Source organism: Sphingobacterium sp. MAE (assembly GCF_056711605.1).
In genome coordinates this window covers 5,130,336-5,245,678 of record NZ_CM160044.1, presented here as the reverse complement: position 1 = coordinate 5,245,678, position 115,343 = coordinate 5,130,336, and the positions used below count along the sequence as shown (strand labels likewise).

At 37.7% G+C, this 115,343-nt stretch carries 94 protein-coding genes, 6 tRNA genes, 7 rRNA genes and 1 pseudogene (2 of these 108 cut by a window edge); 74 read left to right on the top strand and 34 right to left on the bottom strand.

The window, feature by feature from the left end:
* Positions 1-310, bottom strand: partial view of a TonB-dependent receptor gene (locus AC06G9_RS22360; protein ID WP_480957264.1) — the start only. Its footprint begins 1,835 nt before the window's first position; the window shows 310 of its 2,145 coding nt (coding positions 1-310); the start codon lies at positions 308-310; the stop codon falls past the left edge of the window.
* 228 nt (positions 311-538) lie between these two features.
* On the opposite strand from AC06G9_RS22360, the gene AC06G9_RS22355 reads away from it, so the two are divergent.
* The 8 genes from AC06G9_RS22355 to AC06G9_RS22320 all read left to right on the top strand — a co-directional run bounded on the left by AC06G9_RS22355 (position 539) and on the right by AC06G9_RS22320 (position 7,764).
* A tRNA-Lys gene (locus AC06G9_RS22355) sits at positions 539-611 on the top strand.
* A 215-nt stretch (positions 612-826) separates the two neighbouring features.
* Complete coding sequence (locus tag AC06G9_RS22350; protein ID WP_480957263.1) at positions 827-2,125, top strand: hypothetical protein; 1,299 nt, start codon at positions 827-829, stop codon at positions 2,123-2,125.
* Between the two features lie 277 nt (positions 2,126-2,402).
* On the top strand, positions 2,403-2,879 hold the full coding sequence (locus AC06G9_RS22345) for a hypothetical protein (protein ID WP_248755146.1): 477 nt from the start codon (positions 2,403-2,405) through the stop codon (positions 2,877-2,879).
* 8 nt (positions 2,880-2,887) lie between these two features.
* Positions 2,888-3,346 carry a hypothetical protein gene (locus AC06G9_RS22340; RefSeq protein ID WP_346569442.1) on the top strand — a complete coding sequence of 153 codons (459 nt, stop codon included), beginning with the start codon at positions 2,888-2,890 and terminating at the stop codon, positions 3,344-3,346.
* An 89-nt stretch (positions 3,347-3,435) separates the two neighbouring features.
* The gene (locus tag AC06G9_RS22335; protein WP_293928985.1) at positions 3,436-4,482 is read left to right on the top strand and encodes an aminotransferase class I/II-fold pyridoxal phosphate-dependent enzyme; all 1,047 of its coding nucleotides are present in this window, start codon (positions 3,436-3,438) and stop codon (positions 4,480-4,482) included.
* A 277-nt stretch (positions 4,483-4,759) separates the two neighbouring features.
* On the top strand, positions 4,760-5,044 hold the full coding sequence (locus AC06G9_RS22330) for an HU family DNA-binding protein (RefSeq protein WP_021189241.1): 285 nt from the start codon (positions 4,760-4,762) through the stop codon (positions 5,042-5,044).
* A gap of 18 nt (positions 5,045-5,062) precedes the next feature.
* Positions 5,063-5,893, top strand: coding sequence for a tetratricopeptide repeat protein (locus tag AC06G9_RS22325; RefSeq protein WP_045754268.1), 831 nt, complete (start codon positions 5,063-5,065; stop codon positions 5,891-5,893).
* A 317-nt stretch (positions 5,894-6,210) separates the two neighbouring features.
* Positions 6,211-7,764 (top strand): Rne/Rng family ribonuclease, encoded by a 1,554-nt coding sequence (locus AC06G9_RS22320; protein WP_094771799.1) that lies wholly within the window; start codon positions 6,211-6,213, stop codon positions 7,762-7,764.
* Between the two features lie 66 nt (positions 7,765-7,830).
* Here AC06G9_RS22320 and miaA read toward each other — a convergent pair whose 3' ends face one another.
* Genes miaA through AC06G9_RS22305 form a run of 3 tightly spaced genes read right to left on the bottom strand, consistent with a single transcriptional unit; the run spans position 7,831 to position 10,540 of the window.
* Positions 7,831-8,733 (bottom strand): tRNA (adenosine(37)-N6)-dimethylallyltransferase MiaA, encoded by a 903-nt coding sequence (miaA, locus tag AC06G9_RS22315; RefSeq protein ID WP_052627722.1) that lies wholly within the window; start codon positions 8,731-8,733, stop codon positions 7,831-7,833.
* Complete coding sequence (locus AC06G9_RS22310; RefSeq protein WP_045755167.1) at positions 8,730-9,902, bottom strand: Gfo/Idh/MocA family protein; 1,173 nt, start codon at positions 9,900-9,902, stop codon at positions 8,730-8,732. Before AC06G9_RS22310 ends, miaA begins: the two co-directional genes overlap by 4 nt.
* A gap of 56 nt (positions 9,903-9,958) precedes the next feature.
* Positions 9,959-10,540: a hypothetical protein gene (locus tag AC06G9_RS22305; protein WP_094771798.1), complete on the bottom strand. Its 582-nt coding sequence runs from the start codon at positions 10,538-10,540 to the stop codon at positions 9,959-9,961.
* Between the two features lie 299 nt (positions 10,541-10,839).
* Between AC06G9_RS22305 and def the strand changes: the two genes are divergently transcribed.
* Complete coding sequence (gene def / locus AC06G9_RS22300; RefSeq protein WP_045755166.1) at positions 10,840-11,421, top strand: peptide deformylase; 582 nt, start codon at positions 10,840-10,842, stop codon at positions 11,419-11,421.
* A 37-nt stretch (positions 11,422-11,458) separates the two neighbouring features.
* On the opposite strand, the gene AC06G9_RS22295 is transcribed toward def, so the two are convergent.
* Entirely contained in the window at positions 11,459-12,070 is a 612-nt protein-coding gene (locus AC06G9_RS22295; protein ID WP_045755165.1) for a trimeric intracellular cation channel family protein, read from the bottom strand.
* Between the two features lie 1,270 nt (positions 12,071-13,340).
* Between AC06G9_RS22295 and AC06G9_RS22290 the strand changes: the two genes are divergently transcribed.
* The 6 genes from AC06G9_RS22290 to AC06G9_RS22265 all read left to right on the top strand — a co-directional run bounded on the left by AC06G9_RS22290 (position 13,341) and on the right by AC06G9_RS22265 (position 19,522).
* Positions 13,341-14,870: ribosomal RNA gene (locus AC06G9_RS22290) — 16S ribosomal RNA — on the top strand.
* A gap of 129 nt (positions 14,871-14,999) precedes the next feature.
* A tRNA-Ile gene (locus tag AC06G9_RS22285) sits at positions 15,000-15,076 on the top strand.
* A 9-nt stretch (positions 15,077-15,085) separates the two neighbouring features.
* Positions 15,086-15,159, top strand: a tRNA-Ala gene (locus AC06G9_RS22280).
* Between the two features lie 224 nt (positions 15,160-15,383).
* Positions 15,384-18,272 (top strand): 23S ribosomal RNA (locus tag AC06G9_RS22275).
* Positions 18,273-18,382: 110 nt separating this feature from the next.
* Positions 18,383-18,494 (top strand): 5S ribosomal RNA (gene rrf, locus AC06G9_RS22270).
* Together the 16S, 23S and 5S rRNA genes with 2 tRNA genes alongside form the textbook arrangement of a ribosomal RNA operon.
* Before the next feature lie 954 nt (positions 18,495-19,448).
* Positions 19,449-19,522, top strand: a tRNA-Pro gene (locus AC06G9_RS22265).
* Between the two features lie 41 nt (positions 19,523-19,563).
* On the opposite strand, the gene AC06G9_RS22260 is transcribed toward AC06G9_RS22265, so the two are convergent.
* Positions 19,564-20,211, bottom strand: a complete 648-nt coding sequence (locus AC06G9_RS22260) for a bifunctional 4-hydroxy-2-oxoglutarate aldolase/2-dehydro-3-deoxy-phosphogluconate aldolase (RefSeq protein WP_480957262.1) — start codon at positions 20,209-20,211, stop codon at positions 19,564-19,566.
* Between the two features lie 5 nt (positions 20,212-20,216).
* Positions 20,217-21,209, bottom strand: coding sequence for a sugar kinase (locus tag AC06G9_RS22255; protein ID WP_045752113.1), 993 nt, complete (start codon positions 21,207-21,209; stop codon positions 20,217-20,219).
* Positions 21,210-21,370: 161 nt separating this feature from the next.
* Here AC06G9_RS22255 and AC06G9_RS22250 point away from each other — a divergent pair, with 161 nt between their 5' ends.
* Genes AC06G9_RS22250 through uxaC form a run of 3 tightly spaced genes read left to right on the top strand, consistent with a single transcriptional unit; the run spans position 21,371 to position 24,782 of the window.
* The gene (locus tag AC06G9_RS22250; RefSeq protein ID WP_045752114.1) at positions 21,371-22,192 is read left to right on the top strand and encodes an SDR family oxidoreductase; all 822 of its coding nucleotides are present in this window, start codon (positions 21,371-21,373) and stop codon (positions 22,190-22,192) included.
* A gap of 9 nt (positions 22,193-22,201) precedes the next feature.
* On the top strand, positions 22,202-23,362 hold the full coding sequence (uxuA, locus tag AC06G9_RS22245; RefSeq protein ID WP_480957261.1) for a mannonate dehydratase: 1,161 nt from the start codon (positions 22,202-22,204) through the stop codon (positions 23,360-23,362).
* 10 nt (positions 23,363-23,372) lie between these two features.
* Positions 23,373-24,782 (top strand): glucuronate isomerase, encoded by a 1,410-nt coding sequence (gene uxaC, locus AC06G9_RS22240; RefSeq protein WP_248755153.1) that lies wholly within the window; start codon positions 23,373-23,375, stop codon positions 24,780-24,782.
* Between the two features lie 21 nt (positions 24,783-24,803).
* Here uxaC and AC06G9_RS22235 read toward each other — a convergent pair whose 3' ends face one another.
* Both AC06G9_RS22235 and AC06G9_RS22230 read right to left on the bottom strand, forming a co-directional pair.
* Positions 24,804-25,178 (bottom strand): substrate-binding domain-containing protein, encoded by a 375-nt coding sequence (locus AC06G9_RS22235; RefSeq protein WP_480957260.1) that lies wholly within the window; start codon positions 25,176-25,178, stop codon positions 24,804-24,806.
* Complete coding sequence (locus tag AC06G9_RS22230) at positions 25,102-25,830, bottom strand: LacI family DNA-binding transcriptional regulator (RefSeq protein WP_480957259.1); 729 nt, start codon at positions 25,828-25,830, stop codon at positions 25,102-25,104. The genes AC06G9_RS22235 and AC06G9_RS22230 overlap by 77 nt, the downstream gene beginning before the upstream one ends.
* Positions 25,831-26,452: 622 nt before the next feature.
* Here AC06G9_RS22230 and AC06G9_RS22225 point away from each other — a divergent pair.
* The 9 genes from AC06G9_RS22225 to AC06G9_RS22185 all read left to right on the top strand — a co-directional run bounded on the left by AC06G9_RS22225 (position 26,453) and on the right by AC06G9_RS22185 (position 37,461).
* Positions 26,453-27,982 (top strand): 16S ribosomal RNA (locus AC06G9_RS22225).
* A gap of 129 nt (positions 27,983-28,111) precedes the next feature.
* Positions 28,112-28,188, top strand: a tRNA-Ile gene (locus tag AC06G9_RS22220).
* A gap of 9 nt (positions 28,189-28,197) precedes the next feature.
* A tRNA-Ala gene (locus AC06G9_RS22215) sits at positions 28,198-28,271 on the top strand.
* A gap of 224 nt (positions 28,272-28,495) precedes the next feature.
* Positions 28,496-31,384: ribosomal RNA gene (locus tag AC06G9_RS22210) — 23S ribosomal RNA — on the top strand.
* A gap of 110 nt (positions 31,385-31,494) precedes the next feature.
* Positions 31,495-31,606: ribosomal RNA gene (gene rrf / locus AC06G9_RS22205) — 5S ribosomal RNA — on the top strand.
* Positions 31,607-31,686: 80 nt separating this feature from the next.
* Positions 31,687-31,798 (top strand): 5S ribosomal RNA (rrf, locus tag AC06G9_RS22200).
* A gap of 210 nt (positions 31,799-32,008) precedes the next feature.
* On the top strand, positions 32,009-33,067 hold the full coding sequence (locus AC06G9_RS22195) for an efflux RND transporter periplasmic adaptor subunit (protein ID WP_480957258.1): 1,059 nt from the start codon (positions 32,009-32,011) through the stop codon (positions 33,065-33,067).
* A gap of 10 nt (positions 33,068-33,077) precedes the next feature.
* The gene (locus tag AC06G9_RS22190; RefSeq protein WP_480957257.1) at positions 33,078-36,155 is read left to right on the top strand and encodes an efflux RND transporter permease subunit; all 3,078 of its coding nucleotides are present in this window, start codon (positions 33,078-33,080) and stop codon (positions 36,153-36,155) included.
* Between the two features lies 1 nt (position 36,156).
* On the top strand, positions 36,157-37,461 hold the full coding sequence (locus AC06G9_RS22185) for a TolC family protein (protein WP_434439293.1): 1,305 nt from the start codon (positions 36,157-36,159) through the stop codon (positions 37,459-37,461).
* Positions 37,462-37,496: 35 nt separating this feature from the next.
* Here the strand turns inward: AC06G9_RS22185 and AC06G9_RS22180 are convergent, their stop codons facing one another.
* The 4 genes from AC06G9_RS22180 to AC06G9_RS22165 all read right to left on the bottom strand — a co-directional run bounded on the left by AC06G9_RS22180 (position 37,497) and on the right by AC06G9_RS22165 (position 40,591).
* Positions 37,497-37,886, bottom strand: coding sequence for an SRPBCC domain-containing protein (locus tag AC06G9_RS22180; RefSeq protein WP_153197376.1), 390 nt, complete (start codon positions 37,884-37,886; stop codon positions 37,497-37,499).
* A gap of 218 nt (positions 37,887-38,104) precedes the next feature.
* On the bottom strand, positions 38,105-39,316 hold the full coding sequence (gene coaBC / locus AC06G9_RS22175; RefSeq protein WP_045755479.1) for a bifunctional phosphopantothenoylcysteine decarboxylase/phosphopantothenate--cysteine ligase CoaBC: 1,212 nt from the start codon (positions 39,314-39,316) through the stop codon (positions 38,105-38,107).
* A 20-nt stretch (positions 39,317-39,336) separates the two neighbouring features.
* A complete protein-coding gene (locus tag AC06G9_RS22170; RefSeq protein ID WP_045754029.1) occupies positions 39,337-39,666 on the bottom strand; it encodes a DNA-directed RNA polymerase subunit omega in 330 nt (109 codons plus the stop codon).
* Positions 39,650-40,591, bottom strand: a complete 942-nt coding sequence (locus AC06G9_RS22165; RefSeq protein ID WP_045754028.1) for an outer membrane protein assembly factor BamD — start codon at positions 40,589-40,591, stop codon at positions 39,650-39,652. Before AC06G9_RS22165 ends, AC06G9_RS22170 begins: the two co-directional genes overlap by 17 nt.
* A 227-nt stretch (positions 40,592-40,818) precedes the next feature.
* Here AC06G9_RS22165 and AC06G9_RS22160 point away from each other — a divergent pair, with 227 nt between their 5' ends.
* Together AC06G9_RS22160 and AC06G9_RS22155 are read left to right on the top strand one after the other, a co-directional pair.
* Positions 40,819-41,100: a NifU family protein gene (locus AC06G9_RS22160; RefSeq protein ID WP_045754027.1), complete on the top strand. Its 282-nt coding sequence runs from the start codon at positions 40,819-40,821 to the stop codon at positions 41,098-41,100.
* Between the two features lie 62 nt (positions 41,101-41,162).
* Positions 41,163-41,810, top strand: a complete 648-nt coding sequence (locus tag AC06G9_RS22155) for a hypothetical protein (RefSeq protein ID WP_045754026.1) — start codon at positions 41,163-41,165, stop codon at positions 41,808-41,810.
* Here AC06G9_RS22155 and AC06G9_RS22150 read toward each other — a convergent pair.
* From AC06G9_RS22150 to polA, 11 genes are all read right to left on the bottom strand, one after another.
* Positions 41,807-43,036 (bottom strand): ABC transporter permease, encoded by a 1,230-nt coding sequence (locus AC06G9_RS22150; RefSeq protein ID WP_411028111.1) that lies wholly within the window; start codon positions 43,034-43,036, stop codon positions 41,807-41,809. The genes AC06G9_RS22155 and AC06G9_RS22150 overlap by 4 nt on opposite strands.
* A 5-nt stretch (positions 43,037-43,041) precedes the next feature.
* Positions 43,042-43,683 carry an MBL fold metallo-hydrolase gene (locus AC06G9_RS22145; protein WP_248755160.1) on the bottom strand — a complete coding sequence of 214 codons (642 nt, stop codon included), beginning with the start codon at positions 43,681-43,683 and terminating at the stop codon, positions 43,042-43,044.
* A gap of 79 nt (positions 43,684-43,762) precedes the next feature.
* Positions 43,763-44,506 carry a shikimate dehydrogenase family protein gene (locus tag AC06G9_RS22140; RefSeq protein WP_045754023.1) on the bottom strand — a complete coding sequence of 248 codons (744 nt, stop codon included), beginning with the start codon at positions 44,504-44,506 and terminating at the stop codon, positions 43,763-43,765.
* Positions 44,507-45,913 carry a tetratricopeptide repeat protein gene (locus AC06G9_RS22135; RefSeq protein ID WP_480958204.1) on the bottom strand — a complete coding sequence of 469 codons (1,407 nt, stop codon included), beginning with the start codon at positions 45,911-45,913 and terminating at the stop codon, positions 44,507-44,509.
* A gap of 179 nt (positions 45,914-46,092) precedes the next feature.
* A complete protein-coding gene (locus AC06G9_RS22130; protein WP_434439281.1) occupies positions 46,093-47,481 on the bottom strand; it encodes an OmpA family protein in 1,389 nt (462 codons plus the stop codon).
* A 248-nt stretch (positions 47,482-47,729) separates the two neighbouring features.
* Positions 47,730-48,740 carry an inorganic phosphate transporter gene (locus AC06G9_RS22125; protein WP_045754021.1) on the bottom strand — a complete coding sequence of 337 codons (1,011 nt, stop codon included), beginning with the start codon at positions 48,738-48,740 and terminating at the stop codon, positions 47,730-47,732.
* A gap of 32 nt (positions 48,741-48,772) precedes the next feature.
* Positions 48,773-49,420, bottom strand: a complete 648-nt coding sequence (locus AC06G9_RS22120) for a DUF47 domain-containing protein (RefSeq protein WP_021190730.1) — start codon at positions 49,418-49,420, stop codon at positions 48,773-48,775.
* An 89-nt stretch (positions 49,421-49,509) separates the two neighbouring features.
* Complete coding sequence (locus tag AC06G9_RS22115) at positions 49,510-50,544, bottom strand: sensor histidine kinase (RefSeq protein ID WP_045754020.1); 1,035 nt, start codon at positions 50,542-50,544, stop codon at positions 49,510-49,512.
* Positions 50,545-50,611: 67 nt separating this feature from the next.
* The gene (locus tag AC06G9_RS22110; RefSeq protein WP_480957256.1) at positions 50,612-51,265 is read right to left on the bottom strand and encodes a phosphatidylserine decarboxylase family protein; all 654 of its coding nucleotides are present in this window, start codon (positions 51,263-51,265) and stop codon (positions 50,612-50,614) included.
* Positions 51,266-51,300: 35 nt separating this feature from the next.
* On the bottom strand, positions 51,301-52,404 hold the full coding sequence (locus tag AC06G9_RS22105; RefSeq protein WP_248755163.1) for a toxin-antitoxin system YwqK family antitoxin: 1,104 nt from the start codon (positions 52,402-52,404) through the stop codon (positions 51,301-51,303).
* A gap of 21 nt (positions 52,405-52,425) precedes the next feature.
* Entirely contained in the window at positions 52,426-55,212 is a 2,787-nt protein-coding gene (polA, locus tag AC06G9_RS22100) for a DNA polymerase I (protein WP_434439273.1), read from the bottom strand.
* A 109-nt stretch (positions 55,213-55,321) separates the two neighbouring features.
* On the opposite strand from polA, the gene rsgA reads away from it, so the two are divergent.
* A complete protein-coding gene (gene rsgA / locus AC06G9_RS22095; protein WP_045754017.1) occupies positions 55,322-56,242 on the top strand; it encodes a ribosome small subunit-dependent GTPase A in 921 nt (306 codons plus the stop codon).
* 2 nt (positions 56,243-56,244) lie between these two features.
* Here the strand turns inward: rsgA and AC06G9_RS22090 are convergent, their stop codons facing one another.
* Together AC06G9_RS22090 and AC06G9_RS22085 are read right to left on the bottom strand one after the other, a co-directional pair.
* Entirely contained in the window at positions 56,245-58,656 is a 2,412-nt protein-coding gene (locus AC06G9_RS22090; RefSeq protein WP_480957255.1) for a hypothetical protein, read from the bottom strand.
* A complete protein-coding gene (locus AC06G9_RS22085) occupies positions 58,622-59,674 on the bottom strand; it encodes a hypothetical protein (RefSeq protein ID WP_480957254.1) in 1,053 nt (350 codons plus the stop codon). Before AC06G9_RS22085 ends, AC06G9_RS22090 begins: the two co-directional genes overlap by 35 nt.
* A gap of 115 nt (positions 59,675-59,789) precedes the next feature.
* Here AC06G9_RS22085 and AC06G9_RS22080 point away from each other — a divergent pair, with 115 nt between their 5' ends.
* The 6 genes from AC06G9_RS22080 to AC06G9_RS22055 all read left to right on the top strand — a co-directional run bounded on the left by AC06G9_RS22080 (position 59,790) and on the right by AC06G9_RS22055 (position 66,752).
* A complete protein-coding gene (locus AC06G9_RS22080) occupies positions 59,790-61,592 on the top strand; it encodes a hypothetical protein (RefSeq protein WP_480957253.1) in 1,803 nt (600 codons plus the stop codon).
* A 150-nt stretch (positions 61,593-61,742) separates the two neighbouring features.
* The gene (locus tag AC06G9_RS22075; protein WP_480957252.1) at positions 61,743-62,396 is read left to right on the top strand and encodes a hypothetical protein; all 654 of its coding nucleotides are present in this window, start codon (positions 61,743-61,745) and stop codon (positions 62,394-62,396) included.
* Positions 62,344-63,477 (top strand): TrkH family potassium uptake protein, encoded by a 1,134-nt coding sequence (locus AC06G9_RS22070; RefSeq protein ID WP_480957251.1) that lies wholly within the window; start codon positions 62,344-62,346, stop codon positions 63,475-63,477. Before AC06G9_RS22075 ends, AC06G9_RS22070 begins: the two co-directional genes overlap by 53 nt.
* A 10-nt stretch (positions 63,478-63,487) precedes the next feature.
* Positions 63,488-63,883: a potassium channel family protein gene (locus AC06G9_RS22065; protein WP_480957250.1), complete on the top strand. Its 396-nt coding sequence runs from the start codon at positions 63,488-63,490 to the stop codon at positions 63,881-63,883.
* A complete protein-coding gene (locus tag AC06G9_RS22060; protein ID WP_480957249.1) occupies positions 63,870-64,175 on the top strand; it encodes a TrkA C-terminal domain-containing protein in 306 nt (101 codons plus the stop codon). The genes AC06G9_RS22065 and AC06G9_RS22060 overlap by 14 nt, the downstream gene beginning before the upstream one ends.
* Positions 64,176-64,268: 93 nt before the next feature.
* Positions 64,269-66,752: a YfhO family protein gene (locus AC06G9_RS22055; RefSeq protein ID WP_248755169.1), complete on the top strand. Its 2,484-nt coding sequence runs from the start codon at positions 64,269-64,271 to the stop codon at positions 66,750-66,752.
* Positions 66,753-66,788: 36 nt separating this feature from the next.
* Here AC06G9_RS22055 and AC06G9_RS22050 read toward each other — a convergent pair whose 3' ends face one another.
* Complete coding sequence (locus AC06G9_RS22050) at positions 66,789-67,385, bottom strand: ribonuclease HII (RefSeq protein ID WP_248755170.1); 597 nt, start codon at positions 67,383-67,385, stop codon at positions 66,789-66,791.
* A 472-nt stretch (positions 67,386-67,857) separates the two neighbouring features.
* Between AC06G9_RS22050 and AC06G9_RS22045 the strand changes: the two genes are divergently transcribed.
* The 4 genes from AC06G9_RS22045 to fabD all read left to right on the top strand — a co-directional run bounded on the left by AC06G9_RS22045 (position 67,858) and on the right by fabD (position 73,669).
* On the top strand, positions 67,858-70,722 hold the full coding sequence (locus AC06G9_RS22045; protein WP_480957248.1) for an outer membrane beta-barrel protein: 2,865 nt from the start codon (positions 67,858-67,860) through the stop codon (positions 70,720-70,722).
* A gap of 158 nt (positions 70,723-70,880) precedes the next feature.
* Positions 70,881-71,333: a GNAT family N-acetyltransferase gene (locus AC06G9_RS22040; protein ID WP_480957247.1), complete on the top strand. Its 453-nt coding sequence runs from the start codon at positions 70,881-70,883 to the stop codon at positions 71,331-71,333.
* Positions 71,334-71,355: 22 nt separating this feature from the next.
* A complete protein-coding gene (locus AC06G9_RS22035) occupies positions 71,356-72,585 on the top strand; it encodes a M16 family metallopeptidase (protein ID WP_045754009.1) in 1,230 nt (409 codons plus the stop codon).
* A gap of 193 nt (positions 72,586-72,778) precedes the next feature.
* Positions 72,779-73,669, top strand: coding sequence for an ACP S-malonyltransferase (fabD, locus tag AC06G9_RS22030; RefSeq protein ID WP_480957246.1), 891 nt, complete (start codon positions 72,779-72,781; stop codon positions 73,667-73,669).
* Between the two features lie 81 nt (positions 73,670-73,750).
* Here the strand turns inward: fabD and metK are convergent, their stop codons facing one another.
* Positions 73,751-75,004, bottom strand: coding sequence for a methionine adenosyltransferase (gene metK, locus AC06G9_RS22025; RefSeq protein ID WP_045754007.1), 1,254 nt, complete (start codon positions 75,002-75,004; stop codon positions 73,751-73,753).
* 309 nt (positions 75,005-75,313) lie between these two features.
* On the opposite strand from metK, the gene AC06G9_RS22020 reads away from it, so the two are divergent.
* From AC06G9_RS22020 to AC06G9_RS21875, 30 genes are all read left to right on the top strand, one after another.
* Positions 75,314-76,192 (top strand): diacylglycerol/lipid kinase family protein, encoded by an 879-nt coding sequence (locus tag AC06G9_RS22020; protein WP_045754006.1) that lies wholly within the window; start codon positions 75,314-75,316, stop codon positions 76,190-76,192.
* 8 nt (positions 76,193-76,200) lie between these two features.
* Positions 76,201-76,551 (top strand): translation initiation factor, encoded by a 351-nt coding sequence (locus AC06G9_RS22015; protein ID WP_045754005.1) that lies wholly within the window; start codon positions 76,201-76,203, stop codon positions 76,549-76,551.
* 465 nt (positions 76,552-77,016) lie between these two features.
* The gene (locus AC06G9_RS22010) at positions 77,017-77,847 is read left to right on the top strand and encodes a MotA/TolQ/ExbB proton channel family protein (protein ID WP_094771701.1); all 831 of its coding nucleotides are present in this window, start codon (positions 77,017-77,019) and stop codon (positions 77,845-77,847) included.
* 99 nt (positions 77,848-77,946) lie between these two features.
* On the top strand, positions 77,947-78,606 hold the full coding sequence (locus AC06G9_RS22005; protein WP_045753764.1) for an ExbD/TolR family protein: 660 nt from the start codon (positions 77,947-77,949) through the stop codon (positions 78,604-78,606).
* A gap of 24 nt (positions 78,607-78,630) precedes the next feature.
* Complete coding sequence (locus AC06G9_RS22000) at positions 78,631-79,185, top strand: ExbD/TolR family protein (RefSeq protein WP_045753763.1); 555 nt, start codon at positions 78,631-78,633, stop codon at positions 79,183-79,185.
* A 36-nt stretch (positions 79,186-79,221) separates the two neighbouring features.
* Positions 79,222-80,112, top strand: a complete 891-nt coding sequence (locus AC06G9_RS21995; RefSeq protein WP_045753762.1) for an energy transducer TonB — start codon at positions 79,222-79,224, stop codon at positions 80,110-80,112.
* 289 nt (positions 80,113-80,401) lie between these two features.
* Entirely contained in the window at positions 80,402-81,337 is a 936-nt protein-coding gene (locus AC06G9_RS21990; RefSeq protein WP_293926688.1) for a PstS family phosphate ABC transporter substrate-binding protein, read from the top strand.
* A 26-nt stretch (positions 81,338-81,363) separates the two neighbouring features.
* The gene (locus AC06G9_RS21985; protein WP_045753760.1) at positions 81,364-83,082 is read left to right on the top strand and encodes a tetratricopeptide repeat protein; all 1,719 of its coding nucleotides are present in this window, start codon (positions 81,364-81,366) and stop codon (positions 83,080-83,082) included.
* Positions 83,083-83,186: 104 nt separating this feature from the next.
* Positions 83,187-83,564 (top strand): NADH-quinone oxidoreductase subunit A, encoded by a 378-nt coding sequence (locus tag AC06G9_RS21980; RefSeq protein ID WP_045753759.1) that lies wholly within the window; start codon positions 83,187-83,189, stop codon positions 83,562-83,564.
* 102 nt (positions 83,565-83,666) lie between these two features.
* Positions 83,667-84,218 carry an NADH-quinone oxidoreductase subunit B gene (locus AC06G9_RS21975; protein WP_045753758.1) on the top strand — a complete coding sequence of 184 codons (552 nt, stop codon included), beginning with the start codon at positions 83,667-83,669 and terminating at the stop codon, positions 84,216-84,218.
* Positions 84,211-84,714, top strand: coding sequence for an NADH-quinone oxidoreductase subunit C (locus AC06G9_RS21970; RefSeq protein WP_293926684.1), 504 nt, complete (start codon positions 84,211-84,213; stop codon positions 84,712-84,714). The genes AC06G9_RS21975 and AC06G9_RS21970 overlap by 8 nt, the downstream gene beginning before the upstream one ends.
* 20 nt (positions 84,715-84,734) lie before the next feature.
* The gene (locus tag AC06G9_RS21965) at positions 84,735-85,970 is read left to right on the top strand and encodes an NADH-quinone oxidoreductase subunit D (RefSeq protein ID WP_248755174.1); all 1,236 of its coding nucleotides are present in this window, start codon (positions 84,735-84,737) and stop codon (positions 85,968-85,970) included.
* Complete coding sequence (locus AC06G9_RS21960; RefSeq protein WP_045753756.1) at positions 85,963-86,481, top strand: NADH-quinone oxidoreductase subunit NuoE family protein; 519 nt, start codon at positions 85,963-85,965, stop codon at positions 86,479-86,481. Before AC06G9_RS21965 ends, AC06G9_RS21960 begins: the two co-directional genes overlap by 8 nt.
* A gap of 1 nt (position 86,482) precedes the next feature.
* Positions 86,483-87,838, top strand: a complete 1,356-nt coding sequence (gene nuoF / locus AC06G9_RS21955; protein ID WP_045753755.1) for an NADH-quinone oxidoreductase subunit NuoF — start codon at positions 86,483-86,485, stop codon at positions 87,836-87,838.
* Between the two features lie 25 nt (positions 87,839-87,863).
* Positions 87,864-88,877 (top strand): NADH-quinone oxidoreductase subunit G, encoded by a 1,014-nt coding sequence (locus AC06G9_RS21950; protein WP_045753754.1) that lies wholly within the window; start codon positions 87,864-87,866, stop codon positions 88,875-88,877.
* Position 88,878: 1 nt separating this feature from the next.
* Positions 88,879-89,919: an NADH-quinone oxidoreductase subunit NuoH gene (gene nuoH / locus AC06G9_RS21945; protein WP_045753753.1), complete on the top strand. Its 1,041-nt coding sequence runs from the start codon at positions 88,879-88,881 to the stop codon at positions 89,917-89,919.
* Between the two features lie 12 nt (positions 89,920-89,931).
* Positions 89,932-90,444: a NuoI/complex I 23 kDa subunit family protein gene (locus AC06G9_RS21940; protein ID WP_045753752.1), complete on the top strand. Its 513-nt coding sequence runs from the start codon at positions 89,932-89,934 to the stop codon at positions 90,442-90,444.
* A gap of 10 nt (positions 90,445-90,454) precedes the next feature.
* Complete coding sequence (locus tag AC06G9_RS21935) at positions 90,455-90,952, top strand: NADH-quinone oxidoreductase subunit J family protein (protein WP_094771699.1); 498 nt, start codon at positions 90,455-90,457, stop codon at positions 90,950-90,952.
* Positions 90,952-91,281 (top strand): NADH-quinone oxidoreductase subunit NuoK, encoded by a 330-nt coding sequence (nuoK, locus tag AC06G9_RS21930; protein WP_045753750.1) that lies wholly within the window; start codon positions 90,952-90,954, stop codon positions 91,279-91,281. Before AC06G9_RS21935 ends, nuoK begins: the two co-directional genes overlap by 1 nt.
* 32 nt (positions 91,282-91,313) lie before the next feature.
* A complete protein-coding gene (nuoL, locus tag AC06G9_RS21925; RefSeq protein ID WP_480957245.1) occupies positions 91,314-93,233 on the top strand; it encodes an NADH-quinone oxidoreductase subunit L in 1,920 nt (639 codons plus the stop codon).
* Between the two features lie 25 nt (positions 93,234-93,258).
* On the top strand, positions 93,259-94,704 hold the full coding sequence (locus AC06G9_RS21920; protein WP_293926661.1) for a complex I subunit 4 family protein: 1,446 nt from the start codon (positions 93,259-93,261) through the stop codon (positions 94,702-94,704).
* A 36-nt stretch (positions 94,705-94,740) separates the two neighbouring features.
* Positions 94,741-96,120, top strand: a complete 1,380-nt coding sequence (locus AC06G9_RS21915) for an NADH-quinone oxidoreductase subunit N (protein WP_480957244.1) — start codon at positions 94,741-94,743, stop codon at positions 96,118-96,120.
* Between the two features lie 112 nt (positions 96,121-96,232).
* On the top strand, positions 96,233-96,859 hold the full coding sequence (locus tag AC06G9_RS21910; protein ID WP_293926655.1) for an RNA polymerase sigma-70 factor: 627 nt from the start codon (positions 96,233-96,235) through the stop codon (positions 96,857-96,859).
* Between the two features lie 229 nt (positions 96,860-97,088).
* Entirely contained in the window at positions 97,089-98,285 is a 1,197-nt protein-coding gene (locus tag AC06G9_RS21905; protein WP_480957243.1) for a FecR family protein, read from the top strand.
* Positions 98,286-98,535: 250 nt separating this feature from the next.
* Entirely contained in the window at positions 98,536-102,045 is a 3,510-nt protein-coding gene (locus tag AC06G9_RS21900; protein WP_293926650.1) for a SusC/RagA family TonB-linked outer membrane protein, read from the top strand.
* A 3-nt stretch (positions 102,046-102,048) separates the two neighbouring features.
* The gene (locus AC06G9_RS21895; RefSeq protein WP_293926647.1) at positions 102,049-103,410 is read left to right on the top strand and encodes a RagB/SusD family nutrient uptake outer membrane protein; all 1,362 of its coding nucleotides are present in this window, start codon (positions 102,049-102,051) and stop codon (positions 103,408-103,410) included.
* Positions 103,411-103,500: 90 nt separating this feature from the next.
* Positions 103,501-104,904 (top strand): TlpA family protein disulfide reductase, encoded by a 1,404-nt coding sequence (locus tag AC06G9_RS21890; protein WP_293926644.1) that lies wholly within the window; start codon positions 103,501-103,503, stop codon positions 104,902-104,904.
* Positions 104,905-104,907: 3 nt separating this feature from the next.
* Positions 104,908-105,201, top strand: coding sequence for a hypothetical protein (locus tag AC06G9_RS21885; RefSeq protein WP_293926641.1), 294 nt, complete (start codon positions 104,908-104,910; stop codon positions 105,199-105,201).
* 111 nt (positions 105,202-105,312) lie between these two features.
* The gene (locus AC06G9_RS21880; protein ID WP_293926639.1) at positions 105,313-105,504 is read left to right on the top strand and encodes a hypothetical protein; all 192 of its coding nucleotides are present in this window, start codon (positions 105,313-105,315) and stop codon (positions 105,502-105,504) included.
* Positions 105,505-105,524: 20 nt separating this feature from the next.
* Positions 105,525-105,779, top strand: a complete 255-nt coding sequence (locus tag AC06G9_RS21875; RefSeq protein ID WP_293926637.1) for a hypothetical protein — start codon at positions 105,525-105,527, stop codon at positions 105,777-105,779.
* 118 nt (positions 105,780-105,897) lie between these two features.
* Here AC06G9_RS21875 and AC06G9_RS21870 read toward each other — a convergent pair whose 3' ends face one another.
* Complete coding sequence (locus tag AC06G9_RS21870) at positions 105,898-106,137, bottom strand: hypothetical protein (protein WP_293926634.1); 240 nt, start codon at positions 106,135-106,137, stop codon at positions 105,898-105,900.
* Positions 106,138-106,328: 191 nt separating this feature from the next.
* On the bottom strand, positions 106,329-106,565 hold the full coding sequence (locus tag AC06G9_RS21865) for a hypothetical protein (protein WP_293926631.1): 237 nt from the start codon (positions 106,563-106,565) through the stop codon (positions 106,329-106,331).
* Positions 106,566-107,189: 624 nt separating this feature from the next.
* Between AC06G9_RS21865 and AC06G9_RS21860 the strand changes: the two genes are divergently transcribed.
* From AC06G9_RS21860 to AC06G9_RS21845, 4 genes and pseudogenes are all read left to right on the top strand, one after another.
* Positions 107,190-109,727 carry a DUF5686 family protein gene (locus AC06G9_RS21860; RefSeq protein WP_480957242.1) on the top strand — a complete coding sequence of 846 codons (2,538 nt, stop codon included), beginning with the start codon at positions 107,190-107,192 and terminating at the stop codon, positions 109,725-109,727.
* 4 nt (positions 109,728-109,731) lie between these two features.
* Positions 109,732-110,505, top strand: a complete 774-nt coding sequence (locus tag AC06G9_RS21855; RefSeq protein ID WP_480957241.1) for an enoyl-CoA hydratase/isomerase family protein — start codon at positions 109,732-109,734, stop codon at positions 110,503-110,505.
* Between the two features lie 811 nt (positions 110,506-111,316).
* Positions 111,317-112,423, top strand: coding sequence for an IS5 family transposase (locus tag AC06G9_RS21850; RefSeq protein ID WP_480957240.1), 1,107 nt, complete (start codon positions 111,317-111,319; stop codon positions 112,421-112,423).
* A 4-nt stretch (positions 112,424-112,427) separates the two neighbouring features.
* Positions 112,428-112,664: pseudogene (locus AC06G9_RS21845) on the top strand (IS5/IS1182 family transposase); the annotation flags it as partial.
* On the opposite strand, the gene AC06G9_RS21840 reads toward AC06G9_RS21845, so the two are convergent.
* The 4 genes in view from AC06G9_RS21840 to AC06G9_RS21825 are tightly spaced (at most 12 nt apart) and all read right to left on the bottom strand, a layout consistent with a single transcriptional unit that may run on beyond the window.
* Positions 112,644-113,237, bottom strand: a complete 594-nt coding sequence (locus AC06G9_RS21840) for a 5'-methylthioadenosine/S-adenosylhomocysteine nucleosidase family protein (protein ID WP_088469095.1) — start codon at positions 113,235-113,237, stop codon at positions 112,644-112,646. The pseudogene AC06G9_RS21845 and the gene AC06G9_RS21840 overlap by 21 nt on opposite strands.
* Position 113,238: 1 nt before the next feature.
* On the bottom strand, positions 113,239-113,832 hold the full coding sequence (locus tag AC06G9_RS21835; protein ID WP_225540447.1) for a LutC/YkgG family protein: 594 nt from the start codon (positions 113,830-113,832) through the stop codon (positions 113,239-113,241).
* Positions 113,825-115,210, bottom strand: coding sequence for a lactate utilization protein B (locus AC06G9_RS21830; RefSeq protein ID WP_341831963.1), 1,386 nt, complete (start codon positions 115,208-115,210; stop codon positions 113,825-113,827). Before AC06G9_RS21830 ends, AC06G9_RS21835 begins: the two co-directional genes overlap by 8 nt.
* Before the next feature lie 12 nt (positions 115,211-115,222).
* Positions 115,223-115,343 carry the final stretch of a (Fe-S)-binding protein gene (locus tag AC06G9_RS21825; protein WP_031503813.1) on the bottom strand. 629 nt of this gene lie beyond the right edge of the window, so the window shows 121 of its 750 coding nt (coding positions 630-750); its start codon lies beyond the right edge, outside the window; its stop codon occupies positions 115,223-115,225.

Sequence of the window (115,343 nt, the reverse complement as noted above, 5' to 3'; positions counted from 1 at the left end):
CCACTTCATCCAATTGCTTTGCTTGCTCTTGGAGTTGTATCTGCAGGGGCTTATTTTGCGCGAGATCGAAGGGTATCGATTTAGATTCACGGCCTATTGCAGTAATTTTTAAAAGTTGATTTCCAACTTCGTACGTCATAAATGAAAAATTACCGAGGGAGTCTGTTGTGCCTCCATCATATGTCCCTACAATGAAAATATTGGCGTACTGCACCGCCTTTTTATTGCCGTCTGTGACGTTTCCATTGATTTTTATTTGACCGGAGACTTGTATAGAACAAAAAAGGATGATGGATAGGATGTACTTCATGTTTTTTCTAATTTGACCTGAAAATGTGAAGCTTTAGCCAGCGGAACAAATAAGATTGGATCAGTTGTTGGATTATGGGGATGAGCTGTTTATTGGTGGATATGAACGGAATTTGGTCAGATCGTCATGTTAATTGTATTCACTAAAACTGGTTGTACTTATTTGACTGGTTTTTTTATTTTTTTGTTTGATATAAAAAAAATCTAAGTTACATTTGAATATAGACATGACTTTGTAGCTCAGCTGGTAGAGCAATTGACTCTTAATCAATGGGTCGAGGGTTCGAGCCCCTCCGAGGTCACTTGATATAGAAAAGCTTTTCCATTTGGAGAAGCTTTTTTTATAGGACATAATTGAAGGAATCAAACCTGAAAACCAACATAAAGGTTTTTGCATTTTGCTAGAAGACTATAGGTTTGGTTGAATCTGATCATTGTAGTACTCGTCCAAGACACTTTTATAAATTTTTATTAAATTTATAATTTTAAATCAAACCTACAACTTTCTTAATTAAGTATGAAGAAGCTAATCTGTTTTACATTACTATTTATTTTGGTATGTTCCACTTATGCTCAAAACCAAGTCAAAGAAGAGTCTATCCGCTTATTTTTTAATGAACTCAAGGCAGCATCAGATGGAGCGAAACAATTATGGAATCAAGATCTGTACGGTCCTACCCTATTGATTGATCCCAGTACCCGAAAAATATATGCAAATGAATCGGATAACATGGGCACTCTAGCGCCCAAGGACAGTATTTATATTGGAATCCTACCTCAGGATGTAAATTTTTCCAACACGGCATTGGACTGGAACGGTAAACGTTGGGGGATGATCATGCTGCCTTTGCCAGAAAATAGAGACGACCGTATCAATCTGCTTGCTCATGAGTCGTTTCATCGGATACAGCCTGATCTGGGATTTGCACTGCACAATGCAGATAATAAGCATCTTGATGAGATGGAAGGAAGGATAAGCCTTCGACTTGAAATGGAGGCTTTGAAAAAGGCACTTCGTTCATCAGATCAAGATGAAATACGAAAACACTTGACCAATGCTCTGATTTTTAGGAAATATCGTTATAAACAATTTGCAGAAGGTGCAGTAAATGAAAATCTGCTTGAGATGAATGAGGGAATTGCGGAGTATACAGGAATAATTGTGACCAGTAGACAGGATGAACAAACAAAATCCTATTTAATTAATGGTATGGAGCGTTTACTGAAAAACCGAACTTTTGTGCGCTCATTTGCCTATCAAACTATTCCTTCTTATGGCTACATCCTTTATAAAAAGGATCATGAATGGAATAAGCAGATTAACGCTAATACAGATTTAACAGCCTTTTTTATCAAAAAATTCGAACTTAAAATCCCAAATCCAACACAACAGATTTTCAAAAAATTAGCAACAGCTTATAATGGGAAGATCATCTTTGAAGAAGAGACAACTAGAGACATCGAAAACAAGCGAGTAGTAAAAGCGTACAAAGAAAAATTTGTCGAATCGCCTCATTTTGAAATAAAGTTTGAAAGTATGAATTACTCTTTTGACCCCAGGACCATTATTCCTATTGGAGCATATGGGACTTACTATCCTACAACTCGAATCACAGATAATTGGGGTATCCTTACTGTTGAAAAAGGAGGATTGATCAGTGCTGACTGGGGAAAAATTTCACTTTCTATTCCAATTTCGATTGATAAGAATCTAATAAAAGGAGATGGATGGATGCTTGAACTCCATGATCAATATACTGTTGAGGCGGATGAACAAAAAAGAAATTATTATCTGAAAAAAAACGTCCAAAAATAAGTTTTTAGATCCATTTTAATTCAGCATGTACCATTTCAAATGAAACACTTACCTATTGATTCGTATGATACAATCAAAAGTATGGGGTCAAAAATTGTATCCTGAATCGCTTTTTAAGTAATTTTTTCCGCTTCTTCTATTTTTCGGTAAGTAGATCGCTGTAGGTGGTACAAAAATTTTAAAATGATATGTTGTTTTTGTGACTCAAGAAAAACGTTTTTAGATATTAATTGTTCTGATGATATTGATTAATGTTTATACTTCGTATTTTAGCTACATGAATATAAAAAGATTGACCATCATTTTTATTGGATTATTATCATGTTTTGGAGTATTTGCGCAAAATAACCCATTACCAGCGCATAATAATTGGATATTTGGACCATCGGTAGGTTATCAGTACCAAAGTGGAAGTTTCTTGAAAGCATCTGCTTGGGGATTATTTGCACCGAATGAGACACAATATATGAAAATTGATGCAGGTGCAAATTTTACTTGGATGGGAGGAAAGACAACCGTTATCCCTGAATTGGGATTTACTTATTATGTCAATGACTTTATCTTACTCCCTTTTGTAAAAGCTGAATTGACACCCTATACGGTAACTCCGAAGGTTGGAATCAGCATTTTCTCTCTGCTTGACTTTGGTGTAGGCTATGGTTTTGATTATAATACAAAAAAAGATTTTAAGCAGATTAAAGGTGTCAATTTATCTTTAGGTGTCAATATTCCCTTAAACTTTCATCTTTATTAGGCTTGATTATGAAGAATTTTGTCATTAAAGTAATTTGTATTGCTTTATTCAGTATTGGCCTGCAGGCAAGGGCACAGGAGACTTTATATGGTCCTACGTTGAGTTACCAATACCAAAAAGGAAGTGCTATAAAAACAGGAGGTTATTTTGCTTTTGCCTTTTTAGGTGAAAATATTTTGAAAACAGATGTAACGGCTAATTTCACCTGGACCCAAAATAAGTTTGCTGTAATTCCCGAACTAGCTTTTTCCTTCTATCCCCAATCTTGGGTCGTTGCACCCTTTGTGCGAACAGAAATCACTCCGTATACCATAACTCCAAAGGTGGGGATCTCGTTGGCGACTATTTTAGATCTGGATTTTGGATATGGATTTGCTACGGCTGATAAGCAAGACTACCGTCCAATTAAGGGATTTACAGCTTCTCTACGTTTTAACATTCCACTCAACTACAAACTCAATATGTAGTTTTCCGTTTATCCATGATGACGGATAAACTTGTCATGATCGCGATCAATATGCTGAGCGATTTGTATTTTAAAGTGAGCGATTAAATAATGAAAGATTTTAGAAATCTGCACCAATCGACTGGTCGGCTGATTCACCATCATCAAAAAGATTATCTTTTTTTTGGAGGGACAGCATATTTAGGGTTGTTGGTCAATGAAGCCTATATTGATGTGTATAAGGAGGGCTTATCCAGATACGGATTAAATAACGGAACCTCTCGTAATAACAACATACAACTTGATATTTTTGATGTAGCGGAACATCGTGCAGCGAGTCGATTTGGTTTTGAGGCTGCCCTTTTGGTATCCAGTGGTTATTTGGCAGCGCAGTTGGCCGTAAAATCTCTTTCCTCTGTAGGAAAACTTATTTATGCACCCCACACTCATCCAGCACTGTGGTTAGATACAAATCCGCAAGTGGTGGGAAATATGGATTCTTGGCTTATTCAAACGGTACAACAGATCAATAATGCGGTTGATGATCAACAATTTGTGATTGTTAGTAACTCCATGGATAATTTGACTCCAGAACATTATGATTTCAGCCCTTTGTTGACAATAAATCCCGATAAAAAAGTGATTTTGTTAGTCGACGACTCACACGGAATTGGGGTGGTGCGTGCCAACAGAACTTCTACTGATCTATCTATATTTGAGGGTTCGGCCATTGAGGTGGTGGTTGTTGCTTCATTGGCAAAGGGTTTGGGTACGGACGCAGGAATGATTTTGTCGTCCAATAAATGGATGGAAAGATTTCGGAAATCACCCTTTTTTACTGGGGCCTCCCCTGCTTCTCCTGCTTCGATGTATGCATTTACGCATTCGCAAGATATTTACATGGCCGCATTCGAAAAACTGCATCAGAATATAGATTTTTTTGCCAATTTAATAGGCGATCGTCTGAGCCATATCCCTAATTTTGCTGTTTTTAGCTCTACTGAACCTGAGTTATATGAAAAATTGGTGCAAAATGGATTTCTGATCTCTAGTTTTCCATATCCTTTGGAAACAGACCCTCCTTTGAATAGAATTGTCTTAAGCAGCTTACATCAGGAGGAAGATTTGAAAAAATTAGCCCAGATAATATGTGCTTAAAAATAAAGTCATCGGCTTATCATTTGTTTCACGTGGAATGATAAAAATAAAATTAAAGGTTTGATATTCAGTAATAAAGTGTATTTTTGTGATTCTTTGAAAAATGAGTTTAGCGATGTAAAATGGCTAAGCTGTTGTAAATGATCTCCTTTAGAATAATTTTAAAATAAAAAAAATGGTTAAATTATTTCCAAACGTCATTTTAAAGAGATACTTTTGCAACCCCAAAGTACATTGGGTTAAAGGTTGAGAAATAAATAATTACAGTAAAATTGATATGACTAAAGCAGAAATTATTGCAGAAATCTCTAACAAAACTGGCTTAGAGAAGGTAGATGTTCAAGAAACCGTAGAGGCATTCTTCAAAGTGGTTAAAAACGCAATGGTGGGTGGAGAAAATGTATACGTAAGAGGTTTTGGTAGCTTTGTTGTTAAAAAAAGAGCTGAAAAAACTGCTAGAAACATTTCTAAAAATACAGCGATCATCATCCCTGAACATTTCGTTCCTAGCTTCAAACCAGCAAAAGTATTTGTTGAGAAAGTAAAAAACGGCAATAAATAATCTTAAAAACAGATTAAAATGGCAAAAACCAAACAGATTATAGTAGTAGGCGTGGTTGCAGCATTAGTTGCGGTACTATTTGCACAACCTATCAAAGGTTTGGTAAACGAGAAGGAGGAATCTGCTGAAAAACAGCAACCTTCTTCTGAAATCAATTTGGAGAACATATCGTTAATGACAAAACAAGGATTAGATGCAAATTTAATCAAAGATATTTCCGATATTGAGACCCAAATTACAAAGTCATCTGGAGAAGAGAAAGTTTCTTTACTTCAAAAGTTGGCCGTAAAGTGGGACGATCTGGCTAAACCGGCACCTCAAGGGTTCATTTACGAAGAGATGGCTAAAATTTCTCCGAAATATGAATACTGGTTGAAAGCAGGAAATTCATATCGTACTGCTTACACAAATTTACAAGACTCTACTTTAGCTCAAGCTTTGACGCAAAATGCAATTCGTTCATACGAAGCTGCTTTGAAATTAAATGCTGCTAGTTTAGAAGCGAAAACAGGATTGGGAGCTGCAATGGTCTCGGGTACAAATAACCCAATGGCTGGAATTGCTTTACTTCGTGAAGTGGTTCAGGCAGATCCAAAAAATGTAGAAGCAAACAAAACTTTGGGATTGTTTTCATTACAATCTCGCCAGTTTGATAAAGCGATTGATCGTTTCAAAACAGTTATTGAATTGAAACCAGATGCGGAATCTTACTTTTATTTAGCCACAGGCTATGAAAATATTGGGATGAAAAGTGAGGCGGTTGCTGCTTTTAAACAAAGTAAACAATTAGCTGCTGACCCTTCCCTTTCACAATTTATCGATCGTAAGATCGCTGAGTTGAGTAAGTAATTAATTTAGTTTATAATCATTTAAAAAAAATTAGCTATGCCAAGCGGAAAAAAAAGAAAAAGACACAAAATGGCTACTCACAAACGTAAGAAACGTTTAAGAAAAAATAGACACAAGAAAAAATAGTCTTTCTTGTATAAGACTCCGATAGTATATTGCTGCATGAAAATAACGCAATTTTAGTATGGAAGTTTGATAATCTACACGTAATTTATTGCGTGTAGATTGTTTTTTTTTATAAAAAACGTTCTTTAAGGTTTAATCAGATACAATAGAATTAGCAGGGTATGCTAATCTGTATCGTAAATATGTAGCTGTTGGTAAAGGAATTAATTATTGATTCTACTCCTGAAAAAGGAGTTACTATTGCTTTGCTACAAGATAAGCAGCTTGTTGAACTAAATAGGGAAACGGTTAACAATAATTTTTCAGTTGGAGATATTTATCTTGGGCGAATCAAAAAAATTATGCCGGGATTAAATGCAGCATTTGTAGACGTAGGTTACGAAAAAGATGCTTTTCTCCACTATTTGGACTTAGGTCCTCAGGTTCAATCTTTGCTAAAACTTACTCGGATAGTAAAGAATGGCAGTTATCAAGAGAAACTGCTAAATAGTCTAAAACTTGAAAAGGACATCGATAAGGCTGGTAAGATATCGGATATCTTAAGCAAAAACATGCTTTTACCAGTTCAAATCGCAAAAGAACCAATATCAACAAAAGGACCTCGATTGAGCTCCGATCTATCTATTGCAGGTAGATTTGTCGTACTGGTACCTTTTTCAAGCGCGGTTTCCATATCCAAGCGAATCAAAGGAAGTAATGAGCGTACACGTCTCAAGAAGATTGTCGAAGGAATAAAACCTCCAAACTTTGGAGTTATTATCCGTACGGTATCCGAAGGAAAAGGTGTAGATGAATTACAGAAGGATTTACTGGATTTAATCTCTAAGTGGGAAATATTTACCAAGCGACTTCGGACAGCTGAACCTCCTCAAAAAGTATTGGGCGAAATGGATAGAGCTTCTACCATCTTGCGCGATCTATTGACAGATGAATTTACACATATTCATGTAAATGACCCTGTGATATATGAAGAGACAAAATCTTATGTCCAAGACATCTCTCCTGATTTAGAAAAAATTGTAAAACTTTATAAACATAAAGAACCAATTTTTGACCATTTTGGCGTAGAGAAACAAATCAAAGCTGCTTTTGGAAAAACTGTTACACTACAAGGTGGTGCTTATCTCGTAATCGAGCATACTGAAGCACTTCACGTCGTTGATGTCAACAGTGGTAATCGTTCTGCTAATAAAGAGAACCAAGAGGATAATGCGCTCCTGGTTAATATGGAAGCTGCAAAAGAAATTGCGCGTCAATTGCGCTTAAGAGATATGGGAGGGATCGTTGTTATCGATTTTATCGATATGCATAAACCTACTCATCGTAAAGAGTTATACAGCTTTTTGAAAGATTGTATGGCAACGGATCGCGCCAGACACACCATACTACCTCCAAGTAAATTTGGACTAGTACAGATTACGCGTCAACGTGTTAGACCAGAAATGAATATCGTTACAAACGAGAAATGTCCCGCTTGTGATGGTACTGGTGAAATCCGATCAAGTATTGTCCTGATGGACGATATTGAAAATAATTTAAGTTTTATTCTTCAAGAACAAAATGAAAAAGGAATATCACTATGTGTACATCCTTATATTGCCGCTTTTATTAAATCGGGCTTTATTTCAAAAAGAATAAAATGGTTTTTGAAGTTTCAAAAATGGATCAAAGTTGTTCCTGTTACTTCATATTATTTAACGGAATTCCACTTCTTTAATGCTAAAGACGAGGAAATAAAGTTATAATCGAAAGAAATTAAAAAGGGTTGATCCACAAGGTCAACCCTTTTTCTATTCATAACAATTAGAATACTAATCTATCCAATTGATCGTAATACCATCTTTTTCCATTTTGCGGAAATAAGTCATCTGCCGTTTGGCATATCGATGTATTTCTGTCTCCAATTTCTTATAAAAATCAGCATAGTTTAACTCGCCCAAAAGATATTTAGACACATACTTATATTCTAGACCGTAATATTGGAGTTCTGCATGACTAACACCTGAAACTAATAATCCTTCGACCTCTGCTATTAGCCCATCCTGTATACGCTGTTTTAGGCGGTTGGATATTTTCTCCCTTCTTAACATGACATCCGGATTTAATCCAATAACCAATGAATCAAGATTTTTATTGTTCATGGGCGCTAATGAATGATGTTTAAGCCATTCTAGAACTTCTATGCCGCGTATGATTCTTTTTTTTGTTGATAGATCTAGATAAAGATCTGGTGGTTTTTGATATTTAGATAATCGGGTAAGCAGTTCTTCGTGATCAAATTGATATAATGCTTCTTTAAATCCAGGTTGACTTGGTATTTGAGCATATTTGTTGCCTTGAAGGACACTTTGTATATAAAGTCCAGTGCCGCCGCATAAAATAATACGCTTGCCCTGAAACAACAGAGATTCATAAACGCGTTGAAAATCTTCAATAAACTGTCCTAAATGATATTTTTCTCCAGGATCGCATATATTAATAAGATGATGTGGAATATCGCCATATTCGGAAAGATCTTTACCAGTTCCGATATCCATACGGCGGTATACCTGACGAGAGTCTGCACTAATGATTTCAGCATTTAACTCTTTCGCTATTTTGACCGCTAAAGCTGTCTTTCCAGAAGCTGTAGGACCTAAAATAACAATAACTTTCTCCTTAGGCACTGTGGAAAGAGCCAGAGGAGAAAGTAATGTTTGTTGTTTATCTATCACACAACAAATTTAGTCCATTTTTCAGAACCATTATTGTTATTGACAACATTTTCTATAAAAGCCATACCGCGTACACCTTCATGCACCTGAGGGAAATCTTGCATTTCTGCAGTTGGCGTATTGCCTTCCAATTTTGCAGAAACTGTTTGAGCAAAATTACGGTAAATATTACCAAACGATTCTAGCAGTCCTTCCGGATGTCCTGCTGGGATACGGGTATTGTGACCTGTAAATGAACTCAATTGATTTGGACTATTATAGCTATTTCCTGTACGGAATACTTGACGAGGTTCGCCTAACATTTTTATGGTTAAGTTATTAGGGTCTTCATTTGCCCATTCCAAACCGCCATGCTCACCATAGATACGGATTCTTAATGCATTCTCTTCTCCTGCAGCAATCTGTGATGCCCAAAGCATGCCTTTAGCCCCATCTTCAAAACGTAATAAAACAGAACCGTCATCATCCAAATGTCTACCTTCAACGAAAGTAGTTAAGTCAGCACATAATTCAGTGATTTTTAATCCTGAAATGTATTCTGCAAGGTGAGCAGCATGTACACCGATATCACCCATTGCTAACGATTTTCCTGATTTTGCAGGATCAGCGCGCCATGCAGCACCAGCATTTCCTTCGCGCTCTGTCAGTTTACTCAACCATCCTTGAGGATATTCGACAACGATTTTACGAATCTTACCGAAATGACCAGCCTTTACCATAGCTTTCGCTTGTTTTACCATTGGGTATCCCGAGTAAGTATGGGTTAAGCAAAGTGTTTTATTTGTGCTTTTTACAATTTCTTCCAAAGATTTTGCTTCCTCTAACGTCAGCGTCATTGGTTTTTCAATAACGACATTGAATCCATTCTCTAAAGCCATCTTAGCTGGCGGATAGTGCATGAAATTTGGGGTAACGATCGTTAGGAAATCCATACGTTCTCCTTCAGGAAGTTGACTTTCTTTTAAAATCATCTCCTCATAATTTGCATAACAACGGTTTTCTGGAATGAATAAATCTTCTGCAGACTGTTTGTTGATTTCAGGATTGATACTGAATGAACCACATACAAGTTCGATTTTACCATCCATATTTGCTGCAATACGGTGTACGGCGCCAATGAAAGCATCATTGCCACCTCCGACCATACCCATTCGTAGTTTTCTCTTCATGTGATATATTTTAATTTTTTCTGTTTAGATTAATTGACAAGATACAAAAAATGATTTTATTTTATAAATAGAATCATCTTAAGGCTACCTAAATTTTCCTTCAAATAGCCATTTGGAAATTCCTTTTGTAAATTTTGGTATTGTTCGTTATCACGAATTAAAATTCTAGAGGTACCGTTTACCCAGAATTTGAGCGGATCAAGTTCAGATTTTTTGACGAACCCAATTTTTTCCAATGTCGACTCTTGACTCCAGTCTTTATCGGTGTATGTCATAATATCTTGTGGTTCGAAATCAGTGACAAAAGCTTTGATTAATTTGCTGATCCCTCCTACTACATTATAACCAAGTTTATTGCAAAAACGTATTAATTCAAATGAACGATAATTTTCAATTTGTAATTCAGGCATCTTCCGCCCCCCACTAAATACAGCTAAGGAAATAAGTTCACCATCTAAAAATAAACCATAGCGATATTTTCCAGGCATTGCTCCTTGTAGGTGATTTTCTTCTAAAAATGCGATCGTATTTTTCTTATCTACTCGAGCAACAACAGTTTTTCGAGCATAAGCTTTTTTTTGATGAAGTGCTAAAGCAAGAATTCGTTTTACAATGATATCATATTTACTGTGCAACATATCTTCATCTATATGAACTATTTTTTCATTTTGATCGCAAATTCTTTTTGTGATATTTGACCTATATAGATGAATGACAAATGGAAGATCCCCGCCTGTTATTTTGGTAAATGAAGGCGATTTTTGGGATATTACAAGTTCAGAGTCGAAGTTCTTTTGTAGTATATCACAAAAGCTTGCTAATATTTGATGGTATGGATCTGTCATTTCGAATAACAAAAATATGATTTATTGCAAACAAAGTGTGGTTTTCGATTGAATTTTAATGCTTACCTTTGTTCTTCAAAAAAAATAAAAGTATGAAACTTCCAATTGTGGCTTACGGAGATCCAGTATTACGTAAGGTAGCAGATGAAATAGATGAGGATTATCCAAACTTGAAGCAATTGATTGCTGATATGTTTGAAACCATGTATGCAGCAAATGGTGTTGGGCTGGCTGCCCCACAGGTAGGTTTGCCTATTCGTCTTTTTGTAATCGATGCAACTCCATTTGCAGAAGATGTTGAAGAAGAGAAAGAGATATTGCGCTCTTTTAAAAAGGTATTTATCAATCCGATCATGGTTGAAGAAACAGGTGAAAAATGGGCTTTTAGCGAAGGTTGTTTAAGCATTCCTGATATTAATGAAGAGGTGATGAGACATCCGAATATTAAGATTAATTATTTGGATGAGAATTTTGAGGAACATGAGATTGACTTGACTGGTTTAGCGGCACGTGTTGTACAGCATGAATATGATCATATCGAAGGTAAATTGTTTACTGATAAATTGTCAACGTTAAAGAAAACAATGTTGAAAGGTAAATTGGATACCATTTCTAAAGGTATGATTCGTGTAGGATATAAAATGAAATTCCCTCTCCAAAAGAAAAAGCGCTAACTCTATTAACGCTTTTTCTTTTATTCTCTAGTTTTATTTATCCACCGACTATGGGAAGAGAGAATTTATATTTGACAGCTAAGATGCGCACTACAAATACTAAAAGTGCACTCAGAAATGCATTTATGCTTTCATTTACACCAAAAAAAGGTAGCGTCACAAAAAGAATTGCTCCCGATAGGCAAGCTGTCGCGTATATTTCTTTTCTAAAAATTAGCGGATTTTCATTCATCAGTGTATCTCGTATCACTCCTCCCATTACGGCTGAAAACATCCCTAATATGACTGCTGCAATCGTAGAGCTTTCGTAAGTTAATGACTTTTGTACACCAACGATGGTAAAAAAGGCAATACCCATAGCATCAAAAAGGGTCAAAGTTCGAGAAAATTTATCGAGTTGATCATTGAGTATAGCAGAAAGAAATACGCCTATTAATATAGCAATTAAGTAATTGCCATCATCAACCCAAATAGGTCGAAGGTTTAGAAAAACATCTCTTAAAGACCCTCCTCCTATAGCGGTAACGAAACCGGTAAAGGTTGCTCCGAAAATATCAATTTTTCTACGATTTGCGGCCATAGCTCCTGAAATAGCAAAAAGCATCGTACCTAATAAATCAGTATAATATATATAATCGGTGCCTGTCATTTATCCGCATTGAATGATTTAAATATTTGTCTGTAAAGTTATGATTTTTTATAAAAAAAATATGTTTGTCATATTATAGTTGATTTGCCTATTAATTTATTAATAATCAGTATGTTATATCTGTATTGATTTCATATTCTATACTTTCTCTTTCTCTACTCATCTATAAGGCACGCGATATCTGATTATTTATCGAGTTAATACATCTGTTATACTCTATGGGGGAATAATTATATCTATAATAGGAAAAGGTATTGCGGTCTTTTACAAAATTATATCAAATGATATAGGGATTCCTCCCTTAGAAGTAATACCAACTACATACCAAATTCTGACCAACTTCGTATTTAATACCGGTATAGTAGGGGGATAACAGGGGGTTTATAGGGGGTTAGTAGGGGTATACCCCTACTAACCCCCTATAAACCCTAAGTAATGTCTGGTATATTCCCCATTTAATAGTGAAGTTGGTATGTAGTTGGTCAGAATTTGTCTTTAAGATCTGGTATATATGGTAAAGTAACGGAGGGATCGAGTAACGCAGTGATTTAGTGACGGAGTAAAGCAGTAACATAAAAGGGTAACGCAGTGATCGAGTAACTAGGTAACATAGTAACGGAGTGACGAAGTAACCGAGTAACGCAGTACTTGTATGATGATCCCATATATGGACAGGTGACGGGCGTGTCCGCACACAGATGGCCCCAGACCAATTAGCAATGTGATCCATAGCAAAAGCTAATCCATATCCGAACCAGCATGCTCATCAGGCGGCATCCAGATAAATTATCGGTCACATTTCTAGCCCTTTACCGTGTCGCGGTAAACTATTTCCGGAAAACATTAGGAAGTGAAGGATAAAAGTTCCTATCTTTGCACCACTCCGCAAGGGAGGAACGGCTGATCCGAGAGGGGAAGCACTGAAAAAAGAAGGGTTTAATTTAGTTTAAACGCAGAAACAGAAGGAAAACAAAAAAATAAATTTTCACATTTATTTTGGAGATACCAAAAAGATTTCTACCTTTGCAGTCCCAACGGAAACGAAGGGGGAACAAACAAGACCGATACCGGCGCAATGCCGACATCATATAAAGCCGAAGCGAGATGCGGGAGCGAAGAAAGTTCTTTAAAAATATAATCATGTAACGTAACGAGTAGTGTTGAGAAACAACGAAAGTTAAAAAAATCAACCTGTTCAATTTTAGAATTAGAAATAAAATACAAGACAATTCTATTTATTATAAATAGTCTTGATCTTACACTTCATTTTACAATGGAGAGTTTGATCCTGGCTCAGGATGAACGCTAGCGGCAGGCCTAATACATGCAAGTCGGACGGGATTGAAATTAAAGCTTGCTTTAATTTCATGAGAGTGGCGCACGGGTGCGTAACGCGTGAGCAACCTACCCATATCAGGGGGATAGCCTCTCGAAAGAGAGATTAACACCGCATAACATCATTTACCGGCATCGGATTATGATCAAATATTTATAGGATATGGATGGGCTCGCGTGACATTAGCTAGTTGGAGGGGTAACGGCCCACCAAGGCTACGATGTCTAGGGGCTCTGAGAGGAGAATCCCCCACACTGGTACTGAGACACGGACCAGACTCCTACGGGAGGCAGCAGTAAGGAATATTGGTCAATGGAGGGAACTCTGAACCAGCCATGCCGCGTGCAGGATGACTGCCCTATGGGTTGTAAACTGCTTTTGTCAGGGAATAAACCTTTCCACGTGTGGGAAGCTGAATGTACCTGAAGAATAAGGATCGGCTAACTCCGTGCCAGCAGCCGCGGTAATACGGAGGATCCAAGCGTTATCCGGATTTATTGGGTTTAAAGGGTGCGTAGGCGGTCCTATAAGTCAGTGGTGAAAGACGGCAGCTTAACTGTCGCAGTGCCTTTGATACTGTAGGACTTGAATCTATTTGAAGTGGGCGGAATAAGACAAGTAGCGGTGAAATGCATAGATATGTCTTAGAACTCCGATTGCGAAGGCAGCTCACTAAGTTAGTATTGACGCTGATGCACGAAAGCGTGGGGATCAAACAGGATTAGATACCCTGGTAGTCCACGCCCTAAACGATGATAACTCGATGTTTGCGATACACAGTAAGCGTCCAAGCGAAAGCGTTAAGTTATCCACCTGGGGAGTACGGTCGCAAGATTGAAACTCAAAGGAATTGACGGGGGCCCGCACAAGCGGAGGAGCATGTGGTTTAATTCGATGATACGCGAGGAACCTTACCCGGGCTTGAAAGTTAGTGAATGATCCAGAGACGGATCAGTCCTTCGGGACACGAAACTAGGTGCTGCATGGCTGTCGTCAGCTCGTGCCGTGAGGTGTTGGGTTAAGTCCCGCAACGAGCGCAACCCCTATGTTTAGTTGCCAGCACATTAAGGTGGGGACTCTAAACAGACTGCCAGCGTAAGCTGTGAGGAAGGTGGGGACGACGTCAAGTCATCATGGCCCTTACGTCCGGGGCTACACACGTGCTACAATGGATGGTACAGCGGGCAGCTACATAGCAATATGGTGCTAATCTCTAAAAGCCATTCACAGTTCGGATTGAGGTCTGCAACTCGACCTCATGAAGTTGGATTCGCTAGTAATCGCGTATCAGCAATGACGCGGTGAATACGTTCCCGGGCCTTGTACACACCGCCCGTCAAGCCATGAAAGTTGGGGGTACCTAAAGCATGTAACCGCAAGGAGCGTGTTAGGGTAAAACCGATAATTGGGGCTAAGTCGTAACAAGGTAGCCGTACCGGAAGGTGCGGCTGGAATACCTCCTTTCTAGAGCATTCAGGATTGAAGCTCGTTACGTACACACATGGTTTATATAAGAAACAAACAAGAGACAAAACATTTGAAGAAATGTGCCCATCCCTGATTGGATGGTCCAGAGAGATAGAAAGATAAGCTAGTCCCGTAGCTCAGTTGGTTAGAGCACTACACTGATAATGTAGGGGTCAGCAGTTCAAATCTGCTCGGGACTACCAAAAATACACGGGGAATTAGCTCAGCTGGCTAGAGCACCTGCCTTGCACGCAGGGGGTCATCGGTTCGACTCCGATATTCTCCACAGGTTTGCCCGGACGCTAAGATACTGCGTTCATATACAGGCATACAAAGAGTTCTTTGACATATTGAAAGAAAAAAAATTACAAGAGAAGACAACAGTAGAGACAATACTGTGGTGTGCCCGATGTATTATGAAGACCCTCGGTCAAGGCCGAACGGATTAATGCGTAGCATCATGGTTATATATCAAAAAGCAACCCATAGTAGCAAAAGGGCTATGAGGTGAAGAAAGTAAATAAGGGCACACGGGGGATGCCTAGGCTCTCAGAGGCGATGAAGGACGTGATAAGCTGCGATAAGCTTCGGGGATTAGCAAATGTGAGTTTGATCCGAAGATTTCCGAATGGGGCAACCTAGCATACTGAAGGTATGCTGTAAAATACGCGAACGCGCTGAACTGAAACATCTAAGTAGGCGTAGGAGAAGAAAATAATAATGATTTCCCAAGTAGTGGCGAGCGAACGGGAAAGAGCCCAAACCAACTTTGTTACGGCATGGTTGGGGTTGTAGGGCTGCAATGTGGCATTAGCAAACAGAAGTGGAATGGGATGGGAAGCCCAGCGATACACGGTGATAGCCCTGTACACGTATAGAATGCTAGCCTAGCAGTACCCTGAGTACCGCGGGGTCGGAGACGCCCTGTGGGAATCTGTCAGCACCATCTGATAAGGCTAAATACTCCTGAGAGACCGATAGTGAACTAGTACCGTGAGGGAAAGGTGAAAAGAACCTCGAACAGAGGAGTGAAAAGAACCTGAAACCGTGTGCTTACAAGCGGTCGGAGCTGGCAGGTCCAGTGACGGCGTGCCTTTTGCATAATGAGCCTACGAGTTACTCTTGTCTGGCAAGGTTAAGTGGTTCAGCCACGTATCCGAAGCGAAAGCGAGTCTTAATAGGGCGCATAGTCAGATGAGGTAGACGCGAAACCTTGTGATCTACCCTTGGGCAGGTTGAAGTTGCAGTAACATGTAATGGAGGACCGAACCGATAAACGTTGAAAAGTTTCCGGATGACCTGAGGGTAGGGGTGAAAGGCTAATCAAACTGGGAAATAGCTCGTACTCCCCGAAATGTTTTTAGGAACAGCGTCGGCATGGAGTCTTATAGAGGTAGAGCTACCGATTGGGTGCGGGGGAGTCAAATCCTACCAAATCCAGACGAACTCCGAATGCTATAAGATATGGCCGGCAGTGAGGCTTTGGGTGCTAAGGTCCAAGGCCGAGAGGGAAAGAACCCAGACCATCAGCTAAGGTCCCTAAATATACGCTAAGTTGAACTAACGAGGTCCGATTGCCTAGACAGCTAGGATGTTGGCTTGGAAGCAGCCATTCATTTAAAGAGTGCGTAACAGCTCACTAGTCGAGCGATCGGGCGTGGATAATAAACGGGCATCAAGTGTATTACCGAAGCTATGGATTCATACTGAAATATGTATGTCTGGTAGGGGAGCATTCTATTTACGGCGAAGCGGTCTGGTAATGGGCCGTGGAGTGGATAGAAAAGCAAATGTAGGCATAAGTAACGATAAGGCGGGTGAGAAACCCGCCCACCGAAAGACTAAGGTTTCCTGATCAACGCTAATCGGATCAGGGTTAGTCGGGGCCTAAGGCGCATCCGAAGGGAGTAAGCCGATGGACAACTGGTTAATATTCCAGTACTTTTTATAACTGCGATGTGGTGACGGAGTAGTGACACTGCCGCGAACTGACGGAATAGTTCGTTGAAAGGCGTAGGTATAGGGACGGTAGGCAAATCCGCCGACCCTGCTGAAACCCAATAGTACAGCAAAGCTTCGGCGGCGCTGATAGAGCAGGTAAACAGACTTCCAAGAAAACCCGCTAAGCTTCAGGTTATAAAAACCCGTACCGTAAACCGACACAGGTAGTCGAGGAGAGAATCCTAAGGTGCTCGAGTGAATCATGGCTAAGGAACTCGGCAAAATGGCCCTGTAACTTCGGGAGAAGGGGCGCTTCCTCCAGCAATGGAGAAGCCGCAGTGAAAAGGCCCAGGCGACTGTTTAACAAAAACATATGGCTTTGCAAAATCGAAAGATGAGGTATAAGGCCTGACACCTGCCCGGTGCTGGAAGGTTAAGAGGGGATGTCATCGCAAGAGAAGCATTGAATCGAAGCCCCAGTAAACGGCGGCCGTAACTATAACGGTCCTAAGGTAGCGAAATTCCTTGTCGGGTAAGTTCCGACCTGCACGAATGGTGTAACGATCTGGGCGCTGTCTCAGCCATGAGCTCGGTGAAATTGTGGTATCGGTGAAGACGCCGATTACCCGCAACGGGACGGAAAGACCCCATGCACCTTCACTATAGCTTAACATTGGAATTGGGTACAGGATGTGTAGGATAGGCGGGAGATGTTGAAGTGGCTTCGCCAGGAGTCATGGAATCAACCTTGAAATACCGCCCTTTCTGTATTCGGTTTCTAACTCGGTCATGCCGAGGACATTGTTTGGTGGGTAGTTTGACTGGGGTGGTCGCCTCCAAAAAGGTAACGGAGGCTTTCAAAGGTAAGCTCAGTACGCTTGGTAACCGTACGCGGAGTGCAATGGCATAAGCTTGCTTGACTGTGAGACCAACAAGTCGAACAGGGTCGAAAGACGGACATAGTGATCCGGTGGTTCTGTATGGAAGGGCCATCGCTCAAAGGATAAAAGGTACGCTGGGGATAACAGGCTGATCTCCCCCAAGAGCTCATATCGACGGGGAGGTTTGGCACCTCGATGTCGGCTCGTCACATCCTGGGGCTGGAGAAGGTCCCAAGGGTTGGGCTGTTCGCCCATTAAAGTGGCACGCGAGCTGGGTTCAGAACGTCGCGAGACAGTTCGGTCCCTATCTGTTGTGGGCGTTGGAAGTTTGAGTGGATCTGTCCTTAGTACGAGAGGACCGGGATGGACTGACCGCTGGTAAACCAGTTATGCCGCCAGGTGTACGGCTGGGTAGCTACGTCGGGAATAGATAAGCGCTGAAAGCATCTAAGTGCGAAACTAGCCACGAGATGAGACTTCCTTATAGGGCCGTAGTAGACTACTACGTTGATAGGTTGCAGGTGTAAAGGTAGAGATATCATAGCTGAGCAATACTAATCACCCGAAGCTTTCTCAAGCAACGCAGACACTGTTGTCTTCCTCTTTTAGTTTTTCTTTCAATTGTCTATAGATTAGTGTGTTGGATGGGATATTGTATATTTCATTTTTATGACTAATAAAAACATTTTAGGTGCCTATATCGGCGGTGTCTACCTCTTCCCATTCCGAACAGAGCAGTCAAGCCCGCCAGAGCCGATGGTATTGCCGTAACAGGTGGGAGAGTAGGTCGGTGCCTTTTTTTATACAGAAGCCCTTGCTAAACAGCAGGGGCTTTTTTGTGCGCTAAACTTTTTCTGTCTTTCGGATGCAGCATATCCCAATACCGGTGCTTTAGAACAAGCCATTCCGCTGCTACAGTATAATCAATAGCGCTGCTTCCGGAACCATGCCGATGCAGCTCCATCTCCCCCCTTTCCATATGTCCATGCCTTTGTCTGTGGAACTGTTTCTGATAAAGCTTACTTGCTATAGGATCAGTTTCGCTTCTAAGTTTTGCGGCAATCTGGTATCAGATGTTGATATTTTGCTGTTAACGGATAGGATATAGGAATAGATGTGTTATCACTTATTGGGAAATTGATCTAAATTCATTATTCTCCTATATGATTTTATAAATTGCAGCTCTTGTAATCTGCTCTAATCTGATATTACTTGGGCATATCATCGATTATTCTCTCAATAACTTCTTATGAAGACACCCTAGCGTTTATGATGAGATCTGATCATAGGGTTTGTATAGCTATCATGATTATATTATCTTGCTTCATATCGTCTATTATTTCCTCAATAATTTTAATTTGCAGGGAGAGTGTCGTAAGTAAATGGATTTTCGACTCCTTTATTGAATTGATTATCTTGTTCTATTTTTATTCAAGTTGTAAGATGCTCTTCAAGTATTATGAAATTAATTATTTGCATTCTTAATTTTAACTTTTTGCAATAGATTTACTGATTTCACTTATTGATTTTCCTCGTAGATTGAGCTGGTATTATATACAAATCATACCGATTTTAGCAATTTAAAGGATCATTATCCTAGTTTTTAGTCGATAGTTTGCTGCTAAATTTTTGTTAATAAAAATTTATTTCTCAGTTAATCAGTGATTTATTATTTAAAGTGAAAAATAAATTTGACTTTATTAATTTTCGATGTATATTTGCATCACAGTAAAACAAAAAGGTGATACCTTTTCGGGGTGTAGCGTAGCCCGGTATCGCGCCACATTTGGGATGTGGAGGTCGTAGGTTCGAATCCTGCCACCCCGACAAAAAAGCTCTAACTTTAGTTAGAGCTTTTTTTTGTGTCTTTATTTTATACTTTCAATATGATGAAAAGCTTTGCGTAGTCTATTTTCGATATAGTTGCTTTCTTCAAATTCTGTTGGAGCGTTGAATAGTTTGGAACCCATCCCTACAGCAGATACTCCAGCTTGAAACCATTCCGTCAGGTTTTGTTCTTCTAAGGATACTCCTCCGGTAGGCATAAACTTGAGTGATGGAAATAAAGGTTTAATTCCGTTTAAAAATTTTGATCCTAGTGCATCCCCTGGAAAAAGCTTTACTAGCGGAGCTCCTAGTTCTTCGGCAAGTGCAATTTCTGTAGGCGTCATACAACCAGGGATCCAAAGAATATTATTTTTTAATGTAACTTCCGCTATTTCTGGTTTAACAATGGGGCTAACAATAAATTCTGCTCCTATATCTAGGAAATCGAGGGCTTGTTGTTTTGTCTTAATTGTTCCAATTCCTAACTTTAAATCTTGGAAATGTTGATCTCGGTAGTTTAATAGTTGTTTGAAATTGTTAAAAGCTTCTGGACCTCTGTTAACGAATTCGAAAACACGTATGCCTCCGCTGTAACACGACTTTAAAATCTGGATACATTGATCGATATCGTCATGATAGTAAACGGGGATAATGGGAGAACTTTCAATCTTGGATAGGATAGTCTGCATGTTAATTATGATAAGTTGATGAAATCACCTTTGTTGAACAGTTTTTTAAAGCCTAGTTGAGTGGCTGTGTCAATAATTTCTTGTGAAGATTTATTTTCATATATAGCTGCAATTAAGCCTGCCATAAACGCATCTCCACTACCAATTCGATCGATGAGGGTATTTGTTTCTAAGATATCGCTTATTTTATTTTCTGATGGATTGTGATAAGTACCATAGAATAAATTATGATTGGCATTATCCATAAATCGAAAAGTATTAGCAACGTGCTTACATTTCGGATATTTTTCAAATATCTCTTGAGCAACTACACGAGCATAATCGAAATATTGGTCCACTGATGTTGAACGGGAAAATTGATCATTGATCGATGTTCCAAGCATTTTATTTTCAGCCCAGATATTGCCCATAATCACATCGCAATATGAAACTAAATGTGGCATAATGTCAAGAGGTTGTTTTCCATACTGCCATAATCTACTTCTATAATTTAGATCAACGGATATGGTTATTTTCTTTTCATGTGCCATTTTTAATGCTGTTAACATGAGATCTGCTAATTCGCTGTTTAGTGCCGGCGTTAGGGCTGTCCAATGAAACCAGGAGCAGTCCTTAAATAGATCATCCCAATCGATATCACCAGCTTTTAAAGTGGAAAAAGAGGAATGATTTCGATCATATATTACTTCTCCACTGGTTAAACCATTTGCTGATTGTAAAATGTAAGAACCTAAACGTTCCCCTCCAAATATAAATTTGGAGGTATTGACATTACGTTGATTCAAGATGTTCAGTATTTCTTTAGTTAGCGCGTGCTCAGGTGCAGCTGACACATAAGCACTAGGAATCGATAATGATGCTAGAGCAACCGCTACATTGGCTTCAGAACCACCAGGATAAGCGTATACAACAGATTGGTCGGTATTAAAAAAATGTTGATCCTTTGCTTGCAGTCTATATAGAATCTCTCCAAAACAAAGGACTTTGTTATTATCCATAAGTTATAAGTTTATAGTTCTAAAGTAGTGTAAATAATTGTATTTATATAAGATTTATGCCCATAATTTCGAAAACGTTTTAGTAAATAAAGTTTTAAGGAAGTTTCTTTCATAATTAATTATTTCCTAAAATTGGTAACTTTAAATCTAACAATTATAAAATGGGGATATTGGATACATTTTCTTTAAGGAATCACGTCGTTGTGGTTACAGGTGCTACTGGTGTACTTGGGAAAGCTTTTGTAGATGCTTTAGCTGAAGCGGGTGCTAAGATTGCAGTACTTGGACGCAATACAGAAAAACTGCAAGAGCGGGTTGAAGCTATTGAAGCAAAAGGTGCTGAAGCTTTGGCGATACAAGTGGATGTGTTAAATGAGGAGGATGTGATAAGAGCCAAGGATGAAATATTGGCAAGATGGGGTACTATTAACGGTTTAGTAAATGCCGCTGGTGGTAATATTCCAGGCGCAACTATTCAACCAGATCAAAATCTTTTTGATCATGATGTTAAAGATACATTAAAAGCAATTGAGCTTAATTTATATGGTACAATTATACCGACACATATTTTTGGACGTGTGATTGCAGAATCGGGTAAAGGTTCTATTATTAATATTTCTTCTTTGGCTGCCAGTAGACCAATAACTAGAGTTTTAGGTTATACCGTTGCCAAACATGGTGTCGATGGATATACCAAATGGATGTCCGTTGAACTGGCTTTGCGTTATGGAGATAAAGTGCGCGTCAATGCGATCGCCCCTGGTGTCTTTTTAACGGAGCAAAATCGAAATTTATTAATGGATTCAAACGGTGCGTATTCTGATCGTGCTCAAAAGTTTATTAATGGAATGCCATTTCAAAGATTAGGGGAGCCAGATGAATTAAAAGGAACTTTAGTTTACCTCTTAAGTGATGCTTCGGCTTTAGTGACTGGTGAAACAATCTTTGTTGATGGTGGTTTTAATTCATGGTGTGGTGTTTAATAAATAGAGATGAATAAACTTGAACAAACTTGGAGATGGTATGGGCCGAATGATCCCGTTTCTTTAGTCGACATAAAACAGGCTGGTGCTACAGGTATTGTAACGGCATTACATCATATTCCACATGGTGAGATTTGGCCAGTAGCAGATATTTTAGAACGTAAAAGTGTGATTGAGGAGGCTGGATTAGTCTGGTCGGTTGTAGAGAGTCTTCCTGTTCATGAAGCAATAAAAACTGCGAATCAAGAGGCTGCATACTACATGCGCAATTACATTCAGTCACTGGAAAACCTGGCGAAATGTGGAATCCAAATTATAACCTACAATTTCATGCCGGTTTTAGATTGGACGAGGACACAATTAGATCTATTGATGAAGGATGGATCCAAAGCGTTATATTTTGATTGGATAGATCTAGCCGTATTTGATATTTATATTTTAAAGCGTGTGGATGCCAGAAGGGATTATTCGGATGAAATATTAGCCGGGGTGGAACGAAAATTTGCTTCGTATTCGCCATCTGATTTAAGCGCATTAACTCAAGTTGTTTTAATGGGAATTCCTGGAGAAAAAGATCTTACACTTGAAGATTTAAATAATAGCATTGCTATATATAGTGAGATTGGTCGGGAAGGTTTATTGCGCAATTTATTACATTTCTTATCGTCAATCGCTGAAGTTTGTGAAAGTAGCGGAATAAAAATGACCATTCATCCTGATGATCCTCCATATGCAATTTTAGGTCTTCCACGAATTGTGAGTAATCAATCCGACTTGGAGGCCATCTTGGCAGGTGTTAATAAGCCTTTTAATGGAGTGTGTTTTTGCACGGGATCTCTTGGTGCAAGCCAGTCAAATGATGTCGTATCGATATTGGACAGGGTTAAAGACCGAGTTTATTTCGCTCACCTAAGAAATGTGAAAAAGGATCGTATGGGCAGTTTCTATGAAGCAGATCATTTGGATGGAGATGTCAATATGCATGCTATTATGCAGATTTTGGCTGTTGAAAATCAGAAACGGATTCGACCAATTCCGTTTAGACCTGATCATGGTCACCAAATGTTTGATGATTTAAATAAAGTAACTAATCCAGGGTATTCTGCTATAGGACGCTTAAGAGGGCTTGCAGAGCTTCGAGGTTTAGAATATGGGATTTTAGGTGAATAAAAAGAGAAGCATGTCGAACTTTATTAATGATAACTTTATTTTGCAATCGGATATCGCGCAACAACTCTATCATAATTATGCTAAAGACCTTCCGATTATAGATTACCATAATCATCTTCCTCCTGATCAAATATGCAGTAACCACCAGTTTGAAAATTTGACCCAAATTTGGTTATATGGCGATCATTATAAATGGCGAGCAATGCGAACTTTGGGAATTGAGGAGAAATATATTACTGGACAAGCTTCAGATTTTGAGAAATTTCAAAAATGGTCAGAAGTAGTTCCTCAAACAGTGAGAAACCCTTTGTATCATTGGACGCATATGGAACTTAACAATCCATTTGGTATCCATGAATTGTTAAACCCGTCTAATGCAAAGGATATTTATGCGCAAACGAAAGAGCAGCTCAAAGGTGCTAACTTCAGTACACAAAATTTGCTGACTCGATTTAATGTGGAAATGGTGGGGACAACGGATGATCCCATTGATCATCTAATCTTTCATAAGACATTAAATGCAAACGATGACTTTAAGACAAAGGTTGTCCCGACGTTTCGTCCGGATCAAGTGTTTCAATTATCAAAAGGAGATAAATTTCGATCCTATCTTCAAAAATTGTCGGACAGTTCTGGTACCCAGATATACCACATCGATTCCTTGCTCGAAGCGCTAGAACAGCGGATCAATTATTTTGACGCTTTAGGCTGTGTAGCTTCCGATCATGGATTGAAATACTTGCCAAAGAAGGGTAGCTTTAAGTTGACAGAAGTAAATGCTGTGTTTGTCGATGTACTCCATGGAGATGATACAAGGGCTTTGGAGTTTGAAGATAGCTTTACTTTTTATGTTTTGAATGAATTGTGTAAAAAATATCATGATAAACAATGGGCGCAGCAATTCCACCTGGGACCGTTGCGTGATACAAATAGAGGAAAATTAGCTGTTTTGGGTGCTGATACGGGATATGATTCGATTGGAGACTTTAAGCAAGCGGAACGAATGGCAGATTTTTTTAATGATCTCGATACAACAGACCAGTTGGCAAAGACGATTATTTATAATATCAATCCTGCCGATAATGCTGTATTTGGTACCATGATCGGTAATTTTCAGGGAGAGGGTATAAGAGGAAAAATTCAATTTGGTTCAGGCTGGTGGTATCAAGATCAGCTGGATGGGATGACGCAACAAATCAATGCGCTTTCTAATTATGGCTTGATAAGTTGTTTTATAGGTATGCTGACAGATTCGAGAAGTTTCTTGTCTTATTCTAGACATGAATATTTTAGAAGGTTGCTCGCTAATATCTTTGCTGAAGATATTTTAAAAGGCTACTTACCTCATGATATTGATATGATCGGAAAAATTGTTGCTGATATCTCTTATTATAATGCTGCTGAATATTTTAAAAAGTAGTGTACTTAATTTGTTTTAAGATCAAGCCAAAAGGCTTGATCTTCTTATTTCTATTGTATTTTCCAATTCGATTGTTTCAAAATCAGTATAGTGCGGATGCTTGATTAGGTATATTAGTTTTTTCATGGCAGTATGACCGATTTCGCTAGCGGGTTGTTTAATTCTGCTTAATGCAGGGTTTAAAGAGTCTGGAATGGAAATATTGGAAAATCCAATTACGGCTATTTCTTCAGGAACTCTAATATTAAGTTCTGCTAATATTCCTAGTGTTCGCGTCGTGATGACATCGGTAGCTCCAAATATGGCATTTAATTTATGTTCAGCATTTAAAGTTTTTTGAATCGCACTTTTTATTTGTTTGTCCAGTATTTCCTGTATCTTGGATATTGCATTCAATAAAATAATAAGGTTTTAATGGAATTTCAAATTCTCGTAATGCTTCTTTATATCCATTAAGTCTATCTTTTGATACCCCCAGTTGATGTCCAGTAATATGAAGGATATTGGTGCGGCCTTGTTCTAATAGATGTTTAGTAGCTTGATATGCCCCATCAAAATTATTCACTCCAACTTTATCTGTTTTTAATTGATTGACGGTCCTATCGAAGATAACGACAGGTTTTTGATTCTCTTGCAATTCCTTTAATAGATTTATATTTGATGTTTCGCTTACAGGAGAGATTAAGAGTCCGTCGATACCTCTGGAGTTTAATACTTCAATGCAAGATTTTTCCACAAGTACATCTTCCCTACTCTGCATAATGATGATATCATAGCCCGTTTCTATTGAAGCCTTTTGAATCCCATCTAATATTTCAGCGATAAAGGTGTTGTTTATAGCACATACAATAACTCCAATGGTATTGGTTTTGCCAATTTTTAGACTTTGAGCCACTTTATTGACGCTAAAATTCATCTCAGCAGCATAGTCCTGAACCATCTTTTTGGTTTTTTCACTTATTTCGTAACTATCGGATAATGCTTTGGAGACCGTGGAGATTGAAATATTGAGTGCTTTAGAGATATCTTTGAGGGTAGTCTTGGCCATTGTGCTTACTATTTTGGTTATTATGTATAGATAAAGGTATTTATAAATCTGAGATTAACCTAAATATTGTATCAATAGGTGAGGTTCTTTTTAGCTAGGATCAATCATTTTTTATTGATTATATCTTTAACGATAAATTAATCGTTCAATGTTACAGCAAGTTAAAGATAATATGAACAAATAAGACAGAAAACATTAGGAAGTGAAGGATAAAAGTTCCTATCTTTGCACCACTCCGCAAGGGAGGAACGGCTGATCCGAGAGGGGAAGCACTGAAAAAAGAAGGGTTTAATTTAGTTTAAACGCAGAAACAGAAGGAAAACAAAAAAATAAATTTTCACATTTATTTTGGAGATACCAAAAAGATTTCTACCTTTGCAGTCCCAACGGAAACGAAGGGGGAACAAACAAGACCGATACCGGCGCAATGCCGACATCATATAAAGCCGAAGCGAGATGCGGGAGCGAAGAAAGTTCTTTAAAAATATAATCATGTAACGTAACGAGTAGTGTTGAGAAACAACGAAAGTTAAAAAAATCAACCTGTTCAATTTTAGAATTAGAAATAAAATACAAGACAATTCTATTTATTATAAATAGTCTTGATCTTACACTTCATTTTACAATGGAGAGTTTGATCCTGGCTCAGGATGAACGCTAGCGGCAGGCCTAATACATGCAAGTCGGACGGGATTCAGGGAGTAGCTTGCTACAAACTGATGAGAGTGGCGCACGGGTGCGTAACGCGTGAGCAACCTACCCATATCAGGGGGATAGCCTCTCGAAAGAGAGATTAACACCGCATAACATCATTTACCGGCATCGGATTATGATCAAATATTTATAGGATATGGATGGGCTCGCGTGACATTAGCTAGTTGGAGGGGTAACGGCCCACCAAGGCTACGATGTCTAGGGGCTCTGAGAGGAGAATCCCCCACACTGGTACTGAGACACGGACCAGACTCCTACGGGAGGCAGCAGTAAGGAATATTGGTCAATGGAGGGAACTCTGAACCAGCCATGCCGCGTGCAGGATGACTGCCCTATGGGTTGTAAACTGCTTTTGTCAGGGAATAAACCTTTCCACGTGTGGGAAGCTGAATGTACCTGAAGAATAAGGATCGGCTAACTCCGTGCCAGCAGCCGCGGTAATACGGAGGATCCAAGCGTTATCCGGATTTATTGGGTTTAAAGGGTGCGTAGGCGGTCCTATAAGTCAGTGGTGAAAGACGGCAGCTTAACTGTCGCAGTGCCTTTGATACTGTAGGACTTGAATCTATTTGAAGTGGGCGGAATAAGACAAGTAGCGGTGAAATGCATAGATATGTCTTAGAACTCCGATTGCGAAGGCAGCTCACTAAGTTAGTATTGACGCTGATGCACGAAAGCGTGGGGATCAAACAGGATTAGATACCCTGGTAGTCCACGCCCTAAACGATGATAACTCGATGTTTGCGATACACAGTAAGCGTCCAAGCGAAAGCGTTAAGTTATCCACCTGGGGAGTACGGTCGCAAGATTGAAACTCAAAGGAATTGACGGGGGCCCGCACAAGCGGAGGAGCATGTGGTTTAATTCGATGATACGCGAGGAACCTTACCCGGGCTTGAAAGTTAGTGAATGATCCAGAGACGGATCAGTCCTTCGGGACACGAAACTAGGTGCTGCATGGCTGTCGTCAGCTCGTGCCGTGAGGTGTTGGGTTAAGTCCCGCAACGAGCGCAACCCCTATGTTTAGTTGCCAGCACATTAAGGTGGGGACTCTAAACAGACTGCCAGCGTAAGCTGTGAGGAAGGTGGGGACGACGTCAAGTCATCATGGCCCTTACGTCCGGGGCTACACACGTGCTACAATGGATGGTACAGCGGGCAGCTACATAGCAATATGGTGCTAATCTCTAAAAGCCATTCACAGTTCGGATTGAGGTCTGCAACTCGACCTCATGAAGTTGGATTCGCTAGTAATCGCGTATCAGCAATGACGCGGTGAATACGTTCCCGGGCCTTGTACACACCGCCCGTCAAGCCATGAAAGTTGGGGGTACCTAAAGCATGTAACCGCAAGGAGCGTGTTAGGGTAAAACCGATAATTGGGGCTAAGTCGTAACAAGGTAGCCGTACCGGAAGGTGCGGCTGGAATACCTCCTTTCTAGAGCATTCAGGATTGAAGCTCGTTACGTACACACATGGTTTATATAAGAAACAAACAAGAGACAAAACATTTGAAGAAATGTGCCCATCCCTGATTGGATGGTCCAGAGAGATAGAAAGATAAGCTAGTCCCGTAGCTCAGTTGGTTAGAGCACTACACTGATAATGTAGGGGTCAGCAGTTCAAATCTGCTCGGGACTACCAAAAATACACGGGGAATTAGCTCAGCTGGCTAGAGCACCTGCCTTGCACGCAGGGGGTCATCGGTTCGACTCCGATATTCTCCACAGGTTTGCCCGGACGCTAAGATACTGCGTTCATATACAGGCATACAAAGAGTTCTTTGACATATTGAAAGAAAAAAAATTACAAGAGAAGACAACAGTAGAGACAATACTGTGGTGTGCCCGATGTATTATGAAGACCCTCGGTCAAGGCCGAACGGATTAATGCGTAGCATCATGGTTATATATCAAAAAGCAACCCATAGTAGCAAAAGGGCTATGAGGTGAAGAAAGTAAATAAGGGCACACGGGGGATGCCTAGGCTCTCAGAGGCGATGAAGGACGTGATAAGCTGCGATAAGCTTCGGGGATTAGCAAATGTGAGTTTGATCCGAAGATTTCCGAATGGGGCAACCTAGCATACTGAAGGTATGCTGTAAAATACGCGAACGCGCTGAACTGAAACATCTAAGTAGGCGTAGGAGAAGAAAATAATAATGATTTCCCAAGTAGTGGCGAGCGAACGGGAAAGAGCCCAAACCAACTTTGTTACGGCATGGTTGGGGTTGTAGGGCTGCAATGTGGCATTAGCAAACAGAAGTGGAATGGGATGGGAAGCCCAGCGATACACGGTGATAGCCCTGTACACGTATAGAATGCTAGCCTAGCAGTACCCTGAGTACCGCGGGGTCGGAGACGCCCTGTGGGAATCTGTCAGCACCATCTGATAAGGCTAAATACTCCTGAGAGACCGATAGTGAACTAGTACCGTGAGGGAAAGGTGAAAAGAACCTCGAACAGAGGAGTGAAAAGAACCTGAAACCGTGTGCTTACAAGCGGTCGGAGCTGGCAGGTCCAGTGACGGCGTGCCTTTTGCATAATGAGCCTACGAGTTACTCTTGTCTGGCAAGGTTAAGTGGTTCAGCCACGTATCCGAAGCGAAAGCGAGTCTTAATAGGGCGCATAGTCAGATGAGGTAGACGCGAAACCTTGTGATCTACCCTTGGGCAGGTTGAAGTTGCAGTAACATGTAATGGAGGACCGAACCGATAAACGTTGAAAAGTTTCCGGATGACCTGAGGGTAGGGGTGAAAGGCTAATCAAACTGGGAAATAGCTCGTACTCCCCGAAATGTTTTTAGGAACAGCGTCGGCATGGAGTCTTATAGAGGTAGAGCTACCGATTGGGTGCGGGGGAGTCAAATCCTACCAAATCCAGACGAACTCCGAATGCTATAAGATATGGCCGGCAGTGAGGCTTTGGGTGCTAAGGTCCAAGGCCGAGAGGGAAAGAACCCAGACCATCAGCTAAGGTCCCTAAATATACGCTAAGTTGAACTAACGAGGTCCGATTGCCTAGACAGCTAGGATGTTGGCTTGGAAGCAGCCATTCATTTAAAGAGTGCGTAACAGCTCACTAGTCGAGCGATCGGGCGTGGATAATAAACGGGCATCAAGTGTATTACCGAAGCTATGGATTCATACTGAAATATGTATGTCTGGTAGGGGAGCATTCTATTTACGGCGAAGCGGTCTGGTAATGGGCCGTGGAGTGGATAGAAAAGCAAATGTAGGCATAAGTAACGATAAGGCGGGTGAGAAACCCGCCCACCGAAAGACTAAGGTTTCCTGATCAACGCTAATCGGATCAGGGTTAGTCGGGGCCTAAGGCGCATCCGAAGGGAGTAAGCCGATGGACAACTGGTTAATATTCCAGTACTTTTTATAACTGCGATGTGGTGACGGAGTAGTGACACTGCCGCGAACTGACGGAATAGTTCGTTGAAAGGCGTAGGTATAGGGACGGTAGGCAAATCCGCCGACCCTGCTGAAACCCAATAGTACAGCAAAGCTTCGGCGGCGCTGATAGAGCAGGTAAACAGACTTCCAAGAAAACCCGCTAAGCTTCAGGTTATAAAAACCCGTACCGTAAACCGACACAGGTAGTCGAGGAGAGAATCCTAAGGTGCTCGAGTGAATCATGGCTAAGGAACTCGGCAAAATGGCCCTGTAACTTCGGGAGAAGGGGCGCTTCCTCCAGCAATGGAGAAGCCGCAGTGAAAAGGCCCAGGCGACTGTTTAACAAAAACATATGGCTTTGCAAAATCGAAAGATGAGGTATAAGGCCTGACACCTGCCCGGTGCTGGAAGGTTAAGAGGGGATGTCATCGCAAGAGAAGCATTGAATCGAAGCCCCAGTAAACGGCGGCCGTAACTATAACGGTCCTAAGGTAGCGAAATTCCTTGTCGGGTAAGTTCCGACCTGCACGAATGGTGTAACGATCTGGGCGCTGTCTCAGCCATGAGCTCGGTGAAATTGTGGTATCGGTGAAGACGCCGATTACCCGCAACGGGACGGAAAGACCCCATGCACCTTCACTATAGCTTAACATTGGAATTGGGTACAGGATGTGTAGGATAGGCGGGAGATGTTGAAGTGGCTTCGCCAGGAGTCATGGAATCAACCTTGAAATACCGCCCTTTCTGTATTCGGTTTCTAACTCGGTCATGCCGAGGACATTGTTTGGTGGGTAGTTTGACTGGGGTGGTCGCCTCCAAAAAGGTAACGGAGGCTTTCAAAGGTAAGCTCAGTACGCTTGGTAACCGTACGCGGAGTGCAATGGCATAAGCTTGCTTGACTGTGAGACCAACAAGTCGAACAGGGTCGAAAGACGGACATAGTGATCCGGTGGTTCTGTATGGAAGGGCCATCGCTCAAAGGATAAAAGGTACGCTGGGGATAACAGGCTGATCTCCCCCAAGAGCTCATATCGACGGGGAGGTTTGGCACCTCGATGTCGGCTCGTCACATCCTGGGGCTGGAGAAGGTCCCAAGGGTTGGGCTGTTCGCCCATTAAAGTGGCACGCGAGCTGGGTTCAGAACGTCGCGAGACAGTTCGGTCCCTATCTGTTGTGGGCGTTGGAAGTTTGAGTGGATCTGTCCTTAGTACGAGAGGACCGGGATGGACTGACCGCTGGTAAACCAGTTATGCCGCCAGGTGTACGGCTGGGTAGCTACGTCGGGAATAGATAAGCGCTGAAAGCATCTAAGTGCGAAACTAGCCACGAGATGAGACTTCCTTATAGGGCCGTAGTAGACTACTACGTTGATAGGTTGCAGGTGTAAAGGTAGAGATATCATAGCTGAGCAATACTAATCACCCGAAGCTTTCTCAAGCAACGCAGACACTGTTGTCTTCCTCTTTTAGTTTTTCTTTCAATTGTCTATAGATTAGTGTGTTGGATGGGATATTGTATATTTCATTTTTATGACTAATAAAAACATTTTAGGTGCCTATATCGGCGGTGTCTACCTCTTCCCATTCCGAACAGAGCAGTCAAGCCCGCCAGAGCCGATGGTATTGCCGTAACAGGTGGGAGAGTAGGTCGGTGCCTTTTTTTATACAAATAGCCTTGTTGAAAGGCTATTTGCTTTTAAATCTGATTTGTTTATATCAACATTGTTGATTCAAAATATTTTAGGTGTCTATATCGGCGGTGTCTACCTCTTCCCATTCCGAACAGAGCAGTCAAGCCCGCCAGAGCCGATGGTATTGCCGTAACAGGTGGGAGAGTAGGTCGATGCCTTTTTTTATACGAAACCACTAGCACATAATGCTAGTGGTTTTTTGTTTTATTACACTTTTCTGAACGGTAATCTAAACCATATCTTTTATAATAATCATATTTATTCTGTTATTATCATAACAATATTACGAAAATCTACTTTTTTAGTCGTTTAATTTTTATAAACTTGAATATTGAAATGCATTTACGCATTTTGACATGCTATACTCGATTATGAAAATTAAATATATTGTCATTGCGCTATTAGTACTTGTATTTGGATACTTGATTTGGCAACGAATTGCGACCAATAAGGAAAAGGAGGCTACTCCTAATGCAGGAAAAGGAAAGACAGGTGATATGGCTGTATATGGTACAGTTATCTTTGCTGAATCATTTGCTGATAACCTTAATCTTACAGGAACAATAGAACCGGATGAACAGGTTGAGATTCGCTCGGAAGTTTCGGGTCTGATCGATCAATTGAATTTTTCTGAGGGTAGTCGCGTCAATAAGGGGGCTGTATTGGTCAAGATTGTAGCGGCTGATTTATTGGCGCAACTGGAACAGGCTAAAACGAGGACTCAATTGACATCTGAAAATGAAAGAAGAGCAAAATTGTTATTAGAGAAAGAGGCGATCAGCCAAGAAGAGTATGATATCGCTAGTGCTGATTATAGAACAGCAAAGTCTCAAATAGCTTTTATTGAAGCTCAGTTATCTAAAACCTATATTCGTGCTCCTTTTTCTGGTACAATCGGTCTAAGATCAGTATCGAAAGGGGCATATATCACACCAACATCTCCAATTGCAAAACTGGTCAAATCTGACCGTGTTAAACTTTCTTTTGCTATTCCAGAAAAGTATGTGAATAGAGTGTCTGTAGGTCAACGAATTTCTTTTAAAATTCCGGAATCTAAGGAAACTTTTGATGCTAAAGTTTTTGCAATAGATCCATCTGTTGATTTAACGACTAGAACTTTATTGATCAAAGCTATCGCGGAAAATACACATAATAAATTTGTACCTGGTGTATTTGTGAATGTTATATTGCCACTGGAAAGTATTGACGATGCATTAATGGTTCCGTCGGAAGCCTTGATACCGATCCAGAATGGTAAAAAAGTTTTTGTTGTCAAAGAGGGTAAAGCAAGAGAAGTGATTGTCGAGACGGGAGGAAGAACTAAGGATAAGGTGAATGTGTTGTCGGGTTTAATGAACGGTGACACTGTTTTGACTACAGGAGTAATGTCGCTTAAGAACGATGTTAAAGTGAAGGTTACATTACGTTAGTTGTTTTTTTATGAGTTTGTCTACAACAAGTATTAAGCGTCCCGTTTTAACGATTGTATTAAATTTGATGCTCATCTTATTTGGTATAATTGGTTATACTTATCTGGGTGTTCGTGAATTTCCATCCATCGATCCTGCTCAGATATCGGTGAGAACAAGCTATGCTGGAGCAAATGCTGATATTATCGAATCACAGATAACTGAACCCCTAGAAAAAGCGATTAATTCTATTGATGGTATTCGAAATATTTCGTCTTCGAGTAATCAAGGTACGAGTAATATAACAGTTGAGTTTAATTTAGGCAAGAATTTAGAGGAAGCGGCCAATGATGTGCGTGACAAAGTCTCTCAGGCAGTGAGAAGCTTACCTCAAGATATTGATGCTCCTCCTGTGGTATCGAAAGCTGATGCCGATTCGGAACCCATCATTACGATGACTGTTCAAAGTTCTGAGAAGAATATTTTGGAATTATCGGATTATGCCGAGAATACCATTTCACAGAGGCTTCAAACAATCCCAGGTGTCAGTTCTGTCCAGATATGGGGGCAAAAGAAATACGCTATGCGATTATGGTTGGATCCCGTAAAATTAAATTCATATGGCGTCACCGTATTGGATGTGAGATCTGCTCTAAACCTTCAAAATGTTGAACTACCCTCAGGAAAATTGACAGGCTCTAATACGGAATTGACAGTAAAGACTATCGGAAATTTAGCTTCAGAGGATGAGTTTAATGATATCATCATAAAATCTACAGGAAATAGTAGCATTCGGCTAAGTGATGTCGGAAAGGCTGCTCTGGAGGCTGAGAATTTCGAAACGAAAATGTCGGATTCGGGACTGCCCATGTTGAGTATGGCGGTCATTCCACAGCCGGGTACCAATTATTTAGAAATTGCGAAGAATTTCTATAAAGAATTTGATCAATTGAAAAAGGATCTCCCTGAGGATATTGTGATGAAAATAGCACTTGATAATACATTATTTGTCAAACGTGCTGTTCTGGAAGTGGCCGAAACATTACTAATTTCTGTTGTTTTGGTTGTGTTAATTATCTTCTTGTTTTTTCGAAATTGGTCTATTGCATTTCGACCACTAATTGACATTCCAGTATCTTTGATTGCAACATTCTTTGTGATGTATCTTTGTGGATTTTCCATCAATGTATTAACATTATTGGCGATTGTACTGGCAACAGGTCTAGTGGTAGATGATGGAATTGTGGTAACAGAGAATATATTTAAAAAGGTAGAAGAGGGGATGTCTCCTATTCAAGCAGCAATAAAAGGATCTAATGAAATTTTCTTTGCTGTGATATCCATTTCAATTACACTTGCAGCAGTGTTTTTACCTGTTGTCTTTTTAGAAGGATTTGTAGGACGGCTCTTTCGAGAGTTTGGGATAGTTATTGGGGCAGCTGTACTTATTTCGGCTTTTGTTTCCTTAACATTGACACCGATGTTAAATGCTTATCTGATGAAAGGTGGTGAACAGAAAAAGACTAAGTTTTATGATAAAACGGAACCTTATTTTGTTGCATTAACGGATGGATATGCCAATTCTTTGGTCAAATTCTTGAAAAAGCAATGGTTAAGTTACCCCATCATATTAGCTTGTTTTGCGCTTATCTACTTATTCTTTAATTTATTACCCAAAGAGACAGCTCCTTATGATGACCGTAGTTACTTAACTATGCGTGTTACAGCTCCGGAAGGTGTATCATACGATTATATGGATCGTTTTATGACTGAATTAACGACATTGGTAAATGATTCGGTTCCTGAAAAAGATGTCAGTTTGGTTATTACTTCTCCTGGATTTGGATCTGCTGCGGCTAACAGTGGTATTATACGCCTTGGTTTAGTGCAGCAAGAGGATCGAAGTAGGACTCAAGCTGAAATTGCTCGTGATTTATCTCGATTGACGCGTTCTTCTTCGGAAGCTAAGGTCTCTATTATGGAACAGCCAACGATTTCAGTAAATCGAAGAGGTGGACTACCTGTACAATATATTATACAGGCACCAAATTTTCAAAAATTGGAAGAAAAGATTCCTGAATTTATGGATGCTGTGAATGATGATCCTACTTTTTCGATTACTGATGTTAATTTGAAATTTAATAAACCCGAAGTATACGTGAATATAGATCGGGAAAAGGCCTTGAGTTTAGGTGTTTCTATTTTGGACGTTGCACAGACGCTGCAGATGTCTCTTTCAGGGCAGCGATTTGGTTATTTTATGATGAATGGCCGACAATACCAAGTGATAGGTCAGTTTGATAAAAAAGATACGAGTACACCATTGGATCTTGCTTCTATATTCGTTAAGAATAAAGATGGTGAGTTAATTCAATTGGATAACATTGTGAAGATTGAGGAACAGAGTAGTCCGCCGCAGCTGTACCACAATAATCGTTATATGTCAGCAACTGTATCTGCAGGTTTAGCTCCAGGAAAGAGTTTGGGAGAGGGAATAGAAGCAATGGATCGTATTAAAGCAAAGGTACTAGATGAGACCTTTACCACTGATTTAGGTGGTGAGTCTAGAGATTTTAGAGAGAGTGGATCAAATACCATGTTTGCCTTTGGCTTAGCTCTCTTATTAATCTATTTAATTTTGGCGGCACAATTTGAAAGTTTTATAGATCCCTTCGTTATTATTATTACAGTGCCACTTGCCGTGGCAGGTGCCTTATTTTCGCTTTGGTTATTTGGGCAATCATGGAATATCTTTAGTCAGATTGGCACAATTATGTTAATAGGATTGGTGACAAAAAATGGTATTTTAATTGTGGAATTTGCCAATCAGTTGCGAGAAGATGGTAAATCGAAATATGAGGCTATTATTGAGGCTTCTGCTGGACGATTACGTCCGATCTTGATGACTTCGTTGGCGATTGCACTTGGAGCATTACCGATCGCATTATCTCTCGGAGCAGCCTCTACAAGCCGAATAGGAATGGGAGTCGTGATCGTAGGGGGAACATTGTTTTCCCTTGTGTTGACGTTATTTGTTATTCCCGCGATCTATTTAATGTGGTCTAGAATAAAGAAACACAATCCTGAATTGTCGAATATTAAAGATTAATATGAATAAGATTTATTATTTATTAGCCCTGTTTTTTATTCCAATGTGCAATGCTTTTTCGCAAAATGTACTAACTGCTCAAGATGCAGTAACTATAGCTCTGGAAAATAATTTTGATGTATTGCTTACAAAAAAGGATGTTATTATCGCGCAAGAAAATGCGACGTATGGGAATGCAGGGATCTTACCCAACCTTACAGCAAATTTTACTCAAAATAATAGTAGCCAAAATTCTAAACAAACACAGATTACAGGTGAAGTTAGAGAATTGGAAAATGCAAAGAACAATAGCATGAATTATGGGGTTAGTCTAGGCTGGACCATTTTTGATGGATTTGGAATGTTTGCGCGATATGAAAAATTAAATCAATTGAAATCAAGGAGTGATCTGGAGTTGAAATCTGTTATTTTAACAACGGTGGGTGATGTGTTAAACATGTATTATACGATCGTTTTAGAAGAGAATTTATTGCATACGATAGATTCTTCTATCGCCATTTCTAACGATCGTTTAAAAACAGCTGAAAACCGTTTTCAAATTGGAAAGGCTTCAAAACTGGAAGTCTTGAATGTTCAGGTAAACTTAAATGAAGATCAATCCTTGAGGTTAAAAAAACTGGAAACAATTGCTAATTTGAAAACGGAGTTAAACCGATTAATGGCAAGGGATTTAACAATAGATTTTGATGTTGAATATCAATTTCAGTTTAATGAAAATTTGCAAATCAATGCCTTATTACAAGAAGCCAGCGATCAAAATATCGATCTTCAATTGATCAAATTGGATAAACGCTTAGCCGAGTTGGAACAAAAGGATGTCCGTTCAAAACGACTACCGGTGGTTAGACTCAATTCGGGATATAACTTTTCTTCATCAGAATCGAGTTTAGGCTTTGTTTCTCAATCTAACGCTAGAGGTTTGACTTATGGTGTAACTGCATCTTTGAATATTTTTGATGGATTTAATCAACGAAGGAGTGAACGTGTCGCTAAGCAAATGGTAGAAAAAGCTTCTATACAAATTGAAAGATCGAAAGAGCTTATCAATGCGACTATTTTGAAAGCATATCAAAGTTATATGACCAATATAAGCTTAACGAAATTGGAAGAGCGAAATGAGAAAATCGCTAAACAAAATTTAAATATAACTTTAGATAAATATAAGATAGGTACGATCAGCGCCGTTGAATTTAGAGACGCTCAGGAAAACTATGTCAATGCCGTGAGTAGGCTAAAGGAGGCTAATTACCAAGCAAAGCTTTCTGAGATAGGTCTAAAAGAACTTGTTGGCAACTTAGACTTGTAAGATTTAACAAGGGCACTAAGAGCCTAAAAGGCTGCTTAGCGTCCATCTTCGGTATAGAAGTCTAGGAGAGAACTCATATAAGGATCGTCCCAGCCATCTACGATATCAGCATAGTCTTCTTCTGGTATGTTAGTATGGTTAATTTCAATGGAAGTTCCCTTCTTGTGGTCATGTAGCTTGATCGTCACTATAGATTCGGACTCCTGCTCACCAAAATACCATTGTTGAACAATTTTCTTATTCGGGTCTAATTCGATAAATTTTCCTGTAATGGCACCATCCCACATCGAAAATTCGCCGCCGACAACTGGATTGATTTCTACTAAGTCTCCTGTCCAAAGACGTATGGTAATGTCGGTCGTCAAAGCTAAGTAGATCTCTTCGGGCTCTGCAGGTATTATGTAATATTTTTTGAAATCTTTCATATGAACAAAAATACATTTATTATAATTGAGAGTATCAATCTATTTTAATCTTTTCTGTACTGATAGAGAAATGAAAAAACAAAATGGGAGCCTGATCGAGTAAGACAAGTTTTTTGTAGAGTCTATTATGGATCGTATATCAGCAATAATCACTGTTAAGGAGCTGCTACGAGAACTATTTACTAGCTATAATCCCAATGGAGCAATGGAGGATAGGACTAATTTGAACTTAGAATGGGATGATGTACGATAAGTTGACAAATATCTTTTGCCACTTCTTCTTTTGATTTTAAGGTATATTCCTGAATATGTTCAGAGCGATCGATCACTGTTACTTTATTTGTATCTGTGGCAAAACCAGCGCCTTTATCTTGCATGGAATTGAGAACGATCAGATCTAAATTTTTACGGATTAATTTGCTTTTTGCATTTTCAACTTCATGATCAGTTTCAAGTGCAAAACCGATTAAAAGTTGCTTTTCCGTCTTTCTTTTTCCAACAGTTGCTAAAATATCCGTTGTTTTTTTGAGTGATATAGAAAATTGATCTTCTTTCTTTTTAATTTTTTGAGTTGCGACTTCAATGGGAGTGTAGTCAGCAACTGCTGCGCTCATAACAATTATATCGGACTGAATGAAATATTGCTCAACAGCTTCAAGCATTTCTTGAGCAGAGGTAATTAATATGCGATGCACATTCTTTGGTGTCTCCAAAGCAGTTGGACCACTAATTAAGGTTACATGTGCTCCCAATTCTGAAAGTTGTTTTGCTAATGCATATCCCATCTTGCCACTGGAATGATTTCCGATGAATCTGACAGGGTCGATCGCCTCATGGGTTGGTCCAGCAGTTACTAAAGCCTGTCTGCCGATTAAAGGTAAATCAATGGAGAGGTTTTTTGTAATAAAATGAAGTATTTCTTCGGGCTCGGCAAGTCTTCCTTCTCCAATTAACCCGCTCGCTAGTTCTCCATTTCCAGGATGAATTAATGTGTTTCCATAAGACTGAAGTAGTCGAATGTTATTTTGAGTCGAAGGATGTTTCCACATGTCTAGGTCCATTGCGGGAGCAATAAAAACAGGACATTTAGCTGATAAATAGACTGCCGTTAATAAGCTGTCGCAGATACCATTTGCTAATTTTCCAATGGTATTAGCTGTGGCAGGAGCTACCAGTATAAGGTCAGCTTTTAGTCCGATATGGACATGATTATTCCATTCCCCAGTTTTAGGGTCGAAATAATCGATTAAAACGGGGTTATTTGAAAGTGTTGACAATGTGAGCGGGGTGATAAATTCTGCCGCCTCTTTTGTCATTATGATTTGAACATTTGCTTTTTCTTTGACTAATAATCTTGTCAGATGTGCAATTTTGTATGCGGCAATACTGCCGCATACAGCAATTACAATATTTTTATCAGCTAAGCTCATATCCATTTAGATAAGGCAAGTTATTCTTGCTCTTTTGCAGGATTTCTGAAATAAATCTTATCGTGTAAGAATTCGTCAATTGCAATAAGAGTAGCTTTTGGCATACGCTCATAGTGTTTTGAGATTTCAATTTGCTCACGGTTTTCGAATACCTCTTCTAAGTTATCATTGTTAGTAGCAAATTCTGCAAGTTTGCCATTCAATTCTTCTTTGATGTCAACTGAAATTTGATTAGCACGTTTGCTGATCACTACGATTGACTCATAAATATTGTCAGTAACGATGTCTAATTGTCTTAAATCACGTGTTACAGTTGAAGTTGCTACAGTGCTGTTATTTTTTTGACTCATTGTTTTGGGTATTATCTTTATTATCTTTATTATCTTTTTTTTCTCTCGCGGCTTTTCTTTCTTTCTCTTGCTCTGCGATTGCTTTATTTACTGTTGCCATATAGGCTGTAGCAGCTTTCATTTTCTTTTCAGCATTATCGCGAATGGATTCTGCTTCTTTCAAATATTTACTATTTGGAAATGCCATTGCCAATGAACGATAATAATCAATCACTTCAGCATAGCGATCTGCCTGTTTAAAAGGTGTACTTTGATTGGCAAAATTATACTGAGACTTTAGCGTAAGGTACTCAATTTCTTCCGCATATTTAGTATCTGGATATTCTTTCAATACATTTTGTAATGCGATTACTGCTGCTCTATAATCATCATTTAATCCCATGTCATAGAGAAGCTTAGCATTTGAAAAGGCTTTAAATTCCAATTTGTCACGAAGCTTTTGAATTAAATCACCAGCTTCTTTTGCTCTATCTGACTCTGGATACAAGTTGACAAATAATTGTAATGCATCAATTGCTTTTCTTGTATTTTCTTGATCTAAACTAGATCTAGGAGAATCGAGGTAATAACAATAAGCAGACATAAAACGGCATTCTTCTGCTCTTGGACTATTCGGATAAACATCTGCGAAGTCTTTGAAATGATAGCGTGCTGATGTGTAGTCTTTCAGTCTGTAGTTTGCAAAAGCTGTGAAATAATAGAGATTCTCTGCTTCTGCTTGTCCTCTAAATTTACTTCTCAAATCTTCAAACAATATTAAAGCTTTGCTATATTTCTTATTTTCGTATAATTTGACTGCCTCTTCGTATTTCTGAGCGATGTTATTGCTTGCGCGCAACTTCTCAAATTTACTCTTACAGCTACTGAATGATACCAATAACAAAATTCCGGCACATAAAGCCGCTATACGCCTATTTAAAAACATTTTACAAAGATAAGTGAATTTGTAATACTAATCAATTAAATTTTTATGTTGCAATATAGTGCATTAATGAATGCTAAACAACGAAATACTTTCATATTAACTTTTTTTAACCTCTAGCTAAAGCGCAATTATTATTGTCATTTTCATGTTTAAAAACGATATGAATCGATTTGTCATCATTTCATTTTGGTAAATTTTGATTATATTTACATTCAAATTGTTAAAGTATGACATTAAAAGAAAGAGTTGAGCAAGCATTGGATACGATTAGACCTTATTTGGAAACTGATGGTGGCGATGTTAGTGTGGAAGAAATCACAGCAGATAATGTTGTTCGTCTAAAATTATTGGGCGCATGTGCTTCATGCTCGATGAGTATTATGACTTTTAAAGCGGGCTTAGAGCAAGCGATTAAGAAAGCTGTTCCTGAAATTACAGCGGTAGAGGCGATCAATATTACCGACATCAATGATCCTAATGCTACCTTACCAACGCCTAAAGCCTTATAATTGACGGCTTTAATTAACACAATTTAACAACAGTATTACTGTTTAAATCTTAGATTTGTGCTATGAAATTCAACTATCACTTTATTCTTGTTACATTTTTTATTTTTCTGGGATATGTTTCTTATTCCCAAGAACGTAAAATATTGCAGTTTAGTGGTATTGTACAAACAGTGAGCTCGGGCCTTCCTGTAGGGTATACGACAATTACGAATGAAAGCTTTCGGAATGAAACCTACATGGCTAATAATGAAGGCTTTTTCTCTTTTGTGGCGCATGTGGGGGATACGATCCGTTTTACTTCAGTAGGTTATGAAACCTATCAATATGTTATTCCTAATGTAGAGGGCGATCGACTCTCTACTGCTATCGTGATGACTAATCTCATTATTGAATTGCCAATGGTGACTCCTTATCCTTGGGCTAGTATTGAAGAATTTAATATCGCATTTATGAATTTGGAAGTCAATTCGGATAACGTGATTCGTGCCAAACGAAATATGTCTAAAGAATCAATTGATGCGATGGCTGCTATGATGCCGAGAACTGCTGATGAAATGCACAGCTATAATGTGAATGAAAATCATCGTGGAATGACTAATAAGGTTATCAATCAACGATACGCCAATCCATTATTAAATCCTTTTGCATGGGGAAGCTTGATTCAACAGATTTCTAAAGGAAAAAAAGGTAGTAAAAGCTCAAATTTTTAATCTGTCGCTTCCAATTTATTTAATTCCGATACACTTATTTTAGATGAAAAATAGGCAATCAGTCCTGCTATGCCGGTAATGGTAAAGAATACAATAATAAAATCGCTTAAACGCAATGCAATAGGGTAGCTGTCGATTAACATATTGGCTCCTTCTTCTACTTTTATTATGCCATAATGGATCTGTAAAAAGCAGAATATATAGCCAATTACTAATCCGGTTACGCAACCGATTAAAGAAATCATTAGTCCTTCATAAAAAAATATTTTCTGAATCATAGAATTGTCTGCACCTATGTTCTTTAAAATAGTCATGTCTTCTTTTTTGTCAAGTACGAGCATGGTTAATGATCCTACAATATTAAATAGTGCAATGATGCTAATTAATGTGAGTATAAAAAAAACTGCCCAACGTTCTACTCGTACATTTTTATAAAGAGTTGGATTTTGTTCCTCTCTATTTTTCACAATAAAATCATCACCGAGTTGTGTTTGGAGATTATCTTTGAATGTTTCCAAGTTTGTTTTGTCTTTCACATAAAATTCAATCGCAGAAATACGATTAAATTCGCCTAAGACTTCTTGGGCAAAAGAGATCGGCGTGACTACTAAATTATCAAAATCTTGTTGATTTTTAAATATTCCGGTTGGTTGAATGGATCTTATATTAAATTCGTCCGCAGGATTTGCGCTATTTTTGATACCTTTCCGTGGTGAATATATGTCGATTCGACTTAGGCCTGTGTGTATTGAAACACCTAAGTTTGCTTGTACCCCTGCTCCAATTACAGCATAAGGAGTACTATCTTGCATCAGGTTGTAATCTCCATTACTGATCAAGCTATCCTTGGCCTGATGGTCGATCGAATTGCCTTCTATACCTTTTATCGTGCCAATATATTGTCGATTTTCATACTGGAGCAATACCTTTTCTTGTAGTACTTCCGTATAATTGATTACGTTTGTATCTTTTTTTAGTGCCTGAATACCGGGATGATTGGGGTCGAATAATTTACCTTGTCTTGGTTCTATTTTTATTTCTGGGGCAAATTGGCTAGACATGGATAATATTAAATTTTCCATGCCATTGAATGATGATAAAAGGATTATTAAAGCTGCACTACTTACTAAAACTCCTACGATACTGATACCTGAAATAATGTTTATTGCATTGACTGATTTTTTTGAAAACAAATATCGCTTTGCAAATAGATAAGGTAAATTCATTATTATTATGCTCTAATATATGGATTGTTCACTTTTTCCGATCCGACTGTTGTGGTTGGTCCATGTCCTGGGTAAACGGTGACCTCATTCGGAAGGGTATAAATTTTTTCTTTTATATTTTTAAGGAGTAGTTCGTGATTACCTCCTGGCAGGTCTGTTCTCCCTATACTGTTTTTAAACAATACATCTCCACCAATAAGGAATTGTTGTTTTTCATGATAGAAGCATAGGTGTGCTGGCGAATGACCGGGTGCAAATATCAATTTTAACTCATCGTTTCCTATTTTTATAATACCTTCTTCGCCAAGAAAGGTTTCTGCGATAGGGGAGATCTCGTATCTGAATCCCATTTGGGGTGCATAGTTTTGCACTTCAATCAAAACAGACAGTTCTCCCTCATGAAATTGAGGGTATAGAGCGTATTGATCAAATATAAATCTATTGCCCAGAACGTGATCAATATGACAGTGTGTATTTAATAAGATTTTGGGAATTAAACCATTTTGCTCTATGAAATCTGTTAATAGTTTTTCATCAGCCTGACCATACATTCCCGGGTCTATTATGGCACAATTGCGGTGCTCATCATAGAGTACGTAGGTATTTTCTTGGTATGGATTAAAGGTGAAAGTCTTAATATGTAACATAATTTTTTAAAGTAATTTCATGATCAAAATAGTATTTTTAGCGGGGCTGAGTGAAGGTATTATACGTGCTGCAAAATCATCACAGTTCATTCCAAATTTCCCAATTTTTTTCTGCTTGTAGTACTAACATCTCTAATCCATTTTTGATCTTAGCGCCGTTATTTTTGCCATTTTTAAGGAATGTTGTTTCTGGGGGATTATACACTAAATCATATAACAGATGCTTATTACCAATATGATCATATGGAATATCCGGTGCATCTTCGATATTTGGGAAGGTCCCCACCGGAGAACAATTGATAATGATATAATATTCATTTAATATGTGAGCATCAAGTTCGCTATAGGTCAGGTTTGTTTCTGTTTTTGATCTACTGACAACTTTGTAGGAGATATCCAAGGCATTTAATGCATATTCAACAGCTTTTGCGGCACCACCATTTCCTAGAATTAATGCTTTTTTATGATGGTCATCTAATAAGGGTTTTAATGACTCCATAAAGCCAAACACATCCGTATTGAATCCCTTTAAAAAAGGTCCAGAAGCTGTATGTTTAATTTGTATACAATTTACTGCTTGAATAGCTTGTGCTTCTGGCGATAGCTCTTGAAGATACGGAAGCACATTGATTTTATGTGGAATGGTAACATTCACACCATAGAAATCCGAATCCTTAAATATTTTTTCAAATTCCTGAATATCTGCTATACTATAGAGATCATAATTGACGTCTGTAATATGTTCTTTATCAAATTTCTCTAAATAGTATTTTTTAGAGAAGGAGTGTCCTAAAGGGAAACCGATGAGTCCTAACTTTTTCATTTACTTAGGAGAATATTTTTTAATGATTTCTGAAATGATATGATTCCCCTGTAATTGAGGTAGATAATCAAAAAGGATATAATGCTTCTCAGGATCTGTTGCAAGACCCAATTCTAAGAAGACGATTGCATCATTGTATTTACCGTTTGCAAACAAATAGGCTACCATTCTGAAATATAGTTCTGCAGCCTCTGGATTATTAGTGATAGCTTCAGATACAATTTCAATGGCTTCATCGACTTTATCTTGTTCGAAGAATATAGATGAATAGTCCAGCCAGGCATCAATATCTAGGGGGTTCAATTCAACCACTTTGGCATATGCCTCTTCTGCTAGATCGATTTGTTTTAATTTATATCTTGCGTCAGCAATTGCAAACCAGTAATCTGGATTTGAATCATCTAACTCCAGTGCTTTTTTATAAAAGTGTAACGATTCAAAGTGGCGTTCTTCAAAATCAAGAGTTACACCAATGCCAAACCAGGCATCCGCTAGGTCGCCATCCATTTTGACTGCTTTTTTATAAAAAACACGAGCTTCTTCCATTTGCTCCAGTTTTTCTAAGCATTCTCCGATAGCACAATAGGTGTCAGCACTTGGTTTTTCATATTCAAATGTTTGCTTATAGACTTCCAATGCTTCTTGATAGCGATCAAGATTGACCAATGCATTTCCTTTGTTGAAATATGCAGATGAAAAATTTTCTTTGATTAAAATAGCGTAATCATAAGCATCTATCGCTTCAGGGTATTTGGACAATTTGTGATAAGCATTGCCTAAATTGTACCAAGCATAATAGGAATAGGGTTCCGAATCAATATATTTTTTATAAAATTCGACACTTTCTTCTTGTCTGTCCAGAATATCATAGCAATAGGCAAGTTCATACAAAGCTTCTTGGTTATCCATATTGAGTTCAAGCGTTTTTTTAAGATAATAAATCGCTTTTTCGAAATCTGCTTCACCTTGATAGACGACACTGATGTGAAAGTAGATCTCATCTTTATTATCGGACAAACTCAATGCTTGATATAACTGTTCTTTTGCTTCTTTAAATTGTCCTTTGGCGCCATAGACACCTCCTCTAATAAAGAATATATCTCCTTCAGATGGTTCTAATAACTCCGCTTTTGAAAGTGCGTTTAATGCTTTTTCGAATTGTTGGGTGGCAGAATATAACTGTGCTTGTTTTAATAAAAATGTCACATCAAAGGGGTGCTGATTAATGGCATAATCTGCAACCTGTAAGGCTTTAATAGGATCATTTTTTTCAATGTAATAATCAATAATTCCTTCAAATGCTTTAGAGTCAAAGAAGTATTGATCTTCATTTCTTATCATTTCTTCATAACGATCAACCGAGGTTTTTCTTTCCTCAGGAGATTCAAAATCAAATTCCTCTTCCATCATCCTTGTATAATCTATCAGTAACTCAACTTAGTTGAAAGTAGTGATTTTTAATAACTATGTCTAATTAATTTACAAATAAAATTAATTATTACTTAGCAAAGATACGGATTAAAGTGGGCAAAATAAAAAAGCCGATTCTTACGAATCGGCTTTCTAAAATTATATGTTATATATAATTATTTTTTGATCTCAACACGACGGTTTTGAACACGACCTTCTTCAGTTGCATTAGATGCTACTGGATTAGCCTCACCGTAACCGTTAGCTGTAATTTTAGAAGAAGCAACACCAGCGTTAACTAAGTATTGTTTTACTGCATTAGCACGGTCTTTAGATAAAGAAAGGTTATATGCTTCAGAACCTTCAGCAGATGCATAACCATCTAAAGTAACAGATGAATTGTTATCACGTACTTCTTTAGCAACTTTGTCTAAAGTAGCATATGATTGAGTTTTCAATACTGAGCTATCAAATTCGAATTGAATTGGAGCAACATAACCGTTTGAAGAAGTTACATTGTTAACAACTGGCTCAGGGAATTTGATTTGACGACCAGATCCATCAACTACTGCACCAGCAGGAGAGTTAGGCTCTTTATCGAATTTATCAGAAACACCGTCACCATCAGAATCAGTATTCAATGCACTAACAGTACTTTCTAAAGTAGATACACGTTGTTTTAATGCTTCAACTTCGTTACGTAATGAAGGATCTTTCAATTCATCATACATTGTAGCAACTGGGTTAGCAAAAGTCAAGTTTTGTTTGTCTCTTGAACCTAAAGTGAATTCTAAACCACCGTATACATTAGAGAAACGTTGTTTTCTATCACCTTGTCTGCTTGGTCCATATAATAAAGCATCGTCAGTGAAGTTCATTGTGTAACCTAAGTTTAATGCAACAACTTCAGATAATTTGAATTTAGCACCAACTCCAACAGGAACATACATACCTAAACGGAAGTCTCTATCACCAACTTTGTCACGATCTCCGAAGATTTCTTCACCCCATTTACCTTTGTTTTGGTATACTTCAGTTCCACCAAACTCATTGTTAGAAAATTGAGTAGGGTTAAAAGCCATAACACCTAAACCAACTTTAGCATAGAAATTAACTGAGTTTTCTCTTCTCAAGAAATCGATAGTACCTAATTGGAATACACCATTTAAGCTAGCTGCCCAATTTACTTCTGTTTCAGCTGATTTAGCTTGACCTTTTCCAACTGTACCTGATCCTGCTTCGAAAGCATCATTTTTGTTGAAAGTTTTGATTTTACCACGGTTACCTTCTAATTCTAAACCGAATAGGTGAGAGAATTGTTTACGAACTGTTAATCCGTAGTACTCACCTACTTTATTTTGGAAGTAACCAACTTTCTGACCGAAAGCATTATTTCCACCGATCAAAGTATTAGGGGTAGTGATACCACCTTGAACACCGATTGACCAAGTTCTGTATTGTGATCTTCCACCAAATACAGTTTGAGCTTGTGCTACATCAGCAAAGCCTAAAGCGGCAACTAAGGAAGCAGCAACAGCTGTTTTTTTAATTGTAGAATAGTTCATACTCTTGTTTTTAAGGTTATTATTAAATTTTAATTGTTCTAATTTGTATGTGATCTTTTGAAATGGAAACACGGTTTGGAATAATCAAACACCGTGCCGAAATTAAAAAAGCATCAATTGTTTTAATTCTAACTAGAAGAAAAACGTATTTTTCTTTGTTTTATTGCAAAGCAGTAAAACAAAAATCCGGACGAATCTACCAAATTTTTGTTTTACTTTATATTTTTTTTGTAAAATAGTGTAAATTATTACAATATGTAGTGTATAATAAACAATGTGATTGCACCAAGCAATGCAGATACAGGAATAGTTAATACCCAAGCCCATAATAGACTGATCGTAACTCCCCATCTTACTGCTGAAACGCGTTTAACAATACCCACCCCTATGATAGAACCTGTGATGGTATGTGTGGTCGAAGCAGGAATACCAAAATGCTCTGTTAGACCTAATGTTAGGGCACCAGCTGTCTCTGCAGCAACACCCTCCAAAGGGGTAACTTTCGTAATTTTAGTTCCCATCGTTTTCACAATTTTCCATCCTCCACTCATCGTTCCTAAAGAGATGGCCAAATAACAGGTCAGTGGAATCCATTCCGGCATGTGCTCAGTATTGGGTAAATACCCTCCTGCTACCATCGCTACTAGGATAATACCCATCACTTTTTGTGCATCATTACCTCCATGAGCAAAACTTAATGCTGCTGAAGAAACCAATTGTAATACCTTAAACCACTTTTCTGCAACTGCAGGTCGGGAGTTTTTAGCGATATTGATAATAATGAGGGTGATAATAATGGATATGAGCATCCCAATAATGGGGGCGAGTACAATAAATGCAATGATTTTTAGCGTTGCATCAATATTGATGGCATGGATCGGATCTCCACCTATGATGAAAGCGTAAGCCATTCCTGATCCGGCAAACCCACCGATTAGAGTATGTGAAGAACTTGACGGTACACCGTAGTACCATGTGAATAGATTCCAGCCTATCGCAGCTAATAAACCTGCAAAAATGACTTCTAATGTAATATATTCTTCTAATACAGTTTTTGCAACTGTATTGGCCACTTTATGGTCTGTAAAGTAAAAGTAAGCAGCGAAATTGAAAATCGCAGCCCACAAAACAGCCATAAAAGGAGTTAATACTTTTGTTGAAACGACGGTAGCAATTGAGTTGGCAGCATCATGAAAACCATTAATGTAGTCAAAAGCAATCGCTAGTATAATTACAACAATTAATAATGTTGACATCATAATATGAATGTGTTAATGTGTTAAAATCGCGATTATGCGTTTTTAACCAATATGCTTTCTAATACGTTTGCTACGTCTTCACATTTGTCTGTAGCGTCTTCCATTGCCGATAATACTTCTTTATGTTTGATCAAAGTAATGGCATCTTTTTCAAATTCGAATAAATCAGCGACTGCTTTATCAAAGATATAATCAGCTTTATTTTCAACGCTATTGATACGAACACATGAATCTGTAATATTGCGGATGTTTTTAAGATCTTTTAATTCGAAAATTGCTTTTGCTACATGATCTGTTGCCTCAACGATTAAATCAGCCATTTCAATCATAGGTTCTGTCGCCTTTTGTACTTTATAAAGATCCATTTTGTTAGAAGCTCCATTTATAAAATCTGCAACATCATCCAATGAACTTGCTAATGCGTGAATATCTTCACGATCAAATGGAGTAATGAAATTTTTACCAAGCTCGAGGTGAATTTGGTGTGTAATATTGTCTCCTTTATGTTCTAGATCTTCGATTTTACGAACGATTTCTTTACGTTTTTCCGCGTCGCTTGCGTTAACGGCTTCTTTTAGTAATTTTGACATTTCTATCAAATTACTACCTGCTTGTTCAAATAAAGGGAAAAACTTTTTATCCTTAGGAACGAAATACTGAAAAATGCTATTTAAAGACATATCATTATTAATTATTTTTTGCGAAATTACTAAGTTAATGTTAAGTTAATGTTAAGTTTTGTGGAATGTTAAGTCGTACATCCTTGATATTATGTTTGAGAAACTTTTTCAAGGGTAAACCCAAAAGTTGTCCCGATGCCTTCTGTACTTCTTACATTTACATTTTGTTGGTGTGCTTCTATAATATGTTTGACTATTGATAAACCTAGCCCAGAACCTCCAATGCCCCTTGATCTACTTTTATCGATCCTATAAAAACGTTCAAAGACGCGGCTTAAATTTTTCTCCTCAATACCATATCCGTCATCTGTTATTTCTACTAATACCTGCTCGAATAGGGGAAAAATACGGATTTGACTTTTTCCGCCATTTTTCCCATACTTGATCGAGTTTTCAATTAAGTTGACAAGAACTTGACTGATTTTGTGCTTATCCGCCTTTACCCAATAGGGGGTACCCGGTTTTATTTTTAATTGAATTTCTATATTATTCGATTTGGCTTTATCATCCAAGGATTCCTTAGTTTCTTTAATTAGTTCTACAATATCAAACTTTTCAATATTTAAAACCATTTTTCCGGATTCTAGTTTTGATATTTCATCTAAATCTTGGATGAGATAGTTTAAGCGATCCACATTTTTAGATGCTTTATTGAGAAAAGTTTTGGCCATCTCCAGATCTTCTTCCATAAGGCCATCTTGTAAAGTTTCTATATAGCCTTGAATCGAAAAAAGCGGGGTCTTAAATTCATGAGAAACATTAGACAAGAATTCTCTTCTAAATTTTTCCTGTGATTTTAATTGTTCTATTTCTATTTTTTTTGCTTTCGCCCAAGCTTTTACTTCATTTTCAGCATCTCCTATTGGGTCTGCAGTCACATGCTCACCTAGTGCATCCTTAAGATCTTTTCCTAATTTAAGGTTATGTATAAGCTTGTACATCGTATTTATTCTTTTATAAATATAGCGTTCAAATACGAAGTTGAACATCAGAAAACTGACAAGGGTAGCGATAATAAAAATAATTAGAAAGGACTTCCAATCCGAATGGTAGTAAAAACTAACGGCAGAAATAGCCAAACCAACGGCTAATGAACAATTTAAAACGAGTTGTCTAAAATTCATGTATATAATAAAAAAGGCTTTGGTAAAATACCAAAGCCTAAGTTAGTTATTACTTGTTAATAAATTATTAAAATTTTCCGATGATGGTCTTACCTCCGACTACCTTATCACCAATATTAACATGGATTTCTGTGCCCAAAGGTAAGAATAGATCAACACGGGAACCGAATTTGATAAACCCAAATTCTGCCCCTTGTGCAACTTGATCATTTTCTTTTATATACCATACAATACGACGTGCTAATGCGCCTGCAATTTGTCTAAAAAGTACTTCTACACCATTGGCGTTTTTTACGACTACTGTCGTTCTTTCATTATCTGTGGATGATTTTGGATGCCATGCAACCAAAAACTTGCCAGGATGATATTTGAAATAGGTCACAATCCCACTAACTGGATTACGATTAACATGTACATTAATAGGTGACATGAAAATAGAAACTTGTAACCTTCTGTCATGGAAATATTCATTTTCTTCCGTTTCTTCTATCACGACAACTTTTCCGTCAGCAGGACATAAAATCGTTCCTTCGTCGATAACAATTTGTTTTGTTGGACTACGGAAAAATTGAACGATTGTGATAAAAAGAAATGCTGAAAGGATATAAATAATCCATTTAATAACTTCAGGAGCATCATAATAGTCCGCAACTGCATTTATAATAAATATTACTAAAATAGTAATAGCCAGACTTGTATATCCTTCTTTGTGAAATTTCATGCCTATAATTTTTTTGCAAATATAATCAAATAGTCTTATTGTCCTTTTTCTCGATGAATTATTATTGGTAGTACAGTAATTTTTCCCTCAGAATTCGTATATATTTTACCGGTTACGGTCAGGATATCTACAACTGGCATACCGTTTTCTAATGATGGATAATAAAAGCTAATATTACTTAATAATGGTTTAAGCACATTATTGATCGCGTCTGATGAGGTTAACTTAATAAAATTTATTTTTGATGGTGTTCCAGATTTATCTAGCTTGATTTTATACTCAAACGTATCTTCTATAAATCCTTCTGAATCCATCTGGTTTAATGCACTCGTTAATTCTAAACTTGTAAACATGTTGAAATTAGAAAAATCATCAAAGTTACAGGCTTTAAAGGTCAATGACTCAGCTCTAAAAAATGTATCATACGGAATTATCCCAAATTTTGTTTTGCGGTATGAATTGTCAAAATAGTAATCGTTTCCTATGAGTAAGTTTCCATCCTGATATTTTTCTGTTGCGATTAGTGTTTCTTTGTCTCCTTTATTATAACCTAGTATTTGCCAATTGCCATCCTGTTTGCCATTGCGTATTTTTCCTTTTGCTACATAAAAATCAAATCCATACTGGTTGTAACCTTCAAACGGAATTGAAAATGAGTAGGTTCCTTCGCCATCTTTTATTTTCTGCGTGCCATTAGGTAACCAAAAGTCTTTTATATAGATGATGCTATCGGTGTACAATAGTGTCATTGCCAACTGGTTACTTGGGTAACGATGTTTGACTTCTCCTTTTGGCACATCTGCTATAAAATTAGCTTCCCATTTTAATGTGCCATTAGGGTGATAGGCTTTGAAAGGCCCATCTTTTATTCCATTTGTATAAACTCCTTCTAGAATTAAACGACCATAATTGTTGAAGTCTTTAAAAATACCATCAAATTTTTGTGTTTTCGGATTTAAAGGGACAACACGTTCAATGGACTTGAATTCACAAAATTTGTCGGAAAGAAAATAGTTCTTATCAAAGAAAAAACGAAAAGTATTATTCTCGACTTTTTCATAGTAAGTTGCTTTTTCTTGTCCTATAACCATGTTAACGATTTGAAAGTAAGCTATTAAGATAAACAGAAGTTTTCTCATAATTATCCTTGATATAGTTATTTAATGTGCTTCTAACCAATTTTTACCTTGTCCTATTTCTACGACTAGTGGGATCTCTGTTTTTATGGCGCCAGTCATTTTTGTTTGGATGATCTCTTTAAAAATGGATACTTCATTTTCAGGGACATCAAAAACAAGCTCATCATGCACCTGCATAATCATTTTACCTAATAGTCCTTGCTCTTCAATTTCTTTTTGAATACCGAGCATGGCAATTTTGATCAAATCTGCCGCCGAACCTTGAATAGGAGCATTAATGGCATTTCGCTCTGCAAACCCCCTAACGGTCATATTTGCTGAATTGATATCTCTTAGATAACGTCTTCTTTTGAGGATTGTTTCGACATAACCGTTTTCTTTTGCAAACTCTAAAACTTCACTCATGTATTTTTTGATCCCTGCATATTGAATAAAATATTGATCAATAATTTCTGCGGCTTCTTTGCGTGGAATAGCAAGACTCTGCGATAGACCAAATGCCGACTGTCCGTAGATTATACCAAAATTTACTGCTTTTGCATTTCTACGCTGATCTGATGTTACTTCTTCTAGCTCGAGTCCATAAACTCGGGCAGCTGTCGCACGGTGAATGTCATGCCCAGAAGTAAATGCTTCCATCATATTGGGATCTTTACTCAATTCGGCAATAAGGCGTAACTCGATCTGAGAATAATCGGCAGATAATATGACATTGTTTTCATGACGAGGGATGAATGCTTTTCTTACTTCGCGACCGCGCTCTGTTCGAATCGGTATATTTTGTAAATTGGGATTTGTTGAACTTAAACGACCAGTAGCTGCTACAGCTTGATTGTATGAAGTGTGGATGAGTCCTGTATCGGGATTGATCAATTCTGGAAGCGCATCTACGTAAGTCGATTTTAATTTCTGTAGCTGTCTAAAACTCAATATATCTTGGACAATATCTGATTTATAAGCTAATGCTAATAAAACATCTTCTCCTGTTTTGTATTGCCCCGTTTTTGTCTTTTTTGCCTTAGGATCTAATTTTAATTTATCAAAAAGAACTTCACCCAACTGTTTAGGTGACGCAATATTAAAATTTACTCCTGCTTTTTCGTAAATGGTCTGTTCTAATAATCGAATGTCTGTTTCCAGATTTTTTGAGAATTGTTGCAAAGCGTCAATATCGATGCGGACACCATTTCTTTCTATTTCTGCTAAAACGTACACCAATGGGAACTCGACCTCATTGGCAAGGCTTAGTGTATTTGTTTCCTCTAAGAGTGGTTTAAAGATTTCTTTAAGTTGTAGGGTAATATCAGCATCTTCGGAAGCATATTCTTTAATTAAATCAAGTTCAACATCTCTCATGTTTCCTTGTTTTTTACCTTTGCTTCCTATCAACTCTGTGATGGATAGTGGTTTGTAGTTTAGGTAGTTCTCTGCCAATACATCCATGCCATGCCTTGTATCTGGATCGATTAAATAATGGGCAAGCATGGTATCAAAAATAGGACCTTTGACAGCAACTTGGTATCGAGCTAATAATAAAATATCGTATTTTATATTTTGACCAATTTTTTCAATTTGATCATTTTCCAATATGGGTTTGAAAATATTGATCACTTCTTGTGCCTGTTGTCTATCTGCTGGTGTGGGTATATAATAGGCTTTTCCCTTTTCAAAAGAGAATGATAACCCTACAATATCAGCAAGGTTGGCATCTAAGCCTGTAGATTCTGTATCAAAGCAAAAGCTTGTTCGTGTCGATAATTGTGCTGCTAGCGCTTCTTGTTTCTCTTTTGTGTTGACTAAAATATATTCGTGTGGCGTATTTTCCAGGTTGTTCACAGGGCCTGCGTAGTTCTCTTCTTCGATCATTTGAACATCTTGTGGTAAGGAAAATAAGTCCATTTGTCCAGTTGTAGTCTTTGAACTTTCTGTACTATTGGCCATCTCTCCAAATACCCGTTTCCCAAGTGTTCTAAATTCCAATTCGATGAATAGGGGCTCAAGTATATCTTTATTGGGTTCTTCTATTAATAATTTTTCTTCTTCGAGTTCTACTGGAACATCCAATAATATCGTGGCCAATTTTTTTGAAATTAAGCCCTGCTCAGCATAATTTTCGACGTTTTCACGTTGTTTGCCTTTTAATTTGTCTGCATTGGCAATAATATTCTCTATTGAACCAAATTCCTGAATCAATTTTTTGGCTGTTTTTTCACCAATTCCAGGTATTCCTGGTATATTATCAACAGCATCTCCCCAGAGTCCTAAAATATCAATGACTTGGTTGACATCCGATACTTCCCATTTTTCAAGAATTTCTTTTACACCTTGTATTTCCGCTCCATTCCCCATACGAGCTGGCTTGTATATAAAAATATTTTCTGAAACGAGTTGACCAAAATCTTTATCTGGAGTCATGCAATATACAGTAAAGCCATTTTTTTCGGCTTTTTTCGCTAGGGTTCCGATGATATCATCTGCTTCGTAACCATCTTTCGTAATGATGGGAATATTGAAACCTGTGATCAATTTGAAAATATAGGGTATGGATGCCGAAAGATCTTCAGGCATTTTCTCACGATGGGCCTTATATGCTTCAAACTCAATATGCCTAGCTGTTGGTGCTTCGGTATCAAAAACTACGGCTAAATGTGATGGTTTTTGATTTTTTAATATTTCCAATAATGTGTTTGTAAATCCCATTATTGCACCTGTATTTAAGCCATTTGAGGTAATACGAGGTGTTTTGCTTAATGCAAAATAGGCTCTATAAATAAGGGCCATTCCATCTAGAAGAAATAGTTTTTTCACGAATTCTAATTTTAAGGTGTCTCTTACAAAGGTAATAAAAACGATAAACCTTAAGTTTAATAAATTTTTCCGATTTTTGTTGGATGATATATGCACAAAAGAAACTTTTATGAGAGGACTAGTAACAAAATCTACGGGTAGTTGGTATCAGGTATTGGGTGAAGATGAGCAACGTTATGACTGTCGTATAAAAGGAAAATTTCGTACAAAAGGGATTAAAAGCACCAATCCTGTCGCTGTTGGTGATTGGGTGCATTTTGAAGTGGAGCCTGATCTTGAAAGTGCTGTCATTAATGAATTAGAACCTAGACGTAATTATATCATTCGTAAATCTGTCAACTTATCAAAGCAAACACAGATCATTGGTGCTAATTTAGATCAAGCTTTTTTGGTTGTAACATTAGCATCTCCGCCTACATCACTTGGTTTTATCGATCGTTTTTTGGTTACCACAGAAGCATATAGCATTCCTGCAGTTTTGATTTTTAATAAATTGGATTTATTTAGTGAAGACGGATTAGCTATTTTACAAGATTATAAAAGTATCTATGAACATATTGGCTATCCATGTTATGAAGTGTCGGCACTGAATGGGATGAATATAGATCAGTTAAAAGACCTTCTGAAAGATAAGACGACACTAATTTCAGGACATTCTGGTGTAGGTAAATCAACTTTAATTAATGCGATTGTGCCTGAATATGCTGTTAAGACAGGAGACATTTCGGATTGGTCTGATAAAGGGAAGCATACGACAACATTTGCTGAAATGTATGATCTCCCATTTGGTGGAAAACTTATTGATACGCCAGGTATTCGCGAATTGGGTATTGTAGACATTGAAAAGCAAGAGTTATCTCACTTTTTTCCTGAAATGCGTGATCTGATGAATCAATGCCGATTTGACAATTGTAGACATGTCAACGAACCGGGATGTGTGGTTATGGAGGCGGTTGAAGCTGGTGAGATCGAATCATCCCGTTATGATAGCTATCTCAGTATCTATCATAACGAGAATAATCGGATGTAATATTAATTTTTTGAAATAAAATCTTGTAAATAAGTACATTCTCGGACTGCTGTTTGATAAAAAACAGTCTTTTGATATTGATTTTTTAGTTGATGAAAGTATTTGTTTTGGATTGCAAATTGATAAAATGGATTGTCATGACTACTTTCGTAATAGGTCCATCGCATATCATCTTTTAATTCAAATTCTTTTTGCTCACATTTTGCTAACATAAATGTACACTTCGCTTTGAATTCGGGAGTTGAACCCAACTCTCGGGCTTTTAAGTACCATTCTTTGGCAGTTTTAGTTTGTGTGTAGTTTCGTTCCCAATATTGACTTGGTCTGGCATTATTGTCATACGATGACCATTGGTAAGATACGAGAGACCATGCATTGCCGTAAGTACTTGTTTGGTAAATGCCATTTGCTAAATGAAAATAATAATCTGCTTTTTTACTATTATTTTTTTCTTCATTTATTAAAGACTGGTACTTTAACATACGTGCTGCGTACTCGAGTTTAGTCATACCAGAAGTTCCAATTCTTTTTGGATAGTCATTGATCGTCGTAATAAATGGATCTGGAGCTATTGTCTGGTCTGTATACCAATTGCTATATTCTTTGGATTTATATGTACCAGGTAGTCTTTTTAATGTTTTTACAGCATTCTTAAAATCTAATTCTCTCAAATAGGCGGTACCGATCAATTCGGTTAAATAATTCTTATTTATTTTTTTGATATCTTCTAGTAAAAATTGAACCATTTTTGATGGTTTATCAGGCGTTAAAATATATTCCTGAATTCTTAGCAATATTTGTGGAGTTAAATTGTCTTGCCAAAACTGGATAGTGCTATATTGCATATTATTTTCAAGTGTATCATTCACATGACCATAGTGATAAAAAGTATCACCTTTTACTGCAGCCAGGCTTGCTAGAGCAGTATCTCCTTTAATCAGATATTGATTGACAACGATATTTTGTATGATATTTTTAGCAATGAGGCTGTAAGAGCTATTTTCAAATGCATTCCAATAACTTGAATTTTCAGATTTATTTTCTTTACGTGCCTTTTCTTGTAGCCACTTTAAGGTTGAGATCAACTGATTTTCATTTAATGTTTTATTCGCTTCCCAGTCTTTCAATTGGGTTAACATATCTGTTATTCGTAATTGATCTTTAAGATTTTCATTCAGAGATTTAATATCTACCTTTTTGATGTAGTTCTTTGCTAAATCATTTTCTGCATTAAGCCAGCTTAAATAAGCTGCTGTGATTAATCCTAATTGTGGTTGAACATATTTTTTATCTTTATAGAGTGAGATAGCAAGTGCTCTAACATCTTGGAGGTGTTTTTGAATATCTTGTTTTTGTCCATCATTATACCCATTTGTGCTACTGCGACCTAGTGTATTGGGTTTGATGAAATAGTTTTCAATTTTATTGACTTCGCGCGTTAGGAGTACAGCATTAATCGTATTTGCTGGGTCTAGTTGATAACAGTTTTTAAGATATGTTAAGTTGATATTGCTGTTATTAAAACCAATAATTGCATTGATATTGAACTTGTCGGCTTTAGTTTTTGCATGTGCTAATATTTCGGAGTCTGTAGTCTGAATATAATGGAAGTTGTTATAAGCTAATATTCTTCTTTCGGGTGATTGTGTAAAAACTTTAGAAAATAAGAAAGCTGCTTTTACTGGATCGCCATTTTTTCTGGTAGCGCCGGCATAATTGGATAGAGCCCATCCTAGGATAGGAGATTTTGACTTTGAGCGTGCTATGTATTTCTCATAAACCATCATACTTTTTTCATATTCTTTTGCAAAAAGAAATAACCTTGCAGCCTGATATGCATAGCGCAGTGCGATGAAGTGATTGTCTTTGTCGTTAGAAATTTTACTTTCAGCTTCTACTGCAAATTGATTTATTTTATCAAAATTACGTTCATCTGGACTCCATGGATCCTGAGCTATATTAGTAATAGGTTCTTGATCTTTTGTAAAGATGAAATAATCCCGTTCCGACTTATTTTTTGGAAGTAGTAAGCTCTGAACAAAGGTGTTATTTTGTAGCGAATCAGGTAGATTTTTTAAGGAATCATTTTTTTTAAAAATCTGTATTGTTTCTGCGTTGTATTGATACATAAGAGCGTACACATCCTCAGTTTTGACTTGGCTGCCAAGGTGATCAATCCAGTCTGCCACGTTGACCATCGCTTCAGAAACAGGTTCTTGTTCGGTATAGAGAAATTGATAAGGGATAAACTGAAAGGCTGAATAGCTATTGTCCTCCAAATTGGGGAGAAAATAGGTTTGTTGATTGTCGTATGGATCCATCTCAGGACCGCAAGCGATATTAATCGCAATCTCACTAAAATATAGGGAAAGTGTTGTGCTAAAAAGCAGCAATGACTTCTTGTAAATCTGCATAACTATAATTGGATATTACTTCTGGTGCTAAATGATAAAATATAATTCTGTTCTCTTTTCCTTGAAGTTCTTTCTTTAAAAATTTTGCTGTCGCTATCAATTGCTCTTTAGTAACAAATTCATGACGGATCACATCTCCTTTTTTAAGATTGGCTTTTTGTAGATCTTGGTTTAGAATATATAATTCAGTTTTTGGATTTCTTGTAAAAAGGCCATTATCCTGAAAATCTGATTGGTCAATATACTTGGATATTCCGATGTACTGTTGATCACGGAACGCGACATACCAATCAAAAAGTGGTAAAGCGATGTCTAATTGTAACGGATAGTTTTTTAATGTACCACTTAAATAGGTTGTTAAATCCTGCTGATTTAAAATGGAGTTATGATCACCAAATTGTCTCAAGTTGCCCATATTATAGCACATAAGTGTTGCTTTTTTAACAGGAGGGACACCATTTGTTTGAATATTTTTCACTTGGTGGAGTCGCAAAGTTGATGTTACTGTCACTTCATTTAGTTCTGGAATTGTTTGTAAGAATTCGAGTAAATAAAAAAATTTATCTCTTGAACTTTTTGTCCAATCACAGTCTATTTGGAGTTCCTTGAACGCGTCTTTTCCTCCTTGCTTTACTTTTGCAGCTATAAAAGGTATCATTTTATGGGCAAGTCCTCTTATCTCTAGACTATCGAGCTCTGTAAATATTCTTTGGTTAATAAATACTACTGGAATAAGCTCCTGATTTTGATCCACAGTTTGTTCAAAAGAAATAGGTGATATGGGTGTGGGTTCAATTCCATTATCTGTAAAATCAATATCCATAACACGTACGAACAGGGCATCGGATTTCAACTCTTGGACTATTTTTTGAGATATGGTGTCAGGTTTATAAATTGTTTTCCAGTAATAAAATCCTACAGAATGCTCTTTTTTTTGACAGGAAATGAGTAATATTATGCTAAATGCAGCGCATAAGAATATTTTTATTTTGGAAAATGCCATGGATTTTTTCTTCATGAATGAATCGTTATGAATATGATTTTATTGAAAATCAAACAAAAGTATCAATAAGTTGTTTTGTTTAAGTTTAAAATAACCAAATAATTTACACTAAGATAAGGAGAGCATTTTAATGAAGACAGTTTGGAAATGGGTTATCGGCATCGTTGTGACGCTGTTAATAATGCTTGGCGGTGTCGTTTGGTATTTTAGTGTACACTGGAAGCCTCTATTGGACCAAAAATTTAAAGAACTTGTGGTCGCTTCAACAGATAGCTTGTATACTGTTGATTATGATGATTTAGATATTAATCTGGCTTTAGGAAATGTTACGGTTAGTAATCTTGTGCTTAGGGCAGATAGTAATGTGTATAGACAATTAGAGAGTGTTAAAAAAGCGCCGGATAATCGCTTTCAAATCGAAGTGAGTAAATTAAAATTTCGAAATTTCTCGATTAAAGATATGCTCATGAATAAGGAGCTTTATCTCAAAAATGTTGTATTGGATACGCCAATTATCCATATGATCAATGAATATCACTCATACAATGATACTGCATCTACCGAAGTCAAAAAACCGTTATATGATAAAATTAAAAATACCTTAAAAAGAATTCAAATATCTGGAATAGCATTGAATGGGGTTAATTTTAAATATTCTCAACTCCAAAAAAATATCTATCAAGATTTTGAATTAAAAAAAGTCAATATAAAGATCCAAGATGTATTGGTAGACTCTACATCAATATTAGATGTGAGTCGATTTTACCACACGAAAATGGTTGATATAGAAGTTCCTGGTTTTACTTATAAAACATCGGATGGCTTTTATAAAATAAACTTTGATAAGTTAAAGATCAATACAAAAGAACGCAATATCTTATTGACAAAGGTCGCCTATCAACCACTTTTGAATAAAGCTGACTTTTATAAAGCAAAAGGAAAGGGGGGGAGTTATATTGTGATGAAGTTTGACACAGTGCGTTTCGAATCTTTCGATTTTAACGATTTGATCCGCAATAAGAAAATATATGCGGCAAAGGCACAATTAAAAAATGGTCGATTGGATATTTACTCGGATAAGCATTATAAATCCACTCCGTTGAATAAAATTGGAAGATCTCCTCATCAGGCTTTATTACATATGAAGACGCATATGGCAATAGATACAGTATTAGTTCAGAATGCTGATATAAGTTATTCAGAGCTGAGTGAAAAATATAATCAAGTCGGGAAGATCACATTTGATAACAGCTATGCAACGATTAGTAATATGACAAATGATGTAGCCAGTTTGATCAAAAATAAATGGATGCGCGTCGATGTGATTACAAAAGTGATGAATAGCGGGAGGTTGCATGTTTTATTTGGATTTGATATGACATCTAAAACAGGTTTTCATACTTATAAAGGCACTGTTGGAGCGATGAAAGCTCCTGCATTTAACCAAATTTTACGCCCGCTACTGAATGTCGAAATTACTTCTGGTAATATCAAAAAAATAGCGTTTGATATGGAAGCAACTGATCACAGAAATTGGGGAAAATTTAACTTTGATTATGATGATCTGAAAGTTGCTATTTTAGAAAAGAAAGAAGATGGTAAACATAAAAAGAAAGGTCTGGTTTCTTTATTGGTTAATGAGCTTCTTGTAAATGGAAGTAATCCCAACCTTTCGGGAGAATATATTATTGGAAAAGTAAATTGGCATAGACACCCTGAGCATACTTTTTTCAAGACTTTGTGGCAAAGTCTATTGGATGGTATCAAACAGTGTGTTGGATTGAGTAAACAAAGAGAAGCAAAATTAATGCGTTCTGCTGATCGAGCACAGCATACTCTTGAAAAGGCAAATACTGTTGTTGGTAAAACAAAGAGCTTTGTCTCAAAGCTTTTCAAAAAAGATAAAGACAGCGAAGATAAAAAAGAGAAATAGAACAAAATCAAATTGATTGCAAATGAGTTTCACGTGAAATATCACTGTAATTTGATCGCTGCTCTTTTTCCTAAGTTATGAGTATGTTTGTGACAGATGGGGTCAATATTGAGTTTTTTAAAGTTCGTCTTTAAATATAAAAACGGCGTTGTGGATCAGATTATGTTGTATGTCAGCATGATCTGTGCTTTTGCTGTTATTTTTAATGTAGGATACGTGCGAGATCCTGAATTAGCAGATCTCCTAGATCGTATCATTCATGTGATGTTCTACGCTTTATTTATCATGACGGGGCTTCGTACAGCGTCGTCTATTTTTGCATTAAAGAAAATTGAAGTAGAACATTATTCGGGTTTAGTCATATTGACTTATTTCACCGTGATTATCATTGCACGATTTGCAAGTATTCCCGCTGTGGATTTATTTGGAAAAGATCAGTGGATTTATTTAGGAATATATCTTGTGTTTATTACAGAATTATCTAAGAGTACTTTATTTTTTGATAATTTCTATTTTAATCCTACGATTTTATTTGTGATCAGTTTTTTCGCATTGATTTTAATAGGTACGGTTTTATTGATGCTGCCTAGGACAACATTGCAAGCTCCTCTAAGTTTTATAGATGCCTTATTTATGGCGACAAGTGCGGTGTGTATTACTGGATTATCGGTAACTGATATTTCGACTAACTTTTCTCTTTTTTGGACAAACTATTATCCTCGTTTTAATACAGATTGGTGGATTGGGCATCATGACGTTCACGGGATTTTTTGGTTATTTTTTTTCTGGTGGATTTTCTTTTAAGAATCAATTGATGTTTGGGGAAATCCTTGGTGAAAATAAAGTGGGTTCCGTTGTCAAAACACTATTAACTATTATTTTTATAACCTTATTATTTGAGCTTCTTGGTGCATTATTAATTTTTAGCACATTAGACGCAACTCTTTTTCCATCTCTAGGAAATCAAGTTTTTTTTGCTATTTTTCATTCTATATCTTCTTTTTGTAATGCTGGATTTTCCATATTAACAAACGGAATAACGAACGATGGCTATAAATACAATTATAATTTCCAGTTGGCTTTATCTGTTTTATTTATACTTGGAGGATTGGGCTTTGGAATTGTATTGAATATATATTCTTATGTTAAGGATTCTACCGTGTATTGGTACCATCGTCTTATTACAAAGAGAAATTATAAGCACAAGGCCTGGAATTTTAGTTTCAATTCTAAGTTAGTTCTACTGTGTAATGCTATTATTATTGTCGTTGCAACGGTATTCTTCTTTTTATTAGAAAAAAATAAAACACTTTCGTTGGAACATGGGCAGGTTGGAGAATGGGTGACTTCATTTTTTATGGCGAATGCTTCTCGTTCTGCGGGATATAATAGTGTTGATTTATCGTTTATATCCATGCCGACAGTTTTACTCATCATTCTGCTGATGTGGGTTGGAGCCTCACCAGGTTCTACAGGTGGAGGTGTGAAAGTAACGACCATAGCTGTATCCATTATGAATATCATAGCCTTAGCTAGAGGAAAGGAGCATATTGAGCTTTTTAAAAGGCGTATAGCGAGTGAATCGGTTCATAAGGCCTTTGCCATTATTTTATTATCCTTATTTACAATAGGTATTAGTTTTATGCTCTTGGTGTTTTCGGATCCGGATAAGAGTTTTAAAGCATTATTGTTTGAATCGGTATCAGCGTATACGACTTGCGGACTTAGTTTGGGAATTACGCCATCTTTAAGTGTTGCAGGGAAATTTATTGTGATGGTGACCATGTTTGTTGGTCGGGTGGGCACTTTGACTTTATTAGTTGCTTTTATTAAGAATATAACACGGAGGAATTATACTTTTCCTGAGGAAAAGATACTCTATTAATCAGATTGATATGAAATATATTGTTTTGGGACTTGGGCATTTCGGCCGATCACTTGCTGTACATTTGACCGAATTGGGACATGAAGTGATTGGAGCGGATAAGAGTCTAATTATAGTGGAACAATTGAAGGATAAAGTGACACATACTGTTTGTTTAGATACAACGGACCGAGAAGCTGTTTCTTCTTTACCATTAAAAGATTGTCATGCGGTTATTGTTGCAATAGGTGAGGATGAAGGTGCATCTTTATTGACTGTGGCTTTAATGAAGCAATTAAAAGTAAAGCGGATTATTGGACGAATTGTATCTGATCTGCAGAAAACGGTACTTGAGGCTATGGAAATCGGCGAGTATATCATGCCAGAAGAAGAGGCTGCAGAAAAGACTGGCTATGCGTTTGGATAATATTGATATCGTGGATTCGTTTAAGGTATCGGATAAATATAGTATTATTGAAACTAAGGTTCCAGCAAGATATATTGGTATGACCCTTCGCGAAGCTAATCTTACTAATCTATTTAAGGTTATCGTTATGACAACGCTAAAGATAACGGAGACCAAAGATCATATCAAAAAGAAGGAGGTGAAAGAGGCATCTGGAATAGCAACTTCAGAAACTTTGCTGGAAGAAGGCGATATATTGGTTCTTTTTGGCGAATTGTCCAATATTAATAAGCTTATTCAAAAAGGTGAATAGATTAAATAAGTAGTGGGTTTGGAAAATAATATAAATTGTAAAATCAAATGTATATTTTTGGTTTTCGTAAGTTTTAATAACCTAATAATATAGATGAAAAATTGGTTTAAAGAAAATTCAGCACATCTGATCGTTATAGCGATTTTTGTAGCGCTTGTATTCTTTTATTTTACTCCAGTGTGGCAGGGTCAGACCTTGGCACAAAGTGATGTCGTGCAAGCTCAAGGTGCACAGAAAGAAATGTTCGACTATAAAGCACAGGATGGCAAAGCACCTTTGTGGACAAATTCGATGTTTGGAGGTATGCCGACCTATCAGATTTGGTCAGCAAGTGAAAATAATATAGGAACTTATATTCTAGCGGCTGTTAAAACCGTTTTTCCACAACCCATTGATATCGTTTTATTTTATTTATTGGGCGGTTATTTTCTATTGAGTGTCTTACGTGTTCGCCCTTGGCTGGCAGCATTGGGTGCTATTGCTATTGCGTTTACTTCTTATAATTTTATTTATATCGAAGCGGGACACGTCACTAAAGCTTATGCTATCGCCTTTATTCCTCCCGTTATTGGAGCTGTGATCATGTGTTTTAGAGGAAGCCGATTATGGGGACCTGTGTTATTAGCCTTATTTATGGCTCTTGAAATTCGTGTCAACCACTTACAAATGACCTATTATATGCTTATTGCATTGATGGTGTATGTCATCTTTGCATTGGTATATGCGATTCGTGATAAAAAAGTCAAAGAATTTTTTATAGCTTCAGGTTTACAATTGGCTGCAGTGATTGTTGCGGTTATGGTGAATGCTTCTATTTTAATTCCAACCTATGAATATAGTAAATTAAGTACGCGTGGTCATGCCAATATAACTAAGGTAGATGCTTCGAAAGAAAAGGGGTTGGATAAACAATATGCTTACGAATGGAGCCAAGGTGTTGGAGAGACATTGACATTTTTAATTCCGAATGCCTATGGAGGCGGATCAAGTGGCGTCTTGGATGAAAAATCAAATGTCGCTAAATTTTTGATGTCTACTTTTGGGGCACAGGGAATGACCAACGTTCAGGCTGCGGAGATTGCTAGTCGAATGCCTGTCTATTGGGGGGATAAACCGTTTACATCTGGACCATGGTATTTTGGTGCTGGGGTATTGTTTTTATTTATCTTGGGTCTAGTGATTGTCAATAATAGATTAAAGTGGTGGATCTTGACAACAACAGTATTGATTTTATTGCTGTCTTTTGGAAAGAACTTTACTTTAGTTTCAGACTTATTCTTTGACTACTTCCCGATGTACAATAAGTTCAGGGCAGTGGAATCGATTCTGGTTATTGCAGCAATCTTGATTCCGCTAATGGCTGTATTAACATTGAATGAGCTGATCACAAAGGCAGATAAAATTGAAAAATTGGATAAAAAAGTATTATATACTTTTATCGGTGTTGGCGTGATTTGTTTACTTGTCGCGTTTGTTCCTGATTTATTTTTAAGCTTTAAAAATAAAGATCATGCGCAATTGATCGAGAGTTTGACTCAGCAAGTTGGTGATCAAAATGCTGCTAATCAATGGGCAAATAGCTTGATCAAAGATCGTTCTGCAGTAGCAAGTGCCGATGCATACCGTTCTTTTGCTATAGTTCTGATTACTTTTTTAGCGATTTGGTTTTATATTAAGAAAAAGCTTTCCGCAAATGTATTAATCATTGGACTAGCTGTTATTTTTCTTTTTGATCTATGGAGCGTTGATAAGCGTTTTTTAAACGATAAATCTTTTATGGAGAAACGTTTGGTTACAAGCCAAGCATTTCAGGAACGAGAAGTAGATCAATTGATCCGTATGGATAAAGATTTGAGTTATAGGGTGATTGATCTAACTACCAATCCATTTTCAGATGCGCGTGCGTCTTATTATCATAAATCTTTGGGAGGTTATCATGCGGCAAAATTGATGCGTTTTCAGGAGATTTTGGAAAATCAATTTAATGGAGCAGTCAATGAAGACGTATTGGATATGTTTAATGTTCGTTACGTCATTACTGGTGATGAGCAAAAGGGCCAGCGTATTCAACGCAGAAGCTCTGCTGCTGGTAATGCATGGTTTGTCGATCAGGTAACTTTCGTTAAGGACAATGCTCAGGAAATGCAAGCAATCAGCAGCTTCAATCCTTCCAAAGAAGCTTTCGTTAGCGAAGAGTTTAAAGATAAATTCAATGGTCAACGTCTGGGTGTGCCTGTAAATGCATCGATCAAATTGACATCGTATCATCCTGATAAAATGGTGTATGAGTATTCTACTCCTACTGAAGCATTTGCTGTATTCTCCGAAGTATATTATGAGAAAGGCTGGAAAGCTTTCGTTGATGGTAAAGAAGTTCCAATCATCCGTGCCGATTATATTTTGAGAGCTTTACAATTACCAGGTGGAAATCATAAAGTAGAATTTATATTTGATCCTGAATCTCATAAGCTTGGAGGTATGTTAACTTTAATTGCGTCAATAATCTTAGGCTTAGGTTTAGTTGCTGCAGTTTATTATTCTGTAAAAAACGATAAAACGAAAAAAGCAACAACCTAATAGGTTATTGCTTTCGATATATTTTGTGTCAAACCTTTAGAATAGCTTGAGCTGCGGATCAGTTATTCTAAAGGTTTTTCTATGATGCGGTGTTATTCCTCTTAGTAGTACTGCGCTTCTGTGTTTGACTGTAGGATAGCCCTTATTATTTAACCAATCATATTCTGGATAATCCTTTGCAATATAATCCATATAATCATCACGATAGGTTTTGGCTAGGATGGATGCCGCTGCAATAGATAAATACTTGCCGTCTCCTTTGACAATACAATTATGTGGGACTTGCTGATAAGGGATAAACTTATTACCGTCAACTAAGATATACTCGGCTTTTAATTTTAATTGATCCAATGCGCGATGCATAGCGACATAGGATGCATTGTGAATATTGATCCGATCAATTTCTTCAGCAGATACACTTGCTACTGCATATGCAATTGCTTCTTGTTCAATAATACTGCGCAATTGCATTCTTTTTTTTGCACTCAGCTGCTTGGAATCATTTAAGAGCTCATGATGATAATCTTTGGGGAAAATCACTGCGGCAGCAAAGACGGGTCCTGCTAGACAGCCTCTCCCTGCTTCATCACAACCCGCTTCTATAAGTTCATCTTGAAAGTACGATAATAGCATCTTTTGTATTTTTTAAGAGACAAAAATACAATATATTATCAAATAGCCCTAGTCCGGTATCCTATATTTTGGCCTATGATTTTGTTGCTTGAAAATTATTATAGTTCGATTTTGTGAGGGTAATGTGAAAAATAAGGGTGTGTTTTACCCCATAAATATTGCCCTCATTGATTAGGATCTATTCTGCCTCTCCCTATTATTTAATGGCAATTGTTATGATCTGTATCGCAGAGGCTTTATTGTAACTATTGTGTTAAAATTCGGGATTTACATTTATTAACAATACTATTCTCGTCATTTGTATAATTATTTTAATGCATATTTCCTTGCAGCAATTTGTAGATAGATTGTTTCGAGAGAAAAGCTCGTTTTAAAAGTTAAGTGGAAAAGAAGAAATAAAAATCTTTTATGAAAGGAAGTTTAAAAACGTGTTTTATGATTTAAATAATTGGCTTTTGCTGTTAAAGTATATATGATGATCACAAAAAAGAAGAATATGATGAGGGTTACTTTCCTATTATTTTGGAGTATGCTATTGAGCTGGGGAGTTCAAGCGCAAACGAAGACTGTGCAGGGTATGTTGAAAGATGACAAGATCCGTGTTGTCGCTGGAGCGTCAGTAAAGTTGATTTCCGATCAGGATTCGCTAGTTACAAGTTCTTCGATCGCTGGAATATTTATTTTTAATAATGTAAAAGCAGATAAGTTTAAAATATCGGTTTCAAATTTGGGGTTTCAAAGGTTTGAACAAGAGTTTACCTTTCCTTTGGGAGAAACTAAATATATCATTCCAAGTTTCACTTTACAACAGTCGTCAGAGTTGTTGCAAGAGGTTGTTATTGATGGTGTCCCTACTGTTGTTGTCAAAGGGGATACTTTAGAGTATACCATGAAAGACTTAAAGTTGCGTGATGGTTCTGTTGCTGAAGATGCTTTAAAGAAATTGCAAGGAGTCGACGTGGATAAAGATGGCAATGTGACTGCGCAAGGTGAGTCTGTAAAGCGCGTTCGTATTAATGGGAAAGATTTTTTTGGTGGAGATGTGAAGACGGCTACTCAAAACTTGCCTGCCAATATCATCGAAAAAATGCAAATTGTCGATGATTACGGTGATATGGCGAATATAACAGGTAATAAAAATGGTGATTCGGAGAAAGTGTTGAATATTCAAATTGATCCGAAATATAATAAAGGTCAAATGGCCACTTTACGTGCTGGATATGGTACGGAAGATCGTTATCAAGCTACCGGTATGTGGATGGGCATGAGGGAAGGAGAGCAGATTTCCGTCTTAGGTAATCTAAATAACACGAACGCGCCATTATTTGATTTTAGCACCACTGGTGGTGGCGCTCGTCGTCAGCAAGGTGGCGGAGGACGTCGTGGAGGAGGTATGTTTGGTGGATCTGATGGTCTTACAAAATTGGGATCAATTGGACTGAATGCGAGAAAAGACTTTTCTGATAAATTGACTGTATATGGTAGCTATAGTTATAGTCATAGTAATAATGTCACTTTGTCTGAACAATTCCAAGAAAATACCTTGAGAGGAATAATTCAAGATGATAGTATAAAATCAAATGCAAATACGATTGGCGGGAGTCATCGTTTTGAAGCAAATCTAGAATGGAAACCTTCAGCTAAGGATTACATCAAGATCTCTCCTCAATTTGGATTTGACGAGGGGGATGCAAGCTCGTTGACAAATTCTATTACTTTTAGAAATGGAGAGTTTAATAATTCACAAGATCAAAATATTTTCACACAATCAACTGCTCCTCGATATGGTATTAGCGGCTTGTATAATAGGAAGCTAAGTGATCGTGGTCGAAATATCTTCTTGAATATGAATTATAATAATGCTAAAACTGATAAAGATCAGAATGCCATATTACAACGTTTGTTAGAAGATCCAAATAATGCCAATGCTTCTTTAAATTCGATTTATGAGAAAACAATTCAAGAAGCAAGTAATAAAAGTTGGAATGCTGGTGGCTCGTTGAATTATACAGAACCTTTATCTGAGAAAGGAAGATTAGAATTTACATATGATTTCAATAAGAATAAATACGATAATTCAAATCTGCAACAGGGATTTGATCGTGATGAAAATCCAATTGCTAATGATCCGAAGTTAAACTTTGATTATAATTATGATTATTCTTTCACTACGCATAAAGTCGGAGCTAATTACTTGTATAATGGTGACAAGGTAACTTATTCCATTGGTGCTGCTGCGCAACCTTCCCAATTGCGTGGTAATGCATTGAGTTCCGATCTATTGGTACCTATTCATCGTAATAATTTAAACTGGATGCCTATTGCACGATTTGAATACAAATTTTCACGCCAATCAAATATTTCCTTAAATTATAGCGGTTCAACAACAGAACCATCTGTTACGCAAATATTACCCTTTGATATGAGTACTAATCGCACGAGCATTGTGATGGGAAATGCAGACCTAAGTCCAGAATTTAATCATCAATTGAATATTAGGTTTCGCAAAAATGATTTTCAGAAGGGAAATAACTTCTTTGCTTTTTTAAATGCAAATTTGGCCAATAATAAAATTGTGAGCCTTAATAAGTCATATTTAGGTCGTTTACAAAATAATAATACTGGCGGGGTTGATACGACTTTAATTTCAGAAACACGTTATTTAAACGAATCAGATGATCATCCTTTTGGCATCAGTTCTTTTTATCATTACGGCAAATCGTTGAAAGAAAAGACTTACAATATCATGCTGATGGGGGGTGTTTCTTACAACAAAAGAATAGGCTATTCTTCAACAGATAGTTTGGACAATATTGGATTGAAAAATATATCTAACAATATTGTGTTTAATCAGGGTTTAATGTTCAGATATAATCCTTCCGAAAATTTTGAACTCAATCCGGGCGTTAGATATCAGTATAACCATACTAAAAACTCTTTAACAAATAGAACGACAAATATTTCATCTTGGACACCTACTTTAATCGGATCTGTTAATATCACGCCTACCACCATCTTTGGAGCCGATCTATCGAAACAGTTTAATCAGGGCTATGGTGATGGGATTAATTCCAATCCGTTTATTATCAATACTTATGTGGAACAAAAGTTTTTAAAAGGGCAACGTGGAACGATACGTTTACAAGCATTTGATCTGTTAAATGAGCAGACTAATATTTCTAGAACTGTAAGTGAGTCGATGGTTATCGATAGTCGTACCAATCGTTTGGGAAGGTATTTTATGTTGTTATTTACCTATAAATTTCAAAAATTTGCGTTGGGTTCCCCAACAGGAGATGGCGGAGGCCCTGGTGGAATGCGTCTGCCTCGCATGTAATCTTACCACCTATCTACCGAAAAATAAGTGGATTAAATGGTTCTGATAGCAATATCAGGACCATTTTTTTTATGCTATATCCCATCCACGTCATTTTTCCAATGTTATAGAATAGGGCTGTTTTTATTTAGTTATTTTTGCCTGTAAACAAATGCACTATGCTCACATTTGAAAAATTAACATTTGAAAATATCGATACCATTGTTTCCATGATGAAAGATTTCTATGCCATTGATGGATATGATATGGATCCTGCTGTAAGTCGAGAAAATTTTAAAACTTTTCTTGATGATCAAAACTTGGGTCAGTCTTGGCTAATTAAAGAAAATGATTTAGTGCTTGGTTATATTATTGTTGTTTATTTCTTTAGCTTTGAATTTAAGGGAAGGGTAGCTTTGTTGGACGAGTTATTTCTCAATGCTGATGCTAGAGGTAAAGGCGTAGGGAGAAAAGCTGTTGAGTTTGTCAAGGATTATGTTCAAGAGCAAGGATGTAAACTGGTATTATTAGAGGTTGAGTCTCATAATTTACCTGCGCAAAAACTGTATGAAAGTCAAGGGTTTGATTTTCACCCCAGAAATATAATGCGATACAGCATTAAGAATAATTAAAATAGAATCTCCAAATTAATATATGGAATACGAAATAATACGCTTATCCAATGGTATTCGTGTGGTTTTTCAACCACAAAATTTACCGATTACACATGCCTGCATGTTGATCAATGCTGGCTCGAGAGATGAAAAAGAAGGTAAATTTGGTGTTGCACATTTTATTGAGCACCTCCTTTTTAAAAGAACTGAACGTAGAAGCACGAACCAAATTTTGAATCACTTGGAAGCTGTTGGTGGAGATCTGAATGCCTATACAACTAAAGAATATACCTGTGTGCACGCTTCTTTTTTGACACCCTATTTGGATAGAGCATTGGACTTGTTTGAAGATATATTTTTTCATTCGACTTTTCCAGAGGAGGAATTAGAGAAAGAGAAGTCAGTTATTGTAGATGAAATGGCTTCTTACTTGGATAGTCCTGAAGAATCGATCGTAGATGATTTTGAGGATCTTTTATTTGAGAAATCGGGTTTGGGACACAATATACTAGGACTTGAAGAGCAATTGTTAGCCCTTACAAAAAATGATATTCATGATTTTATTCAATCCAATTACGACACAAACGAAATCGTAATCTCGATTACGGGAGATTATACGCTAAAGCAGGTGGAGCGATTGGCTAATAAAATATTTGCGCCCGTTGCTGAAAATAAAATTCAAAGAGAACGAAATGACGTGGTTCCTGTATTAGTCAGTCATGTGGAGTCTCCAAAACCAATCAATCAGGTACATTATATGTTGGGGGCTCATGCTTATAGTTTCCGTGATGATCGTAAGACAGGCTTATTACTGCTTAATAATATGTTAGGGGGAATGGGAATGAGTTCGATATTGAATCTTTCTATTCGTGAAAAACATGGTATCGCCTATACTATTGAATCGAACTATACGATGTTTTCTGACTCAGGCCTATTTAGTATATATCTTGGAACGGATGAAGAGAAAATAGAAAAGGCTAAAAAATTAGTTTTTAAAGAACTCAATAAATTATGCGACAGAGAGATGACATCTGGACAGCTCCAAAAAGCCAAACGTAAATTTATCGGTCAAATCGCACTATCTGAAGAAAATAGAATGAGTATGATTATTGCGGCCGCAAAAAATGTGATGGATTATAATCGTATCATAGAATTGGATGTTATCATTGAAAAGATAAAAACAATCACAGCTGTAGAATTACTGGAAATATCGAGAGATATTTTGGATCCTACGAATATGACATCGCTAAGTTTTGTACCTGAAGATTAGTTTTTCATGTATTATGATGTTGCTTTTTTAAGAATTTAAAGATAAAAGATGATTTGTTATTGCTTGTAAATCATTTGTTTAAATATTTTTAAATGGCCGGGTGGTTTTTATTGTATTTGATATTCAATTCAATTTCATTGTATATAAAATACAATTTCTCTAAGTTTGTTTATTAGAATAGATAATTTTAAATATGAAAACAGCATATGTATTTCCTGGTCAAGGAGCTCAATTCGTAGGAATGGGTCAAGACTTGTATAACTTAAATGATGAAACGAAAGCTTTATTTGAAAAAGCAAATGATATCTTGGGGTTTCGCATTACAGATATCATGTTTACAGGAACTGATGATCAATTAAAACAAACAAATGTAACTCAGCCCGCTATTTTTTTGCATTCTGTCATTTTAGCTAAAGCTTTAGGAGACCAATTTAAACCCGATATGGTGGCAGGTCATTCTTTAGGAGAGTTCTCTGCATTAGTATCTGCAGGTGCACTGTCTTTTGAAGATGGCTTGAAATTAGTTTCTCAGCGCGCAAATGCGATGCAACGGGCATGTGAACTTGAACCTTCCACTATGGCTGCGATTTTAGGTCTTGAAGATGCTTTTGTGGAAGAGATTTGTTCAAAAGTAGATGATGTGGTTGTGGCCGCAAATTATAATTGTCCGGGTCAATTGGTGATTTCTGGATCAATTTCTGGAGTGGATAAGGCTTGTGCTTTATTGACAGAAGCTGGTGCGAAGCGCGCATTGAAATTAAACGTTGGTGGTGCCTTTCACTCGCCATTGATGGAGCCGGCTAAGGTTGAGCTGCAGGCGGCTATTGAAGCTGTTGAGATAAAAACACCTATTTGTCCAATTTATCAAAATGTAGATGCAAGCTCTTATACAGATGCTGAAACAATTAAGAAGAACCTGATTGCACAATTGACAGGGGCTGTGCGTTGGACGCAAACTGTTCAAAATATGCTCCATGATGGTGCAGAGGCTTTTGTAGAAGTTGGTCCTGGTAATGTATTGCAAGGATTAGTGAAAAAGGTAAATCGTCAAGTTCAAACATCAGCAGCTAGCATTGCCGAATAATATACTTAATAAGGTATCGGTTTAACTATCATAAAAAAAGGAAGTCATTTTGACTTCCTTTTTTTATGATATATTTTTTAATTATAGACCAAATGACGTCTTTACTTGATCAACATAATCTAATTTTTCCCAAGTAAATAGCTCTACTTCGACTACTTTTTTATCTCCATTTGAGTTTTCAAATTCTTTGGTAACCTTTTTAGGAGTTCTACCCATGTGACCGTAGGCAGCTGTCTCAGAGTATATCGGATTTCTTAAACCTAACCGAGTTTCAATTCCGTAAGGAGTCATGTCAAAGATCTCGGTTATTTTTGATGCAATTTGACTATCATTTAAATTCACTTTGGCTGTACCATAGGTATTTACGTAAATACCCATAGGGTCTTTTACGCCAATAGCATATGAAATTTGAACTAATATCTCATCTGCAATGCCTGCTGCAACTAAATTTTTGGCAATATGACGAGTTGCATATGCTGCCGAGCGATCAACTTTAGAAGGATCTTTACCAGAGAAAGCTCCGCCCCCATGTGCGCCTTTACCTCCATAAGTATCTACAATAATTTTACGACCAGTTAAACCTGTATCTCCATGGGGACCACCAATGACAAATTTTCCTGTTGGATTAATGTGAAATTTGATTTCATCATTAAATAAACTCTGCAACTCCGGTTTTAATTGAGCTTTGACTCTTGGTATTAAAATATTCTTAATGTCAGCAGTAATTTGGTCACGCATTTCTTCTTCTGTCGAAAAGTCATCGTGTTGTGTTGAGATTACGATGGTATCAATACGAGCAGGTTTGTGATCTTCTGTATATTCTAAGGTTACTTGTGACTTGGCATCTGGACGTAGATAGGTGATTTCTTTATTTTCACGACGCAGTACGGCTAATTCATACAGTAATCGATGCGATAGATCCAAAGCGAGAGGCATATAGTTGTCTGTTTCATTGCTAGCGTATCCAAACATAATTCCTTGGTCACCAGCTCCTTGATCTTGCTTTGCTTTACGATCTACACCCTGATTAATATCGGCAGACTGTTCATGGATTGCTGATAGTACGCCACAAGAATTTGCTTCAAACATATATTCAGATTTCGTATAACCAATACGTTCGATTACTGAACGGGTTATCTTTTGAACGTCTAAATATATTTTTGATTTCACTTCCCCAGCAAGAACAACTTGTCCAGTTGTTACTAAAGTTTCGATTGCAACGCGTGCATCTTCGTCCCAAGCTAAAAAATTGTCGATCAGCGCATCTGAAATTTGATCAGCAATTTTGTCTGGATGTCCTTCTGAAACAGATTCGGACGTAAATAAGTAAGCCATATTACCTTTTTTATTTATATAATAAGGATTTGCGTTGGAGAGGTTTTCAATAGAAAAGTACTAAATAGCCTTGCTATATGATGGTTTTAGCACTTTTTTACTGTGGTTGCAATCTCCTGTTATATTCTCATTAAGAATAAACTACGCAAATCAATCCACATTTTTTTATTGTCGACACAAAACTACAATACTTTCTGTTAAGATTAAAGATTTCTTGTATAATAGTTTTAAATTGATGGATCAAATGGATCTTAATTAAGAATTTTGACATTGTTTTAAGAAATTAGCGAATAACTGTATATTTGATTTATGGGAGAACGTAAACAGATACTGTTTGTTATCAATCCGATTTCGGGAGGTAAGCATAAGACATCATTTAAGAAGCAGGTGTTAGATGTGCTTGATTTACAAAAGTTTGATCCTACATTTCAAGAGACTTCTTATGCAAATCATGCGTATGAAATCGGTTTGCGTGCTATTGAAGAACAGTATGATGCGGTGATCGCAGTAGGGGGAGATGGAACCATTAACGAATTGGGTTCTGCGCTAGCGGAGAGTGGTATCCCGTTGGGTATTGTGCCGGAGGGTTCGGGCAATGGTCTTGCATTATATTTGGGTATACCGTTAAATGAAACTGCTGCAATTCGTCGTATTAATAGATTTGAATTTGTCGAAGTGGATTGTGGTACCATTAACGATAGAAAATTCTTTAATATCGCTGGATTAGGTTTTGATGCATCCGTCAGTGAAAATTTTGCTAATGAGAATATTCGAGGACCTTTGGGCTATTTAAAATCAGCGATCAATGTACTAAGTAAATACAAGCCATGTGAATATCGATTGAGCATTGATGGTAAGGAATATGAGCGTAAAGCTTTTATGATTTCTGTTGCTAATTCACCTCAATATGGTAATAATGCCTACATCGCACCGCAGGCATCAGTTAATGATGGGATATTAGATGTGTGTATTGTCCATCAATTTCCAATGTATATTTTACCAAAAATGTTGTTTCACTTATTCAATAAATCGGCTGACCAGTCAGATTATGTAGAAATAATACCAGGTAAAAATATTATGATCGAGACGGCAGATAAATCTGTCGTACATATTGATGGTGAGCCAGTTGACTTGGGTAATTGCCTGAATATCGGTATTATTTCGAAGGCTTTAAAAGTTATTTGTTAAATAAAGTTATGAGTAAAAATAAGAAACAACAGTATGAAGGCGTTGTATATTCAACAGACAACAGTTTTGAATATCAATTTTCTGAATTATTAGAAGATCTAGAAACACTTCCTAATCAGCAACAACAGCTTAAAGTTCAATTGGATCGTAAAATGCGAAAAGGTAAGGTCGTGACTTTGGTTAGTGGATTTAGAGGTAAGCAAGAAGATCTGGAGATGTTGGCGAAATTTTTAAAACAGAAGTGCGGAGTTGGTGGTAGTGCCAAAGATGCTCAAATCGTGATTCAAGGAGATTTTAAACAGAAAATTTCAGAGTTGTTACTTTCAGAAGGATACAAAGTGAAATTGGTAGGTGGGTAATATGGTATTATTTAGATCTAAAAAGAATGCACTTAAGCGGCTATATTCCTTGTAACCATCTGTAAATTAATTATTAATAATCGTTTTAGCATTGTTTAAAGAGGGTTGATAGGTTAGAAGGTGGTGAGTGAGCGGTTACTTGAATTTGAAATTAAATCGTTTGTTTTCTTGCATATCAAAAAAAAAATGATTTTCATTGTAAAAAATTTATTGCTTTCTCCTGATAAACGATGCGAAGCACATAAATTCTAGTCGGAACCGCTGAGGTGATAACTGAATATTAAGAAATTGTAAAGGGAAATTAAAGTCTCTTTTATATTTCTAATTTATTTCGCTTTAAGATTTTAAATATGGCATAAAAGACTATATTTGCTTGACAAATTTTAAAACGAATACTTAGAAAAGCATATAATTAAAAAAAACATATTATATTTAACAACAGTAAAAAACTAAAAAATTAGAAAAATGGCAAACGCACCTAAAACAAGTCCTGCTGCAAAACAAGAGAGCAATAATTCAGGTTCTTTCTTTGCACAAGCTGCAATTATCATTTGTTTCATTCTCGGTTACCTTTTATGGAAATTTGTGATGGGTAGTCCTTCAAACTTTATTGATAATAATCCAGAAAACCAACCTTTACCAGGTAACTATTTAGGAATGGTTTATCACGCAGGTGCTGTAGTACCAGTTTTATTAGGTTTATTCTTTATGGTATGGGTATTCTCTATCGAGCGTTTCATCGTAATTGGAAAAGCTTCTGGAACAGGGAATGTTGGTAATTTCGTAAGAAAAGTACAAGTATTAATTAACGGTGGCAATTTAGATTCAGCTATTGCTGAGTGTGACAAACAAAAAGGTTCTGTTGCAAACGTAATCAAAGCTGGTTTAGTAAAATACAAAGCAGTTTCAGCTGATACTGCAGTAGATACAGAAAAAGCTACAATTGCAATTCAAAAAGAAATCGAAGAAACTACAGCATTAGAAATGCCAATGTTAGAGAAAAACTTAAACGTAATCGCTACATTAGTTTCTATCGGTACATTAACAGGTTTATTAGGTACAGTAACAGGTATGATCAAGGCCTTCAGTGCGTTAGCAACTGGTGGTACTCCTGACTCTGCTAAATTAGCAAATGGTATCTCTGAGGCCTTAATCAATACAGCAACAGGTATCGGTACTTCTACAATTGCGATTGTAATGTACAATATCTTGACTGCAAAAATTGATAAATTAACTTATTCAATCGACGAAGCTGGATTCTCTATCGTACAAACGTACGCTGCGAACCACAAATAGTAAAATATATGATTTTTGAAATTTTATTTTATGGAATATGAATTTCAAATGCATCATATAGTAAGAGATTGAATAATTAATTTATAAAGAAGTTTAAAAATGGGTAAAGCAAAAGTAAAAAGAGCCAGTACCTCCATTGATATGACCGCGATGTGTGACGTATCATTCTTGCTTCTTTCATTCTTCGTAATGACATCAACGGCAAAACAACCGGAAGCATTTCCGGTAGATACGCCAGCATCTACGACGAAAGATAAATTACCAGACTCTAATGTTGGTATCATTACCATTGGAGATAAAGGTAAAGTATTCTTTGGCGCTACAGATCGTGATGTTAGGGTTAAAACTTTAGAGAAAATGTCTTCCAGATATGGTGTTCAGTTTTCTCAACAAGATTACGACCAATTTGCGTTGATGGAAAATGTTGGCGCTCCAATGAAAGCTATTAAGCAAGTATTGGGAATGGAACCAAGCAAGCGTCTTGAAAAAGGGGTTCAAAATGGTATACCAGTTGATAGTACAGAAACATTATCAAATGAATTATACCAGTGGGTACAAACGGCACGTTTAGCTGCAGCAGAATTGAATAAGGAAAAGGAAAGTAACAAAGATTTTGTTGATCCAGGACCGTTAAAAATTGCTATTAAAGCTGATGGTGCAGAAAAGTATCCTTCAATTAATGCGGTAATCGAAACATTACGTAATCAAAAGCAAAATAAATTCAGTTTTATTACTGGTTTACGTGCTGAAGATAAATAGTGTTGATTTAATAAAAAGACATAAATGGCAGAATTAAATCAAGACAGTGGTAAGGGCGGAAAAGGTGGTAAAGTAAGATCAAAGAAAAACGGTGGTAAAGTCGATTTGACAGCCATGGTTGATTTAGCGTTCTTATTGATTACTTTCTTCATGCTAACTACGTCTTTAAATAAACCACAAGCAATGGATGTTGCGATGCCTGATAAAAATAAAGTTAAAGATGAGCAATCTGAAGTATTAACAGCAGATAATCGTTCGGTAACTGTTTTATTAGGATCTGACAACAAAGTTTCTTGGTATTACGGACAGGTTAAAGCACCTATAGAAGGTCCTACGGTTGCAGGATTCGGCGCTGATGGTATACGCAAGGTTTTAATTGAGAAAAAAGCTTACGTTCCTCGTGTTGCGGGCGGAAAAGATGTAATCGTGATTATCAGACCTAGTGATATGTCTACACAAAAAGATCTTGTTGACATCCTTGATGAGATGAAGATCGTAGATATTAAACGTTATATGATTGCGAAAATTAGTCCTGAAGAAATAGATGTTTTAAAACGTGATAATATCTATAATGACTAAGTTAGTCTTTATACAAATCACGAAAACTATAGAAATATGATTGGGTCAAAATTAGATATTTTTAAAAAGGAATGGCTTGATGTAGTATTTCAAGGCAGAAATAAGGAGTATGGAGCTTATGAGCTTCGTAAACTAGCTCCTAAAGCTACCAACGTTGGTTTGTTGGCAGTGGTAGTTGCCGTAGTACTATTAAGTCTTCTTAAATTATTCGGAGGAAGTCTATTTCCTGATAAACCTATTGAAGCCGCTCCAGTTATTACCGAAGTGACTTTAGAGGATTTGGAGGAAATTAAACCACCGGAGCCAGAAGAAGAAGAGCCACTTCCAATTGAGGAAGAGAAGCCTCAACAAGTTGCAATGGATATACCAAAAGAAGATTTGGTACGTTTTCCAGAGCCAAAAGTAGCTCCGGCTGCTCAGGTAAAAGAGGAAGTTGCTGCTCAGGAAGAGTTCAAGGATGATAAAAAATCACCAGCACGTATGACTTTAAAAGGTAGTGCGGCAGGTTCTTCAGTAGCAAGAGGTGAATTTGGTACTAAGAAGCAAGATGGTGCTATTACTGCAGGTGTGTCCAAAGGTGATCCAAATGGTGATCCAAATGGTGACCAAATCTTTAATGCTGTTGAGGTGCAACCTCAACCTCCTGGAGGAATGGCAGCATTTATGAAATGGGTAGGAGATACATATGAGTATCCTTCTGGAGCTTTAGAAAATGGAATTAATGGCGTAGTAGAGGTTTCCTTTGTCGTTGAAAAGGATGGTAGTTTAACAGATATTTCTGTAAAACGCGATCTTAAATATGGTACAGGTGAAGCTGCAGTTAGGTTGTTGAAAAAAGCTAAAAAATGGAGAGCAGGTATTCAAAATGGTCGTCCAGTACGTGTAGCTTATACATTACCTATCCGCCTAAACACAATTAATCAGTAATTAGTGGCGAATTTTAATTCAAATAATACAAATTACAGACAGAAATCGCCTATAAAGCGATTTCTGTCTATTTTAGGACTATTTATGTTCGGCCTATACTTTGGTTTAGGTCTCTTAGTGATCTTTTGGAAGGATTTACCTTTAGATATCAATCCAACATATAAAACTTTGTTTGGTATTGTACTTATTGTTTATTCCTTTCTGCGTTTTGTAAGGCTATGGCAAAGTAATTTTAATTAAGCCCTTATTACGAATCTGAAATCTTCATTATTTATTAATTGATTGCCATATGAAAAACAGCTTTAAAATAGTTTTAACATTGCTAGTCGCGATTTTAATTTTGGGAAGTTGTAATCGTTCCAAGAAACAAGAAACAACAGCTCCGACTCAGGATATTTTAAGAGGTAAAGTAAATGTCCTTGTTGATGAGACATTATATCCGATTCTTAAGGAACAAGTTGATGTTTTTCAAAGTTCTTACTCAGATGCAACTATTCAGTTACTCGCTAAGCCCGAAATTAAAGCCGTGAATGCCTTGCTTGCTGATTCATCTAGTGTTATTATTTTGACCCGTAAATTGACTGAAGCGGAAGGTAAAAATTTTAAAGATCGAAAAATTATACCCAAAGAGTATCAAATAGGAAGTGATGCAGTGGTATTGATAAATAATATTGCTGATGCAGATACTACAATTACACTTTCTGACGTTAAATCATTGTTAAGTGGTGAGCTTAAAGGTAAGTATAAGGTGGTTTTTGATAATGCTAACTCCAGTACATTGAGATTTTTGAAGGAATACTTATCTATAAATAAGATAGATCCGGCATCGATTTCCGCATTGGAAAAGAATGCAGATGTTATTAAATATGTTAGCGAAAATAAAGGTAGTATCGGTATCGTAGGTTACAATTGGATATTGGATATGGCTCAAAAAAAATCTGATTTATTGAATAAAATTCGTACATTGAGCGTTGAAAATGCATTAGGCGCTAAGAAAGATGGTTTGTTTTATAAACCCTCGCAATCCAATATGTCTTTGGGATTGTACCCTTTTACGAGACCTATTTATGTTTTGAATTATCAACCGAATATGGGCTTGGGTCTAGGGTTTAGTGCTTTCTTAACGGGCGACAGGGGACAACGCATTATATTAAAAGCAGGTTTGCTTCCTGTGACAATGCCAGGTAGAGAGATTATCATAAGAGAAGAAAATAGTTTAAATTAGAATATAAAATAGTACAACAATAGATTATGACAAACAGTAAATTATTATTTAGTCTGTTATTAGCAGGTTCTGTTGGCACAGCAAGTGCACAAAGTTTAAAGGATGCTAGAGCGGCTATTGAAACAGAAAACTACGGTAAGGCAAAAACAATTTTGCAACAATTAGTAAGTAAACAAGCTAAAGTTGGGGATAATTACTTCTATTTAGGTCAGATTTATTTAGTTAATGATAAGCCTGATTCAGCAGCGATTATGTTTAATCAAGGTTTAGCAGCTGATCCAAAATCATTGATTAACAATGTTGGTTTGGGTTATATTGATTTATTGAAAAAGGACAAAGCATCTGCTGAGTCTAAATTTTCTGCTGCAAGTGCTAATTTAAAGAAAAAGGATTACGAAGAATTGTTGGAAATTGGACGTGCTTATATTAAAGCTCCAGAGCCAGACTATGCAAAAGCTTTAGATTACTTAACACAAGCCAAAGCAAAGAATACTAAAGATGCTGCTATTCCATTGGCATTAGGTGATGCTTATAGAGGATTGAAAGAAGCAAGTAGTGCTTATACAAGCTACAGTGATGCTGCTGAATTAGATCCTGCATCAGTTCGTGCAAAAATTGGTCTCGCTGTTATCGTTCGTGGTGCACAGGCTTATGATGAGGCGATTGCTCAATTAACGACCATTACAGAAGAAAATCCTACATATGCACCTACTTACCGTGAGTTAGCAGAGACCTACAATATGTGGTCAAAAGCTCCAGGTACATCTGATGAGAAATATGTAGAATTGAATAAAAAAGGGGTTGAGCAGTATAAAAAATACTTAGAAGTCAATGGAGATAACTCTTTGGAAGCAAAGATTCGTTACGCCGATTTCTTGGTATATGCTAGACAATATGATGAGTTAGGAACTGTTTCAGAGGAGTTAGCTAAAAATCCTGATGTAGATCCAAAAATCTATCGTTACTTAGCTTATAACGCTTTTAGAAATAAAGAATACACAAAATCTGCTGAATATTTAGAAAAAATGTTTGCTAAGATGGATGCTACACGTATCATTCCATTAGATCATATGTATGCCGGTTTATCTGATGTCGCAAACAAAAAGGTGGAGTCAGGTATCGTTCATATTCAGAAAGCAATCGATGCAGATAAAGAATTGTTAGCTGAAGTGGCAGAAACGGCCTTTGCTAAATATCAAGATCAAGAAACTGCAACTGCAGTATCTTTGTTTGAAATCATCGCCAAGTATCCTGATACTGACTACTACTATGATTCAAATTATTATGCTGGTGAGGGTAACTATTTAATTGGTTTCAAAAAAGATCAAGAAAGTAAAGATGAGGAAGGAAAAGTTATCAATCAAGCTTTAAGAGATGAAGCGATTGCTGCCTTTGTAGAATCTCAAGCCCAATTAGCTATAATTGAAAAAGCGACTAAGCCTGAAGTATTAGACAAGTATCTAATTACCGCATTGTATTACAAAGCTTTTTCAGCATTAGGAGCTGATAATTTAGAAGCACCTAAAGGAGATTTCGTAGCTCCTTTTGAAAAATTAATCCAAGTGGTTAATGAAAAAGGAACACAAGAGAAAAATAAAGCATATTTAATTGATGCGCATACTTATATTGGTTTCTATCAATATAACAAAAATGAAATTGCAAAAGCAAAAGCTAGTTTTCAAGAGGTTTTAAAATTAGATCCTGAAAATGAAAGCGCTAAATCTTATTTAGAAGGTTTAAAATAAGCTGATCAATATTTTGAAAAAAGGGTGAAACATTTGTTTCACCCTTTTTTGATTTACCCTATTTTTTTCTTAAATTTAGGTTTTACCAATATAAACATTTTGATATGGAACAAGTTAGTGCAAATGCACCAATTGATTATTTACCAATTTTATTCCAACTTATTGTTGCAGCAGGATTTGGTATTGGAACCATTATTATTACACATTTAATTGGACCCAAAGTTCGTACTGAAAACAAATTATCTTCTTTTGAATCTGGTGTAGAAGTGATAGGCAATGCTAGACAGCCCTTTTCCATCAAATATTTTTTAGTGGCCATCTTGTTTGTCATTTTTGATGTTGAAGTTATCTTTATGTATCCTTGGGCTGTTAATTTTCGAGATTTTGGTTTCGAAGGTTTGATTCAGATGTTTGTCTTTATGGGTATGTTGCTTTTAGGATTCATCTATGTCATCAAAAAGAAAGCATTGAACTGGGATTAGAATAGTTCTAAATTATGCTAACCGCTTGATTTTTATTCAGAAAATGTTAGTTTTGATATGTGCGAAGGCACACAACTATAAACCACTTTAAATTATATTTCCATGAGCGATATTAAGTTGGCCAAAGCACCTCCGGGAGTTGAGGGCGCTGGTTTTTTTGCCACGAGTTTAGATAAAGCGATTGGCTTGGCGCGTTCAAATTCTTTATGGCCATTGCCTTTTGCCACTTCTTGTTGTGGAATTGAGTTTATGGCCACGATGGGGTCAACTTATGATCTTGCTCGCTTTGGTGCAGAAAGACCAAGCTTTTCTCCTCGTCAAGCTGATATGCTATTGGTAATGGGTACAATTGCAAAAAAAATGGCACCCGTTTTAAAGCAGGTCTATACACAAATGGCGGAACCACGTTGGGTAATTGCTGTGGGTGCTTGTGCATCTAGCGGAGGTATTTTTGATACTTATTCTGTTTTGCAAGGTATTGATGAAATCATTCCAGTAGATGTATATGTGCCTGGTTGTCCACCAAGACCTGAGGCAATTTTAGATGGCGTACTACGTTTGCAGGATATTGTGAAAAGTGAGTCTTTAAATAGAAGAAATACTCCTGAATATAGAGCTTTGTTAGAAAAATATGGAATAGAAACTTATGAGTAAATTTGATAACACCTATTTATTAGATAAGTTAATTTCTCAATTTGGTACCGATGTTTCACCACTCCGTGATGAATATGATCTTTTGACTGTTCATGTAAATGTTGATGCCATTATTGATGTTTTAACTTTTCTAAAATATGATGAAGAATTACAATTTATTCATCTGACAGATATTACTGCTGTTCATTATCCACTTCAAAAAAAGGCTTTTGAAATTGTATATCATGTCAATAGTTTGATTAATAATATTCGTATTCGTGTTAAAGTGGAGGTGGATGGTATAGATCCAGCAATTCCAACAGCAACTACCATTTGGAAAGGTGCAAATTGGATGGAGCGCGAAACATATGATTTTTATGGAATCCAATTTTTGGGTCATCCAGATTTAAGACGGATTTTAAATGTAGATGATATGGAAGTCTTTCCAATGCGAAAAGAATATCCATTAGAAGATCCAAATCGTGTCGATAAGAAAGATCTTTATTTCGGCCGTTAAAGTTAAAAAGCAGACCAATTATGAGCGATTTTATTACCAAGATATCCCCCAATAAACCTGTATATGAAGATAACGATCCTCAGGATGAGTTAATCACTTTGAATATTGGTCCGACGCATCCTGCTACACATGGCGTGTTTCAAAATGTTGTTCAGATTGATGGAGAGCGGATCGTAAGTGGTGTGTCAACAATCGGTTATATCCATCGTGCTTTTGAGAAGATCGCTGAGCACAGACCTTTTTATCAAATAACACCTTTAACAGACAGATTGAATTATTGTTCTGCTCCTATTAATAATATGGGCTGGCATATGACTGTTGAAAAGTTATTAAAAATAGAAATTCCCAAACGTGTACAATATATGCGTGTTATTGTGATGGAATTGGCGCGTATAGCAGATCATATTATCTGTAATGGGATTCTTGGTGTTGATACAGGAGCTTTTTCAGGCTTTTTATATGTCATGCAAGAGCGAGAGTTTATTTATGAGATTTTTGAAGAGATTTGTGGTGCGCGATTGACCACTAATATTGGAAGAATTGGCGGTTTCGAACGAGATTTCAATGATATTGCATTTGCAAAAATTGAAGAGTTTTTAAAACGATTTCCTCCTGTTTTGACCGAATTTATGGAGTTGTTTGATCGCAATCGTATTTTTATTGAGCGTACTTCCGGTATAGCTTCTGTGACAGCGGAAGAGGCTTTGGATTATAGTTGGTCCGGTCCTATTTTACGCGCTACAGGGGTGGATTATGATATTCGGGTTCAAAATCCTTACTGTTCCTATGAAGAGTTTGATTTTGAAGTCCCTGTTGGCACCAAAGGTGATGTCTATGATCGCTATATGGTGCGTAACGAAGAAATGTGGCAGTCTATGCGGATTATCGAGCAGGCGCTATCTAAAATAGCAAATGAGCCTAAAGGAGTTTTCCATGCTGATGTTCCTGAGTTCTATTTACCTCCAAAAGAACAGGTATATACCAACATGGAGGCATTGATCTATCATTTCAAAATTGTTATGGGTGAGGTGGAAACTCCGAAGGCGGAAGTTTATCATGCTGTAGAGGGTGCCAATGGAGAATTAGGATTTTATCTGGTGCACGATGGTGGACGTACGCCATATCGTTTACATTTCAGACGGCCTTCTTTTATCAATTATCAAATGTTTGCTCCTATGAGTGCAGGTATGTTACTTTCGGACGCAATTCTTAATATGAGTAGTCTTAACGTTATTGCAGGAGAATTAGATGCTTAGTGTCAAACATAATGAGATTGTTGAATTTTCTTCAACATTGCTAAATCAATTTGCTGAAGTAGTGGCGCGTTTCCCAGAGGGAAGGCAAAAATCGGCTTTACTTCCTATTTTACATTTAGTACAGGCTGAATTTGGATGGTTAAGTCCTGATGCCATGAATAAAGTTGCTGGCTATTTGGGTATTGAACCTATTGAGGTCTACGAGGTGGCCACTTTTTATACGATGTATTTATTACAGCCACAAGGAAAATATGTTTTGGAAGTCTGCCGTACCGGACCCTGTTGTTTGGTTGGTGCCGAACGTATTATGACGCACCTGGAGAATAAATTGGGCGTGAAAGAAGGTGAAGTGACGGCTGATGGCTTATTTTCTTGGCGGGGAGTTGAATGTCTTGCCGCATGCGGATATGGACCTGTCTTGCAGATAGGCCCTGAATATACGTTTTATGAAAACTTGACAGAAGCTAGTGTCGATCAATTAATAGATGATTTAAGCTCAAAAACGAATTAAAATGGCACGTAAACTTTTGCTAACACATATTGATGTTCCGGGAATCCAAACTTTCGAAGTATATCGTCAACAAGGGGGGTATCGTGCTGTAGAAAAAGCACTTAAGACGATGTCTCCTGATGATGTTGTTGAAGAAGTTAAGAAATCAGGTCTTCGTGGAAGAGGCGGAGCAGGATTTCCTACCGGAATGAAGTGGAGCTTCTTGGCAAAACCAGAAGGTGTGCCTCGTTATTTAGTCTGCAATGGTGATGAATCTGAACCTGGCACTTTTAAAGACCGGTTTTTGATGACCCACATTCCGCATGCGCTATTGGAAGGTATGATTGTTTCCAGCTATGCTTTGGGAGCTAAAACTTCTTATATCTATGTTAGAGGTGAGATGATGCCCCAAATCCGTATTCTGGAACGGGCGATAGAGGAAGCAAAATCTGCTGGTTTTTTAGGTAAAAATATCTTGGGATCGGGCTATGATTTAGAAATTTATGTTCAACCGGGTGCTGGAGCTTATATATGTGGAGAAGAGACCGCTCTGTTGGAATCTTTAGAAGGTAAAAGAGGTAACCCGCGGATAAAGCCGCCATTTCCAGCAATAGCTGGCTTATACGGTTGTCCAACTGTTGTCAACAATGTTGAATCAATTGCGGCAACTGTCCCCATTATCAATGATGGAGGTGAAGAATATGCCAAAATTGGTATTGAACGGAGTACGGGTACAAAATTAATATCTGCCAGCGGTAATTTGCTGAAACCAGGTGTATATGAAATAGAATTGGGTTTGTCTGTCGAAGAATTTATCTATTCCGATGAATATTGTGGAGGTATGGCAAATGGGAAGAAATTGAAAGCAGTTGTGGCTGGAGGTTCTTCTGTTCCCATTTTACCTGCAAATTTGATCTTAAAAACGGCGAATGGTCAAAATCGATTAATGACTTATGAATCCTTAGCTGATGGAGGCTTCCAAACGGGAACTTCGATGGGCTCTGGTGGTTTCATTGCTTTCGATGAGGATCAATGCATTGTCCGTAATACGTGGAATTTTAGTCGTTTTTATCATCATGAAAGTTGTGGACAGTGTTCTCCTTGTCGTGAAGGAACAGGATGGATGGAAAAAGTGTTGCATAAAATTGAGACGGGGCATGGTAGTTTGTCAGATATTGAATTGCTTTGGGATATCCAAAGACGTATAGAAGGAAATACCATATGTCCTTTAGGGGATGCTGCAGCATGGCCAGTTGCAGCAGCGATTCGTCATTTTAGAGATGAGTTTGAATGGCACATCAATCATCCAGAGGATGCATTGACAAGAAATTATGGATTAGCACATTATGCAGATCCTTTAGTACCGATTGTTTCTTAATTAGATTGATAAACGAGATACGAAGATGGCAGAAGAGGTAAAATTGAAAGTTATTATAGATGGTATTCCTGTAGAAGTAACACCAGGCACTACGATTTTGAACGCGGCACGTCAGATCGGTGGAGATATTGTTCCTCCAGCGATGTGTTACTATTCCAAATTGGAGGGCACTGGGGGTAAATGCCGTACCTGTCTGGTTAAGGTATCAAAAGGATCGGAAAAAGATCCTCGTCCGATGCCCAAGCTGGTTGCTTCATGTCGAACAACGGTTATGGATGGTATGGAAGTTGAAAATATCACTTCACCTGATGTTGTCGAGGCACGTAAAGCTATCGTCGAAATGTTACTTATAAATCATCCACTGGACTGCCCTATTTGTGATCAGGCTGGAGAGTGTAAATTGCAAGATTTGGGTTTTGAGCATGGTTCTGCGCAGACACGCTATGAGTTTGATCGCCGTACATTTGAACGTATTGACATTGGAGAGAAAATACAATTGCATATGAATCGATGCATTTTATGCTATCGCTGTGTATTTGTTGCGGATCAGATCACAGATAAACGTGTCCATGGTATTATAGGACGTGGAGACCATGCCGAGATTTCGACTTATATCCAAAATGTCGTTGAAAATGACTTTTCAGGAAATGTCATTGATGTATGTCCGGTAGGTGCTTTGACAGATCGAACTTTCCGATTTAAGAACCGTGTTTGGTTTACAAAACCTGTAGATGCGCATCGTGATTGTCCCACTTGCTCAGGTAAGGTGACTTTATGGTATAAAGGGGCTGATGTGATACGTGTGACCGCAAGGAAAGATGAATTTGGTGAAGTAGAAGAATTTATCTGTAATACCTGTCGCTATGATAAAAAAGAAACTCGCGATTGGAAATTAGAGGAACCAACGCCAATTAGCGATCAATCTGTGATTGCTTCTAATCATTACACGCGTTTTAATCCACCAGCAGTTATTGAAAATGATCCTGTACTACAGGAACAAAATTTAGAACAACTGGCTAGAACTGAAAAATTGAAATAATATGGAGTGGTCATTTGTCATCGAAAAATTTGCCCTTGTCACAATTGTATTTGTTGTCACACTTGTGATCGCGATGTACTCGACATTGGCGGAGCGTAAGATTGCTGGATTTATGCAGGATCGTTACGGTCCAGACCGAGCAGGAATTTTTGGCTTATTGCAACCATTCTGTGATGGTGGGAAATTCTTTTTTAAAGAAGAAATCATTCCTGCCGGAGCACATAAGGCTTTATTTATCATCGGTCCCACTATTGCTATCATTACAGCATGCATCAGTTCTGCTGTTATTCCATGGGGCCAATCGTTAACGATCGGTGATCGTGTAATTTCACTACAAGTTGCGGATGTGAATGTCGGTATTCTTTATATGTTTGGTGTCATTGCATTGGGGGTATATGGTATTATGTTAGGGGGTTGGGCATCGAACAATAAATTTTCTCTGATGGGGGCTATTCGAGCTGCTTCACAGAGTATCAGTTATGAGATCGCAATGGGATTATCCATTATTGCTTTATTGATGATTACAGGATCACTATCCCTAAAAGAGATCGTTGCAGACCAATCGGGATTTGTTAATTGGAATATTTGGTCTCAACCGTTAGGTTTTATCATTTTTATGGTTTGTGCTTTTGCGGAGTGTAACCGTGTTCCATTTGATTTGCCAGAATGTGAGACCGAATTGGTCGGAGGTTATCATACAGAATACTCTTCGATGAAATTGGGACTCTATATGTTCTCTGAATATATCAATATGTTTGTTTCTTCGGCATTAATGGCTTCTCTTTATTTCGGAGGGTATAATTTCCCTTTTATGAATGACTTAGGTCTTTCGGAGAATTGGATAACGATTCTAGGCGTATTGGCGTTCTTTATTAAAATATTTGCTTTTATCTTTTTCTTTATGTGGGTGCGATGGACTTTACCAAGATTCCGTTATGACCAATTAATGAATCTGGGATGGAAGATGTTAATCCCTTTAGCCATAGCAAATATCGTTTTAACAGGAATTATTACATTGATTAAGGATACATATTTTTCATAGAAAGGAACCGTTATGCAACCACTAAGTAATAGGAAAAAAGTTTTAGAACAGAAACCGATGAATTTTATGGAAAGGATTTATTTCCCAGCCATTGTAAAAGGTTTGTCCATTACGTTAAGACATTTTTTTAAAAAAATACCTACGATTAAATATCCCGAGCAACAACGACCTTTTTCTAAAAATTTTAGGGGACAACACTCTTTAAAACGAGATGAAGAAGGGCGTGAGCGTTGTACAGCTTGTGGATTATGCGCCTTGTCATGTCCCGCAGAGGCGATCACGATGATTGCTGCTGAGCGAAAAAATGACGAAAAGCATTTATACCGAGAAGAGAAATATGCCGCAGTATATGAAATCAATATGCTCCGTTGTATTTTCTGTGGTCTTTGCGAAGAAGCATGTCCTAAAGAAGCCATTTATTTGGATGGACCACATGTGACCGCCGATTATTTACGTAAAGATTTCATTTATGGAAAAGATAAGTTGGTAGAACCAAAATTTGATATTACAAAGTTGAATAGTTAATCAAAGACTTATGACCGTTTTTTATTTAGTTGCTTTCCTTTCTATTTTTTTCGCGCTGATGACCATCTTCACGAAAAACCCGGTGCATAGTGTTCTGTATCTCGTAATTACGTTTTTTACATTTACCATTCACTATATTTTATTAAATGCACAGTTTTTGGCTGTGGTGAATTTCATTGTATATATGGGTGCAATTATGGTGCTCTTTTTATTTGTACTGATGTTGTTGAATCTCAATAAAGATACAGAGCCTATGAAATCCAATCTAGTAAAAATGATGGGTGTGATTGCAGGTTGCTGTTTGGTAGTTGTTCTTTTTGGTGCATTTCGAGTTTTTGACTTGTCAAATCCTTTGATTGTAAAAGATCCTGATATCGGTTTAGTGAAAAATTTGGGAAAAGTGTTATTTAAAGAGTTCCTGCTTCCGTTTGAATTGTCTTCGATTCTATTGTTAACGGCTATGATTGGGGCAGTTTTATTGGCGAAAAAAGAAACAAGGAAAGTATAATGGAAGCAGCAATTCAACAATTACAAGGTGTTCCAATCAATCATTATTTGATTTTTTGCAGTATAATTTTCGTCATTGGTGTTATCGGTGTTCTTATTCGTCGCAATGTCATCATTATGATGATGTCGATTGAATTGATGTTGAACGCCGTTAATCTTTTATTAGCCGCATTTTCAGTACAACATGGTGATGCGTCGGGCCAAGTATTTGTATTCTTTATCATGGCGCTGGCAGCAGCAGAGGTTGCAGTCGGTTTAGCGATTATTATTATGGTATATCGAAATACGAAGTCAGTAGACATTGAGTCTTTACATAAACTTCGTTGGTAATTTAGAGCATTAAAAAAAGAAAGATAATAGCTATGCGTGATTTAATTTGGTTAATTCCTTTATTGCCCTTGATTGGATTTCTGATTAATGGGTTAGGACGACAGGTACTTTCAAAAGGTTTGGTAGGTTTTATCGGTAGTGCTACCGTATTTGTTTCCTTTCTATTGAGTTGTACCCTATTTGCATCTATTTATGAGGACCGTATAAATGGTGAAAGTGGAATTATACTGCATCATATTTTTGATTGGATCAAGATTGGGAATTTAGATATTTCTCTTTCTTTTCTGGTCGATCCTTTAAGTGCAATTATGTTACTCGTTGTAACGGGTATAGGATTTTTAATACATATCTACTCGATTGGATATATGCATCAGGATGCTGGCTTTGCCAAATATTTTGCCTATCTGAATTTGTTTATCTTTTTTATGCTGCTGCTCGTGATGGGCTCGAATTACTTGGTCATGTTTATTGGCTGGGAAGGGGTAGGACTATGTTCCTATTTATTGATTGGCTTTTGGTATAAAAATAGTGATTATGGCGCAGCAGCCAAAAAGGCTTTTGTTATGAATCGCATTGGTGATTTGGGTTTTCTCTTGGCTGTTTTCTTTATATTTAATGCATTTGGTTCTTTAGAATTTGCAACGGTTTTTCAATCTGCAAAAAACTATCCTGTAGGGGATATGACCTTATTAACGATTACACTTTTATTATTTGTTGCAGCGACGGGTAAGTCTGCTCAGATCCCTTTATTTACCTGGCTACCGGACGCTATGGCTGGACCGACACCTGTATCAGCTCTAATACACGCTGCTACCATGGTGACCGCTGGGATATATATGATCGCCCGTTCTAATATTATGTTTGTTCTTTCTCCTCTTACGCTTCAGGTCATTGCAATAGTAGGTGTCTGCACTGCACTTTTTGCAGCAGCAGTTGCACTAACACAAAATGATATCAAGAAAGTATTGGCCTATTCGACCGTGTCGCAGCTAGGTTATATGTTCTTAGGCTTAGGAGTAGGTGCATTTACTGGAGCTTTCTTTCATGTATTGACCCACGCATTCTTTAAAGCTTTATTATTTTTAGGTGCAGGATCAGTTATTCACGGGATGAGCAATGAGCAAGATATGCGTAAGATGGGCGGTTTAAAAAAAGCGTTGCCTGTCACCTATATCACGATGTTGATTGGTACTATTGCCATTTCGGGGATTCCTCCCTTTTCCGGTTTCTTCTCTAAAGACGAAATTTTAGCTCATGCTTTTGCTGCTAACCCAGTTTTTTGGATTTTGGGATTTGCCGGAGCTTTGATGACTGCTTTTTATATGTTCAGATTGATTTATCTCACGTTTTTCGGAACTTTTAGGGGTACGGAAGAGCAAAAACATCACTTACATGAGTCTCCTAAATCGATGACTTTCCCCCTAATCATGTTGGCTGTATTATCTATTTTTGGTGGAGTCTTAAATCTTCCAGAGGTATTAGGGGGAAATGCTTGGTTGGCTAATTTCTTATCCCCCGTATTTGCAGATGGTGCTCGTCTACAACATACGCATGCCATTGCGCATAGTACAGAATATATGTTAATGGGCGTATCTATTGTTGGAGTTTTAGTAATGGCATTTGTTGCTTACAATAAATATGTCAAGCAAGGGGTTGTTCCGCAGCATGATCAAGTGGCAAGGACTGGCCTTGCAAAACTTTCTTATCATAAATTTTATGTCGATGAAATCTATGATCAATTGATTGTAAAACCGATTAATTGGTTATCTGTATTTTTTGCACAGGTTGTAGATGCTTCAGGCATCGATGGTTTGGTCAATGCAATTGGTAGATCATCATTTATGACAGGAAAGGGAGTACGTCTTTTACAAAGTGGAAATGTAGGTTTCTATCTTTTACTGATGGTAGTTGGGGCAATTGCCATCTTTATATACGGTTTATTGAGTTTTTAACATTGTAATAGCTATTTGATAATCAATGGATAACCTATTTTTACTTATTTTAACCCCTATCATTGGCGCAATCTTTTTACTATTTGTATGTCAACATGCATTAGCGAAAAAAGGGGCGTTGATTTTGTCTTTGATCACGTTGGGTCTGACTATTCCTTTTATTTGTCAATTCAATGCTTCAGGTGACTTTAATTATGAACAATCCTATCCATGGATTGCTGCTCTTGGAGTAAATTTTCATATTGGTATTGACGGTATTAGTTTGCCTTTATTGGTTTTAACAAATGTTTTAGTGCCATTGATTGTGCTCACGACTTTTAAAAAACCTTTTAAAGGTGATTTCTATGCATTGATGTTTTTCATGCAAAGCGGTTTGATGTTAGTGTTCTCTGCTATGGATGCTTTTACATTTTATGTGGGATGGGAAGCTGCTTTAATTCCGATTTATTTTATATGTGCATTGTGGGGTGATGGAGATCGAATTCGAGTTAATTTAAAGTTCTTTGTCTATACGTTTTTTGGTAGTTTATTGATGTTGATTGCCATATTATATCTACACCAACAGGTTGCTACCCATGATTTTGAATGGCATTCTTTTGTATCACTCGATTTGGATGCTTCTACACAACGTTGGATATTTTGGGCATTCTTTATTGCTTTTGCTATTAAAATACCCATTTTTCCTTTTCATACTTGGCAACCCAATACGTATACTCATGCTCCTGCTGCAGGCACGATGCTATTAGCGGGGATTATGTTGAAAATGGGTGTTTACGGTTTATTGCGTTGGTTATTGCCCGTTGTGCCAGAAGCTGTTGCCAGCTATGGTCAACTAGTGATGGTTTTATGTGTTTTTGCTGTTGTATATGCTTCCATCATTGCTATCCAGCAACAGGATGCTAAGCGACTGATCGCGTATTCGTCTATTGCTCACGTCGGATTAATTAGTGCAGGTGTGTTTACCTGGAATTTAACGGGTATGAGTGGTGCTATGATGCAGATGGTTAATCATGGGATATCTGTTGTTGGTTTATTTTTCGTACTTGATATCATTCAAGATCGAACCGGTTCAAGGGATTTAAGAGATTTAGGCGGTATTGCAAAGCAAGCTCCACGATTGGCAATTGTGTTTTTGATTATCGTAATGGGAGCAATTGGCTTACCATTAACCAATGGTTTTATTGGTGAATTTTTACTATTAAAAGGCATTTATGAATATGGCATTTGGTATGCAGTTTTCGGAGGATTAACTTTGATTTTGGGAGCTGTCTATATGTTAAGGTTATACCAAAAAACAATGCTCGGAACAACATCTGAAAAGACTGCGTCTTTTGCAGATATTTCTGGTGTCGAATTATATACACTAATAATCATTTCAGCATTGATTATTTATTTAGGAATTTTTCCAAATAGCTTATTGCATATTTCTTCAGAGTCATTGGCTGTATTAACGACCTTCCTCGGAAGATAATTTTAGACTTAAACTTTACGAATAATAGATTCGATTATGGGGGCGATTATTACATTATCAATATTAGCATTATTGGTACTTTATTTAGGATTATTTAAAGCAAATAAATCATTATTACCGGTATCCTTAGTTGGACTCCTTGTCGTCATCGGTCTATTGATCAATGACTGGAAAGGAGTAGCTATACCTTTATATAACGGCATGGTCTTATTTGATCATTATGCGGTAGCATTCTCCATACTTTGTACCGTGATTACGCTCCTGGTTTTTATACTATCTAAAGGGTATTTCACGTCTTCTAGTGATCATGTGGCAGAATATTATACCTTATTATTATTCTCCTTAACTGGAGCAGTGTTGGTCAATAGTTTCCACAATTTGGCACTATTGTTTTTAGGGATAGAGATTATGTCTGTTGCCTTATATATCTTGGTAGGGATAAGAAAAAAGGATCCTGCTTCCAATGAGGCAGCGATTAAGTATTTCATTATGGGAGCGTTTTCTACCGGATTTTTGCTCTTCGGTATCACTTTGTTATATGGCGCTTCAGGATCCTTTGATCTTGCCATGATTAAAGGTTATGTCACCAGTCATCCTAATGAGATCTCTCCACTTTTTTACGGCGGTATATTATTGATGATTATCGGTCTGATTTTCAAAGTCGGTGCCGCACCTTTTCATTTCTGGACTGCAGATGTTTATGATGGAGCTCCGATCTTGATTACGAGCTTTATGAGTACTGTTGTTAAGATTGCATCTTTTGCCGGCTTGCTTCGTTTGTTTACTTTCTCCCTATTACCTTTACAGGATTTTTGGATACCAATCTTTTTGGGAATCGCTATAATCACGTTATTTATAGGTAATCTGTCAGCATTAATGCAATCGTCATTTAAAAGAATGTTGGTGTATTCCAGTATTTCACATGCAGGGTATATGCTGTTTGCTATTATTGGTGTAGGAATAAACTCTGCCAATGCTATTTTTCTGTACGGAGCTTCCTATTCTTTAGCTACTCTAACTGCTTTTGCCGGATTGATTTTAGTGAAACGCGCTATAGGTTCAGATCATTTCGAGTCCTTCAATGGGTTAGCAAAAAAGAACCCCTATTTAGCAGCTATCCTGACTATAGCGATGCTATCGTTAGCAGGTATTCCACTTACAGCAGGCTTTATTGGAAAATTTATGATGTTCAGCGCTGTAATGGCTGATTATCATATTCTGTTATTGATTTTAGCGGTTTTGAATGCGGCAGTTGCGGTTTACTACTATTTAAAGGTGGTGGTAGCGATGTATTTTAGAGGTGGTGAAGGAAAGCATATTCCAATAAATATTAATTATGTTTTACTTTTTATCGTGACCACCGTCTTAACGATTTTAATCGGTGTCTACCCAAACTGCTTTATGGGGTTAATTTAGACGGTATAATATTTGTGAATATTGCGTGCATAGTTTATATAAGCTATGCATTTTTTAGTTGGTACTTAGGCAGTAATGGTAAACTTTTGGATAGCGAATAGTTTTTCTATATTTGAGTAAGATTATTTCTACCTATGTTATGGCTTTTAGACCACATTCTAATGAATCTGCATTGATGTTTGCTGCCGCAAATGGTGATGAACGTGCTTTCAGTAAACTGTTTTACTGGTATTATAAACAGTTGGGAGCTTATGTTTTTAAAATAACGGATTCCCAAATTTTAGCTGAAGAGATTGTGCAGGATGCTTTTGTCAAGATCTGGCTACGGCGCAGTACGTTAGAGAATATTACCAGTTTTGGAGCATATCTATTAACGATCTGTCGTCACGATACGTTTAAAGCACTAAAGAAAATAGCGGCACATAAAGTTTTACAGGCAGAATTGGAGCAATATCTGATGCAAGAGGAGGAAATGGCACTTTTGGACAATCCTGCAGAGGAGTTTCGTACTATTATCGCAAAGTCTGTCGAAAAGCTGCCCGAGCAGCAGCGTAAAGTTTATATCATGAGCCGTTATGATCGGCTCAAGTATGAGGAAATTGCTCAAAAACTTGGACTGTCTCCGACCACTGTCAAAAAGCACATCCAGCTTGCGACTAAGTTTATACAAGAAGATATTGCAACCAATAAGTTTGATATCGGATTAATCATTATTCTGACGACTCCATTAATACTTTAAATTTTTAGAGCATATACATATACCGTATTTTTAGATGTTGGATTTAAAAATTGCGTTTTTTTCATCCAAAACCTCCGAGAGCAGTTTTACATTTTATAAGCTGTAGTTTTACTTTTTTTCTTTTTGCTTACTCCCTTTTTCATCTTTATATGCTCTATATATATGAAGCGGCAGATAATTGGATTGGAAATCCTCTTGATATCTGTCCGGATTTTGAGAAAAGTAAATTATGCAAGCAAGATTTGATTATTTATTTTGGCGTTATATCGAACGAAAGGCCAGCTCACTAGAGTACAAAGAGTTTTATAACTGTGTTCATAGTGGTGGCTTTGATCAGCGGTTACAGGAATTGATGGATGACAGCGCCAAAGTAACTGGTGTTAATGAAGTTGCTGATGATTGCTTTCGACCTGGAGCAGCAGAGCGTATGCTTGCTCAGGTTTTTATTGAATCGCCAGTTGAGATGCGGATTTCTCCGAACAAAGTTTGGTTACGTATCGCTATTGCAATTGCAGCCTCACTTTTGCTTTTTATTGGATTATATTTTTATGTGCAGCAGCAAGATATTAGGCTACCAGACATCGCTATTGTAACGGATATTGCTCCTGGAACAACAGGTGCTACACTGACTTTAGCCGATGGTCGGAGCATTCGTTTGACCGAGCAGGAAGAAGGAGCACTTGCATATGAAGCCGGTCTTACGATTCGGAAAACGTCCGATGGACAATTGATCTACGAATTATCCGCTCAGCAGCACCCCGCTTCTGGCAAAGAAAAATTATTGAATAGTCTGAATACTTCGCGTGGTGAAATGTATCAGGTGCGATTGCCTGATGGTACCCGAGTTTATCTCAATGCCTCCACTCAGTTAACTTATAGTCCAAATCTGGTGCAGGAAGGAAAACGTGTTGTGGAGCTGACGGGAGAAGCCTATTTCGAGGTAGCAAAAGACAAATTGCATCCCTTTGTGGTCAAGAGTCCTGGACAAGAAGTAGAAGTATTGGGTACACATTTTAATATAGCCGCATATGCTGATGAGCCTGTGTTCCGTACCACTTTATTGGAGGGGCAGGTGCGTGTTCACGCATCAGGAACGATAGGAAATAGCGACCGTGTGCTGCGTCCAGGTGAACAGGCTACTTTGACAGAGGGCGCATTTATAGTCAACGAGGTGATTGCAACAGATGCCATGAGTTGGACGAAAGGATATTTTCTGTTTAACGACGAGCCCCTGGAGAGCATCATGCGTAAGATAGCCCGATGGTATAATGTAACAGTTGAATATAAACCAGAAGCACCTTTGAACATGAAATTTAACGGAACCGTATCACGCTATGCTCATGTATCACAAGTACTCCGTAAGCTCGAGCTGACCAACGCGGTCCGATTCCATATTGAAAAACGAAAGATTATCGTAGAGCGATAGGAAACCGTTCACAAACTATCCGTTAACCCTAAATAAAGATGAAAAGATGAAAGATACAGAAAATGACAGCTGATTAGTATAGCGACATTCAACAGGATCAGGAGCATGTGGCGTGCCCCTGATCTAATGAGTTGAATTAAACAAAACTGCTTATGAATCAAGTTTTTATTTAATCGCTAACCAAATGTATAAAAAAAATACGAAATTCTGGTACGGCTCCAAAGGCCGTATTGTAAAAATACTATGCATCATGAAATTGACAGTTGTTTTATGGATTGTGGCATTTATGCAAGTCAGTGCAGCTAGTTTTGGGCAGACGCTGACCTACAGTAAACAGCATACAACGTTGCGGGAAGTCATTCAACAGATCAAAGAGCAGACCGGCTACGATGTACTTTGGCCGTCTGGAGCGTTAAATCCAGGAGAAAAAATTACAGTGAATTTTCGTTCAACACCGGTGCGTGAGGTGATTGAAGTATTACTGATAGGTAAACCTTTGGCTTACAGTCTAGACGATGCAACCTTTGTGATCCGATCTTTACCAAAGGGGTCACAGGTTGCGGTCAAAGGAGTAGCGGTTTCAGTACAGCAGATTACTGTTCGGGGGAAGGTCGTTGATGAAAAGGGAAAAGGTTTGCCAGGTGCGACTATTAGGCTGAAAGGTTCACAAACGAATATCGGTATAACCAGTAGTGAGTCTGGTGACTTTATGTGGAATGTACCTGGTCGAGATGCGATTCTTTCGGTTTCTTATATAGGTTATGAAACCAAAGAGGTAAGTGTATCGGGGGCTGATGTGGAGCTGATCATTCGTATGGTGCCGCTCCCACAAGGGTTGAATGAGGTGACTATTGTTAATACCGGCTATCAAGAGGTACCCAAAGAGCGGGCGACAGGTTCTTTCGATTTCTTGAACAAAGAGCTGATCAACAGAAGTAATGGAGCTAATATCTTGTCCCGTTTGGAGGGACTAACTCCGAGTTTATTGGTAGATAGAAGAGGTAATCGTGGTGCTCCTCGTCCTGAAGATATGAGTATCCGGGGGTTAAGTTCTATGGATAATGCAACGGTTCCGCCTTTGATCGTCCTAGACAATTTTCCTTATGATGGTGATATCGGTAGCATCAATCCCAATGATGTGGAAAGCATTACCGTATTGAAAGATGCGGCTGCATCCTCGATCTGGGGGGCGCGGGCAGGCAATGGGGTTATTGTGATTACAACCAAAAAAGGAGCTTATGATCGTCCATTATCTGTTTCGGTTACTGCTAATACGGCAGTCAGCGCCAAACCAGATCTGTTCAGTTTAAGGCAGATGAGCACATCGGACTGGATCGATGTGGAGACGCGTTTGTTTAAAGAGGGTGCTTATACCTCGGCGATCAATAACACCTCTTCCAGGCCTTTTCTGACTCCAGTAGTAGAGACTTGGGCACAGACATTAGGTTCCAATCCCAAGCTCACCGAGAGTCAGGCAGAGGCACAGATCGATCAGTGGCGTGACCTGGATGTACGGCATGATTACCTGCGCTATGCGTATCGGCCAGCCGTTAGTCAACAGTATGCATTAGCATTCTCCGGAGGTGCAAGGTCCTTCAACTATAATATCTCGGGGGGTTACGATCGGCAATTGCAAGAGCTACGTACGAATAATAGCGACCGAGCAACCTTACGGACAGATTTTTCGTACAAACCGTTAACCAATCTAGAGATCAGTGCTAGTACCCTCTATACCCAAAGGCTCAGTCGTTTGCGGGGATCTCAGAGTCCTGGTTTACAGTATACATTGGGAACAAACCCCTATATGCTCTTAGCGGATGAAGCGGGAAATCCTTTGGTGGTGGGGCGTGATATCCGCAGTCAGTTTCTGGATGAACAGGCCGATCCTCGTTATTTGGACTGGCGGTACCGTCCGCTAGAAGATATGGAAGACAGCTACAACACGATCAAAAACTACGACCTGTTGCTCAATCTTGCCGCGCGTTACAAGATTACTAATTTTCTGAAGGCCGAGCTGAGTTACCAATATGGAAGGGGATTGGGAGAAGGTCGTGACTTGTATCGAGAGGATTCTTATTATACCCGAAATAAAATCAATCTTCTAACTCAATTTCCGAACGGTGAACTCCTGCGCAATCTACCTTTAGGTGGTATTTTAAAGCAGTTCAATAGTAACAACAGAACATCTAATTTGCGTGGGCAGATTAATATCGATCAAAATTGGACCTATAAACATCAGCTGACGGCGGTAATCGGTTTTGAGCGCAGAGAAAATAATCGGACGTCCAATACCCGAACGGTGTATGGCTATGACGAGGATAACTTGACTTTTGCGGAGGTCAACAATACGATGCGTATCATCAATTTTGGGGCCTATCAAACTTTACCTAGCGAAATTTCTTTTTCTGATCAAACTCAGCGCTTTGTGTCGGGCTATGTCAATGCTGCTTATACTTATTTAGACCGGTATACACTATCAGGGAGTGCACGTAAGGATGCAGCCAATCTTTTTGGCGTCAATACCAATCAAAAGGGGGTTCCTTTTTGGTCGGCCGGGGCCAGCTGGGAAATTTCCAAAGAACCCTTTTATGCACTGACAGCATTACCGTATTTACGGTTGCGGGGTAGCTATGGTTATCAGGGCAATACCAATCCATTGGTCAGCGCTTTCAGTACGATTCAATATGAGCAATACCCAGACTATAATTATAATTTACCCTATGCCAATTTGCTTCGTCCTGCCAATGATGATTTGCGCTGGGAGCGTGTTGGCATGCTCAATCTAGGGTTGGACTTTAGACTTCGGGATAAGCGATTATCCGGTAGTATTGAGTATTATACCAAAAATGCCCAAGATCTGCTCTTCTTCGCTCCCTTAGGCTATAGCACTGGATTTCTTGGCGCATTATACAATAATACCGCTTTAAAAGCAAAAGGTTTTGATTTGAGCCTACATTCTGTTAACCTTTCTCCTACAAGCCATATCGGTTGGACTACCGATTTTTTCGTAAGTTATGCTGCCAATAGGGTGACAGCCTACAAACCAACTAATCCACCGACCAGCCAAAGCTTTGTGGGAACTGGTATAGCAGCAGTCAATAGTATTCATATGGTCGGCAAGCCTGCTTCGGCACTTTTTGCCTACGCTTGGGGCGGTCTGGATCCCTTAACTGGTGATCCGCAAGGCTATCTTGATGGACAAATCAGTAAAGATTACAGCGCTATTTTTGCTAGTGATCCTAGCCAATTACACTATTTTGGACCGAGCACGCCCACCTATATATCCGGATTCCGCAATACGTTTACATTTAAAAATATTAGCCTGTCTGCGAATATCACGGGCAAGTTTGGTTATTATTTTAGACGCGAAAGTGTTAATTATTCTGCTCTTCTACCAAGCTTTCTCAGCCCTGGAATTAAAGAAGGTCATTCTGATTATAGTTTGCGTTGGCAGCAGCCAAGTGACGAGCAGAAAACCGATGTGCCATCCTTTATTTATCCCAATGATTCCAATAGAAACGAATTTTACGAGCAGTCAGCCGTTTTGGTGGAGAAGGGGGATCATATTCGTTTGCAAGATTTGGTACTTGGCTACACCCTGGATAAACCACTTTGGGGAATGCGTGCAGCCCGCTTCTTTGTTAATATGAACAATCTAGGCCTCATTTGGCGCACCAATAAACAGAAGCTCGATCCAGATTATCAACCTGGATATAGTGCTCCCCGGATAGTTGCAATCGGATTGAATGCTAATTTTTAAAAGATGAATAAGATGAAAATGACCTTCATATATGTAATTCTAGGCTTGGGAATTATACTTAGCTCCTGTGAGCGGTATCTGGATCTAAAACCTGATAAGAGCCAGGTTGTTCCCGCTACCCTCCAAGACTGTCAGGCATTATTAAATAATGGTATCAATGGAGAATTTCTACCGCAGGCAGTCGAGGTTTCTTCAGATGATTATGTATTGAATAGTTCAGGTTTTAATACCATGAGCCTAGAGGATCGGCAGACGTCTATTTGGCAAGCTGATGCTCAAGTGCAATTTGGCAATTGGTCGGGTCCTTATAAAAGAATTCAGGTAGCCAACCAAATCCTAGAGACCCTATCGAAAATCACCCCTTCAGTTTCCCAACAGACCGAATGGAGCCGTATCAACGGTGCTGCGTTATTATTGCGGTCTATGTCTTTTTTCAGCTTGGCACAAGCCTTTACGCTGCCCTACGATCCAGCTGCAGCAGACCAAGAGCTAGGGATTCCACTTAAATTGACGCCTAGCTTGAGCGAGGCTATTAGCAGGGGCACGGTGCAACAGACCTATGATCGCATTCTTACAGATCTACAAGAGGCTGTAACTTTATTACCAGATCGGCAACCATCGGATATTCCCTCGCGGACTATCCCCATGCCTGTACGTGCAGCTGCTCAGGCTGCGTTAGCTCGGGTATATTTGAGTATGGGAGATTATCCAAATGCATTATTACATGCTGATGCCTGCTTGCAACGTTACAGTACCTTGATTGATTACAAAGATTTGGACGCAGATAGTTATGTACCATTGGAAGCTTATAATGCCGAAGTGCTTTATAGTTACCATAGTGGAGGGAATGTACCCTTTGGGAATGGAAGGATATTACCTGCCATTTATCAAATGTATGTAACCGACGATTTGCGAAAAGATATATTTTTTGGACCTGATATTACAGAGCCGTTCGCTTTTACCGGTTCGTACCAACCCTATAATATTTTTGCCGGATTAGCAACAGATGAGGTGTACCTCATACGTGCCGAATGCCGTGCACGGGCAGGGAATACCACTTTGGCTATGGCCGATCTCAATCTGCTACGGTCAAAACGATGGGACAATAATTTTACCCCATTGGTAGCGGCTACTGCACAAGAGGCCCTCGATTTGATTATTGCTGAACGACGCAAGGAATTGGTTTATCGTGGCCTTCGCTGGTTCGATCTCCGTCGACTGAATAAAGATCCTCGCTACGCAGTGACATTGACGCGTACCATTGATGGACAGATGTATACACTACCTCCAAATGATCTCCGATATGCGCTACCGATACCACGAGAAGTATTGGAACGGGAAGATCTGCCGCAGAATAGACGGTAATATTTAATATGGTTAAAAAGTCACCAGTAACCGAGTGATTAGTGACCTTGTCTCTATTCACTCATTACTATTATTAAAAAACAAAATAAAATGAAGATACAGATTATATTGATCGGCTTCTTGCTATGCTTGCTAAAGGGAGGTATATATGCGCAAGATAATGAAGAGGAGAGGCATACCCAATTGATGCAGGCACAGGAAAAAGGTTTAAAAATTGGAGATCAGGTTCCTGAGGTTCTCTTGGACAAAATTGTACATGCGGACGGAACACTAACTTCAGGAAAGCTTTCGGACTATGCCGACCGCTTGTTGATCTTAGATTTTATGTACACGACTTGTAGTTCTTGTATAGGAGGTTTGCCTCATAAGGATCAATTGCAAAAAGAATTTGGCGACCGTGTCAAGATCATGACAGTTGTCGGCGGAGAGTTGTATAGCCCAGGGATGATCGCCCGTGAAAATGCAGACTTTATAAAAAAATACCTGACGAACCCCAATAGTTTTTTAAGTATACGAGGGGTGCAGATCCCATGGGTGGTCGAGAATAAAACATTGAACACCTTATTCCCGCATATCTTGGTTTCGCATCTGGTCTGGATCTATAAAGGTAAGGTGCTTGCTTTTACAGAGGGAGACTATGTAGACCGGCATAACATCAAGATGATCTTGGCCGGAAAAGATCCGGAATTACCTCTTAAAAATGATTTTGTATCTGCTGTAGATGAAAAAACAGCCTTGATTATACAAGGGCATGAGCGTTTCACAGGCAAAATTTCGAAACATTATGTAGCGGTTTTTCCTGCTTATCAGGATGGTGTAGAAACGCGCTCGGGTACAATGATTGATTCAGTAAAAAGAACCCGTCGGGATTACATTATCAATTTACCGATTCTAAATATCTATACCAGCAGGTGGATGCAGGTTTTAGATTCCTTTTTTACATTGGATCCCACCAGTATCGTGTTAGAAGTTAAAGATCCTAGCATGTATGTTGGACTTCAGGATAAAAAAGAATATAATTTAGTTTCTCGTAATAAAACTAACATCTGTTATGAATCTGTTCGTCCTGCTACTGGACAAAATGATAAAGAAGTCGCCTTAACCACCATTCATGATCTGGATCATTTGCTTGGTCTATATGGCCGATTTGAACAGAGAAAAATGAAATCTTTGATTTTGGTACGAAGTGATAGTATTGATCGTTTACGGAGCAAGGGGATACCAAAAGCTGGAGATGTCAAGCTCGATCCTCCAAACATGATCATCAGAAATCAAAAACTGGATTTGCTTGTGTGGCAACTCAATCAACAGTATGGTAATCCACCTGTGTTTGATGAGACAGGTTATAGTGCAATGGTAGATATGGACTTGCAGTTAAATGGCTGGAAAGATATTCCTGCTTTGCGTGCACAGTTGAACACTTATGGATTGGATCTGCGGGAAGAGGAACGAGAACTGAAGGTATTTGTATTGACAGAACGGCATAAACCATAACGCATGATTGAAAATGAAAAATTATATTTTCTGCTGCTGGTTTGTTTTTATGGTGGTGTGAGCTACGGGAAGGACTTGGTACTGGATACGGCCGTCAAGTCAAGACAGCTGGCAAATGGCCTATGTTATTATATACGGCAGAATAATAGTTTATGCCGATTTTCACCTCATACAGTATGTTGGTTCGGCTCAGGAAGAGAAGCAGGAAAGGAGGATGGCTTATTTTTGAAACATATGGACTTTAACGGTACCAAACATTTTCCTGGCAATACGTTGGTCAGTACGCTCGAAAAGTGAGGAATCCGCTTTGGTAGCAATATCAACGCCACAACAGGTTATGATCATACCATTTTTAGGCTCACGGATATTCCTGTTCGTATCTGTGGCCTGTTAGATACGGCCCTTTTGATGCTTTTCGACTGGTCTTCCAATATCACCAATAACGACAACGATATCGAGGCAGAGCGTGGTATTATCCAAGAAGAGTGGCGCACCCGAACGGTTGTCAATCTTCGTGTACTGGACACTGGGATATTCCCCATGTTCTATGCAGCAAATCCTATGCCGACTGGATTCCGATTGGTGAGATGGAGGTGGTGACAACCTTTAAGCCACAATAGTTGCGGCGCGACACCATTATTTTTAAAGATACCCGTATTCCGGACAATGGAAAACCTATTGTGGCACGCGCCACAGACCCTGAATTGCAAGATATTCAATTAAGTATACACTGGAAACTTCCGGAAGTTACTAATAGTGAAAAGAAAACAGATGCCGATCTGAAGGACAAAATAATTGCCAATTTATTGGCAAATCGGTTCTGGAGAATAATTGACAAGGAAAAGAACCTGTATAATACTTCTTGCAGGTATTAGGAATAAATAACTGTATTGAAGTGGTTATGGACCCGAAATAATGCATTTAAGAAACACAGGGTGCAACAAAGAGGTGCATCCTGTATTTCTTAATGAGTAAACCTTATTGTATAAAACCTTAATTAGGTCTTAATCGAACATTTTCAGATTCCTGTTTGGTCATATTTGCAGCTGTAATTTCAGCTTGCAAAGGACCTGTGATTACAGGCCTCTCTATTCCGTCAATCAATTGTACTTCCGCATTAATCGTACAAATGCGTTGTTTTGGAGATGGACAATTTTGTGTACCTGTAACTATTGTGTAGTTAAGTGGATCATTTATTGAACCACTTCCATCATATAAAAATGAATTAGGCATAATCATAAAATTTAAATCTTTGCCTACTCTGAGACCAGGTTTTCGGCTTCCCCTGTTAACCTACTCTTTTCAGGATTTTCGGTATGCTCCTATTTTCCCTCCAGCCTGCAGTGCCTTTGGGTATTGTTAACAATATTTTCTTTAAATAGCTCCTGTTTTGGAGCGATTTTGAAATAACTATTTCGATAAGATTATGGACAGAGTCGTACATTTACAGATTCTGTTTTTGTCATCAGCGCTACAGTAATCTCAGCCTGTAGGGCTCCTGTAATGACAGGTTTTGCCACTCCGCCGATAAGCTGTACCTGAGCAAAAATGGCGCAAAGTCTTTGCTTAGGTGGTGGGCAGTTCGGGTTGCCACTAATGGCAGTGTAACTGCAGGGTTGACTTGGGTCTCCTCCTGTGTATTTAAACCAAGATGTTGCCATAATCTTAGTGCTTTTATAGGTCAAAAGCATAAACTTTAAATTGGAGCCTACTCTTTTCCAGGTTTTCGGCTTTCCCTGTTACCTACTATATTGAGGATTTTCGGTTTACTCCTTTATTCACTATTTTAAACAACATAACATTTATAGACATGATGTATTAGCCATCTATGGGTTGAGCCGTTGTAAATAGTAACATAAAGATCTAAAGAATTTGAAGGCAAGTGTTAGCATATCATTGACAATTCTGATGACAAATTTTGGGTAAATAAAAAGTGAGTATTTGACATTCTTTTTGTTAATAATTAGTCAATTTGAATTCTTTACACCTGATTTATTGAATTGATGCCTTGCTCTTATTTTCGATTTAATCGCTTTATTTTACCGAATAAGCCAATGAAATTAAAGAGGAAGTTAATTTTCATAGATGATAATCGGCATCTGCAAAACCACGATTTTAATCGGTGTCTACCCTAATTGTTTTATGGAGTTAATTTAGATGGTATAATATTTGTGAATATTGCGTGCATAGTTTATATAAGCTATGCATTTTTTATTTTTATTTCATGCTCTATAATTTATAGACAAATTGTATATTGTCAGTAGAATAAGTAATTGCAGATATTCATGATGTTTTTAATACCGATTATAACTACAATAAAAAGACTTTTTATTATTGCTGTTGTGCTGGGTATTTTGACAAGCCTAGGATTCGCACAACGAAATATTAAAGGTCGTGTCATCGATGGTAAAACTGGAAAAGGGATCCCTTTAGCTAGTATTTCTTGGAGTGGTCATCATGGTGGTACTTCTGCTGATACCCTCGGTAATTTTAATATTACCCTGCGGGATGAATTTGATCAAATTGCCTTTCGGGCAGTTGGTTATGAACTTAAGTTAATTGATCTTAATGTGGTTCAAGACTCTATTTTGAATATTTTTTTATTTGGTAAAGAAAATAAGATCGGAGAAGTAGTGGTCCACGCTAAAGGTCGTAAATATAAGGATCCTGCTTTGGCATTAATCGAAAATGTCATTGCTCATAAAGACGCAAATCATATCTCCAGATTAAACCACATTCAATACGAGGAGTATGAGAAATCACAATTCGGGACTGTAGATTTAAAAGCTAGAGTAGATAAGCTCCCTCGTAAGTTGCGGTTTTTGTTTGAGAATAAAGATACAATCAGTATACCAGGGAGTTCTATTTTACCTTTTTTCTTAGAAGAGAATGTTTCAGAAGTATATTCTACTTTTAAACCTTCTAGAAGGAAAAAAATCATTATAGGTCATAAAGTAACGGAATTAAATAAGCGTTATATCAATAATGCCAATATCCAAAGTTATTTTCAAGATCAATTTCGAAACATCGACATTTATGAGAACAACATTCAGTTGATCAGTAAATCTTTTCTCAGTCCAATAGCAGGAAATGCTCCATCATTTTACAAGTATTCCATTAAGGATACTTTAGTTCATAATGGTCTCAAGTATATTGAATTGTATTTTGAAGCCAAGTCAAAAATGGATGTATTATTTAAAGGATCTATTTGGATTTCTGATGATGATCGATATGCTGTTTATTATGCGGATATGGAACTTGGTGAAGAGGCAAATATCAATTGGGTAAATTCCATCAATATCGGTTTAGAGTTTGAAAGGCATTCTGCTGGTCAAATGATCCCTAAGCGATCTAATCTTCAGATTTTATTTGGAACGAGTAAAGCAAATGCGTTGTATGGAAAGAAAGAAACTTACTACTCAAAATATAAAGATGATCCGATCAGTGATCAAATTTTCTCCGGTATTCCTATTGAGAAACGCTATGTAGATCAAAAAGATACTGTTCAATGGGATCGTGTTCGTGTAGTGCCTTTGACACAGACAGAAGCAAATACCTATACCAATATTGATTCGCTATCCGAGATGAAATCTGTCAATCGATTGATAGCGATAGGTTATTTCCTCGTGCGAAGTTATTATAATGTTGGTAAATTTGAATTTGGCCCATTAGAGTATACTTATAGCTTTAATGAAATCGAGGGAAGTAGAATACGGTTAGGTGGAAGGACTACAGAGTTACTGTCCAATAAATTCTTTTTCGAGGGGTATACTGCTTATGGCACCAAGGATCATAAGCTGAAATATTATTTGAATGTGGCGCATACATTAAACGGTCAGTCTATTGTACGGTTTCCTGCGCATTATCTTTCAGCGACTGTTCAGCATGACGTTATGGAACCTGGTCGTGGTCTTAGCTATTTGAAAGGAGATGGGTTTTTCCAGTCTTTTAGAAGAAATAAACCGACTAAATGGTTGTGGAATGATATTTATAGATTAGAACATTTGATCGAATTTGGCAATCATTTTAGTGTCAAGTCGACCTTGACTCGTCACGAACGTAAAGCAGCTGGTGATTTGTCTTTTGTTACTTCAAATGCATCGCCAGATACTATTCCAGGTATTAATACCAATGACGTGCAGGTTACTTTGCGATGGGCTCCTGGAGAGCAGTTCTATTATCGTAATTTAGTAAGAACACAAATCCGTAATAAATTTCCGATTTTGACATTGCAGTACAATAAAGGTTTAGATGGATTCTGGAATGCAAATCAACGCTATGATGCCTTGCGATTTAAAATTTTCAAAAAGGTCTTCCTGTCTCCTGCTGGAACTGCAGATATGGAGCTGAACGCTGGAAAGATATGGGGGTCATTATATTACCCGCTATTGGAAATGCCAGATATTCAGGCGGATAAATCAGGTCCATTACAAAATTTTGATTTGATATCAAATATGGAGTTTGTTGCAGATCGTTTCGTTAAGTTTGCATATTATCACCATTGGGATGGTTACATTTTCAATCGAATCCCTTTATTACAGCGCTTAAAATGGCGTGAGGTAACAGGATTTAAGTTTTATTATGGAAAATTGAGCGATCGTAATAATCCCAATATAAATAAAGATCTCATCCAGTTTGATCGCGATGATCAAGGTATTTACAAGACACAAGTGATGGGCAATCAACCCTACATGGAAGGAATCGTAGGGATTGATAATATTTTTAAAATATTGAGAGTCGAATATAAAAGGAGGTTAACCTATTTGAATTTACCTCATGTATCTCGTGATACGTATGGCGTTTCACTTCATTTAAATTTTTAAATTTATGGAATATCAAAATCTGTTATATCAAGTTGATAGGCATATTGCTCTTATTACGATCAATAGAGCTTCTGCATTGAATGCTCTCAATCATCAAACACTAGATGATCTGGAAGCTGCTCTCATCTCTGCTCAAGGGAATATAGAGGTTAAAGGAATCATCATTACTGGCGCAGGTGAAAAAGCATTTGTTGCAGGTGCCGATATTAAAGAATTTGTTGCTCTTGGTCAAGCAGCTGCCCATTCTCTTTCTAAAAAGGGGCACTATATTTTTACAGAACTGATCGAAAAATCTAAGAAACCTGTTATCGCTGCAGTAAACGGTTTTGCTTTAGGAGGTGGTTTAGAATTAGCGATGGCTTGTCATATGCGTTTTGCTTCGGATAACGCAAAATTAGGGCTTCCAGAGGTTTCTTTAGGTCTTCTCCCAGGATACGGTGGTACTCAAAGATTAACCCAATTAGTCGGGCGTGGACGGGCGTTGCAGCTGATACTTACAGCAGACATGATCAGTGCTGATGATGGATTTAGAATGGGATTGATCAATGAGGTCGTACCCCCCGAGAGTTTAATGGAACGGGTGATTCAAGTCTTGTTCCGGATTTTCTCTAGATCAGCAACGGCTGTTGCTGCCGCTATTGATGCGGTCAATGCATGTGATGATCAAGCTAAAGATGGATATCAAGTCGAAATAGACCATTTTTCAAATCTGTTTTTAACGGATGATTTTAAAGAAGGAGTGGATGCATTTTTGGCAAAGAGAAGACCTAATTTTTAATATTGCGTTTAACTTGCTAATTTGTGTTTATGAAATAAAGAAGATATGATTAAAAAAAAAAGCGACTCTATTGAGAGTCGCTTTTGTAGCCCGTAGGGGAATCGAACCTATCGGGCATTAATCTCTTTATCAATATTTTACAACCATCCCTTTCCCAACTCACCGAATCGCTCACTGGTTTGACATACGTTTTAGCTGCAAGTGCTATGCTGCTAAGATACAAAATTTCTGTGATGTAAGAATGAAATATTAACGGAAAAGGGCTTTGCGAAGGCGGGGCTTTTACAAACTAAAAGTTCAACTAAAAACTGAACCGAGCAAAATCCATTTTCGTTTTTTCAAACTTACAAAAAAATAAAAAACGAAATGGTTTTTGCGGCTGAAATTGCGAAAATCGTCAACGCAAGGGACATTCACCCCGCTTTTGCAAAACCCATGTTGTACGCAGTCTCTTTAATCACTCCAAGGTATCCTCATTCCAGTACCTTGACAAGCAAAACAAATACCTCCTTGATAGTAATTATATTCAGGAAGAAACCCTGTTCCGCCACATCTTTCACAAGTTTCAGTTAATATTTTCTCTGATAATCATTTGTCAAAATAAATTGGAACCCCTTCTGTTTCATGAACTTTAATATGACAATCTGTACATAATGTTGTTAACGCGTCATCATATTCCCATGGCAACAAGTTCCTTATATAGTCTCTCCTTAAACCACCTATAATTTACTGATTATTAGTATTTTGGGTTTAAAATAGCTTGTTTTTTATTGCAAGAATTTGTATCTTAGAGCTTTAAAACCTTGCAAATATGTTGGGGAAAAATCCAGAAAAGAAGCCAGAATTATTCCGCCCAATGTTGGTGGATTTTATTGACCACGAGCATGAACTTGTTCTACTTTCAGAAAAAATAGATTGGAATTATTTTGAGAAAGAATTTTCGTCCTTGTATTCCAAAGTGGGCAATCCGAGCCATCCGATTCGGTTTATGGTGGGTTGTTTGCTACTGAAACATTTGTATAATTTGGGCGATGAGACGTTGGAAAAAGCCTGGATCATGAATCCTTATATGCAGCATTTTTGTGGCAGGGTTTTCTTTGAACAGGAATTTCCTTGTGACCCGAGTAATTTTGTTCATTTCCGAAAAAGAATTGGCGAAAAAGGTATCGAAAAAATCTTTGCCTACAGCGTAAGAATGCACGATGCCAAGACGAACACCTCAAATTTTGTTTTGTCCGATACTACCGTTCAGGAGAATAATACCTCTTTTCCTACCGATGCAAAATTGTGCAAAAAAGTGATTGATTATTGCAACAAAATAGCCGGAAATGAAGGCATAAAACAAAGACAACGCTACACAAAAGTCAGCAAACAAATGGTGCGCAACACCTACAACGGAAAACATCCCAAGCGGGCAAAAGCGGCAAGGAAATCTCAAAGACAGCTCAAAACCATCGCCATGAGACTGATTCGTGAATTGCAACGGAATTTTAATGCAGAACAGCAAGAATTTTATAAAGATTTAATGACATTGTACACCAAGGTTGTCACACAAAAAAGAAACGATGCCGATAAAATTTACAGCATTCACAAGCCTTTTACCCGATGTATTGCCAAAGGAAAAGCGCATAGCCAGTATGAATTTGGGAATAAGGTAGGTTTGATAACCACCGCCAACAAAGGCAAGAAAATCATTCTCGGGATTAAAGCATTTTTGCAAACTCCTTACGATGGTCACACCATAGAACCACTTTTGGAACAGATGGAAACCGGTGGTCAAAAGCTCCCAAAAGAACTCCTTTACGATAGAGGTGGCAGAGGAAAATCAGAAATAAAAGGCGTGAAAATCTCCATCCCAAGCACTCCAAGAAAAAAAAGACACTGCTTATCAAAAGCAGACAAAGCGCAAAAAATTTAGAACCAGAGCGGCAATAGAACCTATCATCGGACATTTAAAAACCGATTTTAGGCTGGCAAAAAATTACTTCCTGGGAGAAACGGGACCACAAATCAATGCATTACTAGTTGCAACCGCTTGGAACATGAAGAAAATGATGGAACTACTGAAACAGAAAATTATTTTCTTATTTTATAAGATACAAATTATGCTGTTTTCTAATCCTGTTTTTAAATATAAATTAAATAGTGGGTTTTGTTAAGGAACGACTATCTAGTTCTCTTTTTAATGCGATTGAAGCTTTTTTGACTTCTTGTGTCCAATCATCAGCAGCATTTCCGTCTGCTCCATCAGAAATATATTTCAAACATAGAAAATCGATTTTTTCCTGCTCAGCGACTTTCGCCAACGCAAAAGCTTCCATATCGATGACATTATATTCAGGATTGATATGCTCCATTTCGAATTGGTCGCCGGAACCGCAGATCCCGTTCGGGAGATGGCTTGTTTTAATTCCATATTCCAAAAGAATTGGTTCATCAGAAAATGGCGTCTCAAATTTCTTAAAACCCAATGCTCTTACATCCATATCCCGCTGGATAAAACGGTTGCAGTTAACAATAGTTCCTCTGTCAAAAACTGTACTTCCTGCTGTTCCCAAATTGATTATGAGATCTGGCTTAGATTTTTGAATGGCTTTTACAAGATGATAAGTCGCTTTAATTTTTCCTACACCAACAAACAATTTATTAAAACTCTCAAATTCTTTTCCGGCTTCTGATTCCAGAGCAAAAACCAAAAGGATGTTGCTGTAAAGCTTTCCGTTAATTGTCATTTTAGAGCACAGGTTTTTTCAGAAAGAACAAAGTCAATGTCCGTGCGCCCTGTGCACCGTGTACCAAAACGGCGCTGATGTCCGCTGTTGCAGATGGCCCCATCACAAAACAGCCATAATGTGAGTGTGGAAAATCTACTCTTTTGTAGGCGGTATGCATATTTTCGGTCAAATCTTCAGGATCCAGCAAAACAGCGAGGTGTTGAGATAAATAACCTAATGAATTGGTAACCAGAGATTTTTCGGTGACCCAGACCATTCCCATCTCCGCCACACCAAACTCTGCACGGAAAATACCCAAATCCACATCATTAAGATCCGCGGGCTTTTGCACGTGTATATCTTTATTCCCTCTCCATTCAGGCGTTGCAGAGCAAGTGACCTTAGCATCAGGAAGCTTTTTTCGCATAATTTCCTGCGCTTCTTCTACCGATGCGACATCATAAAAATCGACGGCAGCAATTTTGGCGTTAATTTCAAAAACAGCTTTAAGATCTGTCCCTGGCTTTTTATAATCCGGGATGGCGGGATAATCCACTTTTTCGCGGTTAGCAAGATTGGTTCTTACCGAACTCAGTAATTCTTCTTTAGTCATTGTTTTTTCGGTTTTTTTTGTACCAGTCTCTGAAGGTTTCTTTTTTCACGTCAGGCAATTCACGGTCTTCTACCCAAGGATCCAACGTGCTGTTTTCCAATAGAGATTTTGGGAGAATATTCAGCATATTGTAAGTGGTCTTTTCCATCATTTTAAAAGCAGTTGCACTGCCCAGCATTCGGTCAGCAGCAGCAAATGCCAGCCTTCTGCCAAAAGGTGTTTTATTTTTCTCCATCATCACTTTTCGCCACTCGATAATCTGGTCCGAAATATTAATATGAACGGGGCAGATCTCTGTACAGGAGCCGCAAAGCGATGAATGGAAAGGTAATTCTGAATAGGTGTCTTCATCAAAAGTAGGATCCAGAATAATCCCAATCGGGCCGGAATAAGTAGCACCATAAGACAATCCGCCACTCCTTCTGTACACAGGGCAGGTATTCATACAGGCACCACAACGGATACATTTGAGAGAATGCCAGAATTTGTCCATAGACAATCGTTTGCTCCTACCATTATCTGTGAGTACAATGTGCATCTCAGATCCTTCTCTTGGGCCTGAAAAATGAGAAGTATACTGCGTTGCCGGCGTCCCTAAAGCACTGCGGGAAAGTAGTCTGATAAAAACACCCAGATCTTCTACCTTCGGCAGGATCTTTTCTATACCAATACTGGCAATATGAAGCGGTGGAATGCTTGCAGTAAGATCGGCATTACCTTCATTAGTACAGACTACAAAAGTACCGGTTTCGGCAACGGCAAAATTGGCGCCTGTCATCCCGGCATCTGCCACCAAAAATTTGGGCCGGGCATTGTTCCTCATTGCTTCTGCGAGAGAATGCGGATCATCATCGTTGGGATCCGTACCAATTTTATCTGCAAATAGTTTGGCAATATCTTCTGTCGTTTTTTGGATGGCAGGCATTACAATATGACTTGGGCGCTCGTCTGATAGTTGCTGGATTCGCTCACCCAGATCGGTCTCCAGGACATCAATTCCTCTTTCTTCAAGAAAAGGTGTCATCCCGCATTCTTCCTGCAACATCGATTTGCTTTTGATGATGCGCTTTGCGCCGTGAGAATTCAAAATATCAAAAACAATAGCATTATGTTCATCGGCATCTTTTGCAAAATGAACTGTGATACCGTTTTCCTCTGCTTTTGTTGCAAACTGTTCAATGTAGTGATCCAAATGCGTCAGCGCATGTTCCTTGATTTGCGAAGCCAGATTCCTAAGCTCTTCCCATTCCGGAATCTCAGAGGATACTTTACTACGTTTAATGATAGTATTATAAAGATTTTTATCGTGTTGCGCCTCGTGAATATCATCCTGTTTGATGAATTTTCTCGCATTATCTTCTACGTTTACTTTTCCCATTGTTTGTGATTTTTAGAATGGTCCGTTATTCAAAACCTGAGCAATATGTACAAATTTGAGGTCTGACTTTTCTCTTTTGGCAATGCCTTCCTGATGCATCAGGCAAGACATATCCGGCGAAACTACATACTCG

What these genes read in the sequence shown, in the direction of transcription:
- AC06G9_RS22350 (WP_480957263.1), top strand. Translation starts at nt 827, where the DNA reads ATGAAGAAGCTAATCTGTTTTACATTACTATTTATTTTGGTATGTTCC.
- AC06G9_RS22345 (WP_248755146.1), top strand. Translation starts at nt 2,403, where the DNA reads ATGAATATAAAAAGATTGACCATCATTTTTATTGGATTATTATCATGT.
- AC06G9_RS22340 (WP_346569442.1), top strand. Translation starts at nt 2,888, where the DNA reads ATGAAGAATTTTGTCATTAAAGTAATTTGTATTGCTTTATTCAGTATT.
- AC06G9_RS22335 (WP_293928985.1), top strand. Translation starts at nt 3,436, where the DNA reads ATGAAAGATTTTAGAAATCTGCACCAATCGACTGGTCGGCTGATTCAC.
- AC06G9_RS22330 (WP_021189241.1), top strand. Translation starts at nt 4,760, where the DNA reads ATGACTAAAGCAGAAATTATTGCAGAAATCTCTAACAAAACTGGCTTA.
- AC06G9_RS22325 (WP_045754268.1), top strand. Translation starts at nt 5,063, where the DNA reads ATGGCAAAAACCAAACAGATTATAGTAGTAGGCGTGGTTGCAGCATTA.
- AC06G9_RS22310 (WP_045755167.1), bottom strand. Translation starts at nt 9,902, where the DNA reads ATGAAGAGAAAACTACGAATGGGTATGGTCGGAGGTGGCAATGATGCT.
- AC06G9_RS22305 (WP_094771798.1), bottom strand. Translation starts at nt 10,540, where the DNA reads ATGTTGCACAGTAAATATGATATCATTGTAAAACGAATTCTTGCTTTA.
- def (WP_045755166.1), top strand. Translation starts at nt 10,840, where the DNA reads ATGAAACTTCCAATTGTGGCTTACGGAGATCCAGTATTACGTAAGGTA.
- AC06G9_RS22295 (WP_045755165.1), bottom strand. Translation starts at nt 12,070, where the DNA reads ATGACAGGCACCGATTATATATATTATACTGATTTATTAGGTACGATG.
- AC06G9_RS22260 (WP_480957262.1), bottom strand. Translation starts at nt 20,211, where the DNA reads ATGCAGACTATCCTATCCAAGATTGAAAGTTCTCCCATTATCCCCGTT.
- AC06G9_RS22255 (WP_045752113.1), bottom strand. Translation starts at nt 21,209, where the DNA reads ATGGATAATAACAAAGTCCTTTGTTTTGGAGAGATTCTATATAGACTG.
- AC06G9_RS22250 (WP_045752114.1), top strand. Translation starts at nt 21,371, where the DNA reads ATGGGGATATTGGATACATTTTCTTTAAGGAATCACGTCGTTGTGGTT.
- uxuA (WP_480957261.1), top strand. Translation starts at nt 22,202, where the DNA reads ATGAATAAACTTGAACAAACTTGGAGATGGTATGGGCCGAATGATCCC.
- uxaC (WP_248755153.1), top strand. Translation starts at nt 23,373, where the DNA reads ATGTCGAACTTTATTAATGATAACTTTATTTTGCAATCGGATATCGCG.
- AC06G9_RS22230 (WP_480957259.1), bottom strand. Translation starts at nt 25,830, where the DNA reads ATGGCCAAGACTACCCTCAAAGATATCTCTAAAGCACTCAATATTTCA.
- AC06G9_RS22195 (WP_480957258.1), top strand. Translation starts at nt 32,009, where the DNA reads ATGAAAATTAAATATATTGTCATTGCGCTATTAGTACTTGTATTTGGA.
- AC06G9_RS22190 (WP_480957257.1), top strand. Translation starts at nt 33,078, where the DNA reads ATGAGTTTGTCTACAACAAGTATTAAGCGTCCCGTTTTAACGATTGTA.
- AC06G9_RS22185 (WP_434439293.1), top strand. Translation starts at nt 36,157, where the DNA reads ATGAATAAGATTTATTATTTATTAGCCCTGTTTTTTATTCCAATGTGC.
- AC06G9_RS22180 (WP_153197376.1), bottom strand. Translation starts at nt 37,886, where the DNA reads ATGAAAGATTTCAAAAAATATTACATAATACCTGCAGAGCCCGAAGAG.
- coaBC (WP_045755479.1), bottom strand. Translation starts at nt 39,316, where the DNA reads ATGAGCTTAGCTGATAAAAATATTGTAATTGCTGTATGCGGCAGTATT.
- AC06G9_RS22170 (WP_045754029.1), bottom strand. Translation starts at nt 39,666, where the DNA reads ATGAGTCAAAAAAATAACAGCACTGTAGCAACTTCAACTGTAACACGT.
- AC06G9_RS22165 (WP_045754028.1), bottom strand. Translation starts at nt 40,591, where the DNA reads ATGTTTTTAAATAGGCGTATAGCGGCTTTATGTGCCGGAATTTTGTTA.
- AC06G9_RS22160 (WP_045754027.1), top strand. Translation starts at nt 40,819, where the DNA reads ATGACATTAAAAGAAAGAGTTGAGCAAGCATTGGATACGATTAGACCT.
- AC06G9_RS22155 (WP_045754026.1), top strand. Translation starts at nt 41,163, where the DNA reads ATGAAATTCAACTATCACTTTATTCTTGTTACATTTTTTATTTTTCTG.
- AC06G9_RS22150 (WP_411028111.1), bottom strand. Translation starts at nt 43,036, where the DNA reads ATGAATTTACCTTATCTATTTGCAAAGCGATATTTGTTTTCAAAAAAA.
- AC06G9_RS22145 (WP_248755160.1), bottom strand. Translation starts at nt 43,683, where the DNA reads ATGTTACATATTAAGACTTTCACCTTTAATCCATACCAAGAAAATACC.
- AC06G9_RS22140 (WP_045754023.1), bottom strand. Translation starts at nt 44,506, where the DNA reads ATGAAAAAGTTAGGACTCATCGGTTTCCCTTTAGGACACTCCTTCTCT.
- AC06G9_RS22135 (WP_480958204.1), bottom strand. Translation starts at nt 45,913, where the DNA reads ATGGAAGAGGAATTTGATTTTGAATCTCCTGAGGAAAGAAAAACCTCG.
- AC06G9_RS22130 (WP_434439281.1), bottom strand. Translation starts at nt 47,481, where the DNA reads ATGAACTATTCTACAATTAAAAAAACAGCTGTTGCTGCTTCCTTAGTT.
- AC06G9_RS22125 (WP_045754021.1), bottom strand. Translation starts at nt 48,740, where the DNA reads ATGATGTCAACATTATTAATTGTTGTAATTATACTAGCGATTGCTTTT.
- AC06G9_RS22120 (WP_021190730.1), bottom strand. Translation starts at nt 49,420, where the DNA reads ATGTCTTTAAATAGCATTTTTCAGTATTTCGTTCCTAAGGATAAAAAG.
- AC06G9_RS22115 (WP_045754020.1), bottom strand. Translation starts at nt 50,544, where the DNA reads ATGAATTTTAGACAACTCGTTTTAAATTGTTCATTAGCCGTTGGTTTG.
- AC06G9_RS22110 (WP_480957256.1), bottom strand. Translation starts at nt 51,265, where the DNA reads ATGAAATTTCACAAAGAAGGATATACAAGTCTGGCTATTACTATTTTA.
- AC06G9_RS22105 (WP_248755163.1), bottom strand. Translation starts at nt 52,404, where the DNA reads ATGAGAAAACTTCTGTTTATCTTAATAGCTTACTTTCAAATCGTTAAC.
- rsgA (WP_045754017.1), top strand. Translation starts at nt 55,322, where the DNA reads ATGAGAGGACTAGTAACAAAATCTACGGGTAGTTGGTATCAGGTATTG.
- AC06G9_RS22090 (WP_480957255.1), bottom strand. Translation starts at nt 58,656, where the DNA reads ATGCAGATTTACAAGAAGTCATTGCTGCTTTTTAGCACAACACTTTCC.
- AC06G9_RS22085 (WP_480957254.1), bottom strand. Translation starts at nt 59,674, where the DNA reads ATGAAGAAAAAATCCATGGCATTTTCCAAAATAAAAATATTCTTATGC.
- AC06G9_RS22080 (WP_480957253.1), top strand. Translation starts at nt 59,790, where the DNA reads ATGAAGACAGTTTGGAAATGGGTTATCGGCATCGTTGTGACGCTGTTA.
- AC06G9_RS22070 (WP_480957251.1), top strand. Translation starts at nt 62,344, where the DNA reads ATGACGTTCACGGGATTTTTTGGTTATTTTTTTTCTGGTGGATTTTCT.
- AC06G9_RS22065 (WP_480957250.1), top strand. Translation starts at nt 63,488, where the DNA reads ATGAAATATATTGTTTTGGGACTTGGGCATTTCGGCCGATCACTTGCT.
- AC06G9_RS22060 (WP_480957249.1), top strand. Translation starts at nt 63,870, where the DNA reads ATGCGTTTGGATAATATTGATATCGTGGATTCGTTTAAGGTATCGGAT.
- AC06G9_RS22055 (WP_248755169.1), top strand. Translation starts at nt 64,269, where the DNA reads ATGAAAAATTGGTTTAAAGAAAATTCAGCACATCTGATCGTTATAGCG.
- AC06G9_RS22050 (WP_248755170.1), bottom strand. Translation starts at nt 67,385, where the DNA reads ATGCTATTATCGTACTTTCAAGATGAACTTATAGAAGCGGGTTGTGAT.
- AC06G9_RS22045 (WP_480957248.1), top strand. Translation starts at nt 67,858, where the DNA reads ATGATGATCACAAAAAAGAAGAATATGATGAGGGTTACTTTCCTATTA.
- AC06G9_RS22040 (WP_480957247.1), top strand. Translation starts at nt 70,881, where the DNA reads ATGCTCACATTTGAAAAATTAACATTTGAAAATATCGATACCATTGTT.
- AC06G9_RS22035 (WP_045754009.1), top strand. Translation starts at nt 71,356, where the DNA reads ATGGAATACGAAATAATACGCTTATCCAATGGTATTCGTGTGGTTTTT.
- fabD (WP_480957246.1), top strand. Translation starts at nt 72,779, where the DNA reads ATGAAAACAGCATATGTATTTCCTGGTCAAGGAGCTCAATTCGTAGGA.
- metK (WP_045754007.1), bottom strand. Translation starts at nt 75,004, where the DNA reads ATGGCTTACTTATTTACGTCCGAATCTGTTTCAGAAGGACATCCAGAC.
- AC06G9_RS22020 (WP_045754006.1), top strand. Translation starts at nt 75,314, where the DNA reads ATGGGAGAACGTAAACAGATACTGTTTGTTATCAATCCGATTTCGGGA.
- AC06G9_RS22015 (WP_045754005.1), top strand. Translation starts at nt 76,201, where the DNA reads ATGAGTAAAAATAAGAAACAACAGTATGAAGGCGTTGTATATTCAACA.
- AC06G9_RS22010 (WP_094771701.1), top strand. Translation starts at nt 77,017, where the DNA reads ATGGCAAACGCACCTAAAACAAGTCCTGCTGCAAAACAAGAGAGCAAT.
- AC06G9_RS22005 (WP_045753764.1), top strand. Translation starts at nt 77,947, where the DNA reads ATGGGTAAAGCAAAAGTAAAAAGAGCCAGTACCTCCATTGATATGACC.
- AC06G9_RS22000 (WP_045753763.1), top strand. Translation starts at nt 78,631, where the DNA reads ATGGCAGAATTAAATCAAGACAGTGGTAAGGGCGGAAAAGGTGGTAAA.
- AC06G9_RS21995 (WP_045753762.1), top strand. Translation starts at nt 79,222, where the DNA reads ATGATTGGGTCAAAATTAGATATTTTTAAAAAGGAATGGCTTGATGTA.
- AC06G9_RS21990 (WP_293926688.1), top strand. Translation starts at nt 80,402, where the DNA reads ATGAAAAACAGCTTTAAAATAGTTTTAACATTGCTAGTCGCGATTTTA.
- AC06G9_RS21985 (WP_045753760.1), top strand. Translation starts at nt 81,364, where the DNA reads ATGACAAACAGTAAATTATTATTTAGTCTGTTATTAGCAGGTTCTGTT.
- AC06G9_RS21980 (WP_045753759.1), top strand. Translation starts at nt 83,187, where the DNA reads ATGGAACAAGTTAGTGCAAATGCACCAATTGATTATTTACCAATTTTA.
- AC06G9_RS21975 (WP_045753758.1), top strand. Translation starts at nt 83,667, where the DNA reads ATGAGCGATATTAAGTTGGCCAAAGCACCTCCGGGAGTTGAGGGCGCT.
- AC06G9_RS21970 (WP_293926684.1), top strand. Translation starts at nt 84,211, where the DNA reads ATGAGTAAATTTGATAACACCTATTTATTAGATAAGTTAATTTCTCAA.
- AC06G9_RS21965 (WP_248755174.1), top strand. Translation starts at nt 84,735, where the DNA reads ATGAGCGATTTTATTACCAAGATATCCCCCAATAAACCTGTATATGAA.
- AC06G9_RS21960 (WP_045753756.1), top strand. Translation starts at nt 85,963, where the DNA reads ATGCTTAGTGTCAAACATAATGAGATTGTTGAATTTTCTTCAACATTG.
- nuoF (WP_045753755.1), top strand. Translation starts at nt 86,483, where the DNA reads ATGGCACGTAAACTTTTGCTAACACATATTGATGTTCCGGGAATCCAA.
- AC06G9_RS21950 (WP_045753754.1), top strand. Translation starts at nt 87,864, where the DNA reads ATGGCAGAAGAGGTAAAATTGAAAGTTATTATAGATGGTATTCCTGTA.
- nuoH (WP_045753753.1), top strand. Translation starts at nt 88,879, where the DNA reads ATGGAGTGGTCATTTGTCATCGAAAAATTTGCCCTTGTCACAATTGTA.
- AC06G9_RS21940 (WP_045753752.1), top strand. Translation starts at nt 89,932, where the DNA reads ATGCAACCACTAAGTAATAGGAAAAAAGTTTTAGAACAGAAACCGATG.
- AC06G9_RS21935 (WP_094771699.1), top strand. Translation starts at nt 90,455, where the DNA reads ATGACCGTTTTTTATTTAGTTGCTTTCCTTTCTATTTTTTTCGCGCTG.
- nuoK (WP_045753750.1), top strand. Translation starts at nt 90,952, where the DNA reads ATGGAAGCAGCAATTCAACAATTACAAGGTGTTCCAATCAATCATTAT.
- nuoL (WP_480957245.1), top strand. Translation starts at nt 91,314, where the DNA reads ATGCGTGATTTAATTTGGTTAATTCCTTTATTGCCCTTGATTGGATTT.
- AC06G9_RS21920 (WP_293926661.1), top strand. Translation starts at nt 93,259, where the DNA reads ATGGATAACCTATTTTTACTTATTTTAACCCCTATCATTGGCGCAATC.
- AC06G9_RS21915 (WP_480957244.1), top strand. Translation starts at nt 94,741, where the DNA reads ATGGGGGCGATTATTACATTATCAATATTAGCATTATTGGTACTTTAT.
- AC06G9_RS21905 (WP_480957243.1), top strand. Translation starts at nt 97,089, where the DNA reads ATGCAAGCAAGATTTGATTATTTATTTTGGCGTTATATCGAACGAAAG.
- AC06G9_RS21900 (WP_293926650.1), top strand. Translation starts at nt 98,536, where the DNA reads ATGAAATTGACAGTTGTTTTATGGATTGTGGCATTTATGCAAGTCAGT.
- AC06G9_RS21895 (WP_293926647.1), top strand. Translation starts at nt 102,049, where the DNA reads ATGAATAAGATGAAAATGACCTTCATATATGTAATTCTAGGCTTGGGA.
- AC06G9_RS21890 (WP_293926644.1), top strand. Translation starts at nt 103,501, where the DNA reads ATGAAGATACAGATTATATTGATCGGCTTCTTGCTATGCTTGCTAAAG.
- AC06G9_RS21885 (WP_293926641.1), top strand. Translation starts at nt 104,908, where the DNA reads ATGATTGAAAATGAAAAATTATATTTTCTGCTGCTGGTTTGTTTTTAT.
- AC06G9_RS21880 (WP_293926639.1), top strand. Translation starts at nt 105,313, where the DNA reads ATGCTTTTCGACTGGTCTTCCAATATCACCAATAACGACAACGATATC.
- AC06G9_RS21870 (WP_293926634.1), bottom strand. Translation starts at nt 106,137, where the DNA reads ATGCCTAATTCATTTTTATATGATGGAAGTGGTTCAATAAATGATCCA.
- AC06G9_RS21865 (WP_293926631.1), bottom strand. Translation starts at nt 106,565, where the DNA reads ATGGCAACATCTTGGTTTAAATACACAGGAGGAGACCCAAGTCAACCC.
- AC06G9_RS21860 (WP_480957242.1), top strand. Translation starts at nt 107,190, where the DNA reads ATGATGTTTTTAATACCGATTATAACTACAATAAAAAGACTTTTTATT.
- AC06G9_RS21855 (WP_480957241.1), top strand. Translation starts at nt 109,732, where the DNA reads ATGGAATATCAAAATCTGTTATATCAAGTTGATAGGCATATTGCTCTT.
- AC06G9_RS21850 (WP_480957240.1), top strand. Translation starts at nt 111,317, where the DNA reads ATGTTGGGGAAAAATCCAGAAAAGAAGCCAGAATTATTCCGCCCAATG.
- AC06G9_RS21840 (WP_088469095.1), bottom strand. Translation starts at nt 113,237, where the DNA reads ATGACAATTAACGGAAAGCTTTACAGCAACATCCTTTTGGTTTTTGCT.
- AC06G9_RS21835 (WP_225540447.1), bottom strand. Translation starts at nt 113,832, where the DNA reads ATGACTAAAGAAGAATTACTGAGTTCGGTAAGAACCAATCTTGCTAAC.
- AC06G9_RS21830 (WP_341831963.1), bottom strand. Translation starts at nt 115,210, where the DNA reads ATGGGAAAAGTAAACGTAGAAGATAATGCGAGAAAATTCATCAAACAG.